The following is a 115,343-nucleotide window of genomic DNA, read 5'->3' on the forward strand; positions in this document are numbered from 1 at the left end:
AACAAATTAGTCAGGTAATAGATAATTCCGACCTGAAACTGAAGTTAGAGGTAGTAATGACTGAACAAACAGATGCAGCAATGCCAATTCAATTTACCGATGCTGCGGCAACCAAAGTGAAGGGACTGCTAGAAGAAGAGCAGAACCCAGAATTAAAACTTCGTGTGTACGTTACAGGTGGTGGTTGTTCAGGTTTCCAATATGGTTTTACTTTCGACGAAAAAGTTAATGAAGGTGATTTCACTATTGAAAAGCAAGGTGTTCAATTGGTTGTTGACCCTATGAGTTTACAATATCTTGTCGGCGGCGAAGTAGATTACACTTCTGGACTTGAAGGTTCTCGCTTCTTTGTTAAGAATCCAAATGCCACAACAACCTGTGGTTGTGGTGCAAGCTTCTCTGTTTAATTCAGCTTATTGAATGATGACATAGAAAATAAAAAAGCCGTCGAATGACGGCTTTTTTGTATCTAAAATTGGTTTAACTCATGATATTAAAGTTCATTCTTGGCTTAAACCATTTAAACACTGCTTTATTAAAGCTAATCCATACCTGCACTAAAGCCAAAGCAATTAACACACTGAAAATAACCCAGTCAGGTAGCACCATTTGCATAAAGCCAAAATCTACCGTGGTCGGTCCTGCAACAATATTATCAGGGTCATACATGATAATAGGCAGCATGCTGTATAAGCCTAATTGTAAGATGCCATAGGCCCGTAACATGTAAAGTGCCGCTTTTTGTCTACCTGCTACACCCAATACCATCATTAAAGTTAATGCACATAATAAGACGCCTTGTTGCGCCATTAATCCACTTACAGAAGTAATGACGTACACTACCATTAATGCGATTAATCGTTTCGGAAATACTGCTTTTTCAGTGTTAGGTAAAATAACAGCTTCATTTTCTGCTTCGACAATATTTATCTTTTCAGCATCTTGCTGCGGTAAATTTTTATCAGTCATAATGCCTTAACTTTTAGCTTGAGTGTAAGTAGCAAATATATAAGCTATCTTGTTTTTATTAATGTTTAGCTTGTTTCTTTGGAGTTAAACGTGAGTCAAGCTCATACGGTGGGATAACCACACCTAAGTCTTCTTGAACTGGGAACACTGCGACAAATAAGTCATCTTCCGACATGCCACTTACCCAACGTTCTTGAAACTCATTTAATGGGATTGAAAGGGGTTCACAATCCTTCCACTCATCAACAGCCCATAGCTTGGCAGCTTCTTCTGAAGGCCACATTGGGATGCAGTCTTCATCCTCTGTGGTCAGCATCACACAACCATCTTGGTCTTGCAGACTCCAAATTGATTGTTCTTGTTTAACTTGCTCAACAAGGTAATCGTAGCGTGCTTCAGGTGTCATGTTTAATTGGTCTTCGATTGATTTTGGTTTACTGCTCATGGTGAACTCTCATTACAAAAAGGAACTGATTTGGCGCTTAATTACGCGAATATGGCATGATAACATTGACTGTTACTTTTAAAAAAGAAAAGAGCACTTTGCGTGCTCTAATGATAAAGCATATATATGTGACTAGCTTTCAGGTGGGGTATCAAAAAAGCGATAAATCATGCCAGCCAGAATTGCTCCGGCGATGGGAGCGACCCAGAATAGCCATAATTGTGAAATAGCCCAATCTCCAACAAACAAAGCTGGACCTGTGCTTCTTGCTGGGTTTACCGATGTGTTAGATACCGGAATACTGATTAAATGAATCAAGGTGAGCCCTAAACCAATAGCAATAGGCGCAAAGCCCGCTGGCGCGCGCTGATCTGTCGCGCCAAGAATAATTAATAAAAAGAATAAGGTCATTACGACTTCACATATTAACACCGACATCATGCTATAACCGCCAGGTGAGTGCTGTGCATAGCCATTTGATGCAAACCCACCAGTGAGACTGAAGCCGTCTTGTCCACTGGCAATTAAAAACAAAATGCCCGCACCAGCAATACCACCAGCCACTTGAGCAATGATATATGGGGCTAGCTCACGGGTCGGAAAACGCCCACCAGCCCAAAGACCAAAAGATACCGCAGGGTTTAAATGGCAACCTGAAATGTGACCTATTGCGAAAGCCATAGTTAGTACGGTTAAACCAAATGCTAAAGCGACACCGAGTAAGCCTATTCCAACTTCAGGGAAGGCTGCTGCGATTACTGCACTACCACAACCTCCTAAAACCAACCATAAAGTACCAATAAACTCTGCTAACATTTTTTGCTGAATACTCATTTAACTGTCCTTATTAAATTTGAATACTGCTTAAGTTAATTGCTAATTAGTTTTCCCAACTATCGCTTATAAATAAATCACTTAGAAATTGTTTAAAGATAGCACTCAAAAGAGTTAAGCAGTAAAAGTGAATTAATTCAATGATGCTAATATGAATTTTAGATGGTTTAAGGTGTGAATTGAATATGGAAAGATGATGCAACAAGGATTGCATAAAAGGAAAGTAAAGAAGAGGTGACTAAATAGAGGTCCATAAAGAAGAGATAATCAGGAATAATAAGAAAGATTAGCCAAGAAAGGATTACGTCGAAGTATGTAGACTACAGAGCCGTAGCTCATAGCTGTACTTAATGCATCGTAGTCATTCGGTTGGCTATTGGGGGCGTATTAACGCTTTTAAGCGCGATATAAGCTTCCTAGCACCGCAAAACGACTTGCACCTGTAACTACTGGCAGGTTACCGCTTAAACCATGATGGTTACGCATGGCTAACCAAGCAAAAGCGATTCCTTCTACCCATTTGGGATCCATGCCAATGTTACTAGTGGTCGATAGAGTCCAATTAGGGAGTAATAGGCTTAAGCGCTCCATTAGGGTTTTATTAAACGCACCGCCGCCACAAACAAATACATTACCTTTATCAGATAAGCTGTTTATGTCATTTGCAATACTATGACAGGTTAGATCAAGCAAAGTGGATTGAATATCAGCAAGGTTTAAATGTGAAAAGTTGGCTTTTTGCTGTTCTAACCAAGCTTGGTTAAACAATTCACGCCCTGTGCTTTTTGGGTATGTCATGGCAAAGTATGGGTGAGAAAGTAGATGCTGTAAGAAATCATCGTCAGTCGTGCCAGAAGCAGCCCATTTGCCTGACTCGTCGAATGGGAGTTGTTGCTCTTGCAGAATAAATGCATCCATTAAGGTATTACCTGGGCCGGTATCAAAACCAATGACCTGCTCATCGCTGTTTTGAACCGCATTGTCAGATTGTGAGCCTGAACTATTTGGCAGGTAAGTGATATTGGCTATGCCGCCAATATTGAGGATAACCCTTGGAGCTTTATTATCTGCAAACATAGCATGATGAAACGCAGGGACTAATGGCGCCCCTTGCCCACCTAACGCGACATCTTTTCTGCGAAAATCAGCAATGACATTAATTCCTGTCTCAACAGCAATGGTTTCAGGATCGCCAATTTGTAATGTAAAACCATGTTCAAGATTCGGCATGTGCCTAATTGTTTGTCCGTGGCTACCAATGGCGATGATATCAGTTTTATCAATTTTCGCTTTAGCAAGTAACTCATTAATAGCTTGAGCAAACAACAAACCCATTGCGCGATCCATTCGTCCCATGATATTGATTTCATCGGTATTAGGGGAACATAAACGGTGCAATTGATTCAATATATGTTGAGGAATGTCAACGGTATGACTGGCAACTAACTGACTTTTATTGTCTGCAAAATCTACCAAAACAGCGTCAATACCATCCATGCTGGTGCCAGACATTAAACCGATGAAATAGTGATGTTTGTTTGTAGGTGCAGTCATAGTGGGTTGCTCAAATTAACGAAATGTAGAAACACATTGAACACGAAATACAAAAGGTATGAGCGAGTTGATGAAACACTCATACCTGTTTGGGTAACTCTTGCTTAATTATTGGCGTATTGTAGTTGTTTATTTTTTTCAATTTTAGTCATGAGCTGTTTACTCAATGCGGTAAATTGGCTCTTTTCTTTTTTATCAATCGGATTCGATTGTGGCAGCTTTATGGTTCTTGGGTTGCGGTGAACGCCATTTACGATGAACTCATAATGTAAATGTGCGCCAGTGACGCGCCCTGTTTTACCGAGGGTTCCGATAATTTCGCCTTGTTTAACCGTGTCGCCACGTTTTACTTTGCGCTTGTTTAAGTGCAGGTATTTGGTGGTGTAGGTATCATTGTGTTTAATGAAAACATAATTACCGTTGTATTTGTTGTAGCTCGCTTCAATGACTTTACCTCGGCCTGCAGCTTTAATTGGAGTGCCAATTGCAGCAACATAATCTACACCTCTATGGGCTCTTACTTGCCCTGTAACCGGGTGTAAGCGACGCGGGTTAAAGCTTGAACTGACGTATTTGAAATCAACAGGTGAGCGTAAAAAAGCTTTTCGCATACTGTTGCCTGATTCTGAGTAGTATTCGCCATCGGTATAACGCACTGCAGTATAACGTTCGCCTTGGTTATAAAATTCAGCCGCTAAGATGTTGCCCGTACCAATAAACTGTCCGTCAACAAATTCTTCCTCAAACATTAGCGAGAAGCTGTCATCCTTGCGAATGTCTAATGCAAAATCGATATCCCAACCAAAAATGTTAGCCAGTTGCATAATATGGTTAGCAGATAAACCTGCCGTTGCTGCTGCATTCCAGAAGTTGCTACTGATATTAGCGGTTATAAATTTATTTTCGAGGGTAATGGTTTTAACATTGACCTTTTCTTCAAATTTATCGTCATGTTTACTGATCAACAAAGTAGAAATCTTATCCATCTGATAACTGATCTGGGTTATTTCATCCTGGCCATCTTTAGTGACGATGATTTCTTCGCCGGGCATGATTTTAAGCAGATTCTTTTTTGATTTAGGCAGGCGAGTGATTTGGTAAACATCTCTTGGGCTTAATCCTGCACGATTTGCCAATCCACCAAATGTATCCCCTTTGGCCACCTTAAAGGTTTTATGAGACAGCAAATCAGCTTCACGGTAAGGCACGGCATTTTCGACATCATTTTCAGCGCTAAGTAGGGTATTTTGAGATGTCGTTAATGGATCTAAATCAGCAATCGGGCTGCTATCCTTTGAAGGAGTCAGTGGGTGTTGCTTTTGTATTGATTGATTGGCTTGCTGTTGGGTTTGTCCCGGTGGTGTTGGGGTACGAAAAGCTAATGGTACAGAGTACTCAGATTGTTTATTTGGGAACTGTGTTTCGCTGTCATCAGTGCTACTATTTTGTAAAGCATTGATACGATCAGAGATATCGACAGTGCCGACTTGGGCTTGTTTGGATGCTTTAGCGTCATCAGAGGGGAATAACACGATAATCATCGTGAAAATAACTAATAAACTCAGTGCAATTTGATGCGCTTTTGGCAGTAATTTAATTAAAGTGATTAGCTTTGCCATCGACCTATGTACCAGTTTCTCTTTTTCGTTGTAATCCCCTTAGTGTACACACTTTCAATTACCGTGGCTAACAAGTAACATAGGCCTCTTATTTTTTTATCAAAGCTGCAGGAGTAGGTGCCGAAATGGCTGATTTAGACCAAGTGTTAGCAGAAATTAAACGTGGAACCGACGAAATTTTAGTCGAATCTGATCTGCTAGAAAAACTTAAAGAAGGACGTCCTTTAAGAATTAAGCTAGGTGCAGATCCAACCGCTCCAGATATTCACTTAGGCCACACTGTAATTTTGAACAAGCTTCGTACTTTTCAAGAGCTCGGTCATGAAGTGATTTTCTTGATTGGCGATTTCACCGGTATGGTTGGTGATCCAAGTGGTAAAAACAGTACTCGTCCTCCGTTAACTCGTGAAGATGTACTGGCCAATGCTGAAACTTATAAAGAGCAAGTGTATAAAATTCTAGATCCTGCGAAAACTCGTATCGAATTTAACTCAAGCTGGTTAGAGCCCTTAGGTGCAGCTGGGATGATCCGTTTAGGCTCAAAACAAACCGTTGCTCGTATGATGGAACGTGATGACTTTAAAAAACGTTATGCATCAGGACAAGCCATTGCTATTCATGAGTTCATGTACCCACTTTTACAAGGTTATGATTCAGTTGCGCTAAATGCCGATGTAGAGCTGGGCGGCACGGATCAAAAGTTCAATCTATTAATGGGTCGTGAGTTACAAAAAGCTGAAGGTCAAAAACCACAAACGGTTATCATGATGCCTTTATTAGTAGGTTTAGATGGCGTGAAGAAAATGTCTAAGTCTGCTCATAACTATATTGGTGTCAGTGAGCCTGCTAACGAAATGTTTGGTAAAATCATGTCAATTTCAGATGATTTGATGTGGAGTTACTTTGAGCTATTGTCATTCCGTCCATTAGCTGAAATTGCGCAATTCAAAGAAGACATTGCCAATGGTCAAAACCCACGCGATGTGAAAATTGCTTTAGCAAAAGAAATCATTGCAAGATTCCACGACCAAGAACAAGCTGATGCGGCTCATCAAGAATTCATCAATCGTTTCCAAAAAGGTGCAATGCCGGATGATATTGAAGAGATGGAGTTTGAAGCAGGTGAAGGGCTAGCGATTGCTAACTTACTTAAGACTGCGGGTTTAGTTGGTTCTACATCTGACGGCATGCGTATGATTAAGCAAGGCGCTGTGAAGATGGACGGTGAAAAGCTTGCCGATACACGTCAGGTTTTTGAAGCGGGTGTTTCGGCGGTATTCCAAGTGGGTAAACGTAAGTTTGCTAAAATCACTTTGGTGTAACAAGTTCTGATTTAACAGGCTGTTTAAACCGACATAAAAAACGACTCAATTGAGTCGTTTTTTATTGTCTACGTGTTAGCTATTTAACTTGTTTTAGAAATCTAACCAGTTATTGCGTTTGAAGTTGGTCTGACATGGTTTGATAATCCATCAAGTCGACTTGTTCAGTCATCCTTTCAGTATTCATATCAAATTTAAGTGTCGTGACACCGGGGATTGCTATCTCAATAATTTTTCCCGGTTTCCCAAATTGCTCACCTGGGCCACGAAGGTGATAATTACCAATCATCACCACTAATGAGCCCGTATTAAACATGTGCTCAATATTGAACTTGTATTCTAAAACGCCTTCATGAGCGCGTTCGAAGAAATCAATAATATGCCTGCCGCCTTGATAGGTGACATTGGCTGTTTTATCGTAAAACACACTATCTCGGTTATAAAAACGTCTGAGAGAGCGATAGTCATGATCGGTCAATGCTTGCATGTATTGGACTGCCATCTGTTGCTCTTTTGGCATATCACCAACAGCGGCATTACTGCTTACACTCAATAAACTGCAAAAAATACCACATAACAAACCAATAATTCGCACTTAGGGCCTCTTACTTTTTAAATCAAACGCGGGTAGAGATAGATGCCAGCGTATTGCACTTAGACGAATAATCAAGGTACTAAACATAGCAAAAAATAATGCATTAATGCTATCCATTCCTACTTCGATACTTAAGGTGTAGCAGATACCGCCGACAATAGATGCTGTGGCATAGATCTCTGTTCGTAATACCATTGGAACTTGGCGACAAAGTAAGTCGCGGATTATACCACCACCTACACCAGTAATGAGGCCCATAATAACAGCTGACATACCGGATAGTCCTAACATCAGTGCTTTTTCAGCGCCAATAACAGTAAATAATGCAAGCCCAAGAGCATCGGCAATAGGTAAGGTCAACTTTGGTAGTTTATGTGGTTTCCTTACGAGAATAAAACAAGCAAACACCGTGGCTAAGATGACGATAATGTAATTAGCATCGCTAATCCAAAATACGGGGGTTGCGCCCGTTAGAGCGTCACGTATGCTGCCACCACCAACGGCGGTAACTGAAGCAAGTACTATCACTCCAAATGGGTCCATGCGATGTTTACCTGCTGCTAAGGCGCCCGAAAGGGCAAACACTGCAGTACCACAGAGATCAAAAAAGTAAATCCATTCAAAGTTAATCATTGGCTTGCTCATCGCTGCTTAAGCTTTGTTCCGTTAAAACTCTTTTGCAATGCTGCTGAGAGCTTAACTCTTTAATGTGAATATTCAGCGCATCGACTGAAATTCTGATCTCAATGACAGATAAAATGAGTGAATAAAGTAAAAATAATAAACTGACACCAAATACTACAGAACCAGTATGAAAGAAGCCTAAGTAGATGAATATCATACTGATAACACAAATGGCAAAGCTAACGACACCTGCTTCTTGCATACGCCTTATGATGCTAATACGTTGTCTTAAGTTTTTGATTTGTTCGTTATCTACAGGTTTACCAGAAGCGCTTAAGTTCCTTATCAACGCAGCCAAAGAGAAAAAGCGGTTGGTATAAGCTAACAACAACAATGAAATTGCAGGAAATAATAAACCGGGTGTAGTTAATGAAATTTGAATGTTATCTAACAAGACACTTTGCCTCAAATGGAACGGTATACATTATTTAGCTGATTATAATAACTCTTTTGCAAATAAAGTTACATTGCTTGTATCCACCTTAACGCTGTCCATAAAATAGGAATAGCGATGGTAAAGGATACCCAAAAGGTCATAGCCCAAGAGGTTAGGCTGATGGCATTATTGATATCGTTTATTCCCGGCATTCTAGAAGGATTGATTTTGATTACATCAACTCGTTGCTCTTTTTGGTTAATGGTGAATTTCTGTGGGCCGCCGAGCTCAACTTGTAAGATTTTACTGCCGATAAACAAACTCGAATAACCGTATATTCCACTGTTATGAGAAGGTTGTTTGAATAGAATGCCGATGTTTTTAAGCCCACCTTGTAGCACTAAGGTAAAGTTCCATAACCAGATAGGTATTGCATAAATGAAACGATTGAGAAAATATATCGGTGCACTAAAAAAGCGATATTGCGGGACATAGTTTGGCCAGCAATGTTCTAGTTGTTTTAGTAATTGAAGCAGTAATACCAGTGGTGTGCCGCCAATCGCATAAAATAAAATGGTAGCCACAGTGCCATAGCTTGGTGAAATTAACAGCCGTTCAATTGTTGCTTTGCTGATGCCAATTTCAGATAAACTATTTGTTTGCTGTATAAGCCAAGGTGACAAGTAGGATTTCGCTAACCCTTTCTGCCCATGTTCAAGTGAGCTTACTACATCTTTTGCTACAGGTTTGAATCCTGCATCGCTAATGCAAAAGTACAATAAAACAAAATCGAAAAACCAAGGGTAGGCTGCGAGCGAGAGAATAAAGTAAGTTGTAAACCAGATTGGAACAACGAGTAATATGCTTGCGAGTAAACCCGCGGTAAGCTGCTGTTTTGGGGCGCGTTGTGAGTGGTTCACTTTCTGGCTGAGTAGAATAGCTAATTGATGAAACCAAACAATGGGATGATATTTTCTTGAAATAGGCGCCACACGCGAAATCAGCAACGCCATAAATAACACTAAGCAACTCTGTAATAAGTTGCCATCTATTCGAATTAGTTGTTCGTAAAAAGTGCTATCAATCAATTTTAAATAACCATCCCACTATTGACCATTTCCGTTGTCATTTCTTGCATTGAGGCTAAATTATAGCTGCTTTAATAATGCTATCACCATTAATGCTGAGTAATGGCCAGCTTTGACAATGTAAGAGTCAAAGTCTACAGCAGAATCATTATTAGCATTATCAGAAAGTGAACGGATAACCACGAATGGGACTTCAAACTGATGACACACTTGGGCAATTGCAGCCGCTTCCATTTCACAGGCTGCCATTGTAGGGAAGTTATTGAGCATTGCTTTAGTACGCTCAGGATCGCAAATGAAGCTGTCGCCAGTAGCAATTAAGCCTTCAATTACCTGCGCTTCTCCTAACGATGAAATAGCCGCTTTTGCAGCTTCAACTAATTTAGTGTCAGGGATGAACGCAGCAGGTTGAGAGGCCATTTGGCCAATTTCGTAACCAAAAGCAGTCACATCAACATCGTGATGACGTACTTCAGATGAGATAACGATATCACCAATATTCAAGCTATCGACAAAACCGCCAGCTGAACCTGTGTTGATAACTGCATCTACTTTGAAGTTGTTGATCACCAATGTAGTTGCAATACTTGCCGCGACTTTACCAATACCTGAGCGAGTGACCACAACATCTTGACCCGATAACTGGCCTTCAACAAATTCGATGCCGGCAATTTTTGAATGAACTGGATTGCTCATGGTTTCAATTAGGTGAGCAACTTCAGGTTCCATTGCACCGATAATAGCGATTTTCATAAACTTATTCTCATTGATTAGTAAGCTAGCTTGTGAGCCTTGGCATTAATGTCACTAAGTTAGATTGTTTTACTTGCTTGCTATAAGCAAATGATAACTCAGTGGCAAATTTGGCGGATAATATACCACAGATGGCTAAATCAGAACTGAGAGGGGGATAAATTTTATCGACAAAAAAAGCGCATTTTTCAATGCGCTTTTGGTTTACTCTTTAGGCTTTGCTTAACGCTAAGTCTTTAAGGCGTTCGCGTTAGTAATTAAGCATCTTCAAAAGAATTCAAAATTCCTTGGGCTGCATCACGACCTTCAGCAATGGCGGTAACCACTAAGTCAGAGCCGCGGACCATATCGCCACCTGCAAACACTTTAGGATTGGTGGTTTGAAATGGATTATCGTCAAATTTACTGGCTTTGACTAAGCCCCATTCGTTGGTTTCAATACCAAAGTCATCAAACCAAGGAGCAGGGCTTGCTTGGAAACCGAAGGCAATGATAATAGCATCAGCTTCTAGCACTTGTTCGCTGCCAGCAATGACTTCCGCTTTTTTACGGCCAGATTCTTCTGCTTCACCCATTTGGGTTTCAACGCATTCTATGCCAGTTACAACGCCATCTAGTTCTTTAATCGCTACAGGTTGACGGTTAAATAGGAAGTTAACGCCTTCTTCGCGCGCATTTTGCACTTCACGACGTGAACCTGGCATATTGGCTTCATCACGACGATAAGCACAAGTCACACTTTTAGCGCCTTGTCTTACAGCTGTGCGAACGCAATCCATAGCAGTATCACCGCCACCTAAAACTACCACATCTTTACCTTCAAGGCTTAAATATGGATTGTCTTGGCACTGGCTGCCCATCAACTCATGGGTGTTTCCAATAAGGTACGGCAGCGCTTGAATAACACCTTGGCTATCCTCACCAGGAAGACGGGCTTTCATTGCTGTATATGTTCCCATACCTAAGAACACAGCGTCGTATTCATTAAGCAGAGACTGAAACGCAATGTCTTTACCGACAGTCACGCCCATTTTAAATTCAATGCCCATACCTTCAAGGACATTGCGACGTGTTTGCATCACATCTTTATCAAGCTTGAAAGACGGAATACCGTATGTCAGTAGACCACCGATTTGTGGGTATTTGTCATAAACAACAGCTTTTACGCCATTTCGACTAAGAATGTCCGCACAACCTAAACCAGCGGGACCAGCACCAATAATCGCTACTCTTTCTTTTCGAGGAGTAACGGTACTCATGTCTGGTCGCCATCCTTGGCTAATCGCGGTATCAGTAATGTATTTTTCAACATTACCAATAGTAACAGCCCCAAAATCATCATTAAGGGTACAAGCACCTTCACATAATCTGTCTTGTGGACAAACGCGTCCACAAATTTCAGGCAGGGTGTTTGTTTCGTGAACTAAATCAGCAGCCTCAAGAATACGCCCTTGTTCAGCTAGCTTTAACCAGTTTGGAATATAGTTATGCAGTGGACACTTCCACTCACAATATGGGTTACCACAATCTAAACAACGGTCAGCTTGCTCTGCCACTTGAGGTTGAGAAAATGGCTGATAGATTTCGATAAACTGAGTTGAGCGCTCAGCTGCAGAATGCTTGGTTGGATCCTTACGATCCACTTCGATAAATTGAAAATCATTACTCATCTAAATTACCCCGCCTTCACAGCTAATTCCGGGCTTTTTTGCTCTATCTTGAGCAAGTCGGCAACGGCAATATTTTTAGGCTTAACTAATACAAAACAGTCTAACCAGTTTTCAAAATCACTTAGGATCATTTTGGCATGTTCACTACCTGTCGCTTCAACATGCGCTTCAATCAGTTCCTTAAGGTGTTGTTGCTGAATTTTTGATTCTAACTTTTGCGTATCAACAAGCTCTGTATTTACACGACGACTAAAGTGATTAAATCTATCGAAGATGTAAGCAAAGCCACCAGTCATACCTGCGCCAAAGTTAACACCAGTTTGACCCAGTACCACGACAATGCCACCAGTCATGTATTCACAACCGTTATCACCCACACCCTCAACGACAGCAATCGCGCCTGAGTTACGAACAGCGAAACGCTCACCAGCTTGACCAGCAGCATATACACGGCCACCGGTAGCGCCATATAGACAGGTGTTACCCATAATGGCACTTTGTTCGCTTTGGAAAGGGCTACCAACAGGTGGGTTAATGATAATTCGACCGCCAGACATCCCTTTGCCGACGTAATCATTTGCATCGCCGACTAATTTCATTTCAAGACCAGGGCTATTCCAGACACCGAAACTTTGACCCGCACTACCATTAAATTGCAGTGAAATTGGTTCTTTAGCGCCAGTCACACCAACATTAGTGGCAATGTAGCCTGAAAGCGAAGCACCAATTGAACGGTTAGTGTTGTTAATGGCGTATTGCTTAGTGAAAGCTTTACCTGCAAGCACAGCTTGAGCGGTGTCAGTGACAATCTGCAGGTTAAGCTCACCTTTGTCTGAAGGTGGATTTAACTCTTTCCAAGTTATTGCACTGCCTTCTGCCACTTTTGGTTGGTACAGAATTGGCGCAAAATCTAAACCGAGTTGCTTACCTGTTTGACCTTCAAGGGCATATAACCAATCAGTTCGACCCACTAAATCTTCAAACTTAGTCACACCCAGCGCTGCCATTGATTCACGTACTTCTTGAGCGACGAACTCGAAATAGGTAATGACACGCTCTGGCAGACCGTGGTAATGATTATCACGTAAGTTTTTATCTTGTGTGGCGACACCAGTAGCACAGTTATTTAAGTGACAAATACGTAAGTATTTACACCCAAGTGCAATCATAGGCACAGTACCGAAGCCGAAGCTTTCAGCACCTAACAAAGCAGCTTTAACAATATCTAACCCAGTTTTTAGTCCACCATCCACTTGTAAACGGATTTTATGACGTAAGCCATTTTCAACTAATGATTGATGGACTTCAGCAAGGCCAAGTTCCCAAGGAGAACCTGCGTATTTGACTGAGGTTATAGGACTTGCAGCGGTGCCACCGTCATAACCAGATATCGTTATCATGTCAGCGTAGGCTTTTGCCACACCTGTAGCAATTGTGCCGACACCAGGTTCTGAAACCAGTTTGACCGAAACTAACGCTTTAGGATTAACCTGCTTTAAATCGAAAATTAACTGTGATAAATCCTCAATAGAATAAATATCGTGATGCGGCGGCGGGGAAATTAATGTGACGCCAGGGCGTGCATGACGCAAACCAGCAATTTCAACACTTACTTTGTGACCTGGTAGTTGACCACCTTCACCCGGTTTTGCACCTTGAGCTATTTTAATCTGTAATACATCTGCATTAACAAGGTAATGTGCAGTAACACCAAAACGGCCTGAAGCAATTTGCTTAATCGCCGAATTACGCTCGCTGTTAAATCGGCTAGCGTCTTCTCCACCTTCACCTGAATTTGAACGACCGCCAATACGGTTCATTGCAACGGCTAACGCTTCGTGAGCTTCAGGGCTTAATGCACCGATACTCATAGCCGCACTGTCGAAACGAGAGAATAAATTTTCTGCAGCCTCGACCTTTGACTCATCAATGGCTGGATTTGTGCCTTTAACACCAATCAAATCACGTAATGTTGCAATTGGGCGATCATCAACTAAAGCGGCAAATTTTTTGTATTTTGGATAATCTTGTTCAACAAGGCTTTGCTGTAAGGTATTGACGACATCAGGATTAAAGCTGTGATATTCACCACCTTCAACATATTTTAATAAACCACCTTGCGGTAAAGGCACATGAGCACGGTAAGCCGCTGTGTGGAGTCGTTTTTGGTCTGCTGCCAAATGATCAAAATCAGCACCTTCAATACGACTAATCACGCCTTTAAAGCACAGTTCAATCACATCAGAAGACAAGCCGACAGCTTCAAACTGTTGGCTACAACGGTATGAACCTACAGTGCTGATACCCATCTTAGACATGATCTTACGTAGACCTTTTTCGATACCTTGGCGGAAGTTGAGCATCAATATGCTGTCATCTTCGATTAGATTTTTCTTCGCCATGGCTGAAATTGATTCGTAGGCTAAGTACGGATAAATCGCGGTAGCACCAAATCCAAGCAATACAGCAAAATGATGTGGATCTCTTGCCGATGCCGTTTCAACAATAATGTTGGTATCACAACGTAAACTCTTATCAACAAGACGCTGCTGTACAGCTCCTACAGCCATAGCTGCTGGAATAACTTGAACATTTTTTGCAGTTGCGCGATCCGATAAAATCAGTAACGTTGTGCCACTTCTAGCTAAACGCTCTGCATCATCAGTGATACGTTCAATTGCTTGTTGTAAGGTTTCGTGTGCATCGTAATTTAGATCAACAGTATTGGCACGATAGTAAGTGCTATCCAACCCAAGCAATTGATTAAAGTCACTGAATAACAGCACTGGAGATTCAAACATTACACGATAAGCTACACCGGTTGTTTCACAAAATAGATTCTGTTCACGCCCTACACATGTCGTTAATGACATCACGTGTTTTTCACGTAATGGATCGATTGGTGGGTTAGTGACTTGAGCAAACTTTTGACGGAAATAGTCGTATAGCGAGCGAGACTTTTTAGACAATACAGCCATTGGCGTATCGTCGCCCATAGAGCCAGTAGCTTCTTCGCCTTTACTTGCTAGTGCCCAGATGACTTGTTCAAGTTCTTCTCGGCTGTAACCAAAATGCTTTTGATACTGAAGCAATACATCAGCAGAAAAGTTGCTTGCACCTTGCTGTGCAGAGTCAATATTGCTTGCCGGAACAAGTGTACGGCTGTTTTTAGACATCCACTCTTTATATGGATGACGACGTTTTAAATCGTTATCAATTTCAAAAGAAGAATAAAGACGACCATTCATGGTATCTAAAACAAGGAGCTCACCAGGGCCGACACGGCCTTTTTCAACAACTTCATCAGCAGAATAATCCCAAATACCGACTTCAGACGCCAAGGTTAAGATTCTATCTTTAGTGATAACGTAACGAGAAGGGCGCAGACCATTACGGTCGACAGCACACGCTGCGTGACGACCATTACTCATTACGATGCCAGCAGGACCATCCCACGGCTCCATATGCATGGAGTTAAAATCATAAAATGCTTTTAACTCGTCATCCATTTCTGGGTTACTTTGCCAAGCTGGTGGAATAAGCAAACGCATAGCACGGTAAAGATCCATACCACCCGATAACAGCATTTCTAGCATATTATCTAAAGACGATGAGTCTGAACCTGTTTCATTCACAAAAGGTGCTGCTTGTTGTAAATCAGGTAATAGTGGCGAATTAAATTTGTATGCACGGGCACGAGCCCACTGACGGTTACCCGTAATAGTATTGATTTCACCATTATGAGCTAAAAATCTAAACGGTTGTGCCAACGGCCACTTTGGTGATGTATTAGTAGAAAAACGTTGATGGAACAGACAAATAGTACTTTTTAAACGGATATCAGCAAGATCTGTATAAAAAGAAGGTAAGTCTGCAGGCATCATTAAGCCTTTATAGACAATTACTTGCCCTGACAGACTGGCCACATAAAAATCTTTGTCATCGACGATTTGTTGTTCTAAACGACGTCTCGCCATATATAGACGGCGTTCTAAGTCTTTCTCGCGCCAACCTACAGGTGCATTAATAAGTACCTGATAAATTTGTGGTAAACTTTTACGACCGATTTCACCTAGTACGTCAGGATTAACTGGGACTTTTCTCCAGCCTGCAACACTTAAGGTTTCACGTTGTAGTTCTTTTTCTAAAATTGTTTTTGATGTTTCTGCTTTTACTGGATCTTGGCTTAGAAACAACATACCCACTGCAAACTTACGGCTTAGGTGCCAATCATTTTCGGTTGCAACGGCTGCAAAAAATTCTTTAGGCATCGACATTAACAGTCCACAGCCATCACCTGTGCGACCATCCGATGCAATACCACCACGGTGTTTCATTCTGTCTAACCCGTGTATAGCTGTGCGGACAATGCGATGGCTTGCATCGCCATCCATTTGGGCTATTAAACCGAAACCACAATTGTCCCGCTCAAAGCTGGGATGATATAAGCTCATACAAAAACTCCCTAAACCTAACTTAATACGACTCGGATAATGCGGAGAAGTTCTCATAGATATGCACCCGAACCACCCAAATTAGCCCGATAATGAATAAAGGTCAAACTTAAATTACTCAACAAAATGAATTGTTATTGTCATTACACTTGTTAAAAAAAAACACCTTTACGTTAACGTAAACTGTGTTTTGCTTCGTATAACCTTATGAATAAAAAGAATTTTAAAAAAACGAAAAAAGCTTTGTTACTTTTTTTTAACACTTAAGTCTAATTGATTTAGATTTATAAATAGTGAATTTATTTTCAAGTACAGTGCTAATTAACTATTTGGTTATTTTGAATATAAATTCACTCATGATGAACCAGTTTGAAACTAGGATATTCATATTTGTGACTTAAAACATTAGTAGTGGATAATTTAATCAATTTATCTATCGATTTATTGATATAGCACCAAGTTTTATTTGCTTAAGACGATTAATATCTGCCACTTTTTCAAATTTGAGGATCCATTGTGGGTTTAGATGATTACGTAAATACATTCGGTGCCGTTTGTAAGAAGCAATATGGTGGCAGGATCAGAAAGCTCACAATTGATGCTAAATTTACCTGTCCAAATAGAGATGGCACGTTAGGTAAAGGTGGTTGCACATTTTGTAACGTATCTTCTTTTAGCTATGAGCAAGGTACTGAAGCCAGCATTTCAGATCAATTAGTGCAAGGTAAGCACCGTTCTGTATTAGCGAACGCACCCGCGTCTACCTCTAAATATATAGCTTACTTTCAAGCTTACACAAGTACCTATGATGAATACCAGGTTTTAAAGCAAAAATACGATGAAGCAGTTAAAGATGCGGATATCGTTGGTCTCCATATTGGCACTCGTCCTGATTGCGTACCTGATGACATACTCGACTTACTTGTTAGTTATCAGGACAAAGGAATTGAAGTATGGCTAGAGCTCGGATTACAAACATCGAATAACGACACATTAAAAAAAATCAATCGCGGACATGATTTCCTTGCTTATCAAGACACCGTCAAAAGAGCCAGAGATAAAGGTATTAAGGTCTGCGCTCATTTGATTTTAGGCTTACCTGGCGAAAACTATAATGATTATTTACATAGTCTGAAGCAAGTTATTGAAACAGGTGTGGATGGAATTAAGTTGCATCCGTTGCATATTGTTGAAGGCAGTGTGATGGCAAAAATATGGCTACATAAGGGAATGGAGCTGTTGTCGCAAGAAGATTATGCCCATTATGCTAGTGAGTTGATTAGGAATACACCGAAAGAGATAGTGTTTCATCGTGTAACAGCTTACGCTAAAAAACCAATGTTACTGGCACCTGACTGGTGCGCATTTCGCTGGGATGGACTGGTATCAATTGTCAAAAATTTAGCGGAAAATGGCGGCCAAGGGCATTATGTTCCAACTGGAACAGTTTAAAAAGTAACCGTATCGCATGTTTCTTAGTGTTTTATATGGGTGTATTTTAATTTTTTGTTAATTATTTGTGGTTATTTCTCTAAATTTAGACTTGAAAAGCGCTGAGTTGTTGCATAGGCAATTATTGCGAGTATTATTAATTCCAATTTAACAGTAATGATTAGAAAGAGGTGCCACAATGGCCACAGTTCAGCTAGAGTCTATCTTAGATCTCAATACTTTAGAGCAATATTGTAGTGCTATTGGTGCAGGTACTTTATTAAAAAGCGTCGTATTATTCGAGCAGTTAATGCCTGAATATGTGGGTAGCTTAGTAAAAGCGAACGAAGTAAATGATAAAGATACTTTATGCGCAGAAGCACACAAGTTTAAAGGTGCTGCCGGTTCTGTTGGTTTAAAGCGTATTCAACAATTTGCTCAACTATTACAGCACGGTGAAGAACCAAGTTGGGAAACTGAGCATAACTCTTGGTTAGCAGAGATTGTTAAGCATGCGAGCACAGACTTACAACAGTTAAAAGAATTTCTTGAAGCTAAAGCGTAAACGCTTTAATTGTATTAAAAGTCCCGTAAGGGACTTTTTTTTGGTCTTTTTTTAATTATTGTTTAATTTGAGCCTTGGATCATGTACTGGAGATTGTTATTTCAACTTACTTAATTCATTATTTAAATGAAATCTTAATACGGTAATCGATTAAATGAAAAACCTGCCGAGTCTTAAAAACCTGTTTTATCTGGTCAACTTGCACCAAGAACAAAACTTTAATCGCGCTGCGAAGTCTTGCTTTGTTAGTCAATCCACCTTATCAAGTGGAATACAGAATCTTGAAGAACAATTAGGTTATCAGCTTATTGAACGAGATCATAAATCGTTCATGTTCACTGCTATTGGTGAGGAAGTTGTTGAAAGAGCGAGAAAATTACTTACTGATGTAGATGATCTGGTTGAGTTGGTTAAAAACCAAGGTGAACCAATGACAGGTGAAATACGTCTTGGTTGTATTCCTACCATTGCACCATTTCTATTAAGTAGGGTCGTTAAGCAATGCCAACTTGATTACCCTCAATTGAGTCTGCTATTAAAAGAAGATACCACTGACAGCTTATTGGATTCACTTGGAAAAGGTGAATTGGATTTGCTTATACTCGCTTTACCCGTGGACACAACGGGTTTCCACAGTATGAAAGTGGGTATAGATCCATTTAAAATGGTAGTTCATGAAGAGCTTTCTGGCGGAATTGTGAACCCGATTGATTACCAACAAATGCCGGATGAAAGTATTTTTTTACTGCAAAGTGAGCATTGTATTACTGGCCATGCAATTACGGCTTGCCAATTAGGTAATAGTGCTAAAATCAACCCTTTTGCCGCCACGAGTTTACATACGCTAGTACAGATGGTGGATAGTAAATTAGGGACGACCTTTTTACCGCAAATGGCCATTGATGCTGGTATATTAAATGATACTGAACTCAATATTATGAATCCACCGGGTGAAGCACCATACCGAGATATTGGCTTAGTTTGGCGTCAGACGACTAGCCGAATCAGCACCTTTAGAACATTAGGCTTAATGCTTGAATCGATTCTGAGTGATAAAAAGTAGTAAAGCAATTAACGGTGGCATGGATGTAAAGTAACAGGTGAAAAACACTGAAACTATTGATTCATAAATGCTGTTTAAAGCCTTGAAACTCTGTTTCAAGGCTTTTTTAATGGCAAGTTCTTGTTTGTGAGCTTTGCTAGCATAGGAAAAAAGATGCTAGCTTTTGTTAATAATTGATATGGGAGTTCACTAGCCCATACGGCTTTATATAAAGCGGTAAGTATATGTGGGACTAGACTTTTAATTAACCTAGCGGCGGTACTTTTTTAGGCGTAACGCCGTATACTTCAATTTCGTGCTGTTTTCCTTTTAACTTCATAGCACCAAGATCTGCCAAATCGAACTGACTACCTTGTCTTTCTAGGCGGTGTGCAACCTCACCTGAGATCAACATACGTTGTCCCAATGGATTACATTGATCTTGAAGCCTTGCTAGGGTATTTATCACATCACTGAAGAAACTAATTTCTTGTTTTTGGACACCAACGACAGCTGCAACAACTTGCCCACAATGAGCAGCGGCTTTGAATTTAGGTACAAAGCCATAGTGCTCTTCAAAATAAGGGCGATGCCAATTGAGTTGCTGACTGAATTCATAATAGATATTCATGCAGCGATCTTCCTTAATCCCTTCCTCCAAAGGCCAATGGATTAAGACTGCATCTCCCATATAACGATAAATTTCAGCATCATTATTCGTTACAGTGTCAGCTAGCATACTAAAGCTATCTTGGATCAAGCGGCTGAATCGGTAATCGCCTAATGTCTCAGCATGGGACGTTGATGACACCATATCAACAAATAAGAATAGTCTGTGTTCGTAGCGAGGTTGGTGATATTTACCTAGGCCAATGTTAAGTAAGACACGAGGGCCAACTAGTAATGCCATTTGTTCAACAAATGCGAGTCCAACTCTGACGGCGACTAAATAAATCACTAAAGCTTGAAAAGAGGGACTATATAATATGTGCGCTGTGAGCATTTGCCTTAAAGTGACTAGATGATTCTCAATAGCCCACATATTTAAAAATTGAGTGACATAGGCAAGTGTCATAGCACCAAGTAATAAAAATAGACCTTTGAATATGACGGAGAATATATAGGGGAGTCGGCTGATAGCACTAAAATCAGCAATAAGGTTAGACATCCAGTGCAAACAACCAAAAACAAAGCCCATAAAAATCGCTAGCGTTGCTAGATCTGATTTTCCAATGGCCCATTGAGGTAGTTCAGGAGCTTGTGAATATCGAAAAAATACAAATGCTCCCATGGCTGCACACCATGCGATGATAGCAAAAAGTAATTTTCTCGTCTGGCGACGTGCTTTCACTGGTTTATATCTAATCCGTTGATATTTGAAGACAGGCTAGTTTATAGAAAATTCCCATACTTGTCATAGTGGTATTTTAATTAGTTTTGATTTCGCATTTGTATGTTGTGTAAATGTAACCCTAATTGAAGGCGTTTGTTAGTATTTGGTGGGTAAAGTTGATCTTTAAATAGAAACCGCGAGGGTTAGACAGTTTTACTGATCCATCTTCAGCAATAGATTCGGTTAGAGCTTTGCTGTTTGCAGCTTTGGGCCTTAATTGTAAAACTTCACCATGTCGAGCTGTTACCTTATCTACTTTACCTATTGCGATAAACTCCATTATCTCTTCCCAGTCTTGTTGCAATGCATTAGTCTCAGCAGCATTGGGTTGCCATAAAACAGGTGAACCAATTCTTCTCTCTTTAACAGGAATTCTTCTGTCTCCTTCGATAGGTATCCAAAGAACCCGACTTAGTTTGTGACAGACTAGGCTCTTTTCCCATGTCAAACCTTGAATATTGGTCAACGGAGCAACTGTTACGTAAGTGGTTTCAATAGGGCGTCCGTTAGCATCAATAGGAATCGTTTTTAGCTCTACACCTAAATGCAAAAAATCTTGTTGAGGTTTTGAACCCGCAGTTGCACCTAACTCCATTTCTATTAGTTGACCAATCCACCCTTTATCTCTTTTTAGATTATCCGGGACTGTGACTTGATGCTCCATTGCAATATCGCCCAAGGTTACTCCTGCCATATCATTGGCTCTTTGCATTAATTCTTCAATGGAGTTGGGCTGGCTATTCATCATAAAGTGTCTAGTGGTTTATATAATAATGGAAACGAAAGTGTACTTGGTTATTGATTTATACGCAGCTTTTGTTATTGCCTAAAAAACACACAAAGTATTTTCTTGGAGTTATTCACCGGGATAAATTTTATTAATTTTATGAAAATTAACAGCTTTTTGATTAATTGGTTAATAATATTTACCTTTAAGAAAAGTTACTCTCGTTTTGCTCTCGTCTTTCGCACACACTTATCCACAGATTTGATGAATAACTTTATAAAAGTAATGCTTAGCGGATATAAAATTGTTCGTCAATGGCTATAAATCGCTTTATTTTAATATTTTTAAAATATTTTTCTTGTTTTTTGTGTATAACTTAAAACCTAAACGAAACCATAAATCACAAAAATGATGGCTGTATAAAAAGTAACCGTGTTAATGGTTTTCAAATTTGCACATTACTTGATTAATATCTATTGTATTGATTATAAAGGTTTTTATGTGGTTAATGTAAGCGTGTAAAAATTAGGTTTAAGCTGTTTTATCTGTTCTGATAATAGTTATTTTAGAGTTTCGAACAGAGATATCCACAGATTTTGTGGATAATGTGGATGACTTGAGTTTTCTTCTGTTGATAAAAGACTAAAACTTAATGTTTTATCCAAGGTAGTGCCTTAAATCCTTGTTTGCCCGTAGGCAAGCTTTGTGAAACAATCTAGTCATTAATTTGTAGTGTAATTGGAGTCCATGTGATTGATAGCGACGGCTTTCGCGCAAATGTGGGCATTATTATCTGTAACAAATATGGTCAAGTAATGTGGGCCAGACGGTTTGGGCAACATTCATGGCAATTTCCTCAAGGTGGCGTAGATGATGGTGAAAGCCCAGAACAAGCTATGTATCGAGAATTGTATGAAGAAGTGGGTCTGAAACCTGAAAATGTGCAAATTTTAACGTCAACACGTTCATGGTTAAGATATCGTTTACCTAAAAGACTGATCAGACAGGAAAGCAAACCTGTGTGTATCGGACAAAAACAAAAGTGGTACTTATTACAGCTAAAAGATAGCGATGACAGTATTAATTTAAACTCTTGCGGCCATCCAGAGTTTGATGACTGGCGTTGGGTGAGTTATTGGTATCCTGTTAGGCAGGTTGTTTCATTTAAGCGAGATGTTTATCGAAAAGTAATGAAAGAATTTGCATTTACCACATTGGCATTTCAAGGGCGTGAGCCAAGCCGAAAAAGAGGTAGACACCGTAATTAACTCGTTTTTATAGAGGGCAGGGAAAGTGTTAAACACGCTCAGGGATATAACCCAGGCTGTTGCAGGAGCAAGCAGCCTTGACTCAGCATTAAATGTGTTAGTATCGCAAACAAAGTTAGCGATGCAAACACAATGCTGCTCAATCTATATTCTTGAGCAACAGCACCTTGTTCTTTCGGCGTCAAATGGCCTAGCGAGTGCTGCAATTAATAACGTCAAGATGCCTTTGACTGAAGGCTTAGTTGGGTTAGCTGCTGAAAAGGAAGAAGCAGTTAATCTTGCAGATGCAAAATCACATCCCCGTTTTAAGTTTTTCCCCGAAGTTGAAGAAGAGGAGTATCGCGCTTTTCTTGCGGTGCCGATCATTTTTCAAAAGCAAGTTGTGGGCGTTATTGTGGTTCAGCAACCACAGCCGAGACAATTCAGTGAGAACGAAGAAGCCTTTTTAATGACGCTTGCTGCACAACTTGCAGTCGTTGTTCGTAGCTTAAAAAATAAAGCGGCAATTAGTAATGTTCAGCAACAAGTGGTTTTTAAAGGGACAAGCGCATCTAAGGGCATTGCTATTGCTGACGCGTTTGTTTTAGGCGGTGAGATAGCATTAGTTCAAGAAGAACGCCAATGCAATGATATCGATGAAGAAATTGTTAGATTAAAAACGGCTATGCAAAGGTGTAGTGATGTTATTAGCACTTTATCGCAACGGTTTGATCGTGAAAAAGTCGATGACATTGCCTCTATTTTTTCTGCCTTACAATTACTGTTAAATGAAGCCAGTCTAGGTGGTGAATACTTACGAGAAGTCGAACAAGGTTGGCTTTCTGAATCCGCTGTAAGTCGTGTATCGATGCGTTATATCGAGCAGTTTATGGCAATGGAAGATCCATATCTTAAAGAGCGTGCGAGTGACATCCGTGAATTAGGCCAAAAAGTTCTTAGGCAACTTATCGAGCCAGATAAATTAGATTTAGCCCCTGTAAAACCAGTTATTTTAGTTGCTAAAGAAGTTGATGCAACTCTACTCGCTGAATTCCCGCGAGGAAAGCTAGCTGGTATTGTGACTGAACTGGGGGGCGTTAATGCACACGCTGCCATTCTTGCTAGGGCATTGGGGGTTCCTGCAATAGTGGGGGTAGATCAGGTTCTAGCTGCTAACATTGATGATAAGAAATTAGTGTTAAATGCCAACAATGGTCAGCTGTTGGTTGATCCTTCAGATGCAGTGCTTCACGAATATAATACGTTAATATCAGAAAGTCAGGCACAGCAACGTCAGTTTTCTGCTGAACTGTCATTACCTGCTCAAACCATCGATGGTCACCGTATCCAGTTGTACCTTAATGCTGGGTTATTAAGTGGTTTGAGTACCGATATGGCAGAAGGTGCTGATGGTATTGGTCTTTATCGAACAGAAATACCTTTTATGTTACATCAGCGCTTTCCTAGTGAAATAGAACAGGTCCATGTTTATAAGCAAGTTTTATCTGCTGCGCGCGATAGACCTGTCGTTATGCGTACATTAGATGTGGGCGGCGATAAACCACTACCTTATTTCCCTATTAACGAAGACAACCCGTTTCTAGGATGGCGTGGAATACGGTTATCGTTAGATCATCCTGAATTATTCTTAATGCAATTAAGGGCGATGCTCACGGCGAACGCGGATTCAGCTCAGCTACAAATCTTACTGCCTATGGTGAGTAACCTTGATGAGATTGATCGCACTCTTTTGTATTTAGACCAAGCTTATAATGAACTCATTGAAGAATTAAATCGAAACATTCCAAAGCCAAAAATTGGTGTGATGTTAGAAGTCCCTTCGCTGTTATTTCAGTTAGAAGATGTCGCTAAACGGGTTGATTTTGTGTCAGTGGGAAGTAACGATTTAACTCAGTATTTACTGGCTGTCGATAGAAACAACCCTAGTGTTAGTCCTTTGTTTGATAGTTTTCATCCAGGGGTGTTGAGAGCGTTAAAATGGACCATTACCGATTGTAATCGCTATCAGTTAGATGCCAGTATTTGTGGTGAATTGGCGGGTGAGCCGATGGGAGCATTATTGCTAGTTGCCATGGGATACCAAAAACTAAGTATGAACCAAGGTAGCATTGCTCGAATCAATTATCTGCTAAGACGGATAGACAAGCAATCTCTTGAGAGATTGTTAGATAAAGCACTGACACTGTCAAATGGTGAACAAGTTCGCCACTTATTAAATGAATACCTTAATAAACACGATTTAATATCAATTTTGCATTAAGGTCGTAAATCTACGCACGGATAAGGTTGTACTGTGGATAATATTTTACTGGTTTTTTCTATTTGCTTAATGCTTGGTGCTTTTGTTGGCTTTATAGCTGGGCTTTTAGGGATTGGCGGCGGATTAATCATTGTTCCAGCTCTCATATATTTATTGCCGTGGGTTGGAGTGGAATCTACACAAATAACCCATGTAGCGATTGCGACTTCTCTTGCTTCAATCATTCTTACTTCATTTTCTTCAGCATCTGCGCACCACAAGCGGGGTAATGTACCTTGGGAGTTATTTAAGCCCATGTTGCCAGGTATCCTCATTGGTGCGTTGGCATCGGGTTTCATTTCAGAAAAAATTGCATCAGATCATTTACAACAAGCCTTTGCGGCCTTTGTGGTGTTAATGGCAATTCAAATGGCATTTCCTTTTAAGCCCAAAGCGAATGAACAAATTCCAGGTTTTGTGGTTTTATTGGGAGTTTCTACTTTAATTGCAATTATTGCAGGGCTTATGGGGATTGGTGGAGGAGTCTTACTAGTGCCGTTTTTAACTTTTTGTGGTTTACAGATGAAACAAGCTGTTGGCTTCGCATCGGTGACAGGTTGTTTGATTGCTATTTCAGGGACCATTGGTTACGTCATTGCAGGGTTAAACGCGACCGATTTACCTGACGGCACAATTGGTTTTATTTATTTGCCAGCACTTGCAGGCATTATTGTAAGCTCCATGCTCATGGCGCCATTGGGCGTTAAAGCTGCTAGCAGTTGGCCAACGCCAGTTTTAAGACGTGCATTTGCTGCACTCCTCATGATTGTCGGTTTGAAAATGGCCCTATCTGTATAATATTTTTTTGGTATCATGACAGCTAGAACTTCAACCTGAATGCTAACATCTGGTTTTAAACGGTGATTTAGCATAGTTTTACCATCGCCCGAACACATCTTATTGACTTGCAATGACTGAAAGAGCACTTATTAAACAGTGTTAGTGAGTTGAAACTTATAATAATAGGAATGAATAATGCGCCAGTATTTAGATCTTTGTCAGAACATCGTCGATAACGGTCATTGGATTGAAAATGAACGAACTGGCAAACGTTGTTTAACCGTGATTAATGCTGATTTGCAGTATGACGTAAAAAATAACCAATTTCCTATCATTACTACGCGTAAAAGTTACTGGAAATCCGCTATTGCTGAGCTAATTGGCTACATAAGAGGATATGATAATGCCGCTGATTTTCGTGCTTTAGGAACGAAGACTTGGGACATGAACTCAAATGATAATCAAAGCTGGTTAGCTAACCCACATCGTAAAGGTGTTGATGATATGGGGCGTGTATATGGTGTTCAAGGCCGTCGTTGGCAGAAAACATCTGGTGGAACTGTCGATCAGTTAGCAAAAATAGTGGATAACTTATCAAAAGGCGTTGATGACCGTGGTGAAATCATTACTTTTTATAATCCTGGTGAATTTGACATGGGCTGTTTACGCCCGTGTATGCACACTCATACCTTTTCTTTACTAGGTGACACACTGTATTTGACCAGTTACCAGCGTTCTTGCGATGTTCCTTTAGGCCTTAATTTTAATCAAATTCAAGTGTATACCTTCCTTGCTTTGATGGCTCAGATCACGGGTAATAAACCTGGTTTGGCTTATCATAAAATTATTAATGCTCATATTTATGAAGATCAATTAGATTTGATGAAGAATGAACAGCTCACTCGCGAGCCATTTCCTTCTCCGCAATTAAAAATCAATCCAGATATTAAAAGTCTTAAAGATTTGGAAACTTGGGTCACTATGGATGACTTTGAAGTGGTGGGTTATCAGCACCATGAAGCTATAAAATACCCTTTTTCAGTTTAACTGATTGAGATAATTTGATTCTGTGGTTTGAAACGATAACTCTGCATGTTCGAGACTAAAACAGCAAGTTAACATTAGCTAATGGGTTATGTATAAATAGCTCATTAGTTACTCTATTTATATCAACACTAATTAGGCTAATTCCTTCTTAAATAACACCCAATCTCTTTCATCAATTCGTAAAAAGTAGCCCACAATACATTTTTAATTCAAGTGTAACTATTAAAAGATTTACCTTGAATATTTTAAGCAGATCTCTCATCGTTTATTCCGTAATTGAACGATAAAAATGTCTTAACCATTTATTCAGTTTCCTTAATATTTATGCAGTTTATACTTGCTACGATTACCTGACGATTAAAATTTTGAACAGTTATAAATGAGATAAATAATCTTGTACTAAAAACAAACTAGCGTATTGTTAGTTTATCGCTAAATAAATTAGTTAATCGTATTATATTTCACCAGAAGTTTGTTTATTGTTCGATTAAATAAATATGCGCTTATTTGTATTTTATGTGCAAACTTCTGCACAAATGTAGATCTACGTCTCAATCTAACTGTTTTGCGTGATCGGACTCGCTTTAGCTTGATTGATACATCGGAAAAACCGAGGTTTTAGAGCGAAACTAACGATTATGATTGTTTGAAAAATTCAGATAGTATTAATCTAATTGTTTTTTTTGGAGTAAAATATGGAACGTGCAATTAAGAATTTCTTAAGTCAAGAATCTGCAGGGGGTATCATTTTGATGATCTCTGTAGCACTGGCTATGTTAATGGCAAATTCGCCATTAGCAGGTTTATACAGTGGTTTTCTTGATACAGAAGTCCAAGTACGTGTGGGTACATTAGATATTGATAAGCCATTATTATTATGGATTAACGATGGACTGATGGCTCTTTTCTTCTTACTTATTGGTTTAGAAGTAAAACGTGAATTATTAGAAGGCGCACTATCGAGTGTTGCCAAAGCATCATTACCTACCTTTGCTGCCGTTGGTGGTATGGTATTCCCTGCTTTATTTTATCTAGCATTCAACTACTCAGACCCTGTTACACAGGTTGGGTGGGCTATTCCTGCTGCAACTGATATAGCATTTGCATTAGGTATTATGGCATTGCTCGGTAGCCGTGTGCCTGTAGCACTTAAAGTGTTCTTATTGGCACTAGCAATTATGGACGACTTAGGTGTTATTGTGATTATCGCTCTGTTCTACAGTGCTGATTTATCAATAACGAGTTTAATCGTTGCGGCAATATCTATTACATTAATGGTTGTGTTAAACCGCAAAGGTGTGAGCTCTTTAATTCCTTATGGTTTACTCGGTGTGATCCTGTGGGTCGCAGTACTAAAATCAGGTGTGCACGCTACATTAGCTGGTGTAATTATCGCATTCTGTATACCTTTACGCGCTAAAGATGGCTCTTCGCCTTCAGAGCATTTAGAGCATAGTTTGCACCCTTGGAGCACATTCTTCATATTACCAGTGTTCGCATTCGCTAACGCAGGTCTATCGTTATCAGGAATGAGCATCACTTCTTTAGCTGAGCCTGTAACAATCGGTATTATCTTAGGTCTACTTCTTGGTAAGCCTGTAGGTGTATTACTGTTTAGCTTTGTTGCAGTAAAACTGAAGTTAGCTGAATTACCTCCTGGTATTGGCTGGAACCAGATTATTCCGGTATCAATTATGTGTGGTATTGGTTTTACTATGTCAGTGTTTATTTCTTCACTCGCATTTGAAACTGCACCTGAACAAATAGGTGACTTTGCCCGCTTAGGTATTCTTATGGGCTCAATGCTCGCCGCAATTATTGGTTATGTATGGCTTAATAAAGTACTTCCTAAAGCTGAAGCAAAGTAAAGCTGGAGCAATAAATGAAACCAAAACTGTTAATGTTAGCCCTAACAATGGGGTTGGTAAGTATGCCAGCCCTAGCGACTTCTTTTAATGTTTGTCAATCAAACGTTGAATCAAGTGAATGTAAGAGTTACTTAGATGGCATTGTAGATGGCGCATTGATGTATCACACCGATGCGTCAGGCAATCGCCTAGAGGAAGCCGAAGGGTATGAGTCTCGTGCACTTAAGTATCGTGCAGGTAAGCGCTATCAAGAGGCTAATCGCAGTTTTTGTGCTGACAGAAGTCCACATAAAGATGAAATCGTTTTAGCTATTCAAGAGCAAACAGTAGCTAAAAATGTTAATAATCTGGATGAACTATCAATATTAATAGATAGCTTGTTGGACTGTCAGCGATTAAAATAAATCATCTTTCTTAGCTGGTTTATATGAATGCAACATTTAAATTATAACCATCTATATTATTTTTGGATGGTTAGAAAAAAAGGTTCGGTGGCTAAGGCCGCCGAAGCTTTATGCCTCGCTCCTCAAACTATTACTGGTCAAATCCGCGCTTTAGAAGAACGACTTCACGGTAGTTTATTTAAACGTGTCGGTCGATCGCTTGAGCCCACCGAGCTTGGCGAGTTAGTTTTTCGTTATACTGATAAAATGTTCAGCCTCAGTTATGAGATGTTAGATTTATTAGCCTATCAAAAAGATGAATCCATTTTATTTGAAGTCGGTTTTGCTGCTGCGTTATCAAAAGCATTAGCCAGTCGCGTATTGTTAACGGTCATACCCAATGATGGTTCAATGCATTTGAGTTGCTATGAATCTACTCATGAAAACTTAATACAACGTCTTCGCGAACATAAGTTAGATATGATTCTGTCTGATTCTGCAGGTGAATCGCTTAAATACCCTGAAATTTTATCTAAAAAACTCGGTGAATGTGGCATTAGCTTTTTTGCAGCTTCTAAACCCTCGTTAGATTTTCCCGCTTGTTTAGAGCAAGAAAAGCTGTTGATACCAGGTAAGCGAACCTCTCTTGGGCAGCAATTACACCGATGGTTTGCTGAGAAAAATCTCGAAGTCAGTATTTTAGGTGAGTTTGACGATGCAGCGATGATGAAAGCGTTTGGGTTATTCAAACGTGGTATTTTTGTTGCTCCATCAATTTATCGACATGATATACTCTCTCAAGGTATGGTTTTAATTGGTGAAACTGACGATATTAAAGAAGAATATCATGTCATGTTCGCTGAAAGGATGATTCAACATCCGGCAGTGCAGCGGTTACTTGAAACTGATTTTACTGACTTGTTTGCTGGTGTGGATCCTGAGATACAAGATGTAGAACATCGTAGTTCACATCAAAGATAAAATATCCTTAGAAGATGTTAGGAGAATAGCGTTGGAATTAATGAATATTGCCAGAGTTCGCTGGGCTTGTCGTAGAGGAATGCTAGAGTTAGATGTCCTTTTTCAGCCGTTTGTAGATGCACATTACGAAGCGCTTTCTGATACTGATAAGCAAACTTTTATCGATTTACTAGCCTGTGAAGATCCTGAATTGTTTGCATGGTTTATGGGGCATGAAGTGTGTCCAAATAACGCGATGCGTGAAATGGTAAATACGGTTCGTGGTCGACCTCAACCTTAATTTATTTATTCTTAATAGGGTTTCCCAATACCTAATCTGCTTGATGTCATATCAAGTTCAAAGTGGCGCTTAACGTATGCATGTCAGTTTAAGTGCCTCTTTTAATCAATTTCTTTCCCATATCGTTCTTATCTGTTTGTGCTTAACAAGCTTTTTGTTGTGGCCTCAAGTTAACGCCCTCGCTTTAACAATACTTTATTGGTTGGTGATAATTGCTGTGGTTACTTTCTTTAGCTGGCATTTAATTAAGCTTAAACATTGGCACTATGATATCTACTTGAGTGATATCTATGAGGGGAAGCTTAATCAACAGTTGTTTTGTTTTTGGCGTGAGCCCATAGTGACTGTTTTTGCTTGTATGATGTTTATTGAGCTAGATTCAACATCCGATAAGAAGAAAAAGGTATTACTGATAGTATGGAGTGATATGTTATCTGATAAGGATTATCGTCAACTTTGTCGATTACTGATTAAGCTTAAAAATCAATAATCATAAATCTTGTAATGTTTCAATTTTACCTTTTATAAAACTGATACCGTTAAAATATCTGATTTAAACAGTATCAGTCAGTGTACTTATCTAGGTTTGCTTTTAACAAATCACCTTTCCGATTGTAAAATTGTTGGCTGTGGATTGTCCAGTTGCTCTGGATAATCGGCATTATAATGTAAGCCTCGACTTTCTTTACGTTCCATCGCGCATCGAATGATAAGCTCAGCAACTTGAACTAAATTTCTTAACTCTAATAAGTTGTTACTGACGCGGAAATTACTGTAATACTCTTGAATTTCCTGCTGGAGCATAGCGCAGCGACGCAGTGCACGCTCTAAGCGCTTATCGGTCCTTACAATGCCTACGTAATCCCACATGAATAACCTCAATTCATGCCAGTTATGGGCAATGACAACTTCTTCATCGGAATTACTCACCTGACTTTCATCCCAATGAGGAACTTGGCCTGGTGTTGGGATTTTTGAAAGTAAACTTTCAATATCTTGCGCAGCAGCGCGGGCAAAAACAAGACACTCTAATAATGAATTACTGGCAAGACGGTTTGCCCCATGAAGCCCAGTGTAAGCAACTTCCCCAATAGCGTATAAGCCATTAATATCAGTTTGACCATGTAAATCCGTCATTACGCCACCACAAGTATAGTGGGCTGCAGGTACTACTGGGATCGGGTCGGTGGTGATATCAATACCAAACTCTAGACAGCGTTGATGAATGGTTGGAAAATGTTTTATCACGAAATCGGCAGGTTTATGGCTGATATCAAGATATAAACAATCAGCACCTAAACGTTTCATTTCGTAATCTATTGCTCGAGCTACAATGTCACGTGGAGCAAGCTCTGCACGTTCATCAAACTCTGGCATAAATCGAGTGCCGTCAGGGCGCTTAAGATAGGCGCCTTCGCCGCGTAATGCCTCTGTTAATAGATAATTTCGCGCATCTGCATGGTATAAACAGGTTGGGTGGAATTGATTAAATTCCATATTCGCGACGCGACATCCTGCGCGCCAAGCCATGGCGATACCATCTCCACTGGCAATATCAGGATTAGAAGTATATTGATAGACTTTGGAACTACCACCTGTTGCGATTGCAACAAATTTTGCGGTGACGGTTTCTACGTGTTCGGCATCACGATTCCAAACATATGCACCCACGACTCGATTTCCCGGTCTATTGAGTTTGCGAGTGGTGATTAGATCAATCGCATTATAACGCTCTAGTACTTGAATGTTTGGGTGAGCTAGGGCTTGGTCTTGTAAAGTCGTTTGTACTGCTTTACCTGTGGCATCAGCAGAATGTAAAATGCGGCGATGACTATGACCACCTTCTCGAGTGAGGTGATAAGGTGCGTTACTTTGGTCACCATCTGCTGTTTCTTCTTTATCGAAGGCCACACCGCATTCAATCAACCATTTCATAGACGCTTTGGCATTTTCAGCTGTATAAGTCACGACTTCTTTGTCGCAAAGTCCCGCACCAGCGATAAGTGTATCGCTTACGTGAGACTCAATAGTGTCTGATTCATCGAAAACAGAGGCTATTCCGCCTTGGGCATAATAGGTTGAGCCTTCTGCTAAAGGGCCTTTAGATAAAAGAATAACTTTAGACTTTTCAGCTAGATGGAGTGCTAGGGTTAACCCTGCAGCACCACTACCAATAACCAAAATATCAGATTGGTGTTCAACTGCTTGTTTCATAAGGTATCATGGGTGACTTAATATGGTTTCTCAATGGTAAAACAAAACCGCTTTTTTGGGTACTGAGACATCGCTATTAAGCGATATTTAGCCATTAATTATAAAAAATTAAATTTTTTTCATTCAATATCGAACTTTTTCAAAGCATACGAGTCTACTTTATTGTGAATATGATTCGAGCGACTGAGAAATCAGTATTATAGATTTAGGAGTAGTCGGCTCGGATGAGTGGACAAATAAGTGATCAACAGTTAGTTGAACGTGTACAACGTGGTGACAAAAACGCATTTAATCTGTTAGTTCAGAAGTACCAAAATAAAGTAATGAGCTTGATCTCACGTTACATTAGAAATCAAGCTGACATCGCCGATGTAGCACAAGAAGCGTTTATAAAAGCTTATCGTGCATTACCTAATTTTCGTGGTGAAAGTGCGTTTTACACATGGTTGTACCGAATTGCAGTAAACACTGCAAAAAACCATTTGGTTTCTCAAAGCAGAAAAACACCGGCTAACAGTGTTGATGCAGAAGAAGCTGAATACTACGAAGGTAGCGATGCGTTAAAAGAATTTGCATCTCCAGAACGTTTAGTTTTGTCAGATGAAATTAACAAGGTGATTTTTGAAACCTTAGAAACGTTGCCAGAAGAATTGAAGATAGCAATATCATTGCGTGAACTTGACGGTATGAGTTACGAAGATATTGCCAATATCATGGATTGTCCTGTTGGAACGGTAAGATCGAGAATCTTCCGAGCTAGGGAATCAATCGATAAGAAACTCCAGCCTTTGCTGGAACAGTAATAGTCTTAATTGACACAGGTGAAAAATGCTTAAATCAGGTCAAGAATGGGTTTCATCAGCAGTTGATGGCGAAGTTGATGCTAAGACATTAGCGGAACTATCAGCAGACGAAGGCTCACATAAGCAGTGGCAAAACTATCATATGATTGGTGATGCTATGCGTGGTGAATTACCGCAGACAATTGATTTAGATCTAACTGCAAACATTGCAGCTGCCATTGAGTTAGAGCCAGCGATAATGGCGCCTCAAACAGAAACAGTATCAACTCATGATACTGCGACTGCAGCGGCTAATACTGACACCACACAAACCAAGAAAGATAATGTTGTGCCTTTCTTTAAGCAATTTGGCCAATACGCTATTGCTGCTACTGTTGCTATGGTTGCAATCGTTGGTGTGCAAAACTATGGTCAAGAGCAAGACGCTGAATCGCCATTACCTGTACTAAATACTCGTCCATTAGTGGGTACGGCTTCACCTGTGAGTTTGCAAACTGGTGCAGTTCAAAACCAATCTAACGTTAACAATGACAATGTTGTTGAGCAGCGCCGTAGAATTAATTCTTATATTCAAGACCATATGCTACAACAAAGGTTGAATTCAGGTGTAGTTGTGCAGCACAATGACGGTATTGATAACAACGTTAATAATTAATTCGGAGTTAGCTTGCGTCTAATCCTGTTAGCCCTTGTTGTATTGGCATTTCCTACTTTTGCCAATAGTAATACTGAAAGTATTGCCGAAGAAGAAATGTCTGCAAAAGCTTGGCTTGAAAGTATGAGCCAAGCGCTACAAACCAAACAGTACAAATCCTCTATTATTCAACTTCAAGCGGACCATATTCGTCCTCTTGTTTACCTGCACGGTACTGTGAACAACAAAGAAGTCGCTTTCTTAGAATATCTCAATGGCCCGCCTAAAAATGCCGTAAGAGTTGCAGATACAGTGACTTTTATTGAGCATGATCAACCCGCTTACAGTATTACTGCGCCGCGCATTCAAGGTGTTTGGCCTACTATTTTTGCAACCGATTTGAGCTCTTTAGAAGAGGGATATCAGTTTATATTAGGTGGCCGTAGCCGTATTGCTGGGCGTCCAGGGCAAATGATCCGCATAATGCCAGTCGACGATAACCGCTTTATGTCACAAGTGTGGATTGATATGGATACGCGCCTTCCATTGCGCTATGACATGATTAATCAAGACAAGCAACTCATCGAACAAATGATGGTTATTGAGCTATTAGAGTTGAATGAGCCTGCAAAGATTCTGGTCGAAGCTGAAAAGCAAGGTTTGCCACCGGTTATGAACCCAGCTGAGCGAATTAAAGGTCAGAACTGGGAATTTAGTTGGCTGCCTGCTGGTTTTCATATGGTCGTTAAAGACCACCATCGTTTAATAGGTAGCGATGAGTCTGTTGAATACATTGCACTGAGTGATGGATTAGTTAATATTTCTGTCTATGTTGCACGAATGGGTGATAGCCCAATGCCTGATGAACTTATTACTCGTAATGGCTTATCTATGATTGTTGAACAAGTTGGCAATGTAGAAGTGGTTGCTGTGGGTAAAGTGCCAGCTGAAACTTTAAATCGTATTGCTAAAAGCCTTATCTTAAAGTAAACCCAACCATGTCGGAACCTTCCTCGCACAAGCCTGAACAACAGCCAGCATTGAGTAAATCAATGCTGGAGGAAGTTGCGACTGTTACAGCTTACAACCCAGATGGCTGGGTTACGGTCGAAATTGAACTTAAGAGTGCCTGTAATCATTGTTCAAGTAGTGATAATTGCGGAACTTCCACTGTGGCGAAAGCTTTTTCAGTAAAACGTCAGCGATTTTCATTAATGAGTGAAAAGCCATGTGAAGTTGGCGACTTGCTCAAGCTCGCTTTACCTGAAAGTGTCATTATTAAAGCTGCTATGTTGGTTTATATTGTGCCTTTAATTGGACTATTTGCTGGAGCTGCTTTGGGTTTATGGCTTGGCGACTTGTTAAGCGTTAACGCTGATTACACTTCAATGATATTTGCTTGTATTGGTGGGGTTAGTGCTTGGTTTGCCGGAAAACGACAAGCTGCCAAATTAGAAAAGTCTTCAACACCGATAATAACAGCTTATTTAGGTCAAGCTGTGAGTTTGCATCGCGGCTAAAACGCTAAAATCTTCCATATAAACCGCCTATTTTTACATTGATTTCCATTGGTCTATTGATTCTGATTGGTATTAACCCCTTATTCAGGTACAATTTGGCACCATTATTTTCATCATTTTAGTAGTAGTCATTTCATCCAAATGAAACACATTAGAAACTTCTCAGTTATTGCTCATATCGATCACGGCAAATCAACCTTGTCAGATCGCCTTATCCAATTTTGTGGTGGTTTATCAGACCGTGAAATGGCCGCTCAAGTTCTTGATTCTATGGATATCGAGCGTGAGCGTGGTATTACCATTAAAGCACAGAGTGTTACACTCGATTATAAAGCTGAAGATGGCGAAACCTATCAGTTAAACTTCATTGACACGCCTGGTCACGTTGATTTCTCGTATGAGGTATCTCGTTCGCTTGCTGCGTGTGAAGGCGCATTGTTGGTTGTTGATGCGGGGCAAGGCGTAGAAGCACAAACACTTGCTAACTGTTATACCGCGCTTGAAATGGACCTTGATGTGGTACCAATCTTAAACAAGATTGATTTGCCACAAGCAGACCCTGATCGCGTCGCAGCTGAAATTGAAGACATTGTTGGTATTGACGCCATGGATGCCGTTCGTTGTTCAGCTAAAACCGGAATCGGTATTAAAGATGTATTAGAAACAATCGTTTCTGATATTCCGCCACCTGAAGGTGATGTTGATGCTCCACTGCAAGCATTGATTATTGATTCCTGGTTCGACAGCTATTTAGGCGTCGTGTCTTTAGTTCGTATTAAACATGGCGTACTAAAGAAAGGCGACAAATTTAAAGTGATGTCGACAGGTCAGAACTACAATGCTGACCGAGTTGGTATTTTTACGCCGAAACAAACAGATACACCTGACTTAAAAGCTGGTGAAGTTGGTTTTGTTATCTCTGGTATTAAAGAGATCCACGGCGCACCAGTAGGTGATACGCTCACACACGCTAAAAATGGTGCAGAAGAGCCACTTCCTGGTTTTAAAAAGGTGACTCCGCAGGTTTACGCGGGTGTTTTCCCAATCTCTACCGATGAATTTGAAAACTTCCGTGAGGCATTGAATAAGCTGAGTTTGAATGACGCTTCATTATTCTTCGAGCCTGAATCATCGTCTGCGCTAGGTTTTGGTTTCCGCATTGGTTACCTTGGCTTACTGCACATGGAAATCATTCAAGAACGTTTAGAGCGTGAATACAATCTTGATTTGATTACCACAGCGCCTACTGTAGTTTACGAAGTTGAAATGACTAGTGGCGAAGTTTTGTATGTCGATAACCCATCAGGTTTACCTGCGATAAACAATATCGAAGAAATTCGTGAACCAATTGTTGAAGCTAACATGTTGGTACCAAAAGAATACTTAGGTAACGTCATTACCTTATGTGTTGAAAAACGTGGTGTTCAAACCAATATGGTTTATCACGGTAATCAAGTATCTGTGACTTACGAACTGCCAATGGCAGAAGTTGTGATGGATTTCTTTGACCGTCTAAAATCTACCAGTCGCGGTTATGCATCATTAGAGTATAACTTTGTTCGTTTTGAAGCTGCTGACATGGTTCGCTTAGATATCTTGATTAATGGTGATCGCGTCGATGCTTTAGCAATGGTTATTCACCGTTCAAACATCCGTCATCGCGGTTTAGCACTTGTTGATAAGATGAAAGAGCTTATTCCAAGACAAATGTTTGATATTGCTATTCAAGCAGCAGTTGGTAGCCAGATTATTGCGCGTTCAAATATTAAAGCGATGCGTAAAGACGTAACAGCAAAATGTTATGGTGGCGATGTTTCTCGTAAGAAGAAATTATTACAGAAGCAAAAAGACGGTAAAAAACGTATGAAGCAGGTAGGTAATGTTGAAGTACCTCAAGAAGCGTTTTTAGCCGTATTGAAGCTAAATGACTAAGCTCTTAATCAATAAGCCTTACTGAGGCTTTTAATAAGAGTAAAGATAACGCCGCAGTTTGCGGCGTTGTTATTCCTAAAAGTCATTTTTATACGTTTTTTGAAAAATTTATGAGCAAAAGTTAATTTTGCAAACGAAGTGATTTTGTATACTTTGTAACATTACAGACAGTGATTCTGAATGACCTACACAGGATACTTATTAAGCAGTTTAAATCACTGAATCCATTTTAAAGTGTAAGGCAGGAGCTTAATACCCAATGGCAGCCCATTTTTCTCTTATTTTAGTTATAGTCACTCTCGTGAGTGGTTTGATTTGGCTCGTCGATGTTATCGCGTTTGCGCCAAAGCGCCGCGAAAAGCTTGCAATTGCAGAAGCAAAACAATCAGATTTGAGTGACGAAGCAAAAGAAGTCATCACTCGTGAGCCTGTGGTAGTTGAATTTGCCCATTCAATATTCCCAGTGATTGCCTTCGTATTGATTTTACGTTCTTTCATTTATGAGCCTTTTCAAATTCCTTCGGGTTCAATGAAACCAACGCTGCTTGTTGGTGACTTTATTCTCGTTGAGAAATTTAGCTATGGATTACGCGACCCAGTTTGGCGCAGCAAATTAGTTGAAACGGGCGAGCCTGAGCGTGGTGATGTGTTCGTATTCAAATATCCAGAAAACCCACAAATAGACTATATTAAAAGAGTTATCGGTTTGCCTGGCGACCGAATCGTTTATCAAAATAAGCAATTTTTAATTGAACCAAAGTGTGAAGAAGGAACCAATTGTCCCCCAGCCAAAGCTATTAAGTTAAGTAATGTCAATCGTGGTGAGTTTTCACAGGAAGGCATTCCATTATCTCGTTACACAGAGCAACTTGGTGACGTAGCACATGACATTCTAATTAACCCGTCACGTCCAGACTTTAGTAATCATTTTTACGAACAAGCTGGCACCGCGGTAGGTGAGTTTATTGTTCCTGAAGGGGAATACTTTGCAATTGGTGATAACCGCGATAACAGTACTGACAGTCGTTTTTGGGGATTTGTCCCTGAAGCTAACTTAGTCGGTAAAGCGGTTGCCATTTGGATTAGTTTTGAATTTGAACGTCCAGCTAGCAGCTGGTTGCCAACTTGGGTACCAACAGGTGTTCGTTTTGACAGAGTAGGTGCAATTAAGTAATGGAACCAATAAAGAATTTACCTCGTTTATGCGGAACGCTGGGTTATGAGTTTACTAACGTGGATTTGTTAACTCAGGCATTAACGCACCGAAGCGCTGCCTCAAAGCATAACGAACGTCTTGAGTTTTTAGGTGATTCGATTCTATCAATCATTATTTCAGATGCGCTATATCACCAATTTCCAAAAGTGACCGAAGGTGATTTAAGCCGTATGCGCTCTACGTTAGTAAAAGGTGAAACCCTTACCGTAATAGCGAAAGAGTTCAAGTTAGGTGATTACCTTTATTTAGGCCCTGGTGAACTAAAAAGTGGTGGGTTTAGACGTGAATCGATCCTTGCTGATGCGGTTGAAGCCATTATTGGCGCAATTTATCTAGACGCTGATATTGAGACTTGCCGTGGCTTATTACTGACTTGGTATAAGCAACGTTTAGCAGAAATTAAACCGGGTATTAATCAAAAGGATCCTAAAACGATTCTTCAAGAATACTTACAAGGTTATAAAAAGCCGTTACCTGAATATCAAGTTGTTGATGTTAAAGGTGATGCACACAACCAGACATTCACGGTTGAATGTCGCATTTCAGAAATTGATAAAGTAGTGACAGGTGTCAGTACTTCAAGAAGAAAAGCTGAACAGCTAGCAGCTGCTCAGGTATTGGAGCTAATTAATAAATGACCAAAAAAACAGACTTGCCAGAAAGCTCGCCAGTAGAGCCAAGCTTGGATGAATTATTGGCAAGGATGAATGGCGCTGCACCCGCTGCTGAAGCTAAATACGAAGTGACTTTTTGTGGCATGGTTGCCATTGTCGGCCGCCCTAATGTAGGTAAGTCGACTTTATTGAATAAGTTGCTTGGGCAAAAAGTTAGTATTACTTCTAAAAAGCCGCAGACCACACGTCATCGTATTATGGGTATTCATACTGATGAAGCGAAACAAATCATCTTTATTGATACTCCAGGTCTTCATATTGATGAGAAACGCGCTATTAACCGTTTAATGAACCGTGCTGCTGCCAGTTCATTAGCTGATGTTTCTATGGTTGTGTTTGTTGTTGACGGTATGACATGGACTGAAGATGACGAAATGGTGCTTAACAAACTGCAACAGGGCAGTGGAAAGCGTAAAACGGTTTTAGCCATTAACAAAGTCGATAATATTAAAGATAAAGAAGCGTTATTTCCTTATCTAGCTGAGCTGTCTGAAAAGTTCACCTTTGATGAAATTTTGCCAATTTCAGCAACTAAAGGCACTAACGTTCAGCGAATTTTAGATTTAGCCCAAGAGTCATTACCTGAAGGGCAATTTTATTTTCCTGAAGACTATGTGACTGACCGTTCTCAGCGCTTTATGGCTTCTGAAATTGTGCGCGAAAAACTCATGCGTTTCTTAGGTGATGAACTACCTTACGATGCTACCGTTGAAATCGAACAATTTAAAATGATGGATAATGGGGTTTATCAAATCAATGCCTTGATTTTGGTCGAACGTACAGGTCAAAAGCGCATGGTAATTGGTAATAAAGGTGAACGTATTAGAACCATTGCTACCCAAGCTCGCCTTGATATGGAAACCTTATTTGATAATAAAGTTTTCTTAGAGGTGTGGGTAAAAGTTAAATCGGGTTGGGCTGATGATGAACGTGCGCTGCGCAGCTTAGGTTATGGCGAAGACTAACGCTATGTCAGTCTCGTGCTTATCCATTAGCCGTTAGGCGTCGCTCTGATGCTGCGCGGCTATATACTCCACCATCGTCCTTACAGAGAATCAAGTGTGATTGTTAATCTGTTAGTCGATGGTGTAGGTCGCCTTGATGCCTTAGTCAGGGTGGGTAGCGGAAAAAAATCCATTAAAAGTATCATTCAGCCTTTTCAGCCGCTGATATTTCAGTTCAATAACAAGTCAGACTCTACTGATACCTCACTTAAATTTATTACTCAAATTGAGCCAGCCGCACCAGCATTACCGTTAAAGTCTAATAGTTTATATTCTGCGATGTACCTCAATGAACTTCTGGTTAGAGTACTTAATGCCGGCCAGCATGCTGAAGGCTTGTTTTTACATTACCATCGCAGTTTAATGGCACTTGCTAGTGAGTTTGACTCTCAACATTTACGTTACTTTGAAATGGAATTGCTGAATGAATTAGGCGCTTTACCATCCCTTGAATATGACACTCAAGGTGAAAATATAACTGCTGAGACTAGCTATCGAATTATTGCAGATGAAGGTTTTTTACCTGTGGCTCAGCAGGCATCGGCAAACGTGACAAATAGCCGACATTTATTATCAGGTGAGATGCTAATTAACTTAAAATCCAAACAACTTGCTGAAAATAATTTAGTGCAAGCTAAAGGCTTAATGAGGTTACTATTATCTCCTTTGCTAGGTGGGAAGCCATTATTGAGTAGAAAGTTATTCATTAAAAATCCCCCAAAAAACAACAGTGAATAGCAAGTAAAGGACTATGGCAATAGTTTGACCTAGATTTCATGCCTAATGAACATTTTAAAAAGTAGTTTCTCTGTAGATTTCTTTATAAAGTGTTCATAAAAACTAATTGAGTATTGATGTCAAAACTGACATCAGGCGATAAAAATATAAAGGAGCCCACAGTGAGTGGAATTTTATTAGGAATTAACATCGACCATATTGCTACTTTACGTCAGGCTCGTGGTACTGAGTACCCCGATCCTGTTCATGCAGCAGCAGTGGCAGAGCACGCAGGCGCTGATGGTATTACTATCCATTTACGTGAAGACCGCAGACACATTGTTGACCGCGATGTTTATTTACTCGCTAAAACATTAAAAACAAGAATGAACTTTGAGTTTGCTGTTACTGAAGAAATGATTTCAATCGCTTGTGATGTAAAGCCAGCTTACGCATGTCTTGTTCCTGAAAAGCGTGAAGAACTGACGACAGAAGGCGGTTTAGATGTTGCTGGTCAGCTCGATAAAATAACTCAAGCTGTCAAACGTTTAGCGGCAGAAGGTATTAAAGTGTCTTTATTCATAGATGCTGATAAAACTCAAATTGATGCCGCCGTTGCTTCAGGCGCTCCATATATTGAAATTCATACAGGTTGTTATGCTGATGCCAAAACAGATGCTGAGCAGTCACTAGAATTAGCCCGAATTACCGAAATGGCAAAGTATGCCCATGGAAAAGGTTTAATCGTTAATGCGGGGCATGGTTTGCATTACCATAACGTAAAGCCTATCGCAGCAATTCCAGAGTTATATGAGTTGAATATTGGTCATGCAGTTATTGCTCGTGCTGCAATTGATGGTTTAGCTGTAGCGGTAAAAGATATGAAGCAACTGATGCAAGAAGGTCGTAGAGGCGAGTAATGGCAATAATTGGTTTAGGGACTGATATTGTCGAAATAGCGCGAATAGAGACTCAGTATGAGCGTCTTGGCGATAAGTTAGCTAAACGTGTATTAACGCCTGTGGAACTCGAGATTTATCAAGTATCTAAAGTTCCACATCGTTACCTTGCTAAGCGATTTTCAGCGAAAGAAGCGGCTGCTAAAGCGCTTGGGACTGGGATTGGACGTGGTGTATCGTTTCAGCACATTCATATCAGCAATAATGATAATGGTGCTCCGCAGATAAGTTTCACCGATGGTGCTTTAGCGAGAATGAATGAGTTGGGTGCTACCTGTGCGCACATTACTATTGCTGACGAACTGCATTATGCTGTGTCGACGGTCATCATAGAATCCTAGTTTTATCGCTCTTTATCCCCTTGAAAATTATAAAGGCGCTTATGCGCCTTTTTTATTGCGCTTTATAAGCCTATGTATGCAGCAGTTAGACTGTATTTTATTATTCCTGATTCAAACAGTTGTTTATCTAGAGCTTGAGCTCCATCGCTGAAATAGGGTAAGTTAATGGGGTGTTACATTATAAAAATAACAAGGACTCCTAATGAAAACGGCTGTGGAACAACTCGCAACTTATAAAAGTGTGCATTTAAATCCTAAAAATATCAGAACACACTTTGTAGGCGTACCACTCATCATTTGGTCAGTATTTTTGTTACTGAATTTGATACCAATCAATTTTGTATTCTTAGCTGAAGATGGCTTAAAAATTAATATCGCCACTATTTTTGCTATAGGCACACTCATTTATTACTTCATTTTGCATAAAGGTTTAGCGCTGGGATTAACGATTTTTATTATTCCAGTGCTCATTACATCATCAATGGTAGCAACGCTTAATGGTGCTTGGGCTATTGGTGTAGGGGTATTTTTTGTTGGTTGGGTGATTCAGTTCATTGGTCATAAATATGAAAAAGCTAAACCCGCTTTTATTGATGACTTAAATCAATTACTCATTGGTCCTTTTTTCTTGATGGCAGAGTTATATTTTATGCTAGGTATAAACAAACCTTTAGAGGCAGAGATAACCCCGATTGCCCGTGATAAACGTAGAGCCCTTGAAGCAAAAAGAAAACAAGCTGGATAACATTAAATTTAACATTATTAGTAAACAAAAAGGCGCATGATGCGCCTTTTTTGATGTTAATTATCAATACTGAATAGAGACAAGCTTGTGCTAATCCGTATCTTCTTCAGGTTCTTCAATTAGCCCTGGGATAACTTTAACGGCCTTGATCATGTTGTCGGATACTTCAATTACTTCAATATCATAATGATCTATTTTCAGCTTTGTGCCAGCATCAGGGATATCTTCAAGGTATTCAATAATTAAGCCATTGAGCGTCTTAGGGCCATCTATTGAAAAGTTCCACTTCATCTCTTTATTCAAATCACGGATGTTAATTGTTGCATCAATGACAAAGCTACCGTCTTGCTGAATATCAATATCTTCACTGGCTGTGGTGATCATTGAGGTAGTAAAGTCACCGACAATTTCTTCAAGAATATCTTCTAGGGTGACTAAGCCTTGAATATCACCGTACTCATCAACTACTAAGCCAAAGCGTTCTTTGTTCTGTTGAAAGTTCGATAGTTGAACCGTTAGAGGTGTGCCTTCGGGAATAAAATACAGCTCTTTTACAGCTCGAAGAAGAGACGATTTACTAAACTCTTCCTTAGACTGTAACCGCAAAGCATCACGTAAATGAATAAAGCCAACCGCATCATCGATGTTATCACGATAAACTAATACGCGAGTATGAGGGCTTTGAGTAACTTGTTTATTAATCAGTTTGAATTCGTCATTAACGTTAATTGCATAGATATCCGAGCGAGGGATCATGATATCTTCAACTGTGACCTTTTCTAAGTCGAGGATCGACAGCAACATTTCTTGATGTCGTTGTGGAATAAGGGCGCCAGCCTCATGGACTACAGTACGCAACTCTTCCTGACTTAATGCATCATTGACGCTGATATTTTTAATACCTAATAGACGCAAAAAACCTGATGTGATGAGGTTAATGACCTTAACTAATGGCCATAATACTGAAAGTAACCCACGCAGTAAAAAACTCGATGGGAAAGCAATACGTTCAGGGTGGAGGGCTGCAACGGTTTTAGGAGTGACTTCTGCAAAAATTAACACCACTAATGTCAGCACGCCGGTAGCTATCGCTACGCCGACATCACCAAACAAGCGCATACCAATGATAGTGGCAATAGCAGAGGCTAAAATGTTGACTAAGTTATTGCCAATCAAGATTAAGCCAATCAATCTGTCTGGTCTTTCAAGCATTTTTAATGCGCGTTGCGCACCCTTATGGCCGCTAGCAGCAAGGTGACGAAGACGATAGCGATTTAACGTCATCATAGCTGTCTCTGAACCTGAAAAGTAGGCTGAGATCAGGATTAACACCAGTAAAGAGAGAAGAAGTGTGCTGGTAGAAATGGCGTCCAAAAAGGGCTCCAGTTGACTTAGTAAAATTTACAGTAAAAAAAAGACGAATGATGAGTATCAATCATTCGTCATGAGTGTCAAGTCTGAGAGGGGGTACCTGCCAGATTTGTAGTTTATCTTAAAATGATTTCAGTCACTATTCGAGCGCCAAAATAAGCTAAAGACAATAATGTTGCCCCTGATAATGTGTAAATAACAGCAGTGCGGACTCTACAACCAATGGCATAGTTCTGCCAAAGCATCGCACCATAAACTAACCAAGCTAAGATTGATAAAATAGCTTTGTGACCTTTTCCGTCTTCAAACATATCTTCTAAAAAGATAAAACCAGTGGCTAAGGATAGGGTCAGTAGAATCATGCCGATAGTCACTAAATGATAAAGTTGTTTTTCAACTGTCATTAAAGGTGGCATGCCAGGGCTCATCATTGCTTTTTTGTTTTTGAGTTTGTTCTGAATCAACAACAATTGAATTGCATAAAGTGCGGCAATCATTAATGCACTGTATGCCATCAGAGAAAGCACAATGTGGGCTAAAATCTCTGGATGAATATCAAAATGGATAATGTACTGAGGTGGAATTAACCACAAAACAGCTACTGAGATCACCGAGCAAGCATAAACCACTGGGACCACCACAATTACTTTTAAGCGATGCATGATGATGGTAAAGCTGAATGCGATAATCCAGTTAACCAATGATATTACATTGGTTAAACTAAAGTTCTGCCCATCAGCGGTGAAAATCGTTTGCGAAAGTGCGATACCGTGCAGCACAACTGCAATTGATGCAAAAATGGCCACTAATCTACGATTAGGACCTTCTGCATGGAATAATCGACTCGTTACTAGAACAAGTGCAATGCAATAAAACAACATAGCCGAAGCTGAAAAAATGACCATCTGGAATAAACCTATCAAGTTATGAGTGCAGGTTGTTTTTAAAAATAAAATCAGCACATCTATATTTATCTTAGATTAACATGAACCCTACCCATTAGGGCAGTGACCCAAGACTCAAAATTTAACAGTTTCCACCATTTAACTCCAAATAATTTACGAATAATGACCTACATCAATAGTCAGGCTTAAGGCTAATCTCGCATCTTTAAGTAGTTTGGGTATAATAGGCGCCAATTATCGAATCGTTTAAGGTAAACAGCAGAGCATGTTTGAGAATCTAACCGACAGACTGTCACGAACCCTCAAGAATATTAGTGGTCGTGGTCGCTTAACCGAAGACAACATTAAAGAAACCTTACGTGAAGTGCGCATGGCACTACTTGAGGCTGATGTTGCTTTGCCCGTTGTACGCCAATTTGTAAACAGCGTAAAAGAACGTGCAGTCGGTCAAGAAGTCTCTAAAAGTTTAAGTCCAGGACAAGCATTCATTAAGATTGTCCAAAATGAACTTGAAAAAGCGATGGGCGAAGCTAATGAAGCATTAGATTTAGCCAGTCAGCCTCCAGCAGTATTAATGATGGCAGGTTTGCAAGGTGCGGGTAAAACCACCAGTGTTGCAAAACTTGCGAAATTCTTACGTGAGCGTGAGAAAAAATCTGTTTTAGTTGTGAGTGCTGATGTTTATCGCCCAGCTGCGATTAAGCAATTGGAAACCTTGGCTGAAGAAGTTGAAGTCGAGTTTTTCCCATCAGATGTTAGTCAAAAGCCAATTGATATTGCTACTGCAGCAATTGCACACGCGAAATTAAAGTTCATTGATGTTGTTATTGTCGATACGGCAGGTCGTTTGCACGTTGACGAAGCCATGATGGATGAGATTAAAGATCTCCATGCGGCTGTGACCCCTGTAGAAACTTTATTTGTTGTTGATGCTATGACAGGTCAAGATGCGGCTAATACAGCAAAATCATTTAACGAAGCGTTACCTTTAACCGGTGTTATTTTAACAAAGGTTGATGGTGATGCTCGTGGTGGTGCAGCGTTATCAATACGCAACATTACTGGAAAACCAATTAAGTTCTTAGGTGTTGGTGAAAAAACTGATGCGTTAGAGCCTTTCCACCCTGAACGTATCGCTTCACGAATTCTTGGCATGGGTGACGTATTGTCACTGATTGAAGAAGTAGAACGTGGCGTTGATAAAGATAAGGCCATGAAGCTTGCTTCAAAGGTGAAATCTGGTGGTGGATTCGATCTTGAAGATTTTCGTGAACAACTGCAGCAAATGAAAAACATGGGCGGCATGATGGGCATGATTGAAAAGTTACCAGGAGTAGGGCAACTTCCTCCAGAAGCATTAGCTCAAGTTCAAGATGGCAAGATGACCAATCAAATGGAAGCTATCATCAACTCAATGACGCCTGGCGAACGCCAACGTCCTGACATTATCAAAGGCTCGCGTAAGCGCCGTATTGCATTAGGTTCTGGTACTCAAATTCAAGACGTTAACCGTCTTTTGAAGCAATTTACCCAAATGCAAAAAATGATGAAAAAGATGTCAGGTAAAGGTGGCATGAAGAAAATGATGCGTAGCATGGGCGGAATGATGCCTCCAGGAATGAAATTTCCGGGGCGTTAATTAGCTTTAGAACTTCAAAATATTTATCAACTTCAGTTCGTAAGATTGATTCTTAACTATGCAGCTAATGTTCCCTTAGTTTTTAAAACAACGGATTTGGTTGCAATAGTTGAAAAATCAGGTAAAATCTTGCGGCTTTCTCTGGGGCCCTTCGCGAACACGGAGTCCCAGTTTTTATTTTTGCTTACTAGCAAATCATTAGAGGAATAAAACGCATGGTTACCATTCGTTTAGCTCGTGGCGGCGCAAAAAAGCGTCCATTTTACAATATCGTTGTTGCTGATAGCCGCAATGCTCGTGACGGTCGTTTCATCGAACGTGTTGGTTTTTTCAATCCTTTAGCTAAAGGCCAAGAAGAAACTCTACGTTTAGATCTTGATCGTGTTGATCACTGGGTTGGTACTGGTGCAGCAACTTCAGAACGCGTAGCGAAATTGATCAAAGACGCTCGTAAAGCTGTTGCTTAATAGCGTTAAGGTATAAATAGATGAGTAGTAACCAACAACCAATCGTACTAGGCAAAATTGGCTCTAGTCATGGTATTAAAGGTTGGATGAAAATCACTTCTTATACCGATTCTGTTGAAGGTATTTTTGATTATTCACCTTGGTTCATTAAAGAACAAGGCGAATGGCGTGAAGTAAAAGTCGCTCAGTGGCGTTTTCAAGGGAAAGCACTTGTTGCTTGTCTTGAAGGTATAGATACACGTGAGGATGCGCAACAACTTACAAATTGTGAGATTGCAATTCAGGCTGACCAAATTAAAGACTTGTCAGAAGATGAATTCTACTGGAGAGACTTGATTGGTTGTACTGTGACCAATACTAAAGGCTACAACATGGGGGAAGTTGAACAGATCGTGGAAACAGGATCTAACGACGTACTTCTTGTTAAAGCTAACGTAAAAGATGCATTCGGCAAAGCGGAACGTATGATCCCCTTTGTCCCTGAGCAGTTCGTCCTAGAGGTGAACGTGCAAAGTAAACAGATATTAGTGGATTGGGATCCAGACTTTTAAGTCGAGGTACAACATATGTGGTTAGGGGTAGTAACCCTGTTTCCTGAGATGTTTCGTGCTGTTACAGACTTTGGAGTTACGGGTCGAGCCGTTAAAAACGGCCTGTTAGAGTTGCAAACGTGGAATCCTCGTGATTTTACGAATGATCGACATAATACTGTTGATGACCGTCCTTACGGTGGTGGTCCAGGTATGTTGATGATGGTGCAACCGTTACGCGATGCTATTCATGCAGCGAAAGCTGCGGCAGGTGACGGTGCGAAGGTGATTTATTTATCGCCTCAAGGACGCAAGCTGGATCAGCAAGGCGTCAGTGAGTTAAGTAAATCATCTAGTTTGGTATTGGTATGTGGTCGATACGAAGGTGTTGACGAACGTATCATCCAATCTGAAGTTGATGAAGAGTGGTCGATTGGTGATTATGTGCTTTCGGGCGGAGAACTACCAGCAATGACTCTTATTGATTCAGTTGCAAGGTTAGTACCTGGTGTACTAGGTAAGCAAGCGTCAGCAGAGCAAGATTCTTTCTCTGATGGCTTATTGGATTGTCCACACTATACTCGCCCTGAAAACTTAGATGGTGTCGGTGTTCCAGCAGTGTTGTTAAGCGGTGACCACGAAAAAATTAGACTCTGGCGGTTACAACAAAGTCTTGGTAGGACTTTTTTGAGACGACCAGAATTATTTGAAAATCTAGCTCTGACTGGCGAACAAAAGACTCTTTTAGCAGAGTTTGTTTCAAACATGGACAAGCCTGTTTAGTCGAAGCTCAGTTAATCCTAGAACGGAGTAAGTTATGAACAATATCATTAAAATGCTCAACGATGAGCAAATGAAAACTGACGTACCTGAATTTGGTGCTGGTGATACAGTAGTAGTTCAAGTACGTGTTAAAGAAGGTGAAAAAGAGCGTCTACAGGCGTTTGAAGGTGTGGTAATCGCTAAGCGTAACCGTGGTCTTCACTCTGCATTCACTGTACGTAAAATCTCTAATGGCGAAGGTGTTGAGCGTGGTTTCCAAACTCACAGCCCACTAGTAGCTAGCATCGAAGTTAAGCGTCGCGGCCGTGTTCGTCGTGCTAAGCTTTACTACCTACGTGAGCGTTCAGGTAAATCTGCACGTATCCGTGAGAAGTTGGCAACTAAGTAATAGTTACCTGCTTGAAAAATTAGATGCAGTGTTCGCACAACAACCCGCCTATATGGCGGGTTTTTGTTTATTTGGAGAAAATTGTATTTATGGGTTGCTAAGACTCATTGAAAAAGGCATAGTTAGCTCAAGTTTGTAATGGTGTAGCGTTACACTAATATTTTTAAAGTGTTGTTTAGTGATAAACCGATAAGAAGTGAGTAATGAGCATGCAACAAGATACGATTAATAACGTCCATATTAGTTCTGAAAAAGTGCTGGTGACCCCAGCTGAGTTAAAAAAAGAGTTACCGTTATCTGATCATGCTTATCAGTATATTTTAGATGCACGCCAAACCGTGGCCGATATTGTGCATAAGCGTGATAATCGCGTGTTAATCGTTACAGGTCCTTGCTCTATTCACGATATCGATGCCGCTAAAGAATACGCTTTAAAACTTAAAAAGCTTCATGATGAGTTAAGCGGCGAGTTTTACATCTTAATGCGAGTCTATTTCGAAAAACCACGCACAACAGTAGGCTGGAAAGGACTAATCAATGATCCAGATATGAATGAATCATTTGATGTAGAAAAAGGCTTAAGAATGGCACGTGAGCTGATGATTTGGCTTGCAGAATTAGAGTTACCTGTAGCCACAGAAGCACTCGATCCAATTAGTCCACAATATATGTCAGAACTTGTTACTTGGTCAGCCATTGGTGCACGTACAACTGAATCGCAAACTCACCGTGAAATGGCTTCGGGGTTATCTATGCCCGTCGGATTCAAAAATGGCACAGATGGCAAACTTGATGTGGCCATTAATGCATTAAAATCTGCAGCGAGTAGCCATAGATTTATGGGGATAAATCAGCAGGGGCAAGTATCATTACTGCAAACAGCAGGTAACCCAGATGGTCACGTGATTTTACGAGGTGGTAAAACACCGAATTATGATGCACAAAGTGTCGCAACATGCGAAGAGCAGTTACATAATGCTAAGCTCAATGCCCGATTAATCATTGATTGTAGTCATGGTAATTCATCGAAAGACTATACAAGACAGACCATAGTTTGCGAGGATGTATTTCAGCAAATAAATAACGGTAATCGTTCAGTGATTGGTGTCATGTTAGAAAGTCATTTGAATGAAGGTAATCAATCATCTGATAAGCCTTTACCAGAACTTGCATACGGCGTTTCTGTTACTGATTCATGTATTAATTGGGCAACAACAGAGTCATTATTACGTCGAAATGCCGATTTATTAAAAAACATATTACCGAATCGCTTTGCTGATTAACTAATGAGTAAGTCGTGCGATAGATGGATATAAGCTATGAATGAAAAAACCACATTAGATTTAGAAAACTTGCGCGACTTGATAGATGGCGTTGACCAACAACTACTAAACCTACTCCGCAAGCGTCTCGACCTTGTTGCGCAAGTCGGTACGGTAAAACACGCTGCAGGTGTGCCGATTTATGCACCGCAACGTGAAGCCTCGATGCTTGCAAAGCGCCGTAAAGAAGCCAGTGATATGGATATTTCTCCTCAATTAATTGAGGACATCCTTAGACGGTTAATGCGCGAATCTTACCTGAATGAAAAAGATGTCGGCTTTAAACAGGTTAAAACTGACCTTGGGCATATCGTTATTGTGGGTGGTGAAGGTCAGTTAGGTGGTTTATTCAGTCAAATGCTGACACTTTCAGGATATCAAGTTAAAAGCTTAGATAAAGACGATTGGCATCGAGCTGATGAGTTATTTGACGGTGCTGGTATGGTAATTGTTACTGTACCTATCAATGTCACTTGTGAGGTGATTCGTAGCAAGTTAAATCATTTACCTGAACAATGTATCTTAGCCGACCTTACCTCAATCAAATCTGAGCCACTAAAGGCGATGCTAGAAGCGCATAGTGGACCTGTAGTGGGTTTACACCCAATGTTTGGCCCAGATGTAGGTAGTTTAGCTAAACAAGTTGTAGTGGTGTGTGATGGCCGAGATTCAGATAAGTACCAATGGTTTTTAGAGCAAATTACTATTTGGGGAGCGCGCATAGTTAATGAAGATGCCGAACGTCATGATAAAGCAATGCAACTAGTGCAAGCCATGCGACATTTCTCAAGCTTTGTTTACGGGGTTAACCTATGCAAAGAAGAAGCTGATATAGAAAGCTTATTACAGTTCAGCTCACCTATTTATCGACTTGAACTTGCCATGGTAGGGCGTTTATTTGCTCAAGATCCTGAACTATATGCCGATATTATTTTTGCACAAGAAGGTAGCCAAGTGGCTATTAGTGATTACCTTGATAACTACCGTGATGCATTAGATTTACTGAAAAGTGGTAATAGGGAAGCATTTGTCGCGCAATTTAGAGATGTTGCTAAATGGTTTGGTGATTTTGCGCCGCAATTTCAGCACGAGAGTCGCGCTATGTTGCAGTCAGTGAATGATATGAAGACCAATTAGAGCAATTTTTCGGGTTAACGCTGCAAAAGATTGCGAAATATACAATCTAGGATTATTGTTATAAGGGAGTTGCGATAAGTAACTCCCTTAATTTTAACGTAATAGGAGTGAAATCTGATGACAGAGACAGAGGTGTATACTGCAGAAGATTTATCACTCGGGCATTTTTTATATGCGTTATTGAGTGCATTTCCGCTATTTTTCTTACCTGTTTTTTTCAGTTTAATTATTAATATTTCACAGACCAATATTGCTGCTAACTCTTTATTGTCATCTCATTTGCGCTGGCAACGTAACAGTATCACAGGATTAGTGCCGTTATTAATGATTGGTTACTTTTTACCACAGCTGTGGTTAAGTATACCGGTATTCATATTTGCATTAGTCTGGTTTAGTTATCGGGTTTTCAAAGGTTGGTTAGGTTTAAACGACAGTGTCAGTATGTATTAAGTGCTTGCTGGAGCTTATTTTTAGCCAAAGAGAACTGCAATAAACATAAAAAAACCGAACTCATCAGTTCGGTTTTTTGTTTTAGCGAGATATAAAAAATTACTGATGAAGTTGATGCAATAACTCAGCTTGTTGTTCCGAACATGTCAGTTGCTTTTCATTAATAATCAAGCCACTCGAACCTAGTTGCTTGATTGCGTTGGCTTGTTGGTTAATGAGCTTATCTTCGACGGCGTAACTCGTATTACCTAGCACTGGTAGATGACTTTCAGATATTATTTCAATGAGTCCGGCAAGATCTAAAGCAAGCTGCTCAGGGTTACTAAAGCTTCTAATTCCTGCTTCCACTAAAATAAGCTGTTGGTTACCTTGAGTCAGTATTTTGTTCGCTGATGCTAACCAATCGGCTGTACTTGCCATGGTATTTCGCTCTAACAATACAGGGGTACTTACAGAGCCAGCTATGGTGAGCAATTCATCATTGTACATTTCTTTGCCCGCGATATAGACCATGTCAGCGACTTTCACGGTTTCGTTAAAGTTAGTCACCGAATCTATCTGCACCGCGCTTGCTAATCCAGCCTGAGCAATCAAATGGCAATAGCCTTTTATATCCAGTGTACTCAAGTTTGCAGATGTAGGGTTGAGCAATAAGACAGCTTGAAATCCTGACTCTTTAATCTGTTTTACTTTGGTGGCAAATACATCAGTACTAATCGGCAGTGTTAATTGCTGCATTGCCGCAAAATCATCGCCGCCTACGTTAAATTGGTTAACCTCAATTAAAGTATTTTGTTGGCGGTATAGTTTTGAATACTTTGGCGCATCGTTATCTTGCGATGGCGTCTCTACTTTTTCCTTTGAGCTGATTGGTTCAATGAGTAATTGGCTATTGTTCAATTGAGTAGGCTTTACCGTTTCACAAGGGTAGCAACCTAATACTTTAATAAAGCGTGTTAGTCGCTCTAACTCTTTTAATGCCTGTTGAAGCTCGTTGGTTGCTAAATTAGCGTCAACATCTAGATAAAACATCTCTTCCCAAGGGGTTCCTGGTATTGGGCGAGACTCAAGTTTACTCATATTAATGTTATGTGCTTTGAGCACTAGAAGGGTTTCTACTAGTGCACCAGGTTTTTGCCCTGTCGCCATAATTAAGGTGGTTTTAGCTGGCAGTTGTGAAGGCACAGCGACAGCTTTTCTCGCCACAACAATGAAACGGCTTTGGTTAATTTTTTGATTAGCTAAGCCATTTTCAGCAGCGCTTAACTGGTATAGAGCACCACCCTCAGCACTACCGATAGCCGCAACACTGTTATCTTCAGCATCAATTACTTTTTGCATTGCCTCAGCACTGCTTGAGCAATATGCCAGAGTCAGATTAGGGTGTTGCGATAACCAATGGCTGCATTGGCTAATTGGCTGGGGATGAGCAAACACGGTTTTAATGCTATCTAAACTCGCGCCATCTTTAGTTAATAGACAATGCCCAACCTCTATAGTGGTTTCGCCAACAATAGACAATGAAGTGTGTTGTAGTACATCGTAAACTTCATTGATTGAACCTGATGAGGTATTTTCTATTGGCAGAAAGCCTAAATCAGCATGACCCAGCTCAACAGACTTAATAATTTCATCAAAGCTTTGGCAACCTAGGTCAACCATCTCTACTTGGCGGCGCTGACAAAAACGACTAGCAGCTAAATAAGAGTAGGAACCGCGAGCACCGAGATAAGCAATTGTCGATTGTTGTTGCTGTATTTCAGGGTTAGCTCTGCCATGTAAATACGCTTGTTGATTTAAAACTGAGTCTTCAATAATGCTTTGGTATAAAGAAATAACAAAATGCGCATCTAAACCGTGCTCACGTCCTTGCTCGACCAATCTAGCGAGTAATTCTTTTTCTCTTTGAGTATCGCGTATAGGTCTTACATCGACTTCTTTGCTGCGAGCAACATCTAAGCTTAAATTACGACGTTTAGACAATAAGGAAAGCAGCTCTTTATCTAAGGCGGTGATTTGTTTGCGGGTTTGGTTTAACTCTGGCGCTTTGTTCATATTTGCCTCAATGACGACTGCTTAGCTGACATACCTGTTTAACAGATAGCATTTAAAAATTAATAATAAAAAGCCCCCCGAGTGGGAGGCTTTATATTTCATTTTCGTTTTTACACAAAAATTCCGCCTCAATATGGGGGCTGCATAAAAAAGAAAATAAAATCGATATAGGTAAATTTGTTCATCTCATTAAAACTAAAGGGATGAAGGGAAAGTGTCAATCAAATTATGCTGAAGATTGCTCATAATCTTTCGTATGGCAAGGTTATGGGAATGATAAAGACTTATCTGACAAAATTTGAGCATTAAAAAGCGCACCCGAGGATGCGCTCTTGGTTAAACGTTAAATAAATCGTCAAGCTGCGGTTTCCTCCTTATAGTCATACTCAAAATCATTATCCGTTTCAGCTGTTGGCGAAACGTGACGTTGAGCTTGGGGCTTATGAGTCAGGCGATTTAGCTGTTTCTCCAGCTTTTTACCCATTGCAGTAATTGCTGCGTAAAGGTTCTCGTTTTTCGCCTGGGCAAATAGTTCTCCACTTGGCAAGCCTACAGAAGACTCGATCTTAAAGTTCTGCTTTTCCTGAGTAATGATAACGTGCGGGTTTATTAATTGAATATCGTGTCGTGCTAGTTTTTCAAATTGTCCTTCGATGCGTTCAAGAATTAGTGCAGTGACTTCAAGTTGCTTGCTAGTGATTTTCAGCATATTTCGAACCTTCTGTTGTTTGCTTAAATTCAGATTACCAAGCTTACAGACAAAAATCGTGATCTAAATCACATTTTGATAGGTGTTTTAGTCTGTTTGATTCATATTTGATCGCTTAGACAAAATGGATAAAAAAGTCACCAAAAATCCTTGTAATCTCTTTTTATTAAGCTCATATTGGAATGGATAACAATGTATGTGATTTATAAACTTCTGTTAATCATGCTTAAAATTTGCACAGATTATTAAGCTTCCAATACATCTAAATCTTCCTGTTTGTCCTTTTTTGCTAGTGTTTGAATAATCTCATATCGAAAAAGTTAACGCTTGTGGCTTGAATGCAAACTCGCTTACAAATCTCATATCAATTTAAACTCATAATTTGCTTGATCTTGATCTAAAACTTTTCGATTATATCGCCGTGAAATAAATTGTCGTAAAAGGCATAGCTTGTTAAAAACTGCGAAATTACCGCACATAACTTACCTTTCTTTACGTTTCTAATCTATCAGGGTGAGTTTAGTGCCTTTATAATCGAACAGAGTAAACACTATCGATTATTTACACATTAATAGTATTTACGGTGAATTATATGAGTATAGAACAAAAAAAAATTAAGGTATGGGATATACCCACTCGTTTATTTCATTGGCTCACTGTTGGCTTGTTAGTTTCACTTTGGTGGACGGCTGATAGTGGAGAAATGGAGTGGCATCAAATATGCGCTTATAGTCTGATGGTGTTAGTGATTTCAAGACTTTTATGGGGAATTGTTGGCAGCGAGACTTCTCGCTTTACTGATTTTGTAGCTGGCCCCAAAAAAGTACTGAATTACCTGACGGGAAAGCACTCATCAACAGTAGTCGGCCATAATCCATTAGGCGGTTACATGGTGCTATTTATGTTAACCGTGTTGAGTTTACAGTTGCTTAGTGGCTTATTTTCTAGTGATGATGTTTTTACTGAAGGTCCATTGTATTCGATGGTTTCATCTGAGCTTGGAGCTTGGTTTACCTGGCTTCATAAAGTTAACTTCAATGTCATTCTAGGCTGCATTATTTTGCATGTTTCGGTCATTTTGCTTTATGCAATAAAGGGGAATAACTTGGTGACGGCGATGATTTCTGGAAATAAAAAATTAACTGATGAAGAATACAAAATGCTTTCTAAAGAACCCAAAATGACTTCATCACTGATAGCAATGATGATTGTTGCATTAATTGGTTTGGTGGTTGGTTATTGGTTAATTGCGCCTATTGTAGCGTACCTATAATGATTAAGTGGCGTAACTTTAGTTATTAATAGTCCAGTGTTTGTATAGCGGTTAGTCAATTAACTAGAACAGCATTTTCAAAGTCTAAAAAAGCCCACTTTAATGTGGGCTTTTTATTGGTTACTACATCATCTATCGAATCATCGAATCATCGAATCACCGAATCACCGAATCACCGAAGCTAGAGATAATGATTAGTCTTTTTTGTACATATCATGGCAACCTTTACAGCTTTTGCCAGTATTCCCAAAAGCTTGTTTTATTTGCTTTTTGTCACCGGTTTGCGCTGCAATATTTAATTTAGCTGCATTTTCTTGGAACGTAGTCATTTTTTCGTCAAAGTCAGCTTTATTGTTCCATATTTTTGCAAGAGCTTCAGTGTTACCTTTGTCAGACCCGTCGATAAAGCCTTCATGAGGGATCTTAGAAAGAGCGGCAAGGTTTGCTGCACGTGTTTGGAACACGTTTAAGTCAAAATCCTTTTTCCCTTTCAACATCGCACCCATATCTCCAAACTGGTAGCGGATCAGGCTGAAACCAGATTTACGATAATCAATCGCATCATCAGTATCTTCAAAGTTATGTGCATTGACAGTAGGGATAAGTAATGCGCTCGCAGCAATTGCAAAAATTATGCTTTTCATAAGTTTTCTCTTATTTTCTAATTATATGGCTAGTGGTTTAAGTCACATTTTACACATAAATTTGAACTGAGTGCGAGACTTGTTTGTGTCTATTTGTAAGTAAAGTGACAAAAACAGCTAACAACGAAATAAATTACAAATTTACTTTTTGCTAGGTGTGAATTATTGGTACACTTTGTACTGTTGAGGCATTACTAAAAGAGAGTGTTATGCGAGCTGATTGGGATTGTGTTGTCGAGAAAGTGTTGAGTTATCCGAACTCTGATGAATTAGGCATTTTATTTCAACTATTACTGACAGAGGAAGAACGCAGTGCGGTCGCAGGTCGTTTGAAGGTTTTTCAATTGCTATTGGAAGGCGACTTGAGTCAGCGCCAAATTTCAGCTGATTATCAAGTTAGTATCGCAACGATCACTCGCTGTTCAAATTACTTAAAAAACATGCAACCTGCACAGAAGCAAAAAATCCAGCAATTACTGCTGGATTAATGAAATCAATCTAAAATTTAGACGGTGAGTCTAAGTTTGTTAGTTAAATTTGGCCTTGGTTTGTACCGTCGGAATTTTATGGTGACGATAGCTTATTCTGCGTAATAGAACGTAAGCACCATAGGTAAATAGGCATATCGATATCACTACACCAGAGTCTTTTGGTAGAAAGCGGAAAATTAATCCTGCTGACATGATGTAGATAAAAGGCAGATACCCATATATAGACTCGGGAAGTATCCCATCAATACGTTTTCTTTTGCGGTCTGTTCTGCGGTTTTTAGAACGTTGGTTCCAGATATGAGCACCATAAAAAAACACCAACAATGAAGCTAATATGGCGTATGGCTCTTTCAGCAGTGCAACACTTCCCGCTCCTACAATCATGTATGTAAGGGGCAAGATTTCATAAATCGGTTTAATTAACATAAGCACTCCGTCGCTTGTGATTAATCATGGGTAGGTTTTTTCAGGTTAAGTCTATGACCTCAGCAATTCCCTACCGTTACTAAACACCTGACCCATTAAATGCGTTTCCAAATTTAATCATAGTCAGTTAATTCATATTTAGTTTTGTAAATGTTCTTTAACTAATATGAATAATAACGCAAAAAAAATACGTTACCCAATTTATTGGCTAACGTATCTTTGAATTCAAACTTTAGGTTTAGGGTTATATAGCTAACTCATTGAAATAAGCATAATGAGCTTAGTTATTTGACTCTAATTAATGGCAACCACAGCCGCCATTACCATCACAACCTGGTTTTTCTGTATCACATTGCTCATGTTCGTGAGCATGATCGTGTCCACAACCACCAGCAGTATGAATATGGCCGTGAGCGATTTCTTCAGCTGTCGCTTCGCGCACGTCCATCACTTCAACACTAAAATTTAATGCTTGACCTGCTAAAGGGTGATTGCCATCAACGACAACAACAGTATCTTTCACTTCAGTGACTTGAACTGGACGTTGGCCCATTTCGGTTTCAGCGATAAAACGCATACCCGGAACGATATCTTCTACATCACCGAATGCTTCTAAAGGCACTTCTTGCTTAAGGCCTTCATGGTATTCACCATATGCTTGCTCAGTAGGTATGTTGGCATCAAACTTATCACCAATGACTTTGCCTTCAAGTTCACTTTCTAAGCCTGGAATTAGGCCCTCAGTACCATGAAGATATGCCATAGGCTCTGCTTCAAATGAGCTTTCAATAAGTTGGCCATCTTGGTCTGTTAAACGGTAGTGAATAGTCACTGCTGAATGTTTTGTGATTTTCATAACGACTCCAATTCATAATGTGGCCGCATGATAATACTTTTTATAGTAGGGGGGAATGATCAGTATCAGCTTTTGCTTATTCAATCACATGTTTTGTAAATTCAGTTAGATGAATCAATTTCATCTTGGATAACATAGCTGAGATTGATAAAACTGGTTGTTTGTCGAGGTTGGATGTTTTTATAAGGTGTAAGCCCAACAATTATTGGTTAGTGGTTTATATTTAAGCTTGTGGCTGTTTAGGTTTATGTTTTATATGAATTTTAATTAACTTGAGGTTTTGGTGTTACGTTAACGTAAACATCCATAATAGCCTTTTTGTCTGGTATATATTGTATAAAATATGATGTTTGATTGTTCTAATCGCTATTTTAGACTGATGTGGAATATGTGCTTTTAAATAAAGCTATAGTTAAGGGTTGACAACAGACACGTAAAAAAGCAATTCTATTATTAATTCAAAACAAACACATAAAAATTAGTCGAGTGTCATGATGAAAATCCAGTTCCATGTTGTAGCTACCATTATTACAACCACCACAATTAACATTGTGGGGGCGGGCTGAGTACACCCTAAAGAATTTTTACAACAAGCCCGCTTCCCACAAAGAAGCGGGCTTTTTGTTTTCAGGCTTTAAAATATTTCGATTTAAAATTTAACTTAGCGCTAGCGAGTCAAGGGAGTAGAAAATGAAAGTAATGAAATTTGGTGGGACCTCGTTAGCCAACTGGCAACGTTTCTTAATGGCTGCGGACATCATCGAGCAATCAGCAAAATCTGAATCGATTGCCACAGTATTATCAGCCCCAGCCACTGTGACCAACGGATTGCTTGAACTTGTTGATTTAGCGCAGCGTGGTGAGGACTATTCAGCAGTAATAAGCCATATTGAAACGGTATTTAATGGCTTGTTTGAACATGCTGCCGATCAATTAATATCGGCACAACAGAAAAGTTTATTAGAGGCAAAGCTTGCTGCACAGCTTGTTGATTGGAACGATAAACTTACAGGTATTAAGTTACTTAATGAATGTCCTGATCATGTACAGGCACAAGTCGTTGTATCTGGTGAGCGCTTATCTGCTGCGTTAATGGAACAAGTGATGCTGGCTAAATCACTTACGGCAGCTCAGTTCGATCCAACTCAGTTATTTGTAGCCCATGGTAAAGCCTTAGAGTCAGTGGTTGATATCAGTGTCAGTAAACCGCGTTTTGCAGCACTCGCATTAAATGAAGCAAGAGTGTGGATAATGCCAGGTTTTACCGCAGCCAACGAGCAAGGTAAAACAGTGACGTTAGGGCGTAATGGCTCTGACTACTCAGCGGCAGTTTTAGCTGCTTGTTTAGATGCGTCTAGCTGTGAGATTTGGACTGATGTTGATGGTGTTTATAACACCGATCCACGTGTTGTAACTGATGCAAAGCTTTTAGAGCAACTTAGCTATCAAGAAGCGATGGAACTGTCATATTTTGGTGCTAAAGTGCTGCATCCTAAAACGATTGCACCTATTGCGCAGTATCATATACCTTGCTACATCAAAAACAGCTTTAATCCTTCAGCACCTGGTACTTTAGTATCCAATGAAGTGGACAAAACTGGCCTACAAGTTAAAGCGATTTCTAATCTTGATAATCAAACCATGTTTAATATTTCAGGCCCCGGCATGAAAGGTATGGTTGGTATGGCAAGTCGTACATTGGAAGCTATTTCAAGAAGCGGAATTTCAGTCTCGTTAATTACTCAAAGTTCATCTGAATACAGTATTAGCTTCTGTGTTAACACTGACGAAGCAGAAAAAGCTAAGCAAGCACTTGAACTTGAATTTGAATTAGAGATTCAGTCCGAGCTATTAGAGCCTATTGAGTTAAGACAAGACTTAGCTATTGTGTCGTTAATTGGCGATGGAATGAAAACTCATAAAGGCGCAGCAGCTAAGTTCTTTAGTGCTTTAGCTAAAGCGAGTGTCAATATTGTTGCGATTGCACAAGGTTCGTCAGAACGTTCTATTTCAACTGTTATTCAACAGCGTAAAACAAAACATGCGATCAGTGCCTGTCATCAAGCTTTCTTTGATGTGCAGCAATACCTTGATGTGTTTTTAGTTGGTGCAGGTAATGTAGGTGCAGGATTGTTAGAGCAAATCAAACAACAAGCTGCAATGCTGAAAGAACAACATATCACCATGAGAGTATGTGGTGTAGCAAATTCACGCAAAATGCTGCTTAACAGTGATGGAGTCGATTTAGCTAATTGGCAGGCATTGCTCGCAGATTGTGATATGCAATATGATTTAACAGAGTTATTTGCATGGGGTAAGGAACAACAGTTGTTGAACCCCGTACTCGTTGACTGTACTTCAAGTGAATTGGTGTCAGACCGATACGTTGATGCGATGAACTCAGGGTTTCATGTTGTTACGCCTAATAAGAAAGCTAATACCCGCGATTATCAATATTATCAGCAGCTTCGCAGCACTGCGCTATTGCAACGTCGTCAGTTTTTATATGAAACAACTGTAGGTGCTGGCCTTCCGGTAATTGATAACTTGAAAAAGTTACTTTATGCAGGTGATAAGCTTCAACGTTTCAATGGTATTTTATCGGGTTCACTCTCTTATATCTTTGGTATGTTAGATGAAGGGATGAGCTTATCTGCTGCAACATCGATAGCCCGTGAAAAGTGCTTTACTGAACCGGATCCTCGTGAAGACTTAAGTGGTATGGATGTCGCGCGTAAAGTGCTGATCTTAGCCCGTGAAGTTGGCATGGAATTAGAGCTTGAAGACATTAACGTTGAGTCAGTTTTACCTAGCTCATTTGATGACTCTGGTGACATTGATACCTTTTTGGCTAATTTACCAAAACTTGATGCTGAAGTTAGCGCTCGAGTCGAAGCTGCCAAAGCTGAAGGTAAAGTGTTGCGTTATGTAGGACAAATTGAGTCTGGCAAGTGTTATGTGCGCATTGCTGAAGTTGATGCAAGCGACCCTTTATACAGTGTTAAAGGTGGCGAGAATGCATTAGCGTTTTACAGTCGTTACTATCAACCAATTCCATTTGTATTAAGAGGCTACGGCGCAGGTACTGATGTGACCGCAGCTGGCGCATTTGCTGATGTATTAAGAACACTTAATTGGACTCGTGAGGTAGGATTATGAGCATAACGGTTTATGCCCCAGCCTCAATGGGAAATGTCGGTGTAGGCTACGATTTACTTGGCGCAGCGTTAGCGCCAATTGATGGCAGCTTATTAGGTGATAGAGTAATGATTGAAGCAGCAGATAGCGGCGTACATTATTCACAATCTGGCCCGTGGGCTCATAAATTACCTGAAGATGGTAAGCAAAATATTGTTTATCAATGTGCTGAGTTTTTCCTAGAAAAGCTTAATAGCACTCAAGGAGTTGCTATTGGTTTAGAGAAAAACTTACCTGTTGGTAGCGGCTTAGGTTCGAGCGCAAGCTCGGTAGTCGCCGCACTTTACGCACTTAACGAACATTTTGAACAACCATTTGATGAACAAGCGTTGTTACTTCTAATGGGCGAGTTCGAGGGAATGATTTCTGGTAGTGTGCATTTTGATAATGTTGCGCCATGTTACTTGGGCGGTATGCAGCTAATGCTAAACACCCCTAAACAAGTGTGCGCGGCCATTCCAAGCTTCAAGCAATGGTATTGGGTTGTTGCTTACCCAGGCATTTCATTGTCGACTGCCAAAATGCGTGAGCTGTTACCGAGTCAATATGACAAGTCGGTGGCAATTGATTTTGCGCGTCATTTAAGTGCATTTGTTCACGCCAGCTATCAGCAAGATGCAGAGCTTGCGATATCTGTACTGAAAGATGTTATGGCTGAGCCTTATCGAGCAGCAGCTATACCGGGTTATACAAATGCTCGTGACGAACTTGAAAGAATTGGCATGTTAACCACTGGTATTTCTGGCAGTGGTCCAACGCTATTTTCTATTACTGACTCACTTGAAACAGCACAAGCAGCTCAATTATGGTTAGAGCAACACTATTTATCTCAGGCTGGTGGTTTTGCCCATGTCTGTAAACTGGATGAGTCTGGTACTCGTCGGGTTTAATACTGAATTAATTTATTAAGGCGTTAAAAATGGAATTATATAATTTAAAGCATCCATCACAAGTGGTGAGTTTCAGCGAAGCAGTGCAGTTAGGGTTAGGTAAAGATCGCGGTTTGTTTTTTCCTAAGTCTATACCAGTGTTAGATAATATGGATGAGCTGCTTGATCTTCCTTTTGCTGAACGTAGTAAACGTATTTTAGGCGCTTGGCTAGCAAGTGAAATAGGCCAAGAAAATGTTGATAAGCTAGTTGATAATGCGTTTACCTTTGACGCACCATTAGTTAAAGCTGATGACAAACGTGCTTGTTTAGAGTTATTCCATGGCCCTACATTAGCTTTTAAAGATTTTGGTGCACGATTTATGGCGCAGTGCGTCAACTTACTTGCTGGCGATAAAAAACTGACTATTTTAACTGCGACCTCTGGTGATACTGGCGCTGCAGTAGCAGATGCATTTTATGGGTTAGAGTCTGTTCAAGTAGTCGTGATGTATCCGAAAGGAAAAATCAGTGAATTACAGGAAAAGATGTTTACTACTTTAGGTAAGAACATTCACACTGTTGCCGTAACTTCTGATTTTGATGACTGCCAAACACTTGTTAAGCAAGCTTTTGATGACAGCGATGTACGAGACGGCTTGCATTTAAATTCAGCTAACTCAATCAACATAAGTCGTCTGTTAGCTCAGATTTGTTATTACTTTGAAGCTGTTGCGCAGGCTAAACAAAATAGTGATGAAGAAATTGTAGTATCAGTACCGAGTGGTAATTTTGGTAATTTAACTGCGGGCTTATTTGCTAAGGCTATGGGGTTACCAATTAAGCGTTTTATTGCGGCGACTAATTCAAATGACACAGTACCGCGTTACCTATCTGCAGGCGATTGGGCCCCCAATGCCACTGTTGCGACAATGTCTAATGCGATGGATGTCTCTGAGCCTTCAAATTGGCCACGTGTTGAAGCCATTTGTGAAGTGATGAAATGGCCTTTATCTTCAATTACAGGGTTAGCATTGACTGAAGCGCAAACAGCTAAAGCGCTAAATGAGTTATACCAATTAGGTTATCAATCAGAGCCTCACGCAGCGATTGCCGCTCAAGGGTTATCTGACGAGCTTAAAGAAGGGGAGACAGGGATATTCTTAGGTACAGCTCACCCTGCTAAATTCAAAGATGTGGTCGATGCTCAATTAAATATCAGTTTATCACTGCCTGCAGAACTTGAAGCCGTAGTGAATAAACCTATTTTATCGGCAGAACTTGATGCGGATTTTGAGCAACTTAAAGCTCATTTATTTAAAACACTCGCCTAATCATTTGTCGTTCTATTTGTGAGTATAGAAAGCACCTTTGGGTGCTTTTTTATTACTGCAATTTTGTTCGTCATTGTTTTAAATCACTTTTTTGACAATTTATAATTTTATGATCTTCGTCATAACATCATTAATAGCACTAGTGTAGATTGGATATATTCAATGTTTGCTTAATCTTTATACGTGAAGGAATGGTGATAATGGATAAGATGATACTGAAAAGGCTTATGAATGATCATAAGCATATTGCTATTTTGCTTGATGTATTAGCTAAGAAAAACATTAAGCTGTCAGAAGGTGAAGCAGTAAACTTTGCCTTGATAAGAGACGTTGTAGAGTATATGCAAGTCTATGCTGAACATAGCCATCACCCTTTAGAAGACATTACATACGATTACTTTGTGAAAAAGTTTTCAAGTCCTTGTAATACCCAATTGCATGAAGAACATAGCCGACTTGCTGAATATTCTGGCGCCTTAATGTATAGCTTGAATTTGATTTTATCAGATGTAGTGATTTCTAGAGAGAAGCTAGTCACAGATCTACAAGCCTATGTAGAAATTCAACAAAAGCATATGGAATATGAAGAGACCGAGTTGTTTCCTTTATTTGCCAAACAACTTCAAGCTGAAGATTGGCAAGCGATTAAATCTCAGTGTGAAAAGCAATTAGTTGAAGATCCATTATTTAGTGATAATGATGAAACTATATTCGAAGAGTTAAAAGAGCATATTTCACATGTAGATAAAAGGTGATTTAACATTTTAGATACAAAAAGAGCGCCAAAGGCGCTCTTTTTTATTTTGAAATTTGAATAACTATTCAATTAGTCATTAATACCTAAAGAGGCATTGTTTCAAAATCAAAATCAAAACTAGTATCGATGTCTTGAAGTTCTTTGAGTAGACGCTGTTTGTCCTTTAACGCTTCTATCTCCCGCCATTTACGTTTTTTATTTGAGCTTTTTGAGCGAGTTGGTCTTTCAACAACTTGGTCTAGCGCACCACCATAGTCTAAACGATCCATGGTAAACCTCCCTTGTTATTATGATGTCTCTATGCAAATAAGTATCATATTTCTTCGCTATTGTGCAATAGCCATGTTTCATTTTTGTTAACTTGAGCTGACAAGTTAATGAAGGTTAACTGGACTATTTAGAGACTTGTGCTACCGAGTTGATTGAAGTGCTAATAAAAAAGCCAGCTTGCGCTGGCTTTTTTAGTGTTTATATCTGACCTTGTCGATACAAATTAATTAATGCATTACTAGAAGAATCTAACTCAGTTGCCGCACTTTCAGCGCCAATCCGGTCCAGTACATCATTTCCAAGTAATTTGCCTAACTCTACACCCCATTGGTCAAACGAATTTATTTGCCATATAGCACCTTGAACGAAGGTTCTATGCTCATAAAGGGCAATGAGTGATCCTAAAGTAGTTGGAGTCAGTTTATCCATTAATAACGTATTGCTTGGTTTATTACCTGTCATCACTTTATGTTGCGAAATAAGCGTTTTATCAGAATCAGGTAAGTCTTTACCTGATAACTCAGCTAATGCTTCATCAAAAGTTCGGCCTTGCATTAATGCTTGCGTTTGGCCAAAGCAGTTTGATGCAAGTTGATTATGATGCTCGCCTAATGGATTGTGACTTTGCAGTGGCATAATGAAATCAGCAGGAATTAATGCAGTTCCTTGATGCAATAACTGATGGTAAGCATGTTGGCCATTGGTGCCTTCACCGCCCCAAATGACAGGCCCTGTGCTGAAATCGACTTCAGTGCCATCTAACATGACCGATTTTCCGTTACTTTCCATATCAAGTTGCTGGAAGTAAGCTGGTAAACCACGCAGGTAATGATCGTAGGTCAGTACAACATGTGACTGAGCATTATGGAAGTTGCCGTACAATACTGACATCATGCCCATAATGACAGGCATGTTTTGCTCCAGCGGTGTATTGGCAAAATGGTTATCCATTTGGTGAGCACCATCAAGCAATTGCTTGAAGTTATCCATTCCCACAAGAAGCGCGATAGGTAAACCAATTGCTGACCATAATGAATAACGGCCGCCAACCCAGTCCCACATAGGGAAGATGTTTGTAGCATCAATACCAAACTCTGTGGCCTTAGCAACGTTTGAAGTTACTGCGACAAAATGCTTAGCAACGTCAGTTTGTAAGCCGCCATTTGCTAAAAACCATTCTTTTGCGCTTAAGGTGTTTGTTAATGTTTCTTGAGTGCCAAATGACTTAGAAGACATCACAAATAAGGTTGTTTCAGCGTCTAAATTCTTTAACTTTTCACAAATAGAGCTAGCATCAACATTGGCCACGAAATGACAATTTAGACCTTTAACCCAGTATGGTCGAAGTGCCTGTGAAACAATCTTAGGACCTAAGAAAGAGCCGCCAATACCAATACTGACGATGTCTGTAATGGTTTTACCGGTATAGCCTTTCCATTCGCCTTGTTGTACTGATTCAACAAACTGTGCCATCTTAGCTAAAGTTTGCTGAATTTCAGGAACAATATTATTGCCTTCAGCCATGATGACCTGCTCAGGCTTACTGCGAAGTGCCGTATGCAGTACTGCGCGTCCTTCAGTATTGTTAATAATATCGCCGTTAAACATAGCCGCAATTTTATTACTTAAATCAGCTTCTTTAGCTAACTTAAATAGTAAGCTTAAAGTTTCATCATCAACTCGGTTTTTAGAATAATCTAATAACAAACCGCAATCTTTAACACTTAATTGCTCAAATCTCGAAGGGTTTTGGGCAAATAATTCACGCATATGTGGTAATGCTGCTGCATTTTGAGATAACTGCTGCCAGGTATTACTCTGAGTTAAATGTGTCATGCAAATCACTCCATTGAATTTGGATTTAGCCAAGTTTCTCGTTTAACATGACCTCTAATTTTCCTTGGTCAATGGCAAAATTTCGAATACCTTCAGCAAGTTTATCAACTGCCATAGGGTCTTGGTTATATTCCCAGCGGAACTGTGCTTCAGTTAGCGGCGTTGGCGCAGCTTTGATTGATGTTGCAGGCTTAAGCTTTTGCGTGATTGCTACATCACTGTTAGCAAGTTCTTCAAGTAATGCAGGGCCAATTGTAAGACGGTCACAACCCGCAAGCTCGATAATTTCACCGATATTACGGAAACTTGCACCCATAACGACAGTGCTATATCCATGACGTTTGTAGTAATCATAAATGTCTGTCACTGATACAACGCCAGGGTCAGTTTCTGCAGTATAATCTTGGCCTGTATCTTTTTTATACCAATCTAAAATACGACCAACGAATGGAGAAATTAGGTATACGCCAGCTTCAGCACACGCGCGTGCTTGGGCAAAGCTGAATAATAAAGTTAAGTTACAATTAATGCCTTCTTGTTCTAATTGCTTTGCTGCGCAAATACCTTCCCAAGTAGAAGCCAGTTTAATCAGGATACGAGATTTATCGATGCCAGCTTCTTTATATAGCTGAATAAGCTTGTGCGCTTTTTCAATTGAACCTGCTTTGTCAAACGAAAGACGTGCGTCAACTTCTGTTGAAATACGGCCAGGAACAATTTTTAAAATTTCCACGCCAATATTGACCGCTAATTTATCGCCAGCATCTTCAACTTGTTGTGCAACATCACTTGATTGGCCTTTTGCCCATGCAATGGCGTCATCAATTAGAGGTGCATATTCTGGAATTTGTGCTGCTTTTAGGATCAGAGAAGGGTTGGTGGTCGCATCTTCAGGTTGGTAACGTTTAATTGCTTCGATGTCGCCAGTGTCTGCAACAATGGTTGTTAGTGCTTTAAGTTGAGCTAACGTGTTCGCCATGGAAATTTCCCTCTCAAGTAACAAAGTTATTTTGTTCAGTGCGGTTATTAGAAGCGATTTTACTGTATTTTCCAACAATTTTTGTAAAAAAATTACATAAAAATTGCCATTTAGAGCGTTTTAACGGAAAAACTTGTTATTTAATATCTGATTCTTTAGTTATTTAACAAATTTACCCGCTTGTTAAAAAATTTGTTACCGATAACAACCTTGTGGTTGTAAGGGTTTCTTTATTCTGTTTGTTAAAATTCAAATGAAAGTTTTAAAATAAAAAGTCGCTGCAAGCAGCGACTTTATTATTTCAATTAAGCTTAGTACTTATTGTATTTTATTTTAGTACAGGACGCTTTTCTGCACCACTGACTACAGCTTCAATACGACGGTTTTGCTTGTTAGCTTCCGCTGAAGTGCCTTCTATGATTGGGCGATCTTCACCAAATCCAACAGCTTTTAAACGAGTAGCATCAATACCGTAGTCATTAACTAGTGCATCTACAACTGCTTGAGCTCGTTTCTCTGATAATTCCATATTGTAATCAGAATTACCAACGTGCGAGGCATGTCCTTCAATAACCACTGATGTATGTGGGTTGTCTTTTAAGTACTTCGCTGCTTTGTCCATACGCGGTTTTGATTCAGGTTTTAAAACTGCAGAATCATTATCGAATAATAGGCCTTCTAAGCGTGAAGAAATTGGTGCGTCTTCATAAATAGTACAACCTTGTGCATCAACTTTATGGGTCGAAGGTGTATCAGGGCATTTATCTAAATCATCTGTTACACCATCATTATCTGAATCTATTGGTGCAGCAACAACGGGAGCAACGACAGGTGCTGGCTTATCTACGCCGAAGCGGTAGCTAAGTTCAAGTCCCCAATAGTTACTTTCCATATCGAGCGTATTGTATTTATCATCATCTAGGTTTTCATAACGACGATATTTAGCTTGTAGCTTTAGATTTTGGGTAAAGTTGTAACCAAAGCCAACACCAACATAAGGTGCTATGCCGCTGTCACTATAATATTCAGTATTATAGTTTTTCTTATTAGAAATAAGGTAGTTCATTGCACCAGCTTCAGCTGAAAAACTCCACTTTTCGCTAATAGGTAAAAATGCTGCTAAACCTAACGTCATGCCTCTAGCGCCAACATCGTTACGTTTGTTGCTGTAGTCGGTCCATTCTGCGCGACCTAAGTCACGGTAGCCTAGCTCGACACCAAAGTAATCGTTAAATAAGTAACCACCGAAAACATCCCATGCATATGGGTCATCTTCACCGCACACTTTCATTGTTTTCTGATCGCAGTTAGGTTCATAGTTATTAATACCTAAACCACCACCTACGTACCACGGTGTTAGCTCTTGTTCTGCTGAAGCAGCAAAAGGTAACATAGAGGTGAGTAATACTACTTTTAATGTGTTCTTCATCATGTATAAGTCCATTGTTATTTTACTCCACCATAACGCATGCAAGTTAATAGTTTGTTGCATGTGTCGCTGACGCTTATGTGGTGTTCCTATTATGCTTTTGTCAGCAACGTAATTATCGTCGTAAATTCAATGGTTTTCCATAGTAAGAAAGATTAATGTTTCTATTAATTAGAATATCTTTGTTATTTAAGTTGTGCTGGTGTTGTTTATTTGGTTTTTATGCGGGCGTTTAAGGCATTAAAAAAGCGCCCTAGGGCGCTTTTTATTTAATCGAATGTGTATTGATAATCTCAGTTAACGAGTCCAGACCCAGTTTTCAATCTCTTGTGGGTCAACACCATTTGCTTTGATGTAGTTACGGTGCTCAACTAATCGCTGCAACATATCAGTAGTGATAGCCACATGCTGAGTTTCATCAATAACACCTTGTTGGAACAGTTTGTATGCCATATCAATCACTAAATGATAGCGTGATGTGCCATTTCGAACGCCCATATCGAATGGTGTGGTTGTTGAACCTTCTTCTTCATAACCTTTAATTCGAAAACGGCGGCTACCTTTATAGTCAAATACGAGCTTTTTAATCGTATTAGGGTAGCCATGATAGTTAAATACTACGCCTTTATCTTCGGTAAAGATTTCATCCATCATCCAAGGTTTTGCTTGGAAATCTCGGCTACCTAGACCATTACTGTTTAATTCTGTGACACTGACAAATCGAATGCGTACTCTTGGCAGTAATTCGCGAATTAGTACTAGTGAAGCCATACATTCCTGCGTGACGTAATCGCCACAACCTGCAAGTACAACATCTGGGTTTTCGTCTGAGGCGAAATCCCACACCATAACACCATCTTCTGTTTGCTTGCGAGATTCATCAAGTGATAGCCATTGAGGTAAATCTTTTTTACCTGCAACGAGAATATTTAACTTGTCACGGTCTTCATAAGCACGTTCAGTGTAAGTAAGAGTGGTGTTGCCGTCTGCTGGTAAATACGCAGAGATAATGTCAGGGTGTTTCTCGAGCATTGCCCCTAAGAAAGAAGGGTTTTGATGAGAGTAGCCATTGTGATCTTGACGCTCTAGTAATGAAGACAGCACCACATTACAAGAAGGTACAGGTTTACGGAAATGAACCCCTTGGCTTGCATATACATATTTACAGTATTGGTCAGCCATTGATGAAACGACTTGAGAGAAAGCTTCGTAGGTCGGGAACATTGCATGGCGACCTGTGACAGTGTAACCGTGCATCATACCAAAGAGTAAGTTCTCTGAGAGTAGCTCAATCACACGGCCGTCACGAGCCATGTCTTGATCCCAACTCTTTATTGGCCATTGCCAAGCACGGTCAGTTTCTTCGAAGACCGCTTGCAATTGATTAGAGTATGTTTCGTCTGGGCTGAAAATACGAAGGTTGCGTTGATCGCGGTTTAATTTAAATGCATCGCGCATCCATTCGCCCATCTTATACATTGAAACACCGCGAGTACCGCGAGGAGTTTCAGGGCCATAACTTAGTTTTTTAAGATCAGGCTGAGCAAGAGCGCGAACGACTTCACCGCCGTAGCTTAAATGTTGGCGACCGCAGCATAAGTGCTTAGGTGGAATAAGTGATTGGATATCTTTATCAAAGGTAATTTGACCTTCAGTATTGATTTCACACAATTCGTCAAACTTATAACTGTCTAACCATTCGTTTAACGCGGTTAAATGACTTGCGTCAGTGGCGCACTTATTAACGATAACTTGATGTGATTCGCAGTTACCTTCTAGTTTTTTACCGCCATGTTCTGCTGTACCAGTCCAACCTTTAGCTGTACGCATTAAAATAACAGGCCAGCGAGGTTTACAAACATCTTCGCCATTGCGAGCACGAGTTTGAATGTCGTTGATCATTTCGTAAGACAAGTCCATCGCATTCGACATTTGGACGAACACATCTTCTTCAAGCTCATCATCAACAATAATTGGGTGGTAGCCTAAGCCGCGGAATTCAAGATCGAGTTCTTCATGATCCATACGTCCCATTCGAGTCGGGCCAGAAATTTTATAACCATTAATGTGAACGATTGGCAGTACTGCACCATTAGTAGCTGGGTCTACTAAACGATTTGCATACCATGAAGCTGCTAATGGCCCAGTTTCTGACTCACCATCACCTACCAGACAAGCCGCAATTAAATTTGGGTTATCAAGTACAGCACCCCAAGCAACAGAAAGTGAGTAACCTAATTCACCTCCTTCAAGAATTTGCCCCGGCGCTTCAGGGTTTGCATGAGAAGGGTAACCGTAAGCTGCAGAGAACTTTTTACAAATATCCTCAATGCCAGCTTCATTATATGGAATGGTTTCTGGATAGAAGTGACTTAATGAACCTTCAACAAATAAGTTAGCTTGAACTGCAGGGAAACCATGGCCAGGACCTACAAGATAAATGAAGTCTCTTTGATGTTTGACGATGAGGCGATTAACGTTAGCGTAGACAAAGTTTATCCCAGGGCAGGTTCCCCAATGACCAAGTAGTCTTGGCTTAATATCTTCGTGTTTCAAATCTCTTTTGAATAATACATTTTGTTTTAGGTAGATTTGAGAAGTGGCGAGAAAGTTTGTAGCTCGAACAAATTTCTTTAGCGACGTGATTTCATTTTCATGCGTCATAATTGACCTCAATGTTTAAAGTAAAATTTATTTAACCTTTAATGAGAACACTGTATTCTTAAAACGGTTGCAATAATGTGGTCTTTGTCTAAGTTTTTATTAAATCTTTTTATTAAAAAAATGGGTGTAGGTTGATTTGATGTTAATTCTTTTACGATTAAGGGCGTAAGATTGTTATTTGAGATGAGGGTTAAGGCTGGTAATTAGATAAGTGTGATCAAGATCACCTGACGCTTCAGATCATCTATGCTAATTTTTTGCTCCGAAAAAACAGAGATAATGAATTGAGAAAGTTTGCTAGGCATTCGTGCTTAAAAAAAGTAAAGTTAACTCGATCAAATCCTAAATAATAAATAACTAATATTTTCGCTCACTAAACTCAATGTCATCAGATAGCCTTAGTGGGTTGTTGACTTAGAACTTGAGTGTTTTTATTAAAATAATACGATAATTTTATTTTGTTTGAAGCAACAAGCCTTTGGGGTAATTCAATACAGGCTGTCTTTTTGCAAAATAAAGTTATTCCAAGGAATAAATAAAGCATGGCAATGTTAGAAACGATTGTGAATTTCATGAACGATTTACTCTGGGGTAAATTGTTAGTTTACGGGCTGGTTGGTGCAGGTTTATTTTTTACTGTACGTTTAGGTTTCATTCAAATAGCTCACTTTACACACGGCATCAAAATTTTAGCGATTAGCCGTCGTCCTGGCCGTCATGGTCTATCTTCCTTCCAAGTATTTTGTACCAGTATGGCTGCGCGTGTTGGCGCGGGTAACATGGCTGGTGTTGCTGTCGCTATCGGAATGGCAGGCCCTGGTGCTGTCTTCTGGATGTGGGCAATTGCTGTATTAGGTATGGCAACTGCTATGATTGAATCTACTTTAGCGCAAGTCTATAAAGTGAAAGATTCTGATGGTCAATACCGCGGCGGCCCTTCTTACTATATGGAAAAAGGTTTGGGTCAGCGTTGGATGGGGATCCTGTTCTCAATCTTGCTGATTATCTGTTTCGGTTTAGTATTTAATGCGGTTCAAGCAAATACTATTACTGGTGCAATGACGGCTGTATTTGGTTTTGACCCAGTTTATGTGGGTATTGCTATCGCTATATTAAGTGGTGTAGTGATTATGGGTGGCCTTAAGAAGGTTGCTAAAGTGTCTGAGGTTATCGTACCTATCATGGCGCTAGCCTACATTGCGATTGCATTTGTCGTTGTCTTGATGAATGTTGAGCAATTACCAGCAGTCTTCACTTTGGTTATTAAAAGTGCATTTGGCTGGCAAGAAGCCGCTGGTGGTGCGGTTGCTTACAGTATCGCTCAAGCTATGCAAGCAGGTATTGCACGTGGTCTGTTCTCAAACGAAGCGGGTATGGGTAGTGCTGCCAATATTGCGGCGAGTGCTTCACCAAATCCAAATCACCCGGCATCACAAGGTTATATGCAAATGATGGGTGTTTTCTTTGACACTATTGTAATTTGTACTGCAACCGCTGCGATTATTCTATTGTCTGGCGATGCTGCCGGTAGTGGTGATGGTATTGGGATGACAATTAATGCGTTATCTTCCCATGTTGGTGATTGGGGCGGTGCGTTCATTGCTTTTGCCATTTTACTGTTCTGTTTCACTTCTATTATTGCTAACTATTCATACGCAGAAACCAACGTAATGTATCTTTCTGGCAATAAGAAAGGTGCATTACCGTTATTCCGCTTAGCGGTTTTAGGTATGGTGATGTTTGGTGCTATTGCAAAAATTAATATCGTATGGAACCTAGCAGATGTATCTATGGGCTTAATGGCACTGGTGAATGTCATTGCCTTACTATTATTATCTGGTCTAGCAGTTCGAGTGATTAACGATTATCGCCAACAAGTTAAAGCTGGAGAAGAACCAGTTTTCGATACAGATAAGTTCCCTGAGCTTGCTGAACAGCTTGAAGATGGCATCTGGAAAAATAAGCCAGTTGAATCTGACAAGTAGATTAAAAGGATTGATAGAGTCCACTTTAATGAGTGAACACTAAACTCTATTAGTACAATCTAAAAAACCATGCATTTATTGCATGGTTTTTTTTATTCAGCCCAGTATCATAGGAAGTATTAAAGTTGAATACTGTATGGCTTAATAGGATAGTTAACGATGTTAGTATTAGTTTCTCCAGCAAAAACCTTAGATTTCGATACCGCAGCTAAGACCTCGTCATTTACTCAACCCACTTTATTAGATCATAGTCAGCAATTGATTGAAGTTTGTCGCGAACTTACACCAGTAGATATTGCTTCATTAATGAAAGTCAGTGATAAGATTGCAGGCTTAAATGCGGCAAGGTTTAGTGAATGGCAACCTAACTTCAACCTTGATAACGCCAAGCAAGCCATGTTTGCATTTAGAGGGGATGTTTATACTGGGCTTGATGCTGACTCAATGACAGAGCAGCAAATTAATAAAGCTCAGCAACATCTACGCATTCTTTCTGGTTTATACGGGCTGTTAAAGCCGCTTGATTTAATGCAGGCATACCGCTTAGAAATGGGCACCAGTTTAGCTAACTCAAAAGGTAAAAACCTTTATGCATTTTGGGGCGAGGTTATCACTGACGAAATTAATGCCGCGGTTACAGAGCAATCTGACGACATTATTGTAAATTTAGCCTCAAACGAATATTTTAAAGCTGTAAAATCAAAGCAATTAAAAGCGACATTAATCACCCCGGCTTTTAAAGACTGTAAAAATGGTCAATATAAGGTAATTAGTTTTTATGCTAAAAAAGCCCGCGGCCTAATGGCGAGATATTTAATTGATAATGACATTAATACGTTAGCTGGGATTCAACAATTTGACGCCGATGGTTATTATTATAGTGAAGAGCTATCGACGCCTGCTTCTCCAGTTTTTTTACGTGAAGAAAGAAACCAGTAGGTTAATTTTTTTACAGAAAAGAATAGGTTTGAAAACCGAATAAAAAAAAGCAGCTTATTAGCTGCTTTTTGTATACTTTAAGTAAAGTGAGCTTTGCTACTTTTTATCTTCTTTTTTAGCTAGCGGACGCAAATCTAATTCTGACTGCGCCATGATATAAGCGAATTGCGCATAGGCTGCGACATTTTGCGCTAACGCTTTAGGATCAATTTTATCTAGCGTGTCATTCGGCGTGTGATGATAGTCGAAGTAATCCGTACCGTCTTGTCTTAGTGATGCAACAGGGACACCTAATGAAGGCATCATTGATACGTCAGGGCCGCCAGTTGCTTTATTATTACCAAGCTTAACGCCATTGATTGTCATCGCACTGTGTTCGGCCTTTACTTGCTCGAACACTGCAGGATTGACATTAAAGTCTATTTGATAAATTTCTCCAGCGCCAAAATCTGACTCTGCAGCGATATAGTGCTTAGTTAATTCATTCGCGTGCTGCTTTGCGTAAGCTTTACCGCCCACGAGTCCGACCTCTTCAGCTGCATATAACACCACTCTGATTGTTCTAGCCGGCTTTAGTGGCAGATCTTGAATTAGTTTAGCTGCAGCGGTGACGATTGCGATGCCTGCACCATCATCAATTGCGCCAGTCCCTTCATCCCAAGAATCAAGATGAGCACCAATTAACACTACTTCATCTGGCTTATTGCTTCCGGTGACTTCAGCTATCACATTATATGAAGTGGCAACGCCTAAATTTTTAGAGCTTAAGTTTAAAGATAACGTGATGTTGCTATCACGCTTTAGCATTGAATTGATCATGTCAGCATCGGGTGCTGAAAGCGCTGCAGCGGGAATTTTAGCAACACCTTCTTTGTAACGCATCATGCCAGTATGGGCCATACGGTCATGATCTGTTCCAATTGAGCGAATGACTACGGCCACAGCCCCTTTTTCAGCAGCGGCTACAGCGCCTCTTGAACGTCCGCCTACGGATTGACCATAACCCTTACCGCTGATATGCCTTTCTGTTTTATGGTCAATAAAAGCAATTTTGCCTTTTACAGCTTCAGGATCTGCAGCTTGTAAATCAGCGAGGGTATCAAACCTAATAATTTGGGCTTCTAAGCCATCTGTTGGTGTCGCGACACTACCACCCAAGGCACTGATAACAAGAGGTTGCTCAAAAGGGGCTATAATTGATGCTTTGGCGCTGCCACGAGACCAAGCTGGTACTTGAACAGATTCTTTGTAAACTTTATCAAACCCTAAAGATTCTAGTTTATTCATTGCCCAGTTAACCGCAATGATATCTTTCTCTGAACCCGCCAATCTAGGACCGACTTCTACAGTTAATGACTCAACAATGTCATAACCCAATGAAGAAGCTAAAGCTTTTTGAGCTAACGTTTGACTAATTTGATTGTTGTTAGTGTTTTCTACATTAGTTGCATTTGTTACTTGTGTATCATTTGTATAGTTCTGACAACCTGATATTGCTGTAAAAATCGTCGCAGCGCAGAGAGTCTTATTGTAGTTTTTCATGAGTTTCCTTCATTTTTATTAGCTAAGTCTCACTTTTAAAAACAATCTACCAAAAAGTGTGCTTCATGTCGCTGCCCTATTTGTTAGGGAAGGCTATATTAGCCAAGGAGATGATTGAGGAGAACCAAGCGCGTGATGAATATTGAATTAATGCAACAGCGTGCAGATCATGCTGTAGTAATGCTGAAAGCACTAGCAAATGAACGTCGTCTGTTTATTTTGTGTCATTTGCTTAATGAAGGTGAAATGTGCGTTGGTGAGATGAACAAAAAACTAGGTCTAAGCCAATCTGCATTATCGCAGCATTTAGCTTGGCTAAGAAAAGACAATCTCGTTTGTACACGTAAAGAAGCCCAAACTGTTTTCTATTCGCTGAAAAGTGAAGAAGTACGTGAGTTAATCAAAGTATTGGACAACTTATACTGCCACTAATGGCAAAGTTGGGCATGCTAAAAGCGTCTTAATTATGCTTACACTATGTAAGTAATGATTAAGGCGTTTTTTTTGTTAAATCTTTAATGAATCGCTTGGGGTTGAATCTGAACTTAGGTGAGAGTTTGAAGATAGGCAGGGATTGCTAGACTGAGACAAATTTCAGACATAAAAAAACCGGCCTAAGCCGGTTTTTTAAAGACTAAATCACAAAATTAAGCAGCGATTGCTTTGATTCTTGTGTTTAGACGTGCCTTTTGACGAGCAGCTTTATTCTTGTGAATAAGGCCTTTAGTCGCCATACGGTCAACAATTGGTTGTGCTTCTGCGAATGCTTCTGTAGCCGCTTTGTGGTCACCGCTCTGGATAGCAGCGATAACACGTTTAACGTATGTACGTAACATTGAACGACGACTAGCATTATGCTGACGACGTTTTTCAGATTGAAGCGCGCGCTTCTTTGCAGACTTGCTATTAGCCAAGGTGCAACTCCTAAAACTGGGATTAATACTTTGAGGGCGAGGAATATGCCTGCTTTTATTCATTTTGTCAATGAATATGGCAGAAATATCCTCAAAAAGACAAATAAAACTACCTTGCTCGGTTATCTTCAACCCAACTCGTGTAAGATGTGGCGCATTCTACCAGTTCTTGTATTGCATAAACAGCATTAGAATTGAAAAATTGAGATATATCCGCGTTTAATAATTCATTAGCAAACTGCTTTGGAGGGGTGCTTGAGTAAAAAGCTATTAAAATCAGGTGCAATTGTCAGTGTGATGACATTGGTATCAAGAGTATTAGGCCTGATAAGAGATGTGGTAATAGCAAACTTGATGGGCGCAGGTAGTAGCGCTGATGTGTTTATTTTTGCCAATAAAATCCCCAATTTTTTACGTCGACTGTTTGCTGAAGGTGCATTTGCACAGGCGTTTGTGCCTGTGCTCACTGAATATCAACAAAAAAACACCCCTGAAGAAACCAGAGAGTTACTCGCTAAAGTTGCAGGTACGCTTGGGGGCATTGTCAGCGTGGTTACTTTATTAGGTGTAATTGCCTCGCCCATTCTTGCAGCGCTATTTGCAGGTGGTTGGTTTTATGACTGGCTAAATGATGGCCCTGATGCTGACAAGTTTGAGCTTGCATCATTAATGCTTAAAATTACTTTTCCGTATTTATGGTTTATTACATTGACCGCTTTAGCAGGTTCAATTCTGAATACCCGTGGCAAATTTGCAGTATCTGCTTTTACACCTGTTTTTTTAAACATTACGATTATTGTTGCAGCACTTTTTTTTGCGCCAGCAATGCAACAACCTGAGCTGGCATTAGCGTGGGGCGTATTTACAGGTGGTTTAGTGCAGTTTTTATTTCAGCTGCCATTTTTATTACGCGAAAATGCGTTAGTTAAACCTTCTTGGGGATGGAATCACCCTGGCGTTGTAAAAATTAGAACGCTAATGATACCTGCATTATTCGGGGTGTCGGTTTCTCAAATTAACTTACTGTTCGATACCTTTATTGCCTCATTCTTGATGACAGGCTCAATAAGTTGGCTTTATTACTCAGACAGGTTGCTCGAGTTCCCATTAGGGTTGTTTGGTATTGCTATTGCAACGGTTATATTACCGGCATTATCTAAAAAGCATGTTGATGCAAAGGGAACAGATTTTAGCGATACCATGGACTGGGGCGTTAGAGCGATTTTACTACTTGGCGCGCCAGCTATGTTAGGGTTAATTATTTTAGCTCAGCCGATGCTTATGGTGTTATTTATGCGCGGTGCCTTTTCAGTGACAGATGTTGAAATGGCCTCATTCAGTTTAGTTGCATATGGTTGTGGCTTACTTAGCTTTATGATGATCAAAGTTTTAGCTCCGGGATATTTTTCACGTCAGGATACTAAAACTCCAGTTAAATACGGCATTATCGCCATGATTAGCAATATGGTGTTTAACATTATTTTCGCCATCCCTTTTGGTTATGTTGGTCTTGCTATTGCGACTTCTATGTCTGCTTTACTCAATGCGGTTTTATTATATCGAGGACTTCATATTGCAGGAGTGTACCGATTTAGTCGTGCCACATTAGTATTTTTCTTAAAGATAGTGCTTGCTACCGCGATAATGGCTGTAATGCTTATTTATACTTTACCCGCGCAATTATTGTGGCTAGAAATGTCGATGATGGTCAAAGTGGTAACCCTGCTTAAACTCATCGGTTCAGGGGCTGGTGTTTATTTATTGAGCTTGGTATTAATGGGGCTGAGACCTTGGAAGATGAAACGTCAATCATGAATGCTGATTATCGAATCTATCTAGTATATAATCAGCCGATTTACAGTAGCAGTTAATTGGCGTAATGGAACTAATCCGCGGTATACACAATATTTTACCTTCGCATCATGGGTGCGTGCTCACTATTGGTAACTTTGATGGTGTGCATCGTGGTCATGCGCAAGTGCTTAATAACTTAGTTAATAAGGCAAAGCATTTTCAGCTACCTGCTGTAGTGATGACGTTTGAACCTCAACCACAAGAGCTTTTCCGTCAGCAAGATGCCCCAGCAAGAATTAGTTTGCTACGGGATAAAATTACTTTACTTGATGAGCTCAATATTGATCGCCTGCTTTGTGTTAATTTTAATAGTCATTTTGCCAATCAACCTGCTGAGCAGTTTATTGAAGATTTACTCGTTAAAAAACTCGGCGTTAAGTATTTAGTTGTTGGGGATGATTTTTGCTTTGGCAAAAACAGAACTGGCACTTTTGAAATGCTGGTAGCCGCAGGTAAAAAGTTTGGATTTACGGTTGTTAGCACACAGAGCTTTATTTTAGGCTCTATAAGAGTGAGCTCAACAGCGGTAAGAGAACAACTTGCTTTAGGTAATTTAGAGCATGCAAGAAGATTATTAGGCCACCCCTTTGTGTTAACAGGCCGTGTTGCTCACGGTCAAAAGTTAGGAAGAACCATAGGTTTTCCAACAGCAAATATTGCCTTGAAACGTAAGGTCTCACCTGTTCGCGGTGTGTTTGCAGTTAAAATGTATTGGGATGACAGTGATATTTATGAGGGCGTTGCCAATGTTGGGTTTAGACCAACAGTTGATGGGCAAGTCTGCCAGCTAGAAGTGCACTTATTTGATTTCGACGGTGACTTATACAGTAAACGTGTTGAAGTAGAATTGGTGGCAAAAATCCGTGATGAACATCCGTTCGAATCATTGGAAGCACTGAAAAAACAAATTTTGAATGATGCAAATGAAGCAAAAGCTTTATTTGGCAATGATGCAGGTTGAAATAAATCAGCCCAATTAATGGTATAGGATCAATGACCGACTATAAATCTACGTTGAATTTGCCGGAAACAGATTTTCCGATGCGCGGTAATCTGGCTAATCGTGAGCCAGAAATGTTAAACCGTTGGACTCAAAACGAACTTTACCAAAAGATTCGTGATAGTCGTATTGGACGAAAACCATTCATTTTACATGATGGCCCTCCGTACGCGAATGGCAATATCCATATCGGTCACTCAGTAAACAAAATTTTAAAAGACATCATCATCAAATCTAAAACGATGGCAGGCTTTGACGCGCCATACGTTCCAGGTTGGGATTGTCACGGTTTACCGATCGAATTGATGGTAGAGAAAAAAGTAGGTAAGCCAGGCCAGAAGATTTCAGCTGCTGAGTTCCGCGCTGAATGCCGTAAGTATGCCGCTAAACAAGTTGACGGTCAGCGTGATGACTTTATTCGTTTAGGCGTATTAGGTGACTGGCATAACCCATATTTAACGATGGATTACAGCACTGAAGCGAACATTGTTCGTTCACTTTCAAAAGTTATCGATAGTGGCCATTTACACAAAGGTGTAAAGCCTGTTCATTGGTGTACTGACTGTGGTTCAGCTCTTGCTGAAGCAGAAGTTGAATACGAAGACAAAACATCACCAGCAATCGATGTTGCTTTTGATGCGGTAGAGCCTACTGCAGTTGCTGCCAAGTTTGGTGTTGAAGGTTATACATCAACTATTTCAGCTGTAATTTGGACAACGACGCCTTGGACTATTCCAGCTAACCGCGCGTTATGCCTAAGCCCTGAGCTTGATTATAGTTTGGTTGAATTTGTTAAAGATGGCGTGACTAAAACTCTCATTTTAGCTGAAGTGTTAGTTGAGTCGTGTTTGGCTCGATTTGAAGCTGAAAGCCATACCGTTATTGGTACAGCCAAAGGCGCTGAACTTGAGCTGCTCCGCTTTAACCATCCTTTGTCAGCATTTGATGTGCCGGCAATTTTAGGTGACCACGTAACAACTGAAGCAGGTACTGGTGTTGTTCATACCGCTCCTGGCCACGGTCAAGACGATTACGTTGTTGGTCAAAAGTATGGATTAGAAGTTGCCAATCCAGTTGGTGATAACGGTGTATACAAAGCTGATACTGAATTCTTTGCTGGTCAACACGTATTTAAAGCGAACAAGAGTGTTGTTGAGCTGTTAGAAGAAAAAGGTCAACTATTACATCATGTGGCTTATCGCCATAGTTACCCGCACTGTTGGCGCCACAAAACCCCCATTATTTTCCGCGCTACACCGCAATGGTTTATCTCGATGGATAACCATGGTTTACGTAAGCAAGCATTGGGTGAAATTGAGCAAACTCAATGGATCCCTGATTGGGGTCAAAGCCGTATTGAAAAAATGGTTGAGAACCGTCCTGACTGGTGTATTTCACGCCAACGTACTTGGGGCGTACCAATCACATTATTGGTTAACCGTGAAACCGATGAGTTACACCCTGATAGCGTTGCTATTATGGAACGTGTTGCCCATCGCATTGAGCAAGAAGGCATCCAAGCGTGGTGGGATCTTGAAATCAGTGAGCTGATTGGCGATGAAGCTGAGCAATACCGTAAAGTAACTGATACTTTAGACGTTTGGTATGACTCTGGTTCAACTTTCTCATCAGTTGTTGCATCACGACCTGAATTCCAAGGCCATGACATTGATTTATACCTTGAAGGTAGCGATCAACATCGTGGTTGGTTTATGTCTTCACTCATGATTTCTACTGCTATGAATGGTAAAGCACCATACAAGCAAGTATTAACCCATGGTTTTACCGTTGATGGTAAAGGCCGCAAGATGTCGAAATCTGTTGGTAACGTCATCGCGCCACTTCAAGTGATCAATAAACTTGGTGCAGACATTCTACGTTTATGGGTCGCCGCGACTGATTACAGTGGTGAAATGACGGTTTCGGATGAAATCCTAAATCGTAGTGCTGATTCATATCGTCGTATTCGTAACACCGCGCGTTTCTTATTAGCTAACTTGAATGGCTTTAATCCAGAAACTGACATGATTGCGACTGAAGATATGGTATCACTTGATCGCTGGGTTGTACGTCGTGCAGCCGCGCTTCAAAGTGAAATCATTGAAGCTTACGAGCAATATAACTTCCACTCAGTGACTCAGAAGTTAATGCAATTCTGTTCAGTTGAGTTAGGTAGCTTTTACTTAGATATTATTAAAGATCGCCAGTACACAGCGAAGCAAGATGGTCACGCTCGTCGTAGCTGTCAATCAGCGCTTTACCATATTGCTGAAGCGATGGTTCGTTGGATTGCGCCAGTACTAAGCTTTACTGCTGATGAAATCTGGAAATTATTACCAGGCGAACGAACTGAGTTTGTATTCACTGAAGAATGGTATCAAGGGCTTGAATCAGTCACATTAGATGGCGATTTAAGTGATGATTACTGGCAGCAGTTACTGACTGTTCGTAATGAAGTGAACAAAGTGCTTGAGCAAGCCCGTCGTGACAAACGTATTGGTGGCTCTTTAGAAGCTGAAGTGACCTTATATGCTGATAGCGAATTAGCTGCTCAGTTAGCAAAAGTTGATAATGAATTACGCTTTGTATTACTGACTTCAAAAACAGATGTTGAAACACTAGAAAGTGCACCGACTGATGCGATTGAAACAGAGCTTGCTTCACTTAAGTTAATGGTTGCGAAAAGCAGTGCACAGAAGTGTGACCGCTGTTGGCACTACAGTGAAGATGTCGGCACTATCGAGTCACATTCCACATTATGTGGACGCTGCGTAACAAACATTGAAGGCGATGGCGAACATCGTGACTTTGCTTAAGGACTAATAATGCCTCTTACTTGGAAAGAAAGTGGCATTCGTTGGTATTGGGTAGCTGTATTAGTATTTTTTGCTGATCAGCTATCTAAGCAATGGGTGTTATTAAATTTCGAGCTGTATGAATCCATACAGCTTTTACCTTTTTTCAACTTTACCTATGTCCGTAATTACGGCGCTGCTTTTAGCTTTTTAAGTGAAGCGGGTGGCTGGCAACGATGGTTATTTACTATTATTGCTATTGGCTTTAGTACACTTCTGACCGTTTGGTTACGTAAGCAATCATCTTCGCTTTGGCGAACCAATTTAGCCTATACCCTGATCATTGGTGGCGCTATTGGTAACTTAGTTGATCGCTTAATGCATGGCTATGTTGTCGATTTTATTGATTTCTATTGGAATACTAGCCATTACCCAGCGTTTAATATTGCGGACGCAGGTATTTTTATTGGTGCGGTGTTGATTATTTGGGATTCATTTAAGCCAGAACAGCCAGCGAAAGAAAGTTAGGGAGAATTACTTTGTCAGAACAACAAGCTTCATCTCGTTCAATTCTATGTCATATGAATATTATTCTTGAAGATGGTTCTACTGCTGATAGCACTAAGTCATCTGGCAAACCAGCAAGGTTTAACGTCGGTGATGGTAGCTTAAGCCCTGCATTTGAAGCCGAGATTATTGCATTACAACTTGGTGATAAACACAATTTTACTTTGGAACCTGCAGATGCGTTCGGTGAATCAAATCCAGATGCGATTCATCACATGGATAGAAGTCGTTTTCCTGCAGATATGGAACTTGAGCCGGGAGTAATTGTTAGTTTTGGCGGCCCTGGCGGTAGCGAAATACCTGGTATGGTGCGAGAAATAGCTGGTGATTCAATTACTGTTGATTTAAATCATCCATTAGCAGGCCAGAAAGTCACTTTCGAACTCGATGTGGTAGAGGTACTTTAAGATGCTTAAAGTTGATCCGACGTCTCCTGAACTTAATATTTTACTTGCTAACCCAAGAGGTTTTTGTGCGGGTGTGGACCGTGCAATTAGCATTGTTGAGCGGGCTTTAGAGTTATTTGAACCGCCAATATATGTGCGTCATGAGGTTGTACATAACCGATATGTAGTTGAAAACTTAAAAGATCGCGGCGCTATTTTTGTCGATGAGCTTGAGCAAGTCCCTGACGATAGTATTGTAATATTTAGCGCTCATGGTGTGTCTCAGGCTGTGCGTAAAGAAGCGAAAGCCCGTGGTTTAAAGGTTTTTGATGCAACTTGTCCTTTAGTGACAAAAGTGCACTTACAAGTCACTCGAGCAAGCAGAAAGGGAATCGAATGTATTCTGATTGGTCATGAAGGGCATCCGGAAGTTGAAGGGACGATGGGCCAATATGACAATGCGGAAGGTGGGGTTTATTTAGTGGAGTCGCCAGAAAGTGTCGCTAAACTAGAAGTTAACAACCCTGAAAACTTATGCTTTGTTACTCAGACGACATTATCTGTTGATGACACGTTAGATATTATTGAAGCATTAAAGGCTAAGTTCCCGTCTATTGAGGGGCCACGTAAAGATGATATTTGTTACGCAACACAAAACCGTCAAGATGCTGTAAGAACTATGTCTTCTGACGCAGACTTGTTTATTGTTGTTGGGTCTAAAAACAGCTCTAACTCAAACCGATTACGAGAGTTAGCAGAAAAAACAGATACTAAAGCTTACCTTGTTGATACTGCTGCAGATGTCGAAGATACATGGTTTGACGGGGTCGCAAAAGTTGCTGTGACTGCAGGAGCTTCAGCACCTGAAGTTTTGGTGCAACAAGTTGTCGATGCTATCGCTAAATTTGAGCCTTCAGTAATAACTGAAGTAGAAGGGCGAAAAGAAGATACAGTATTTGCAGTACCTGCTGAGTTAAGGTAGCAATATTTGATAGCTTAAAACTAAAGCTTAAACTAAAGCTTAAATCTAAACCGTAAACCTCTAGGTTTGCGGTTTTTTTATGTCTGCAACTAATGGACTATTTATTAGACTATACTTTAGAGATTGCCAAATTTAATGTTCAGCTAATATTTAGTATACAATGGTTAACCATTTGGTTACATCTTGCTCGACTAATACTAATGATTATAGTATTTTGTATCTAAGTTTAGGATTTAAAACAAATATTTTTAAATTTCGTGTCATAAAAGTGACAGTTAATGGAGGTTTGACACTCATGTCAGCAAAAAGGAATGGATTTTCCTTAATTGAAGTGATGGTTTCTTTAGTCATCTTAACTATTGGTTTAGTAGGAATTTTTAATCTACATATCGTTGCTAAACGAGGCAGTTTTGAGTCTTTTCAGCAAACTCAAGCTTCTTACTATGCTAATGATATTATTAACCGAATGCGAATGAACCGTTCTGAACTGATTAACTATCAAGGGTCATACTCTGGCACTACTTCAGCTCCTGCTAAAGCATGTGATGTTAATGTCGGTGGTAATAGTATATGTACAAGTGTAGAAACAAGAGTTTGGGACTTATATCAATGGGAAAGGATGTTCCAAGGAGATAGTGAGCAGTCTTCAGGTACAAACGTAGGTGGATTAGATTCTTCAGTTGCTTGTATTGATATAAATGGCCGTGATGTCACTGTTGTTATGACTTGGCGTGGTGTCAGAGCATCTTCAGATGGATTATCTGAAGCTAGTTCATTCGCAAAAAGCTGCGGCACTTCAAATGATAGACGTCGAGCTTTAGTGATCGAAACAGCCATTATATAAGGGAAAATAATGCCGATAAAAACAAAATTACAGGCAGGTTTATCACTCGTTGAATTAATGGTTACGATGGTGATTAGCTTATTTCTAACATTGGGTATTTTTACAATGTTTAGCATGTCATCAAGTAATGTTTCTACGACAAGTCAATTTAATCAATTACAAGAAAATGGACGGATTGCGCTTGCAATCATTGAGAGAGATCTTAGCCAACTTGGTTTTACAGCAGATATTACAGGAACTGATCTAAATTTTGGCGTTAATACTCGGGTCTCGGCCACTGCTGTTGCAAATGATTGCATAGGAGCTGGAGCTAATAATGCAACTTTTCCGAATAATCAACCTGCTCACTTTAGACGTTTATGGGGTTATGAAGCAGGAGTTAGTGCAGAAAGTTTAGCTTGTATAACGCCTAAATCTAACACTGATGTTGTCCAAATGAAGCGCTTACTGGGCCCTTCAGTTTTAGCCGCTAATATGAATTCAACTCGCTATTACGCAGCGTCGACGTCTAATGAAATAGAGTTTTTCAATGGTAACGTTGCACCGCCTTCATTATTAAATAGTCGCATATGGGAGTATCAGCATCATGTTTATTACATAGAAGATGATGGATCTATTCCTATATTAAAACGCCGTACTTTATCTATTGGTAACGGAATGAATAATGATGAACAGTTAGTTGAAGGTATTGATAATATGAGAATCCTGTACGGATTCGACAGCAATGGCGATGATACAGCGGATAGCTATATGCCTGTGCAAAATGTGACTACGCTTATGTGGGATAACGCTTTCTTTCAAAGGTTAGTCTCATTAAGAGTGTTTTTACTTGTACGAACGGCTAATGTAGACAATAGCTATACTAATGATGTGACGTATCAATTAGGCGATAAAACAATTGGACCATTAAATGATAATTTCCGTCGGAAGGTTGTTTCTACAACCATTGTTTTAGAAAACCCGGTATTAATAAGAAATTAGGATTTAAGCAAGGGAATTTATTTAGGTGAGCAAATGCAATACTCAATAAAAAAACAACAAGGAGTAGTACTATTTTTCTCATTAATAGTGCTAGTTATAATGACTGTAATCGGTGTTGCTCTAGCTGTTAACTCGACTCAATCATTACGGATGTCCGGTGCTGGTACTGAAAGAATTGAAGCTATGGTTTCAGCTCAAGGTGCGCAAGAAAAAATGATTGCAGATAATAGTGGTGCGACGATGGCGAATATGGTCGCAGAAACTGTGATGAATGATGGCGATTTGGGCGTTGTCAATACAGTGACACCGATGACTAATGGAGTTGGTGATGACGACTGCCAAAGAACAACAAAAGCGAATTCTGGCAATATCATTAAGTGTAAACGGCTCGAAGTATCGAGTTCAGCGAGTTTTGGTCGAAGTAATTTAGGTCAAGTCACTATCGTTCTAGGTTTTGAGCAAGAAGTGTTGTCTGGGAGTTAACAATGAATAGATTTATATTAAGTACATTACTCTTCACTGCTATAGGCTTTAGTGCTGATAGCATAGCAGATGACACTGAATTATATGTTTTTGAGTCTACTGCTCGTTCAGGTTCAAGACCTCAGGTATTAATTATATTTGATACATCAGGAAGCATGGGGACTAACTTTACGACAGATGTACCCTATGAACGTGGTGATGAAAACTTAGACAGTGGTGGGTCTTTGTCACAGGATACAAAACTCTTCTTTAGTCGAAGCAGTACTGACATACCAACAGCCTCGAGTAATCAATACTTCTTACACGGTGTAAATGGCTGTGATGTTGGTGAGCAGTATTTAGAAGATTATGGCATGTTTACTGGTTATATTCGCGAGCATAAATATATTGGTGAAAATGGTACCTGGTCTGAATTACCTTTAACAGATGGTTCCGGTATTAAGCAAATAGATTGTTATGAAGATATTGCTGAAGGCGTATACTACAACAATAATACAAATTTTTGGGGGTTTCCGGTTGATGGGTTAGGTACTAGTGCTGAACCAATACGTTACACCGCTGCTGACAATAGCTCTTCAGATGCAGAAATTGAATCTGCAATTGAAATAGCTAAATTAACCAACTTTGGTATTGGACAACCGATAACCTTATATACAGAGAAATATATCAATTGGTATCACAGCACAAAATCACAACAAAGCTATTCCAGAATGGATATTGCCCAACGAGTCATTGAGGACACCATTGTTACTACACCTGGAGTTGATTTTGGTTTATCTGTCTTTAACAAAAACAATAGAGATGGTTCAAAAAGTGGGGGCCGAATTGTCTATGGTATTTCTCCGACAACAGAAGCCACAAAAGGAACTTTACTTTCAACCATTGGTGATTTGAATGCAGATGGTTACACACCACTTTGTGAAAATTTATATGAAGCTTATCGTTATTTTAGTGGCCAAAGTGTTTTGTTTGGTGATGATGACCCAAATAGAATACCACTTCGAGATACGACTATAGAAACTAATGGAAGTTACGACTCTCCTTTTGTCGGTAAGCAATGTCAAGATAAAGCTTATGTCATCTATGTGACAGATGGGGAGCCTACTCGTGATAACAATGCCGACTCTCAAGTACTCGCTTTATCTGGAGTGACGACAGGTGATATATATGATGGTAATTATCTCCCAGCATTAGCAGGTTGGATTAGTGACAATGATGTCAATACCAGTTTAGACGGTACCCAAACTGTTAATACATACACTATTGGATTTAGTTCTGGGGCTGCAAGTGCAGCGCCGATACTCAAAGAAACAGCTTTGCGTGGTAATGGTGCTTATTACTCAGCAGATGATGCGCAAAAGCTTCAAGAAGCATTACAGACTATTTTTTCTAATATTCTAGAAACCAATTCTAGTTTCACTTCCCCTTCAATTTCGAGTAACAACTTTGATAGGACTCAAACTCTGGATTCTGTTTACTACGCAATGTTCTTGCCTAATAAAGGACCGCGTTGGTTTGGTAATCTTAAAAAATTCAAAGTAACTGGTTCTGGTGACGTAGTTGACCAAGATGGCAATAACGCTATTGGAGATGATGGAAATTTAAAAACTTCAGCCTGTTCATATTGGACGGCGAAATCCGTTTGTGAAGCTACTAGTGGTGGTGGTGATGGTAATGATGTTGCTATTGGTGGTGCAGCATTAATGCTTCAAAACACTTCAAGTAGAACCTTATATGGTAATTTTGGTTCAAATGGCGAGATCCAAGCATTTACAAAGGCTAATGCGAGTAATAGCCCGGGGATTTCTGGGGATGATGAACTTGCACTATTTATGGGTGTTGATGAATCTGAATTGACTAAATTGTTCGACTGGGCAAAAGGCATAGATGTCGATGATGAGAATACTGATAATTCAACTTCTGATAAACGTCCAGACATCATGGGAGATCCTCTGCACTCCAAGCCATTAGCAATTAACTACGGAACTGACGGCTCACCGGATGTTAGAGTTATAATGGGAACCAATCAAGGTTTTTTACACATGTTCAAAGATAAAGGCGATACAGTTGAAGAAACCTGGGCCTTTATGCCGCAAGAATTATTGCCAAATTTGAGAGAACTTAGGGCTAACGTGCCAACAGGAGTCCACTCAGTCTACGGAATGGATAGTTCCCCTGTCGCTCACGTTGAGCGAACAGCAAGCGGCGCTGTTGAGAAAGCGTGGTTATATGTAGGAATGCGACGTGGTGGTAAGTCTTATTATGCACTTGATATTACTAACCCTGATTCACCAGTATTTTTATGGAAAGTAGATCCTGATTCGCAAGGTATGTCTCAAATGGGGCAGTCATGGTCAGAACCAGTGATAACTTATATTCCAGGTTTCCCATCAGGTAACACTTCCGCCGATACCGCTTTGCCTGTAGTTATCATTGGTGGAGGTTATAACCCTTCATCAAAGGATGGAGAAGGTGTGGGAAGTGATGATACTAGTGGTCGAAGTGTCTATGTATTAAATGCTGCTACAGGAGCCTTAGTACATGAGTTTGGTGTAAGTGCAGGAACAAACAAAACAAAGCTGGATGGGATTGTTGATAGCATCCCAAATAGTATTGCATTGCTAGATAGTAATAACGACAGATTAACAGATAGATTATATGCAACAGATACAGGTGCTAATATTTGGCGAATGGATTTACCTAGCGCTTCACCTGATGATTCTACTTCTCCTTGGACTGCACATAAATTTGCCAGTTTAGGAGGTTCATCGCAAAGTAATGACAGACGCTTTTTTGCTGAACCTGCCGTTGCCCAAACTGTTTTTACTAATATTTCAGATGTTACAGTGACTGATTCAGGTGGAAACTCAACGGTTATTCGTTCTTATCAAAATGTTCCCTACGATGCAGTTACAGTTGGTACAGGTCATAGACCTCATCCTCTAGATACAAGTCGTGCTGATAAATTTTTTGTTTTACAAGATCGTAATGTAGTAACAAAATCTTTTACTGGCGTTACAGGTAGCGAGATACCAGAAGCTTTAGATTTATCAAATTTATATGATGTTTCGAGTGCAGCACCAGAAACTGAAGATGAAAATATCGCATTCGGAAAAAAACGAGGTTGGTATTTTAGTTTTGGTGGAACAGGTGAAAAAAGCCTATCAGCTTCGACCATAGTGCAAGGACGAGTATTCTTCACATCTTATGTGCCCGGAGTAGCGTCGTCTGCTAATCAGTGCTTAGTTTCTGGAGCAGGGCGTTTATACGGGTTTGATTTGCATAAAGGTACTCGTTCTTATACAGAAGAGTATTTAGAAATGGGTGATCGTGTTCCGGATACCCCGCAGCTAGTCGTTCCTCCCAATGGAGATGACGAAAGCTATATGTACCTTATTGGTATTGGGGCTGCAGGGGATGATATGAAAAAAGCCGATGATCCTAGTGATGATGGTTGTCCACCTGGTGACGATAAGTGTATTGGCGGTGGTTTAGGCGTAAATAAAATTTATTACCATATAGACGAGTAATTAAATGAAAAATAAAAATGGTTTTACGTTAATTGAGGTCATGATAGCAGTAGTTATTGTTGGTATTTTATCAGCTATTGCATACCCAAGTTATACTCAGTTCGTCGCAAAAGGTGCAAGAGCTGATGGTTTAGCTGGTTTAATGGATATTGCAAACAGACAAGAACAATTTTATTTAGATAATCGTAAATATACAGCAGATATGACTAAATTAGGGTTAGCTGCTGACCCTTGGGTTGTTGATAATGGCTACTATTCAATTGATGCTGTAGTGACAAACAACGCTGATTTTACCATTACTGCATCGGCTAAAGGGACTCAAATAACCCGAGACCCTAATTGTACTGCTATAACTTTGAATGCGACTGGTGCTAAATTGCCAAAGGAGTGTTGGGAATGATTCGATTAATGATCTGCGTTTTGTGTTTATTATTTAGTCTTTCACTTTTTGCTGCTGAAGAGGAAGAGTTAACAAGTACTTACAAGTGCTATATAGAAACTAATTATGGAAATGATATCGCAATGTTTACTTGGCTCCCAAGTAAACAGGTAGAATCACAAGCATCTATTTTAACCCAAAAAGTTAGTACAGCCTCTGGTAAACGCGCTGTGGTGAGGGGAGTTGAACAATGTGTTCTAACCAGCGTAGATTTTAAGTCGAAAAGTGCTCAAAAATTAGATGAAGAAATTAGCACATATTAAATTCATGTATTTGATTTTGAATTTTTTGGATTTAATTTTTTAGTTAGCAATATATAGAATGGAAACGCCTTTCCGATATTTTCATAGGAAAGGCGTTTTTATTAATGATATATAAGTTTTTACTGGCATGTGACAGAAGTTTCTATCGTCGAGATACGCCCAGAGACTCCGATAGTAAAACCTTTTGAGTCGGGGTTGGTTTTTTCGCCAGGGCAATAAATGATGTTTCCTGTTTGACTAAGGTTCATCAAACCGTCAGCGTTAAAAGTATAACGGCTTAGAGATGAAGTAATAAAGTCCTCACTATCAAAGCTATCTACTGTTCTTAATATTGTATCTTGGATCCCGTTAGTGGTATCTAAAGTCCCTAATGTTCCGTTATCGATAAACACACTGAATCCCTTTGTCCAGTTAGTGTCACAGCTAGTCCCATTAAAAGGGCATACAGATACTCTGCTACCGTAACTAACTGCTTGGCTTCTGGCAAACTGAATACTTGAATGAATTTTACTAATATTACTGTTTGCTCGATGGCCTTCGTAAAGAGAGGTTAGTGAAGGAACGCCCACAGTCAACAATATAGCTGCAACGGCAACAGTAACCATTAGTTCAACAAGCGTAAATCCTTTCAATTCAAGTTTCATTTTTATTATCCTTGGTTATGTTTGTTTAGTATAACCAAGAGAGTAAATAAAATCAGCGAATTGTTAAATTTACTGTATAGTTGTTATGGCTTGCAGGTGATGTTCTTTTTAGTTGAATATCTCACTCTACCAGCTTGATTAATAACAAGCGCTCTTGAGTATGGGCTATCTATGGTTTGTGGGCAGTATGTTAACGTTCCATTAGTTCCGGAAGCTAGACCATCTGGTTGATAGCGAAGTGCTAGCCGATTATATTGGATAATATCTTCTTCATGAAATTGACTCACCTCAAGCATAATTACGTCACTACTATTAACTTGATTTGTAGTGCCCGAGTCTGTAAATACTGAAAACCCTTGTTCCCAGTCTCTACCACACTTTCCATTTACTAGCGGACAAACTGTGACTCTAGTACCATAATTAATCGCTATATTACGAGCAAATTGCATAGAGTTCTGTATCGTTCTTAAATTACTATCAACTCTAAATTGTTGTTGAAGAGATTTAAATGAAGGGAAAGCAATAGTTGAAAGTAAACCGAAAATTGTTATTGAGGTCATTAACTCAACTAAGTTAAAGCCACAATTGTGCTTATAGGTAATCATTTCTCATCCTTGATTTATAAAATACCGCATCCTGCAGTTTCGAGATTAACTATAGTTCTATAATTGGTTCTTTTCTGAAAATAAAATAATTTAAAGTTGAAGCTGTAAGTTAGCTCTCTTTCAAGTAGTATTAAACGAATTGAGATTTAGATAAAACTCTCAAAGTTACATAGCCTTAAATAGCTAACTTTAAGAATAACCAGGAGTGATTGATGAAAAAAGTAGAAGCCATTATTAAACCATTCAAACTTGATGATGTGCGTGAGTCACTTGCGGAAATTGGTATCACTGGCATGACAGTGTCAGAAGTTAAAGGCTTTGGTCGTCAAAAAGGTCATACTGAGCTTTATCGTGGTGCAGAATATATGGTCGACTTTCTTCCTAAAGTTAAAATCGAATTGGTTATTCAGGATGAGCAATTAGATCAGGCTATTGAAGTGATTGTTGATACTGCTCGAACAGGTAAAATTGGTGATGGTAAGATTTTCGTCACTGATATTGAACGCGTTATCCGTATTCGGACTGGTGAAGAGAATGAAGAAGCGGTGTAAAGCATTTCGTTTCTAGCCCCAAGCTAAACCCAGATAATAGAAAAGCCTCTAACATTTATTGTTTAGAGGCTTTTTTGTTGCAGTGTCACTTTTCAGTAAAAGGTTTGGCTTTTTGTTAACGATTCGCTGAAGAGTCCCGAATAACAGGCTCTGGGGTAAACACCATTGATTTCTGTTCTACAGTTGCTTTGCTATTTGCAATAAGCAACTCAGTTGCTACCTTGGCAATTTTAACATTGGGCTGATGCACAGTGGTGAGTTTTGGCCAAGTTTGGCGAGAGAAAGGGCTATCCTCGAAGCCAACGATTGAAAGGTCTTTAGGTATATCTAACCCAGCTAACCTTGCCGCAAACAAGGCTCCTGCAGCGATTTCATCGTTACATGCGACAATTGCAGTGGGGCGCTTAGATAAGTTAATTAATTTATTTGCACCTTCCACGCCAGATTCAAAAGAATACTGCCCGTCTAATATCCAGTCATTAACGACAGATAATTGGTTTTGAGTTAATGCGTCCTTAAAGCCTGTTAGACGTTCCTTGGTTGATTCATGGTGCTGATCACCACTAAGAAACCCTATGTCTGAATGCCCAATATCAATAAGGTGCTGGGTGATTTCTAGTGCGCCATGCTTATCATTAACTAAGACAGTTAAGCCGTTTTCTGATTCAGTGTTTTCACCTGCAATAATACGGACATAATTAGCATCAATTTTATCTAATGCAGCAAGGATTTTTGGATCTTCAGACATAGGTGGTGTCAGGACTAGGCCAGATAAACGTGAATGCTTGACCATTTGGGTGAGCTCTTCACAAATATCTATAGATTTTGCATCACAAGGGTGGATGAGCAGTTCATAACCTTTATCTTGGCAAGCTGACAAAATACCTTTCTGCATATCAATGACATAGTAAGCATTGGGATTATCATAGATAAAACCAATGACATATGATTTTGTACTCGCTAAATTTCTAGCAGCTAGATTAGGTTGGTAGTTGAGTTCGCTAATTGCAGCGTTAACTTTATCAATTGTTGCCTGTCTTACAGATGACTCTTTGTTGGTCACTCGTGAAACAGTTTTGATCGAAACGCCTGCATGCTTGGCGACATCATTGATGGTTACTTTCATTATAATTTTGCTCTTTGATTCAGGCGACTAACTTAGCAGATATTTATCTCTATTTGATGACATTTATCCCCCAATAAATTGTGATCAAAGCGTCTATTAGATGAAATCAGATAAGTTGAATATGCCTAATAGTGCTTATTTTTGACGAAATAGGCAATGGCCGATTGTCTTTCTGGTTGGATGAGTACCTTTAGAAAAATAAATGTAGCAAAAATGATGCAGGAAACGTTTTTTATAAACCACTGATTTTCTTAATTTATGTGAAAAATGTAATACTAGTCATTACTGTTTTTTGAACAGAAATATCGCGCTTAAGTTATTTTGTTGTGGCAAGCCTGTTAATAATTGTGTAATGTTTGTTCTAGACATGACAGCGTTGTCATTCCAGTTGGAATGGTTATGTATCCAAAAACGATAATAAAGTTATGGAAGGGAAATGAAGATGCGACCTATTAATTTTAAGAAAAATGTTTTAGCAACTAACATTGCTATCTTACTTGGCAGTATGGTTTCAGTTGGTGCTTTAGCAGCCGATGCTGAAACTGCAGATGAAAACATCGAAAAAATTGAAGTTAAAGGCATGCGTGCCTCGATGAAGGCTTCAGTTAATGATAAACGTTTTTCTAACGCTGTAGTTGATGCCGTTACTGCTGAAGATATTGGTAAATTTCCTGATGGTGACGTGGGTGAGTCATTAGGACGTATACCTGGTGTTGCGGTTAGTCGTCAGTTTGGTCAAGGGCAAGGTGTTTCAATTCGTGGCGCTTCAAGCAGCTTGACTCGTACCTTATTAAATGGCCATTCAGTTGCTTCAACTGGTTGGTTTGACCAACAGTCTATTGACAGAAGCTTTAACTACAGTTTATTACCATCAGAAATGGTGGGTGGTATTGAGGTGTACAAATCGTCTCAGGCTGATTTACCTGAAGGCGGTATCGGTGGCACAGTCATCGTTAAAACGCGTAAACCATTAGATTTAGATGCAAACTCTGTATTCGTTAGTGCTAAAGCAGACTACGGAAGTGTTTCTGAAGAGACTGATCCTGAGTTGTCAGGCTTATATAGCTGGAAAAATGAGAACGAGAACTTTGGTTTCCTACTTTCAGCGGCAGTATCAGAAACAAGTTATCAACGTAATGGCATTGAGTCATTAGTTGGTTGGGGCGATATTGTTCCTACTACATTTGAACAAGACCGTGAACGAACAGCAATTAACGGTGCATTACAATATAGCCCAACAGATAACTTAAATTTTGGTCTAGATTTCATGAGTCTGGATATGAAAGCAAATAATGCCAATACGTCATTATTTGTTATGTTCCCAGATGATAAAGATGAAGCTTGTGAACAGCGTAATTCTTTAGGAACTTGTACTTTCTATCGTCGTGATGGCAATGGCGCAAATCCGGGTTGGGCACAAACTTGGGCTCGTCAAGCTAGCATGGACTCAAATACTTATGATTTTAATTTCGATTATGAAAATGATAACTTCAAAGTAGAAGGTCGTGTTGGTAATACTAAATCTGAAGGTGGTACAGAATTAACCTCTAACTACGGTTTCTGGTTAGGTACAGCTGCAGATTATGCCGGTACATATGATGCCACTGGTGAAGTCATTAATATTGATGTCGCTAATAAAAACTTCACCGCTGAAGACTTTGGCGGTCAATTGTCTCCTGCAGGTTGGGCGCTTAAAAAGCAACCAAACTCTGATGAAGAAACATACGCACAAGTCGACTTTACAATACCAACAGATTTAGGTGCAATCACCGCATTCAAAACGGGTATTCGTTATGCAGACCATGATGTTAGCATGCTGACTTTACCTGCTAATGTTAGATCTGATATCACTGCAAAAGATGCATCTGCTTACTACAGCGGTCAAATCTCGTCGGGTGCTGGTTATACCTTACCTAAGCCTAATATGGATGCCATGCTAAAGGATGCAAAAGCAGCTATTGATGGTTTCTCAACTGAAGGTCCAGTATATAAGTCAGGTTACGGTACCATCAACGAAGAAAACTTATCTTTATATTTAATGGCTAATTTTGAAGCTGACGGCATGCGTGGTAACTTCGGTTTACGTTATATCTCGACTGATGCAACTTCTGATTACTTTGCATTACAAGCTGATGGTTCATATGCTGATAATTTAAGTACAGCAGATGCAAGCTACAGCGATGTACTACCAAGTGTGAACATTGCCTTTGACGTTGCACCAGACGTTATTATTCGTACTTCTGCATCGCAGGTGATTTCACGTCCTAATTATGCTGATATGTTTGCTTCATCTTCTTTAGTGGGTTATCAAGATGGCACAGCAGGTAACGAAGTAGTCAATACTGGTAATATTGCTCTTGAGCCATTTAAAGCCACTCAAGCAGATTTAGGTGTTGAATGGTACTTTAGTCCTGATGGATTAATGAGTGCAGCATACTTCATTAAAGATGTTAGCTCGTTTGTTACTTCTGAACAAAAGTTAGATGAAAGCATCGGCATTACTGACCCTGATTCAGGCGAAGATAGTTGGACTGTATCGAGTAAGAAAAATGGTACAGGTGGTCAAATCCAAGGTATCGAGTTGCAAATCCAAGACGGTTTCGATAACGGTTTCGGTTACTCTGCGAACTATACTTTTGCAGATTCAGATGCTTCTGCTGAGAACTATCCTGATGAAGTGAGTGTTTTCTCAGACTCTTCAAAGCACACTGTTAACTTAGTGGGTTATTACGAGATGGAAGACTTCTCTGCACGTGTTGCTTACAACTGGCGTAGTGAATACATGATGCGTGAATTACCAGGTTTCTACGGTAACCGTGAACATCAAGATTTTGGCACACTTGACTTAAGTGCAAATTACAACATCACAGAATACTTAGGTATCACTTTTGAAGTTGTAAATTTACTCGAAGAAGACAGTGTTCAATTAGGTGTTGCGCCTGATGATGCTGAAGTTAAACCTGAACTTAAAGGTGGATACCCTGCATGGAGCTTCGAAGGTGAAGCACGTTACAAAGTGGGTTTAAACTTACGCTTCTAAACACTATTTAGTATTGATAAGTTGATAAAAAGCCTAGCTAATTGCTAGGCTTTTTAATGTAAGATGCTAAATAAACTAATAATAAAAATGAAAGCTAACAATTTGAGGTCGATATGATTGAGGTCGATAAGGTCAATAAAGAAGTACAGCGTATTGTCATTATTGGTGGCGGCACAGCTGGGTGGCTAGCGGCTAACCATATTGGCAAAGCGGCTCAATTACTGCCTAATGTTACCGTGACACTAATCGAGTCTCCTGATATTCCAACCATTGGTGTAGGAGAGGGGACTGTTCCAGCGATTAAGCAATCTCTGCAAAGCTTTGGCATTCGTGAAACAGACTTTATTCGAGACTGTGATGTAAGTTTTAAGCAATCTATCAAATTCTGCAATTGGTTAGATAAAACCAAGCACGGAGAGAATAATAGTTATCATCACTTATTTGATGTGCCAAGCCCGTTAGGGGCTGATTTAACGCCACAGTGGCTTCATCAGCAAGCAACTCATTCAAACTCATCAACGTCCTATTCGCAAAATGTTTCCCCGCAACATTATATCTGTGAAGCGTTAAAAGCGCCGAAATTAATCACTACGCCAGAGTATGGCGGTAAAGTCAGTTACGCTTATCATCTTAATGCTGCTAAATTTGCCAAATTACTCGCCAGTAATGCAACCAGTAAATTGGGGGTTCAGCATCTACAAGCAAATGTGCTTGATGCTGATATTGATGATGAAGGCAATCTGACTCAACTTAAAACCGATAAGCTTGGAGAATTGGCATTTGATTTTTTTATCGACTGTAGCGGTTTTGAGTCGATTCTATTAACTAAAAAGCTTCAAGTTCCGTTTGTCGATAAGTCTAAACAATTATTTGTTAATAAGGCTATTGTCGCTCAGGTTCCTATCACTGAAGAGTATGCTATTCCTCCTTATACTATTGCCACAGCTCACCAAGCTGGTTGGGTGTGGGATATTGCTTTACCTGAGCGCCGTGGTACTGGGTTTGTTTACTCAGATAATCACATGACATCTTCAGAAGCTGAACAAAAGTTTGATCGTTACCTTGGTGGTAAGTTAGCTAGCTTAGCTTCGAGGGAAATTCCGATGAAGGTAGGGTATAGAGAAAAGTTTTGGTTTAAAAACTGTGTGGCATTAGGCCTTGCGCAAGGTTTTTTAGAGCCCATAGAGGCGACTTCTATACTGCTTACTGATTTTGCAGCAGGTTATCTTGCTAAACGTTTACCGCAGACCATGGCGCAAATGCCAGCATTATCTGAACGTTTCAATAACACCATGACGTATGCATGGGAGCGAGTCGTTGAATTTGCCAAGCTGCATTATTGTATTTCTGATAGAACTGACTCTGACTTTTGGATTGATAACCGCCATCCAGAGTCTATTCCTGAGCCATTAAAGCACAAAATGGCGCTATGGCAGAATTACAGCCCTCTTACTGATGATTTATTTTCCCGTTTCGAAGTATTCAACATCGATAATTACCTTTACGTGCTTTATGGGATGAAATATCAAACTAAAGCCGCTAATTTATCGGAGTCATATCATCACATAGCACAGCAACAAATAGCTCAGATTGAAAAGATCGGTAAAGGCTTAGCTGCTGAATTGCCAGAGCATAGAGCATTATTAAATAAAATTAAGCAATTTGGCTTGAAAACAATCTAATACACCCCAATAAAACTAGTAAGCTGGTGGTACTTTATTTCTCAATACGGTAACGTTAGCAACAGATAAATGATAGTGAATGGTTCACATAGGCATTCACTAAGTCGCTATTCATGCAGCATCATTTAAAAATTGTGGAATTACATTTTAATCTGCAAGCGAAATTGTAATACGGAAAATTAAACTAAAAGGGATTTGAATCCCAATTTATATTTTTATTGATTAGAAGCGCCTGAAGGAGCCAAGATGTCTAACCAAATTACGTTACTTGAACATGCAAAGCACGGTGATTTAAAAATCACTCCAACAAGCTATAACCATGTTGCAGATCAGCATATTGTTCCAGTAACTTTGCACGAAATTGGTCGTGCAGCAACTGAATACCCGATTGTATTCGTAAAAAATAGTGACAATGGTGAGTTTCAAGCTGTTGCTATGCTAGGCCTTAAGCCTGGTCAGAATTTAAGTGTTAAAGATGGCAAATGGCAAGGGCTTTATATCCCGGCTGTCGTGCGTGACTATCCACTTGGTTTAGTATTAAACCCTGATGTAAAAGATAAAGTTTGGATTGGTATTCGCGAAGAAGCAGCTGAAGTAAGTAAAACTGAAGGCCAAGCATTATTCGAAGGTGAGAAAGAAACTGAATACCTAGAAAACCGCAAGAAAGCACTAATTGCTCATTTTGAACAAGATCAAGCCAGCCGTAACATCTTAGGTTTCTTAGCCGAAAAAGAATTACTGACTACTCAAACGCTTACAGTTGATGTAGCGGGTGAGAAGCGTAACATCAATGGTCTATATTTAATTGATGAAGCTAAGCTTAACGAATTATCTGATGAAGATTATTTAGAGCTTAGAAAACGTGGTTTATTAGGTCCTATTTATGGCCACCTTTCATCATTGAACCAAGTTAATCGTTTGGCACGTACAGAGATTATGTCTAAAGCATAATCTTGGGGGGACTGATAGCCCCTTAAGGCCGACTCAAGTAAACTTGATGGTCAAATAAAGGCATTATTCGCATGGTATAAATTACCTTATCGCGATTAATGCCTTTTTTATTGTCGCTAATTTTAAGATTAACCTCTGGTATACATCACTTTTCTTAACATGGTTCAGTTTATTTTAAGAATGGCGGAATGGTTAACTGTCTGTTTTATAGCGTAAATAATTAACATTGTTAATTATCTGTGGCTAAAGATTAAAAAAGTGTAGAAATCCAAAACATTATTCTGTAGATTATAAATGACAGCGTTGTCATGGCTTGTGTGATTCGTTGTTTTAAGGTCCGCATGGGTAAGGAAGAGGTCTTTTATCCATGTCATTGATTGTGCTTCGGTCGGGCGAGGCACAATTGATTTTATACTTTTAGTCTCTCCCCAGAAACGAGTATAAGCTGGGTTCATCCTATGGTTCCCAGCTATTTTTTTGTCTTTTTTATTCAAAATCTTTATACCAGCTTGTTTATTCTGATAAAAAATAAAGAGATAGTTAAAAGTCATTTTTTACCACTAATTTCAAATACACTGAACTGTTAGCGTTAGTAATAACAAGGAATAAACTGAGGAACATATGAATAAGACTATCATCGCATCAGCATTATTATTGTCGTTAGGGGTTGCTGGTTGTCAGCATTCATCTTCAGAAAATCAAGCCCAAGTTAAGATAGACTCAAGCTCAGAGAGTCAACCATCGTTGAAAACTGAAAGTACAACTCATAGTTGGACTCAAGCTGCGCTTAATCAATTCGCTGAGCAACTGAATGTGACTTATCGTATGGTGAGCAATGTCCCGCAAGAAGCCTGCGCAGAAGATCAGCAAGATCAACGTTGCTTTATTGCTGAAATAGATTTTACTAGCGCTCAGAATATTTCAGATAGAAATTGGTCAATTTTTTACAGCCAAATGCGCCCAGTTCAGCAAGTGTTAAACCCCGAGTTTGAGATTAAGCGAGTACAAGGTGATTTACACCAAATTACACCAACCAAAAATTTTACTGGTTTTAAAGCTGGTGAGACTAAAACGCTCAACTTTAGAGGTGAGTTATGGCAGTTATCTGAAACCGATCCTATGCCTAACTACTACATTGTTGTCGAAGGCTTAACACCTGCAGTCATTGATAGCACTAAAGTGACCATCGATACTGAAACAGGAATGGAGCAGCGTCCATATGTTGAAGCTTTCACTGATGCTAAAAGACAATATCGCCGCACTGAAAAAGATCAGCTTGTTTGGGCGAAAGCTGAAGTATTATTTGATGCAAACCAAAATATATCGTTTAGTCACGCTCTAGCTGAAAACCGAATAATTCCTACTCCAGATAGTATTTCTGTCACCTCATCAGACAAAGTGGTTGATTTAACAAAAGGGATTAATGTTAGTTATAATCAAGTAAACCCTGAAGCGGTTGCAGCGGCTCTGGCAAGATTATCCCGCATAGGGGTTGCATCAAATAACAGTGGTTTAGCATTACAGTTAGTCACTGATTCACAAATTAGAGTTGGTGGGAGCTATCAGCTTGAACTAGCAGCGGATGAAATTACCATAACTGCTGCAGATGAAGCAGGATTCTCTTACGGTATCGCATCGATTGCGGCGTTAATTACACCAGATGAGTTGTCACTCAATGCCCTACAAATAAAAGACAGCCCGCGTTATGACTTTCGTGGCATGCATGTGGATGTCGCTCGAAACTTCCATAGCAAACAAATGATCTTAGATTTAATCGACCAAATGGCTGCTTATAAGCTCAATAAATTGCATTTACATATGGCTGATGATGAAGGTTGGCGTTTAGAAATTGACGGATTACCAGAATTAACAGATATCGGTAGTAAACGTTGTCATGATTTAACCGAAACAACCTGTCTTATCCCACAGTTAGGTAGTGGCCCTTTTGCTGATAGTAAAGTTAACGGTTATTACAGTAAAGCCGACTATATTGAAATACTACAATATGCCACAGCCCGTCAGGTCGAAGTGATTCCATCAATGGATATGCCTGGGCATTCTCGAGCGGCAATAAAGTCTATGGATGCACGATATCGCCAATTTATGGCAGCAGGAAATGAAGTTGCTGCTAATGAATATTTATTGTCAGACGCTGAGGATAAAACCGTTTATTCATCAGTACAATATTACAGTGACAATACATTGAATGTTTGTATGGAGTCGACATTCCATTTTGTAGATAAAGTGATTAGCGAAATAGCAAAGCTGCATCAGCAAGCAAACCATACGCTACATCGTTACCATATCGGCGCAGATGAAACCGCTGGGGCATGGAAGCAATCACCACAGTGTTTGGCATTTGTTGCAAGTAATGACAGAGGCGTGTCTTCGGTTGATGATTTAGGCGCATACTTTATTGAGCGATTATCAAACTCGATTGCAGCCAAAGGTATTGAACCTGCTGGGTGGAGCGATGGCATGAGCCATACTAACCCTTCAAATATGCCAGCTAAAAGTCAAAGTAATGTTTGGGATGTAATATCTCATGATGGCTATAAGCGTGCCCATAAACAGGCAAATCTTGGCTGGGATGCGGTGCTTTCAAATCCTGAAGTACTTTATTTTGACTTCCCTTATGAAGCAGACCCAAAAGAGCACGGTTATTATTGGGCAGGTCGAGCACTAAATAGCCAAAAGATTTTCAGCTTTATGCCAGATAATTTACCAGCTAATGCTGAGCAGTGGCAGGACATCGAAGGCAATGATTTCGTTGCAGATGATAGGGTTAAAAAGGATGACAAGGGTAACTTAATATCTGGCCCTTTAGAGAAAGGAAAAGGCTTTAGCGGCATACAAGGTCAAATTTGGAGTGAAACCATACGTAGTGATGATGTTGCTGAATATATGATGTACCCAAGAGTATTAATGCTAGCAGAGAAAGCTTGGCATAAGGCTAAATGGGAAGTGCCTTATCAATATAATGGCGTTTTATACGATGCTAACTCAGGTTTCTTTACGGCGGAATTACGCAATAAACAACAGCGACAATGGAATGAGCTGGCCAATACACTTGGACAGAAAGAATTAGCCAAGCTGGATATAGCCAATATTGCTTATCGATTACCAACAGTGGGTGCAAAGATTATTAACGGTAAGCTACATGCCAACGTTGCTTTTCCTGGTTTGCAGATTGAATATCGCGATGACAATGCAGTCTGGACTCGCTATGAGCAGCCTATTGAAGTGTCTGGCACAGTTGAGGTTCGTTCAGTCGCACCAGATGGAAACAGAAAAGGCAGAAGTTTGAGCTTATAAATAGATAACGTATTAATAAACTCAGTTTGATAGGTAAAGCAAAAATTCTAATTAAACAGCTGAATCTATTCAAAAACAATATTAGGCGTTAAACACTATGTTAACGCCTTTTTTATATTCAAAATAACAATGAAATTCATATTTAGATATTTATTTTAAGCTTAGTATTCATTTTAAAACAATACGTTAGTGATTGTTTGTAAGTGATTTGATCAAGATGTCTAAAAATTAAATGACAACGCTGTCATTTTTGGTGTAACATAAAGTTAACTTATTCAATAAGCCAGCAATAGCGTGAGTTTTATTCGAATATCAACGTTATTTTAAAGTTCATTATCACGGCTTAAATAGAAGAGATAAGAGGGATGTCATGGGCGTTAATATGCAATCTGAATCACAGCTTTTTATTGGCATCGACGGCGGTGGCAGTAAATGCCGCGCTACAATTTTTTGTCCCAACAAAGGTGTTCTCGGAACGGGAGTCGCAGGACGAGCCAATCCATTGCATGGCTTAGAGCAAACTTTTGAATCTATTCTTGCTTCGACTGAACTGGCTATCGCAGACGCCAAACTCACCTCTGAAGATGTTAACTCCTTGATTGCTGGTCTTGGACTTGCTGGGGTAAATGTTCCGCGTTTATTTAAATTAGTGACTCAATGGCAGCACCCATTCGCAAAAATGTACCTTACCACTGATTTACATACTGCCTGTATCGGCGCCCATGAAGGTAACGATGGTGCAGTGATTATCACAGGTACCGGCTCTTGCGGGTATGCTCATGTAGGTGAACAAAGTTTGTTAATTGGTGGGCATGGTTTTGCGTTGGGTGATAAAGGCAGCGGAGCATGGCTAGGTCAGCAAGCAGCTGAGCATGTGTTATTGAATCTTGATGGCTTTGCCCAAGACACAGGCTTAACTCAGCCTATTTTAAATCATTTTAATGTGTCAGATGCGATGGGGATTGTAGAAAACCTAGCGGGTCAGTCTTCTAGTACTTATGCCAAGTTAGCACGAATTGTATTACAGCAAGCAGAGCAGGGCGACGAAGTAGCGACATTAATTGTAAAACAAGGCGCTCAATATATTAGTGATATGGCTCGTAAACTATTTGCAATTAACCCTACTCGTTTTTCGATGATCGGTGGCTTAGCTGAGCCTTTATGTAAATGGCTAGACGAAGATGTCGCTGCCCGGGTTGAGCTTGCTATGTCTCCACCGGAAATCGGTGCCATTTTGTTTGCTCAGCAAGAGTTTGCCAAACAGCTTTCTCAATAACAATTTGCGCAATAATCATTGAAGTAAGCACAACTGATTAAGTAAAAAAGCCTCTATAAAAGGTTTGTTTGCTAAAAGAAACGTTTAAATACTAATTAATCAGGAAGGGTTTCGTCGAGTCGCACTTGGAAAACCTAACTCAACTATTTTATCCAAACATCAGTGAGTTGCAATTTTGCATCTTAACTAACAACATTTAATAGGGTTAAACCGATGACAGATACAATTATGGAGCTAGAAGCTCGCTCTGCACCACAAAAAATTGCTGAACAACTTGCTGCTAATGCAGGTTTAACAAAAGAGCTGGGTGAAAAGCTACGAGCTTTTAAGCCTAAGTTTGTGATGATTGTTGGCCGTGGTTCTTCAGATCATGCAGGTGTTTTTGCCAAGTATTTGTTTGAGATTGAAGTGGGCATTCCTACTTTTGCTGCTGCACCGTCAGTTGCCAGTGTATATGGTAAGTCATTACAACTTGAAGGTGGTTTAGTCATTGTTATTTCTCAATCAGGTCGTAGCCCTGATATTTTAGCGCAAGCGAGAATGGCTAAAAATGCAGGTGCATTTTGTGTTGCACTTGTGAATGATGAAACTGCGCCAATTAAAGATATCGTCGATGTGGTATTGCCACTTCGTGCAGGAGAAGAAAAAGCAGTTGCTGCTACCAAAAGTTATTTAGCAACCCTCTCTGCTATTGTGCAATTAACAGCAGAGTGGACACAAAGTGAATCACTTGCAACTGCAGTAGACTCTATGCCTAAAGCATTACAAGTTGCTGTAGATTCAGCGCCTCAATTAACACCAGAGTCATTAGAGGGTGTTAACAACCTAGTGGTACTAGGTCGTGGTTTAGGTTATGCGGTAACTAAAGAAATTGCGTTAAAAATGAAAGAGGTGTGCTCTATTCATGCCGAGTCTTTCAGCAGCGCAGAGTTTTTACATGGCCCAGTAACATTAGTTGAGAAAAAGCTCGCTATTGTTGATGCCTGCATTAATGATGAGTCTTATGAAAGTCATATCGAACAAATTGAAAATGTGAAGCAGCGTGGTGCAGATTTAGTTCATTTAAATCAAACATCAACTGAGATCCATCCACGTGTTGCCCCATTAGCGCTATTACAACGTTTTTATATCGATGTTGCGGCAGTTGCGGTTGCACGTGGTATTGACCCAGATCAGCCTGAAGGGCTTAAAAAGGTCACTCAAACTTTGTAATTGATAAAAAAATCAGATATTTAAAAAGACAGTTAAACAAAATATATAAAGCCTTAAAGAGACACATTATGAAGCAAACTCTGATTGTAGATAAATATTTTGATGGCGAGCAATTCATGCCTCGAGCTGCAATAACAGTCGATAATGGCGTGATTTCAGCTATCAACCTAATAGCCGAAAAAGGCTTGGATCTTCAATTGGTAGACAAGTATGAGCTTGAAAACGTGACTCATTTACAAGGTACATTAGTGCCAGGCTTTGTTGATGTGCAAGTTAATGGCGGTGGCGGGGCATTATTCAATGCTCAGCCAACGTTAAATTGTATTAAAACCATAGGTGCAGCGCATTCACGCTTTGGTACCACAGGTTTTTTACCTACTCTTATTACCGATCAAGTTGAAGTTATGGCTCAGGCTGCTGACGCAGTAGCAGAAGCCATCGCATCAAAAACTGCTGGCGTTTTAGGAATACACTTTGAGGGCCCGCATTTAAGTGTGCCCAAAAAAGGTGTCCACCCTCAGTCATTTATTCGCAGTATTTCAGATGAAGAACTCAGCATATTTTCTCGTAAAGATTTAGGCATTAAAGTCGTAACGTTAGCACCAGAAAACGTATCAGCTGAGGTCATTAAAACCTTAGTCGCTAATGACGTTAAGGTTTGCTTAGGTCATTCAAATGCCGATTACGCTACGGTTGTTGCAGCATTAGAAGCTGGGGCTGACGGATTTACTCATTTATTTAATGCAATGTCAGGTTTCGGTTCAAGAGAGCCTGGCATGGTGGGGGCGGCATTAGAAAGTGAACAAGCTTGGTGCGGATTAATTGTAGATGGTCATCATGTTCACAGCGCTACAGCAAAAGTAGCAATTAAAGCCAAGCCACAAGGCAAAGTCATGCTAGTAACCGATGCCATGCCTCCAGTCGGTATGGATGATAATGCCAGTTTCGAATTGTTTGGTACTGAAGTTATCAGGCAAGGTGATAGGCTGAATGCAAAATCGGGTGAGCTTGCTGGATGCGTATTGGACATGGTTGGCGCAGTTAATAACAGTGTCAGTATGTTAGGTTTAAGCCATGAAGAGGCGTTAAGAATGGCATCATTGTATCCTGCTCAATATCTGGATAAGCAGAATTTAGGAACAATTACAGTCGGTCAACAAGCCGATTTTGTTTTGCTAAATAATAAAAATACAGTAAGCCAAACGTATATCAATGGCGAGTTAGTCTTTTCAGAGACATCCGACTCACAGCAAGAGGCTTAACAGGATGTCCAATGAAGCATCAAATGCTGTTGGTATGTCTGGCAGCACCTCTAAGATTACTGCAAGAGAATCAAAACCGATTAAGAAACGTCTTATGTCTCTAGATGCACTTCGTGGTTTTGATATGTTTTGGATATTGGGTGGTGAAGGACTGTTTGTAGCACTACTGCTTTTAACTGGTTGGAGTGGATGGCAGTGGTTTGATGGTCAAATGCATCACAGTCAATGGCATGGCTTTACTTTCTACGATGTTATTTTTCCGTTATTCATCTTTTTATCGGGTGTTGCCCTAGGCTTATCACCGAAAAGGTTAGATAAGCTACCTTTAGCTCAGCGCATGCCTCTTTATCGTCACGCTATAAAGCGCTTAGGGTTATTGATTATTTTAGGTGTGCTTTATAACCACGGTTGGGGCACAGGCGCTCCTGTTGACCCTGAACAAGTAAGGTATGCAAGTGTATTAGCAAGAATTGGTTTTGCTTGGTTTATTGGTGCAATGCTGGTTTGGCACACAAGCATGCGAACTCAAATTATTAGCGCCATAACAATATTAATCGGTTATGGATTGCTGCAATTATATGTGCCATTTCCTAATGGTCAGGCTGGGCAGTTTACTCAGGCTGGAAGTATTAATGCATATATCGATACTTTATTGCTTCCTGGTATTTCATACCAAAACCGTCCATTAGACCCTGAAGGTATTTTATCAACCATACCAGCAGTGGTTAATGGCTTAATAGGCGTATTTGTTGGGCAATATTTAGTAAAAGAGCAGGCCGCTATAAGTAAGTTTTCTGGTGAATGGGTTAAGGTCATTTCTCTAGTGTTATTTGGTGCTTTATTTTTAGCTTTAGGCTGGCAGGTGGATGTAGTCATTCCTGTTAATAAAGATTTATGGACCAGTAGCTTTGTTTTAGTCACCTCAGGCTGGAGCATAATTTTACTAGCTGTCTTTTATAGCCTAGTTGACGTGCTTAAATGGCAAAGATGGTCATTTGTTTTTGTGGTGATAGGTACTAATGCCATCATTATATATCTTGCATCTAGCTTGATGAATTGGCATTACTTTGCGCAAAGTTTATTTGGCGGGGCAGTCAATGCCGCTCCCCAGAGTTGGCAGCAATTACTTGCTGTTATTAGTTTACTAGCTGTGCAATGGTTAGCATTGTTGTGGCTATATCAACGTAAAATATTTATTAGAATTTAGGACCTGTTGTTCTTTGCTGGTTAAGTTTCGTTCGAAATGAAAGCGTTTTAATTGAGACGGATGGATTGATGCCTAGTCATCTAAGCACCTCTTTATTCACAAAGACTCATCCAACAAAGAGTCAAACGCTTTTAGTCGAACCCTTTGGGCAGAGTTTGTTAGCGATTTTTACTGCATTATCGACTTTTTATGTAGGTGTAACTACACCACAAAGTCTCTGCCTTGTATAAGTGGCCAACAACTCTGTGCTAAAACAAACTTGAAAGAACAACAGATCCTAGTTTACCGATTGACCGCGTAGTTTTAAGTGTTTGGCTTGATGGAAGTTTTTAAAGCCTGATTTTTCACTTGTTATGGTTGTACCAGTTAATGGAATGACAGCGTTGTCTTTGGGGTGTTTATGTTTTAACATGAATCGCGTAATTACTATGAAATGAATTAACAATTCGGCATCATGGTAGTGCTAAAAACCTCAATAACAATAAGACTCATATGGGGCAATAATCTTAGATTAATGCCAGTTATTAATGATAATAAGAAGCAGGTTTATGGAAACTACAATGAACAACAGTCAGCAAAAAAGCAGTTTACTGCCAATGGCGATTGTCGCTATTCTCTTTTTCGTTCTAGGTTTTGCGACTTGGCTAAACGGCTCTTTGATGCCGTATCTAAAACAAATTCTTCAACTCACTCCGTTTCAAGCTTCACTTATCTTGTTCTCATTTTATATTGCAGTGACCTTTACAGCGCTACCTTCTGCTTGGGTTATTCGTAAAGTGGGTTATAAGTCTGGAATGGCATTGGGTATGGGGATCATGATGGTCGCTGGTTTAATGTTTATACCAGCCGCTAAGACCCAAATATTTCCATTGTTTTTGTTAGCGCAGTTGGTGATGGGAACAGGGCAGACGTTATTACAAACCGCAGTTAATCCATATGTGGTTCGTTTAGGTCCTGAAGAGTCTGCAGCAGCCCGTGTGAGTGTAATGGGGATTTTGAATAAAGGTGCAGGAGTTATTGCGCCTATGGTATTTACCGCACTCATTCTTGATAGTTTTAAAGATCGCGTCGGCACTACGCTAACTCAAATTCAGATTGATGAGATGGCCAACAGCTTGATTCTTCCTTACTTAGGCATGGCAATATTCATAGGTGTGTTAGCTTTTGCTGTTAAGAAGTCTCCTTTACCAGAATTAGAGCAAGAAGCTGAAGAAGCATCAGGCAAAGGCCAAATTAAAGAAGCGTTAGCACGACCTAACCTTGCTTTAGGTGTGGTTGCATTGTTTGTTTATGTGGCGGTTGAAGTTATTGCTGGCGACACTATCGGCACATACGCATTAACCTTAGGTGTTGAAAATTATGGTGTGATGACGTCATACACTATGGTTTGTATGGTAATTGGTTATAGCTTGGGGATTATCTGTATTCCACGATTTATATCTCAACCAAATGCCTTGTTAATAAGTGCTGTGCTGGGTGTTATCTTATCGCTTGGTATTGTGTTTGGTGATAGCGAGTCCTTCACGATTGCTAACATTATATTGGTGCCATTTGGCGGTGCTCAATTACCAGATACCTTATTGATGATTGCTTTCTTAGGTTTAGCTAACGCGATTGTTTGGCCTGCAGTATGGCCATTGGCATTATCGGGTATGGGTAAGTTAACCAGCACAGGTTCTGCACTATTAATTATGGGTATTGCTGGTGGTGCATTCGGGCCTGTATTTTGGGGGTTAACAAGTTCTGCAACCTCTCTAGGAATGCAAGGTGGCTATTTAGTGATGATCCCATGTTACTTGTTTATCTTATTCTACGCTGTCAAAGGTTATAAGATGACAAGCTGGGGCAAATAGTTGCCAACAAAGTTGCTATGCGCGACGTGATAAAACCTTTGTTAACACCTTCAAATCACTTGATTTGAAGGTGTTTTTGTATAGAGATTGGAGTCTTTCAAAGGCACAAAAATTAAATTCTTGCTTCATTCGCTTTGTTGAACATATTTATCACCCCCCAGTCTCTTGCAAACAGGTAACTCACTTTCTTATCGATATCTGACCTGTCACCAACTTTTACTGTTGATGAGGTAAACTGTCATATGAAATCAATGAGCTTTACTGAGAGTCGTAAGTAGAGCTTATAAGCCATTATTTCGCTTTTAAGTCCTAGCCTATTAATCTAACTTCGATTCACTGCTCAAAGCAGCGATATATCACCTCTTTAGCTGTCATGTTTTTGCATCATACAAAATGTAACAAGCTTTTTTTGACTGACTCATCATTTTTTTAAGATTATTTTCAGTAAATATTTAACTAATACATGCCAAGTGTTGGATGATAATCGCTCGGTTTTAGTTTGTTTTTTAAACGGTTGCATTAGATTTATATAATTTACATATTATTCACTTTTAGTATTTCGTAAATTTTTTTTAAATTTAACTTTCCTTGTTTTTTATAACTATCAGTTTTTACGTTAAATTTAAATTAATCATTTGCACCTTGTTTTATTTTTAGAACAATTAATGAGTAATAGTTTAGATGTTACTTATTTTGTTTTCTGCTTATACAAAATAAACACTTCTGTTTAGTCGTTAACAGTGTGACCTCAAATTGTAACTTGCCATAATTAAGCTGCTTACATATTATTGTAAAGTTGATTTATATGGTCTTTTTGTGACAAAAAAGTAAAGGCTTTACGTTTCCCTATCTTTTGTTAGGGGCTTATTTAGTCGTTGAATTGATTTATTTATGATCAGGTTATTATTCAAGTTTAGTTTTGAGTTTAGATTTGGTTTTATAAAAATTATTTTAATAAGTTTGTTTGCTTTTAAATTTTGCCACTTAACATCTTTATAACTTTTAAGAGTCTTTAGCGTTCACTATTTAATTTTTTGATGGTGTCCGACTTTCTTACGTTCCAATAAATTAACTTCACATAATTAATTATAAAGTCCGAATTCAGCCAATTAAAAAGGGCTGTACTTTACTAATGGAAATAAACGCGATGCTTAAAAAAACAACCGTTGCAATCGCCCTTGCCTCACTTTTTTGTGTTAATGCTGCCAGTGCCGTGACATTACATGAAGAGGACAATGGAGATTATATTAGCTTGTATGGTGAAGTGGGTGTTGGTGGTCATTTTGGTACCAATGCAGATTACAACCATGATGAGTTTTACGATACCAAAGGGTATGTAGATGACAGCTTTGCTACTTTAGGGGTTAAAGGGCAAAGACAGAAATATATCTATCGTTTAGAGCTCGATTATCAGCGTAGGAACTGGCTTGGTGGCGATGGTGAGTTTGAACTTGCCATCGACAAAATGTATGTCGGCTATGTATTTGATGACAACCATTGGATAGAGCTTGGTTTAACTGATACTGCATTTGATGAATATGATCATTATGGTGATTTCACATTCAATAAATCTGTTGAAACAGGTGAAGCAGGAGATCAGGAAAACACAGTTAAGTACGAAGCTAAGTTTGAAAATTTATTTTATGGATTTTCATATTCTTACGAAGGTGAGCATAAGAATGGCTCTCCACAAGGTGACATCGTAAACGGTTATGTCGGCTGGAAGACTGATTTTATTTCAGTTGTAGCGGGTGTTGAAACACGTGGCGGCTCAGAAGGTGAGTCTAAATATGGTGAACAAAAACTTGCAGGTTTAGGCATGCGAGTAAATATCACTTCAGATTTAGCTATTGGCTTCAATGGCTTCATTGAAGATGAAGACCTTTCTACTCGTGAAAGTGGCGATGTTCATTTAGCTTATGAAACTTTCCGCAATTACGGTCTTACCCTCAGTAGTAAATATGATCTCACAGAATCTTGGGAAATTATCGCATCAGTTAACCATGAAGAATATGAAGGTTGGGATGTAGAGAGTCCTAACTATGACTATACCGAGTTACCTGCTGAGTATGGCAAAGATCGACGCTGGGGCAGTGTTGGTTTTAATTACCGTCCAGCAAGAGACATCGTATTGTCCGTTGAAGGCCGTGTTGGTGAAGCGCCAGAAGCAGCTTACGCCTACGCTCGCATGTACTTCTAGTTTCATTCTAAGTTGAATAATTAATCGAGTTTACTATGAAGAAAAGTTTCCTCTCGCTAGCTATCGCTAGCATTATCAGTACTGGCGCGAGCGCCGCGGTCAATGACTTACTGATCACCGAAATGGTGCAAAAAGATTACGGAGCCGAATTAGGTTCTGTTGAAATTACCAATACTCACGCAACTGAAGCATTTACTTTTACAGATGATACCGCTGCGTTTATGTGGGGTAATGGTAAGTACGAAAACCAAATGTTAAATGCCAGTGGCCAACCTATTTTAACAGGTTTTGTTATTGAGCCTGGCAAGTCTTTAGTTGTAATAAACAGCGCAGCAAGTGATGAGTATAAGCAAACCATTACCGACAATGGTGGTGCTTATGTCATTGGCGAAGGCGATCCTAATACCAGTTATACCGATTTTTACTTAAGCGGTAATGATGGTTTTTACATTAAAAACGGTAATGACATTATCGACCGTGTCGGCGCAGCTGATAACACTAGTGTTTGGGCGCCAGATACGACTTTACGTCGTCGAATGGATACTGAAGGTAATGCTCCAGCACCGAGTGCTAGTTTTAATGCTTCACAATGGGAAGTGATCAGCCCACTAGATACTTCTACTGTAGGTATGCCAAATCTAGCTGAATCTTACGTACCATTTGTTTGTGCTGACTTAAAGATGATCAGTGAAATTCAAGGTACAGGTAGCTCTTCTCCTTTAGTTGGTGAAAGTGTTGCAGTACAGGGTGTTGTAACTGCAGTTGTAAGCTTACCTAAAAAAGGTTTCTACTTACGGGATGAAGTTGCTGACGGTAACCCGTTAACATCAGACGGTATATTTGTTGAAAGTGGTAGTGCAGATAGTCAGCTTGTTGGTCGTACTGTGTGCTTGGGCAGTGAAGTTGCTGAAAGCTACGGTCAAACGCAATTAGCAGCAGATACTTGGGAAGTAACCAACAGCGAATATACGCCAACTGTAGCGACTAATATTGAAGTGCTTGAGTCTGATAATGGCTCTTTTGCAACTACGCTTGAGCGTTATGAAGGCATGCTAGTTAACTTACCAGAAGATATGAATCAGCTGGAGGAAGGTGAGCAAAACATGCGTGTTTCGCGCAGCTTCAGCTTTAACTATGATAGCTTCCGTAATAACATGACTTTGGCTTATATGCGTCCAAATATGCAGCCAAATCAGCTAAATGTCGCAGGGAGCCCTGAGTCCGTCGCCGCAGCTGAGCAAAATGATGATTACCGTTTAGTGATTGAAAGCTCATCTTCAGCAGCTAACGGGGAAATTCCGTATTACCCTAATTTTGGCATCGCACCTGAAAACAATTACATCCGAATTGATGACACTGTAATTGGAATGGAAGGGGTAATTAATTACAGTTTTGGTGATTACAGCTTAACGGTAACTAATGAGCTAACCAGCGATAACTTTGTCCATAATCTCCCAAGAACCGATAGCCCTGACCTAGATGAAACGGTAGCAGAAGATCACTTTGCTATTCGTGTAGCAAGCCAAAACTTGTTCAACTACTTTAACTCTCCGTTTGGTGGTGATCAGAACCAATTTGGCCAAAGTCGTGGTGCTGATACCTATGACGAGTTTATACAGCAAAAAACCAAATTAGTCGAAGCAATCCGTGCACTTGATGCTGATGTGGTTGGTTTGATGGAAATGGAGAATAATGGTTTCGGTCTGAAAAGCGCGATAGCTGATCTCGTTAATGAAGTGAACGTTTACTATAACGATGAGTATGCAGATAACTTTGATAAGCCATATTCAACTGAGAATCGTTATGTGTTTGTAGGTTTCGATCACAATGGCAACCAAGTTCTTGATGAGCTTGATTCATTGGGGTCTGATGCAATTGCGACAGGTATTATTTATCGTCCAAGTAAGTTAAGCATTGAAAGAACACGTGTTGTGACTATGCCACAACAAAAAGCACCGACTATTGTTAACGACAATAATGAGGTAATTAAAGACAATAATGATGAAATCTTAGAAAGTGGCCAGAACTACCATCGTGATGCATTAGTTGCTACTTTCTTCGTTAATCAAACGGGTAAGCGATTAACCTTAGCGGTTAACCATTTCAAATCTAAAGGCTCAACTTGTTGGGAAGACTGGCAGGGTGTTGAGTTCGGTGATGCGACTAAATGGACTGAAGATGCTCCAGATCTTGATTTCCAAGGTTCATGTGCAGAGTTCCGTATTTCTGGCGCGGTGCAATTGGGCGAAGAATTAAAATCAGTACAAGGTGATTCGATCATCTTAGGTGATTTAAATGCTTATGCTCAAGAAGATCCATTGTTAGTCTTAACTGAAAACCCACGTAACAAGACACTTACCACCGCGAGTCATACCTTTATCGGTAGTAAACCACAGTTCAACACTGATGGTTCGCCTACATCAATTACTCATAGCTACGGTTACATCGATATCGTATCGAAAGTATTTGCAGAGAAGGGTAAAACGCCTTGGAGTTATTCATTTAATGATGAGGTTGGTTCTTTGGACCATATCCTAATTTCACCATCACTTGAAAATCGTGTGGTTGATGCGGCCGATTGGCACATCAATGCTGCCGAGTCGAACCTTTTCGATTACAACAATGAGTATAAAGGTGATTACGACAACTTAGTTAATAAGTTCTACGCAGAAGATCACTTCCGCTCGTCAGATCATGATCCAGCATTAGTCTCGCTTAGCTACCTACCTGGCGAGGTTGATTCAGGCGTTCCTGTTTATCTAACCAAGTTAAACAAACTCGCTAAAGTGCCGTATCAAATCCCAGAAGCTGCAGGTTCAATGATGGGCGATATCGCCACTATCAAACTGACCCCAAAAGACAGTGATGCCCAGCTTGATTTAAGTCAGCTAGTAGAACCTAACGTGGTCTTAACACAAGACGGACAAAGTCTAGTGACCTTTGAAGT

The 115,343-nt window shown here is 39.8% G+C and carries 99 protein-coding genes, 1 pseudogene and 1 other annotated feature (1 of these 101 running past the window's edge); of the genes and pseudogenes, 67 read left to right on the forward strand and 33 right to left on the reverse strand.

From position 1 onward, the window contains the following. Positions 1–56: 56 nt before the first annotated feature. On the forward strand, positions 57–407 hold the full coding sequence (gene erpA, locus QPX86_RS06275; protein ID WP_055024237.1) for an iron-sulfur cluster insertion protein ErpA: 351 nt from the start codon (positions 57–59) through the stop codon (positions 405–407). Between the two features lie 73 nt (positions 408–480). Here the strand turns inward: erpA and QPX86_RS06280 are convergent, their stop codons facing one another. The 5 genes from QPX86_RS06280 to QPX86_RS06300 form a co-directional block, all read right to left on the reverse strand. Then, positions 481–969 carry a hypothetical protein gene (locus QPX86_RS06280; protein WP_259651190.1) on the reverse strand — a complete coding sequence of 163 codons (489 nt, stop codon included), beginning with the start codon at positions 967–969 and terminating at the stop codon, positions 481–483. Positions 970–1,027: 58 nt separating this feature from the next. Further along, complete coding sequence (locus tag QPX86_RS06285) at positions 1,028–1,414, reverse strand: DUF2750 domain-containing protein (RefSeq protein WP_220751654.1); 387 nt, start codon at positions 1,412–1,414, stop codon at positions 1,028–1,030. A 132-nt stretch (positions 1,415–1,546) separates the two neighbouring features. Continuing rightward, positions 1,547–2,248 (reverse strand): aquaporin Z, encoded by a 702-nt coding sequence (gene aqpZ, locus QPX86_RS06290; RefSeq protein WP_220751655.1) that lies wholly within the window; start codon positions 2,246–2,248, stop codon positions 1,547–1,549. Between the two features lie 396 nt (positions 2,249–2,644). Beyond that, positions 2,645–3,802 (reverse strand): anhydro-N-acetylmuramic acid kinase, encoded by a 1,158-nt coding sequence (locus tag QPX86_RS06295; RefSeq protein WP_285164659.1) that lies wholly within the window; start codon positions 3,800–3,802, stop codon positions 2,645–2,647. 104 nt (positions 3,803–3,906) lie between these two features. After that, positions 3,907–5,421 carry a peptidoglycan DD-metalloendopeptidase family protein gene (locus QPX86_RS06300; protein ID WP_285164660.1) on the reverse strand — a complete coding sequence of 505 codons (1,515 nt, stop codon included), beginning with the start codon at positions 5,419–5,421 and terminating at the stop codon, positions 3,907–3,909. A 125-nt stretch (positions 5,422–5,546) separates the two neighbouring features. Between QPX86_RS06300 and tyrS the strand changes: the two genes are divergently transcribed. Next, complete coding sequence (tyrS, locus tag QPX86_RS06305; RefSeq protein ID WP_285164661.1) at positions 5,547–6,743, forward strand: tyrosine--tRNA ligase; 1,197 nt, start codon at positions 5,547–5,549, stop codon at positions 6,741–6,743. A 109-nt stretch (positions 6,744–6,852) separates the two neighbouring features. On the opposite strand, the gene QPX86_RS06310 is transcribed toward tyrS, so the two are convergent. From QPX86_RS06310 to gltB, 7 genes and pseudogenes are all read right to left on the reverse strand, one after another. After that, positions 6,853–7,338, reverse strand: a complete 486-nt coding sequence (locus QPX86_RS06310; RefSeq protein WP_220751659.1) for a nuclear transport factor 2 family protein — start codon at positions 7,336–7,338, stop codon at positions 6,853–6,855. Continuing rightward, positions 7,339–7,971 (reverse strand): trimeric intracellular cation channel family protein, encoded by a 633-nt coding sequence (locus QPX86_RS06315; RefSeq protein ID WP_220751662.1) that lies wholly within the window; start codon positions 7,969–7,971, stop codon positions 7,339–7,341. Positions 7,972–8,032: 61 nt separating this feature from the next. Beyond that, positions 8,033–8,404, reverse strand: a pseudogene (locus QPX86_RS06320) (DUF2721 domain-containing protein); the annotation flags it as partial. An 80-nt stretch (positions 8,405–8,484) separates the two neighbouring features. Further along, the gene (locus QPX86_RS06325) at positions 8,485–9,486 is read right to left on the reverse strand and encodes a cobalamin biosynthesis protein CobD/CbiB (protein ID WP_285164662.1); all 1,002 of its coding nucleotides are present in this window, start codon (positions 9,484–9,486) and stop codon (positions 8,485–8,487) included. Positions 9,487–9,546: 60 nt separating this feature from the next. Then, a complete protein-coding gene (locus tag QPX86_RS06330) occupies positions 9,547–10,239 on the reverse strand; it encodes a 5'-methylthioadenosine/adenosylhomocysteine nucleosidase (protein ID WP_220751666.1) in 693 nt (230 codons plus the stop codon). Positions 10,240–10,496: 257 nt separating this feature from the next. Then, complete coding sequence (locus tag QPX86_RS06335; protein WP_285164663.1) at positions 10,497–11,909, reverse strand: FAD-dependent oxidoreductase; 1,413 nt, start codon at positions 11,907–11,909, stop codon at positions 10,497–10,499. A gap of 5 nt (positions 11,910–11,914) precedes the next feature. After that, complete coding sequence (gltB, locus tag QPX86_RS06340; RefSeq protein WP_285164664.1) at positions 11,915–16,363, reverse strand: glutamate synthase large subunit; 4,449 nt, start codon at positions 16,361–16,363, stop codon at positions 11,915–11,917. A gap of 516 nt (positions 16,364–16,879) precedes the next feature. Here gltB and QPX86_RS06345 point away from each other — a divergent pair. From QPX86_RS06345 to oxyR, 3 genes are all read left to right on the forward strand, one after another. After that, a complete protein-coding gene (locus tag QPX86_RS06345; protein WP_220751669.1) occupies positions 16,880–17,815 on the forward strand; it encodes a TIGR01212 family radical SAM protein in 936 nt (311 codons plus the stop codon). 178 nt (positions 17,816–17,993) lie between these two features. Further along, the gene (locus QPX86_RS06350; RefSeq protein WP_220751670.1) at positions 17,994–18,359 is read left to right on the forward strand and encodes an Hpt domain-containing protein; all 366 of its coding nucleotides are present in this window, start codon (positions 17,994–17,996) and stop codon (positions 18,357–18,359) included. A 154-nt stretch (positions 18,360–18,513) separates the two neighbouring features. Then, positions 18,514–19,422, forward strand: coding sequence for a hydrogen peroxide-inducible genes transcriptional activator OxyR (oxyR, locus tag QPX86_RS06355; protein ID WP_220751672.1), 909 nt, complete (start codon positions 18,514–18,516; stop codon positions 19,420–19,422). Positions 19,423–19,666: 244 nt separating this feature from the next. Here oxyR and QPX86_RS06360 read toward each other — a convergent pair whose 3' ends face one another. Then, positions 19,667–20,752: an adenylate/guanylate cyclase domain-containing protein gene (locus QPX86_RS06360; RefSeq protein WP_259651191.1), complete on the reverse strand. Its 1,086-nt coding sequence runs from the start codon at positions 20,750–20,752 to the stop codon at positions 19,667–19,669. A 121-nt stretch (positions 20,753–20,873) separates the two neighbouring features. Continuing rightward, positions 20,874–21,542, reverse strand: a complete 669-nt coding sequence (gene mutH, locus QPX86_RS06365; RefSeq protein ID WP_259651192.1) for a DNA mismatch repair endonuclease MutH — start codon at positions 21,540–21,542, stop codon at positions 20,874–20,876. Positions 21,543–22,270: 728 nt separating this feature from the next. Here mutH and rppH point away from each other — a divergent pair. The 9 genes from rppH (at position 22,271) to QPX86_RS20665 (ending at position 30,917) form a co-directional block, all read left to right on the forward strand. Beyond that, entirely contained in the window at positions 22,271–22,789 is a 519-nt protein-coding gene (rppH, locus tag QPX86_RS06370; RefSeq protein WP_153915343.1) for an RNA pyrophosphohydrolase, read from the forward strand. A 25-nt stretch (positions 22,790–22,814) separates the two neighbouring features. Then, entirely contained in the window at positions 22,815–25,049 is a 2,235-nt protein-coding gene (ptsP, locus tag QPX86_RS06375; RefSeq protein ID WP_285164665.1) for a phosphoenolpyruvate--protein phosphotransferase, read from the forward strand. A gap of 33 nt (positions 25,050–25,082) precedes the next feature. Continuing rightward, on the forward strand, positions 25,083–25,886 hold the full coding sequence (locus QPX86_RS06380) for a sulfite exporter TauE/SafE family protein (protein WP_285164666.1): 804 nt from the start codon (positions 25,083–25,085) through the stop codon (positions 25,884–25,886). A 177-nt stretch (positions 25,887–26,063) separates the two neighbouring features. Further along, positions 26,064–26,915 carry a thymidylate synthase gene (locus QPX86_RS06385; RefSeq protein WP_220751680.1) on the forward strand — a complete coding sequence of 284 codons (852 nt, stop codon included), beginning with the start codon at positions 26,064–26,066 and terminating at the stop codon, positions 26,913–26,915. 695 nt (positions 26,916–27,610) lie between these two features. Then, positions 27,611–28,783, forward strand: a complete 1,173-nt coding sequence (gene nhaA, locus QPX86_RS06390; RefSeq protein WP_220753609.1) for a Na+/H+ antiporter NhaA — start codon at positions 27,611–27,613, stop codon at positions 28,781–28,783. A 62-nt stretch (positions 28,784–28,845) separates the two neighbouring features. Next, a complete protein-coding gene (locus QPX86_RS06395) occupies positions 28,846–29,187 on the forward strand; it encodes a hypothetical protein (RefSeq protein WP_374758489.1) in 342 nt (113 codons plus the stop codon). Positions 29,188–29,214: 27 nt separating this feature from the next. After that, complete coding sequence (gene nhaR / locus QPX86_RS06400) at positions 29,215–30,147, forward strand: transcriptional activator NhaR (RefSeq protein ID WP_220753607.1); 933 nt, start codon at positions 29,215–29,217, stop codon at positions 30,145–30,147. Between the two features lie 31 nt (positions 30,148–30,178). Beyond that, positions 30,179–30,427 (forward strand): FAD assembly factor SdhE, encoded by a 249-nt coding sequence (locus tag QPX86_RS06405; protein ID WP_220753606.1) that lies wholly within the window; start codon positions 30,179–30,181, stop codon positions 30,425–30,427. Between the two features lie 76 nt (positions 30,428–30,503). Continuing rightward, positions 30,504–30,917, forward strand: coding sequence for a protein YgfX (locus QPX86_RS20665; protein ID WP_326521682.1), 414 nt, complete (start codon positions 30,504–30,506; stop codon positions 30,915–30,917). Positions 30,918–31,027: 110 nt separating this feature from the next. Here QPX86_RS20665 and nadB read toward each other — a convergent pair whose 3' ends face one another. Beyond that, positions 31,028–32,641, reverse strand: coding sequence for an L-aspartate oxidase (nadB, locus tag QPX86_RS06415; protein WP_220753605.1), 1,614 nt, complete (start codon positions 32,639–32,641; stop codon positions 31,028–31,030). Between the two features lie 224 nt (positions 32,642–32,865). On the opposite strand from nadB, the gene rpoE reads away from it, so the two are divergent. From rpoE to QPX86_RS06475, 12 genes are all read left to right on the forward strand, one after another. Next, the gene (rpoE, locus tag QPX86_RS06420) at positions 32,866–33,444 is read left to right on the forward strand and encodes an RNA polymerase sigma factor RpoE (protein ID WP_102529698.1); all 579 of its coding nucleotides are present in this window, start codon (positions 32,866–32,868) and stop codon (positions 33,442–33,444) included. Positions 33,445–33,469: 25 nt separating this feature from the next. Beyond that, positions 33,470–34,099, forward strand: a complete 630-nt coding sequence (locus tag QPX86_RS06425; RefSeq protein WP_220753604.1) for a sigma-E factor negative regulatory protein — start codon at positions 33,470–33,472, stop codon at positions 34,097–34,099. Between the two features lie 12 nt (positions 34,100–34,111). Next, positions 34,112–35,068: a MucB/RseB C-terminal domain-containing protein gene (locus QPX86_RS06430; protein ID WP_220753603.1), complete on the forward strand. Its 957-nt coding sequence runs from the start codon at positions 34,112–34,114 to the stop codon at positions 35,066–35,068. A gap of 62 nt (positions 35,069–35,130) precedes the next feature. Then, the gene (locus QPX86_RS06435; RefSeq protein WP_285165142.1) at positions 35,131–35,598 is read left to right on the forward strand and encodes a SoxR reducing system RseC family protein; all 468 of its coding nucleotides are present in this window, start codon (positions 35,131–35,133) and stop codon (positions 35,596–35,598) included. Positions 35,599–35,739: 141 nt separating this feature from the next. Then, positions 35,740–37,530, forward strand: coding sequence for a translation elongation factor 4 (gene lepA, locus QPX86_RS06440; RefSeq protein WP_220753602.1), 1,791 nt, complete (start codon positions 35,740–35,742; stop codon positions 37,528–37,530). Between the two features lie 259 nt (positions 37,531–37,789). Further along, a complete protein-coding gene (lepB, locus tag QPX86_RS06445) occupies positions 37,790–38,704 on the forward strand; it encodes a signal peptidase I (RefSeq protein ID WP_220753601.1) in 915 nt (304 codons plus the stop codon). Beyond that, positions 38,704–39,384 carry a ribonuclease III gene (rnc, locus tag QPX86_RS06450; protein ID WP_285164668.1) on the forward strand — a complete coding sequence of 227 codons (681 nt, stop codon included), beginning with the start codon at positions 38,704–38,706 and terminating at the stop codon, positions 39,382–39,384. Before lepB ends, rnc begins: the two co-directional genes overlap by 1 nt. Then, positions 39,381–40,385: a GTPase Era gene (gene era / locus QPX86_RS06455; RefSeq protein ID WP_285164669.1), complete on the forward strand. Its 1,005-nt coding sequence runs from the start codon at positions 39,381–39,383 to the stop codon at positions 40,383–40,385. Before rnc ends, era begins: the two co-directional genes overlap by 4 nt. A gap of 48 nt (positions 40,386–40,433) precedes the next feature. After that, positions 40,434–41,162, forward strand: coding sequence for a DNA repair protein RecO (gene recO, locus QPX86_RS06460; protein ID WP_285164670.1), 729 nt, complete (start codon positions 40,434–40,436; stop codon positions 41,160–41,162). Between the two features lie 161 nt (positions 41,163–41,323). Further along, positions 41,324–42,061: a pyridoxine 5'-phosphate synthase gene (gene pdxJ / locus QPX86_RS06465; protein WP_220753597.1), complete on the forward strand. Its 738-nt coding sequence runs from the start codon at positions 41,324–41,326 to the stop codon at positions 42,059–42,061. Continuing rightward, complete coding sequence (gene acpS / locus QPX86_RS06470; protein ID WP_285164671.1) at positions 42,061–42,441, forward strand: holo-ACP synthase; 381 nt, start codon at positions 42,061–42,063, stop codon at positions 42,439–42,441. The genes pdxJ and acpS overlap by 1 nt, the downstream gene beginning before the upstream one ends. 202 nt (positions 42,442–42,643) lie before the next feature. Then, the gene (locus QPX86_RS06475; protein WP_285164672.1) at positions 42,644–43,186 is read left to right on the forward strand and encodes an Mpo1 family 2-hydroxy fatty acid dioxygenase; all 543 of its coding nucleotides are present in this window, start codon (positions 42,644–42,646) and stop codon (positions 43,184–43,186) included. A gap of 90 nt (positions 43,187–43,276) precedes the next feature. On the opposite strand, the gene QPX86_RS06480 is transcribed toward QPX86_RS06475, so the two are convergent. Together QPX86_RS06480 and QPX86_RS06485 are read right to left on the reverse strand one after the other, a co-directional pair. Then, positions 43,277–44,560 carry an HlyC/CorC family transporter gene (locus tag QPX86_RS06480; protein ID WP_220753594.1) on the reverse strand — a complete coding sequence of 428 codons (1,284 nt, stop codon included), beginning with the start codon at positions 44,558–44,560 and terminating at the stop codon, positions 43,277–43,279. Positions 44,561–44,673: 113 nt separating this feature from the next. After that, a complete protein-coding gene (locus QPX86_RS06485; protein WP_220753593.1) occupies positions 44,674–45,462 on the reverse strand; it encodes a cytochrome C assembly family protein in 789 nt (262 codons plus the stop codon). A gap of 265 nt (positions 45,463–45,727) precedes the next feature. On the opposite strand from QPX86_RS06485, the gene ffh reads away from it, so the two are divergent. The 8 genes from ffh to QPX86_RS06525 all read left to right on the forward strand — a co-directional run bounded on the left by ffh (position 45,728) and on the right by QPX86_RS06525 (position 52,178). Continuing rightward, the gene (ffh, locus tag QPX86_RS06490) at positions 45,728–47,101 is read left to right on the forward strand and encodes a signal recognition particle protein (RefSeq protein ID WP_153914082.1); all 1,374 of its coding nucleotides are present in this window, start codon (positions 45,728–45,730) and stop codon (positions 47,099–47,101) included. A 215-nt stretch (positions 47,102–47,316) separates the two neighbouring features. Then, positions 47,317–47,568 (forward strand): 30S ribosomal protein S16, encoded by a 252-nt coding sequence (rpsP, locus tag QPX86_RS06495; RefSeq protein ID WP_153914083.1) that lies wholly within the window; start codon positions 47,317–47,319, stop codon positions 47,566–47,568. A gap of 20 nt (positions 47,569–47,588) precedes the next feature. Next, positions 47,589–48,119 carry a ribosome maturation factor RimM gene (rimM, locus tag QPX86_RS06500; RefSeq protein WP_220753592.1) on the forward strand — a complete coding sequence of 177 codons (531 nt, stop codon included), beginning with the start codon at positions 47,589–47,591 and terminating at the stop codon, positions 48,117–48,119. 15 nt (positions 48,120–48,134) lie between these two features. Next, positions 48,135–48,881 (forward strand): tRNA (guanosine(37)-N1)-methyltransferase TrmD, encoded by a 747-nt coding sequence (gene trmD / locus QPX86_RS06505; RefSeq protein ID WP_220753591.1) that lies wholly within the window; start codon positions 48,135–48,137, stop codon positions 48,879–48,881. Between the two features lie 34 nt (positions 48,882–48,915). Continuing rightward, complete coding sequence (gene rplS, locus QPX86_RS06510) at positions 48,916–49,269, forward strand: 50S ribosomal protein L19 (RefSeq protein WP_055025610.1); 354 nt, start codon at positions 48,916–48,918, stop codon at positions 49,267–49,269. A gap of 209 nt (positions 49,270–49,478) precedes the next feature. After that, positions 49,479–50,552, forward strand: a complete 1,074-nt coding sequence (locus QPX86_RS06515) for a 3-deoxy-7-phosphoheptulonate synthase (RefSeq protein ID WP_285165143.1) — start codon at positions 49,479–49,481, stop codon at positions 50,550–50,552. 36 nt (positions 50,553–50,588) lie between these two features. Next, positions 50,589–51,728: a bifunctional chorismate mutase/prephenate dehydrogenase gene (gene tyrA / locus QPX86_RS06520; protein WP_220753589.1), complete on the forward strand. Its 1,140-nt coding sequence runs from the start codon at positions 50,589–50,591 to the stop codon at positions 51,726–51,728. Positions 51,729–51,845: 117 nt separating this feature from the next. Beyond that, positions 51,846–52,178, forward strand: a complete 333-nt coding sequence (locus QPX86_RS06525) for a hypothetical protein (RefSeq protein ID WP_220753588.1) — start codon at positions 51,846–51,848, stop codon at positions 52,176–52,178. A 99-nt stretch (positions 52,179–52,277) separates the two neighbouring features. Here QPX86_RS06525 and QPX86_RS06530 read toward each other — a convergent pair whose 3' ends face one another. Beyond that, positions 52,278–54,233, reverse strand: a complete 1,956-nt coding sequence (locus QPX86_RS06530) for a chorismate mutase (RefSeq protein WP_220753587.1) — start codon at positions 54,231–54,233, stop codon at positions 52,278–52,280. A gap of 63 nt (positions 54,234–54,296) precedes the next feature. After that, positions 54,297–54,412, reverse strand: a sequence feature (Phe leader region). Between the two features lie 176 nt (positions 54,413–54,588). Then, positions 54,589–54,942 carry a ribosome hibernation-promoting factor, HPF/YfiA family gene (gene hpf / locus QPX86_RS06535; RefSeq protein WP_220753586.1) on the reverse strand — a complete coding sequence of 118 codons (354 nt, stop codon included), beginning with the start codon at positions 54,940–54,942 and terminating at the stop codon, positions 54,589–54,591. Between the two features lie 592 nt (positions 54,943–55,534). Between hpf and QPX86_RS06540 the strand changes: the two genes are divergently transcribed. Further along, positions 55,535–56,215: a cytochrome b/b6 domain-containing protein gene (locus QPX86_RS06540; protein WP_285164673.1), complete on the forward strand. Its 681-nt coding sequence runs from the start codon at positions 55,535–55,537 to the stop codon at positions 56,213–56,215. A 194-nt stretch (positions 56,216–56,409) separates the two neighbouring features. Here the strand turns inward: QPX86_RS06540 and QPX86_RS06545 are convergent, their stop codons facing one another. Continuing rightward, complete coding sequence (locus QPX86_RS06545) at positions 56,410–56,859, reverse strand: c-type cytochrome (protein WP_285164674.1); 450 nt, start codon at positions 56,857–56,859, stop codon at positions 56,410–56,412. Positions 56,860–57,068: 209 nt separating this feature from the next. On the opposite strand from QPX86_RS06545, the gene trpR reads away from it, so the two are divergent. Then, positions 57,069–57,347: a trp operon repressor gene (gene trpR / locus QPX86_RS06550; protein ID WP_220753583.1), complete on the forward strand. Its 279-nt coding sequence runs from the start codon at positions 57,069–57,071 to the stop codon at positions 57,345–57,347. Positions 57,348–57,386: 39 nt separating this feature from the next. Here trpR and QPX86_RS06555 read toward each other — a convergent pair whose 3' ends face one another. Both QPX86_RS06555 and slyD read right to left on the reverse strand, forming a co-directional pair. Further along, on the reverse strand, positions 57,387–57,776 hold the full coding sequence (locus tag QPX86_RS06555; protein ID WP_220753582.1) for a hypothetical protein: 390 nt from the start codon (positions 57,774–57,776) through the stop codon (positions 57,387–57,389). 298 nt (positions 57,777–58,074) lie between these two features. Then, positions 58,075–58,632: a peptidylprolyl isomerase gene (gene slyD / locus QPX86_RS06560; protein ID WP_285164675.1), complete on the reverse strand. Its 558-nt coding sequence runs from the start codon at positions 58,630–58,632 to the stop codon at positions 58,075–58,077. Positions 58,633–59,322: 690 nt separating this feature from the next. Here slyD and thrA point away from each other — a divergent pair. The 4 genes from thrA (at position 59,323) to QPX86_RS06580 (ending at position 64,788) form a co-directional block, all read left to right on the forward strand. Further along, complete coding sequence (gene thrA, locus QPX86_RS06565) at positions 59,323–61,791, forward strand: bifunctional aspartate kinase/homoserine dehydrogenase I (protein ID WP_285164676.1); 2,469 nt, start codon at positions 59,323–59,325, stop codon at positions 61,789–61,791. After that, positions 61,788–62,720, forward strand: coding sequence for a homoserine kinase (thrB, locus tag QPX86_RS06570; RefSeq protein WP_285164677.1), 933 nt, complete (start codon positions 61,788–61,790; stop codon positions 62,718–62,720). The genes thrA and thrB overlap by 4 nt, the downstream gene beginning before the upstream one ends. Before the next feature lie 29 nt (positions 62,721–62,749). Then, positions 62,750–64,033, forward strand: a complete 1,284-nt coding sequence (gene thrC / locus QPX86_RS06575) for a threonine synthase (RefSeq protein WP_220753578.1) — start codon at positions 62,750–62,752, stop codon at positions 64,031–64,033. Between the two features lie 200 nt (positions 64,034–64,233). Then, positions 64,234–64,788, forward strand: a complete 555-nt coding sequence (locus QPX86_RS06580; RefSeq protein WP_259651298.1) for a hemerythrin domain-containing protein — start codon at positions 64,234–64,236, stop codon at positions 64,786–64,788. 85 nt (positions 64,789–64,873) lie between these two features. On the opposite strand, the gene QPX86_RS06585 is transcribed toward QPX86_RS06580, so the two are convergent. From QPX86_RS06585 to QPX86_RS06605, 5 genes are all read right to left on the reverse strand, one after another. Then, positions 64,874–65,059, reverse strand: coding sequence for a DUF3545 family protein (locus QPX86_RS06585; protein WP_055025622.1), 186 nt, complete (start codon positions 65,057–65,059; stop codon positions 64,874–64,876). Positions 65,060–65,258: 199 nt separating this feature from the next. Beyond that, positions 65,259–66,896 (reverse strand): glucose-6-phosphate isomerase, encoded by a 1,638-nt coding sequence (gene pgi / locus QPX86_RS06590; protein ID WP_285164678.1) that lies wholly within the window; start codon positions 66,894–66,896, stop codon positions 65,259–65,261. A 25-nt stretch (positions 66,897–66,921) separates the two neighbouring features. Next, a complete protein-coding gene (gene tal / locus QPX86_RS06595; protein WP_220753576.1) occupies positions 66,922–67,875 on the reverse strand; it encodes a transaldolase in 954 nt (317 codons plus the stop codon). A gap of 328 nt (positions 67,876–68,203) precedes the next feature. Next, a complete protein-coding gene (locus tag QPX86_RS06600; RefSeq protein WP_220753575.1) occupies positions 68,204–69,307 on the reverse strand; it encodes an OmpA family protein in 1,104 nt (367 codons plus the stop codon). Between the two features lie 294 nt (positions 69,308–69,601). Further along, on the reverse strand, positions 69,602–71,968 hold the full coding sequence (locus tag QPX86_RS06605; RefSeq protein ID WP_220753574.1) for a phosphoketolase family protein: 2,367 nt from the start codon (positions 71,966–71,968) through the stop codon (positions 69,602–69,604). Between the two features lie 548 nt (positions 71,969–72,516). Here QPX86_RS06605 and QPX86_RS06610 point away from each other — a divergent pair. Then, a complete protein-coding gene (locus QPX86_RS06610) occupies positions 72,517–73,953 on the forward strand; it encodes an alanine/glycine:cation symporter family protein (protein WP_220753615.1) in 1,437 nt (478 codons plus the stop codon). A 159-nt stretch (positions 73,954–74,112) separates the two neighbouring features. Beyond that, the gene (gene yaaA, locus QPX86_RS06615) at positions 74,113–74,892 is read left to right on the forward strand and encodes a peroxide stress protein YaaA (protein WP_285164679.1); all 780 of its coding nucleotides are present in this window, start codon (positions 74,113–74,115) and stop codon (positions 74,890–74,892) included. Between the two features lie 96 nt (positions 74,893–74,988). Here the strand turns inward: yaaA and QPX86_RS06620 are convergent, their stop codons facing one another. Next, positions 74,989–76,434 (reverse strand): M28 family metallopeptidase, encoded by a 1,446-nt coding sequence (locus QPX86_RS06620; protein WP_285164680.1) that lies wholly within the window; start codon positions 76,432–76,434, stop codon positions 74,989–74,991. A gap of 135 nt (positions 76,435–76,569) precedes the next feature. Between QPX86_RS06620 and QPX86_RS06625 the strand changes: the two genes are divergently transcribed. Beyond that, positions 76,570–76,866 (forward strand): ArsR/SmtB family transcription factor, encoded by a 297-nt coding sequence (locus tag QPX86_RS06625; protein ID WP_102529665.1) that lies wholly within the window; start codon positions 76,570–76,572, stop codon positions 76,864–76,866. Positions 76,867–77,081: 215 nt separating this feature from the next. Here the strand turns inward: QPX86_RS06625 and rpsT are convergent, their stop codons facing one another. Next, positions 77,082–77,348, reverse strand: coding sequence for a 30S ribosomal protein S20 (rpsT, locus tag QPX86_RS06630; protein WP_102529664.1), 267 nt, complete (start codon positions 77,346–77,348; stop codon positions 77,082–77,084). 255 nt (positions 77,349–77,603) lie between these two features. On the opposite strand from rpsT, the gene murJ reads away from it, so the two are divergent. From murJ to QPX86_RS06690, 12 genes are all read left to right on the forward strand, one after another. After that, positions 77,604–79,163: a murein biosynthesis integral membrane protein MurJ gene (gene murJ / locus QPX86_RS06635; protein ID WP_285164681.1), complete on the forward strand. Its 1,560-nt coding sequence runs from the start codon at positions 77,604–77,606 to the stop codon at positions 79,161–79,163. Between the two features lie 64 nt (positions 79,164–79,227). Then, on the forward strand, positions 79,228–80,163 hold the full coding sequence (gene ribF / locus QPX86_RS06640; RefSeq protein ID WP_285164682.1) for a bifunctional riboflavin kinase/FAD synthetase: 936 nt from the start codon (positions 79,228–79,230) through the stop codon (positions 80,161–80,163). A gap of 32 nt (positions 80,164–80,195) precedes the next feature. After that, positions 80,196–83,018 carry an isoleucine--tRNA ligase gene (ileS, locus tag QPX86_RS06645; RefSeq protein WP_285164683.1) on the forward strand — a complete coding sequence of 941 codons (2,823 nt, stop codon included), beginning with the start codon at positions 80,196–80,198 and terminating at the stop codon, positions 83,016–83,018. A 9-nt stretch (positions 83,019–83,027) separates the two neighbouring features. Next, positions 83,028–83,525, forward strand: a complete 498-nt coding sequence (lspA, locus tag QPX86_RS06650; RefSeq protein WP_220753568.1) for a signal peptidase II — start codon at positions 83,028–83,030, stop codon at positions 83,523–83,525. Between the two features lie 11 nt (positions 83,526–83,536). Further along, complete coding sequence (gene fkpB, locus QPX86_RS06655; protein ID WP_259651297.1) at positions 83,537–83,971, forward strand: FKBP-type peptidyl-prolyl cis-trans isomerase; 435 nt, start codon at positions 83,537–83,539, stop codon at positions 83,969–83,971. Between the two features lies 1 nt (position 83,972). Next, positions 83,973–84,932 carry a 4-hydroxy-3-methylbut-2-enyl diphosphate reductase gene (gene ispH / locus QPX86_RS06660; protein ID WP_285164684.1) on the forward strand — a complete coding sequence of 320 codons (960 nt, stop codon included), beginning with the start codon at positions 83,973–83,975 and terminating at the stop codon, positions 84,930–84,932. 295 nt (positions 84,933–85,227) lie between these two features. Then, positions 85,228–85,776 carry a type IV pilus modification protein PilV gene (pilV, locus tag QPX86_RS06665; RefSeq protein ID WP_285164685.1) on the forward strand — a complete coding sequence of 183 codons (549 nt, stop codon included), beginning with the start codon at positions 85,228–85,230 and terminating at the stop codon, positions 85,774–85,776. Between the two features lie 9 nt (positions 85,777–85,785). Then, positions 85,786–86,757, forward strand: a complete 972-nt coding sequence (locus QPX86_RS06670) for a PilW family protein (protein ID WP_285164686.1) — start codon at positions 85,786–85,788, stop codon at positions 86,755–86,757. Between the two features lie 45 nt (positions 86,758–86,802). Continuing rightward, complete coding sequence (locus tag QPX86_RS06675) at positions 86,803–87,240, forward strand: pilus assembly PilX family protein (RefSeq protein ID WP_285165144.1); 438 nt, start codon at positions 86,803–86,805, stop codon at positions 87,238–87,240. A gap of 2 nt (positions 87,241–87,242) precedes the next feature. Beyond that, positions 87,243–90,770 carry a pilus assembly protein gene (locus tag QPX86_RS06680; RefSeq protein WP_285164687.1) on the forward strand — a complete coding sequence of 1,176 codons (3,528 nt, stop codon included), beginning with the start codon at positions 87,243–87,245 and terminating at the stop codon, positions 90,768–90,770. Positions 90,771–90,774: 4 nt separating this feature from the next. After that, positions 90,775–91,170, forward strand: coding sequence for a type IV pilin protein (locus QPX86_RS06685; protein ID WP_285164688.1), 396 nt, complete (start codon positions 90,775–90,777; stop codon positions 91,168–91,170). Beyond that, entirely contained in the window at positions 91,167–91,472 is a 306-nt protein-coding gene (locus QPX86_RS06690) for a TapY2 family type IVa secretion system protein (RefSeq protein WP_285164689.1), read from the forward strand. The genes QPX86_RS06685 and QPX86_RS06690 overlap by 4 nt, the downstream gene beginning before the upstream one ends. Positions 91,473–91,591: 119 nt before the next feature. On the opposite strand, the gene QPX86_RS06695 is transcribed toward QPX86_RS06690, so the two are convergent. Beyond that, on the reverse strand, positions 91,592–92,116 hold the full coding sequence (locus QPX86_RS06695) for a GspH/FimT family pseudopilin (protein WP_285164690.1): 525 nt from the start codon (positions 92,114–92,116) through the stop codon (positions 91,592–91,594). A gap of 83 nt (positions 92,117–92,199) precedes the next feature. Next, positions 92,200–92,721: a GspH/FimT family pseudopilin gene (locus QPX86_RS06700; protein ID WP_285164691.1), complete on the reverse strand. Its 522-nt coding sequence runs from the start codon at positions 92,719–92,721 to the stop codon at positions 92,200–92,202. A gap of 212 nt (positions 92,722–92,933) precedes the next feature. On the opposite strand from QPX86_RS06700, the gene QPX86_RS06705 reads away from it, so the two are divergent. Next, complete coding sequence (locus QPX86_RS06705) at positions 92,934–93,272, forward strand: P-II family nitrogen regulator (protein WP_220753558.1); 339 nt, start codon at positions 92,934–92,936, stop codon at positions 93,270–93,272. Between the two features lie 115 nt (positions 93,273–93,387). Here QPX86_RS06705 and QPX86_RS06710 read toward each other — a convergent pair whose 3' ends face one another. Continuing rightward, the gene (locus tag QPX86_RS06710; protein WP_285164692.1) at positions 93,388–94,398 is read right to left on the reverse strand and encodes a LacI family DNA-binding transcriptional regulator; all 1,011 of its coding nucleotides are present in this window, start codon (positions 94,396–94,398) and stop codon (positions 93,388–93,390) included. A gap of 442 nt (positions 94,399–94,840) precedes the next feature. Here QPX86_RS06710 and QPX86_RS06715 point away from each other — a divergent pair, with 442 nt between their 5' ends. From QPX86_RS06715 to nagX, 8 genes are all read left to right on the forward strand, one after another. Further along, positions 94,841–97,438, forward strand: coding sequence for a TonB-dependent receptor (locus QPX86_RS06715; RefSeq protein WP_220753556.1), 2,598 nt, complete (start codon positions 94,841–94,843; stop codon positions 97,436–97,438). 113 nt (positions 97,439–97,551) lie between these two features. Then, entirely contained in the window at positions 97,552–99,120 is a 1,569-nt protein-coding gene (locus QPX86_RS06720) for a tryptophan halogenase family protein (protein WP_285164693.1), read from the forward strand. 246 nt (positions 99,121–99,366) lie between these two features. Then, positions 99,367–100,071 carry a SapC family protein gene (locus QPX86_RS06725; protein ID WP_220753554.1) on the forward strand — a complete coding sequence of 235 codons (705 nt, stop codon included), beginning with the start codon at positions 99,367–99,369 and terminating at the stop codon, positions 100,069–100,071. Positions 100,072–100,692: 621 nt separating this feature from the next. Next, a complete protein-coding gene (locus QPX86_RS06730; protein ID WP_285164694.1) occupies positions 100,693–103,386 on the forward strand; it encodes a family 20 glycosylhydrolase in 2,694 nt (897 codons plus the stop codon). 370 nt (positions 103,387–103,756) lie between these two features. Beyond that, the gene (gene nagK, locus QPX86_RS06735; protein WP_407696621.1) at positions 103,757–104,662 is read left to right on the forward strand and encodes an N-acetylglucosamine kinase; all 906 of its coding nucleotides are present in this window, start codon (positions 103,757–103,759) and stop codon (positions 104,660–104,662) included. A gap of 213 nt (positions 104,663–104,875) precedes the next feature. Continuing rightward, positions 104,876–105,874, forward strand: coding sequence for a glucosamine-6-phosphate deaminase NagB-II (gene nagB-II / locus QPX86_RS06740; protein WP_285164696.1), 999 nt, complete (start codon positions 104,876–104,878; stop codon positions 105,872–105,874). Positions 105,875–105,942: 68 nt separating this feature from the next. Then, positions 105,943–107,136 carry an N-acetylglucosamine-6-phosphate deacetylase gene (gene nagA, locus QPX86_RS06745; RefSeq protein WP_285164697.1) on the forward strand — a complete coding sequence of 398 codons (1,194 nt, stop codon included), beginning with the start codon at positions 105,943–105,945 and terminating at the stop codon, positions 107,134–107,136. Between the two features lie 34 nt (positions 107,137–107,170). After that, complete coding sequence (gene nagX / locus QPX86_RS06750; protein ID WP_285165145.1) at positions 107,171–108,343, forward strand: transmembrane glucosamine N-acetyltransferase NagX; 1,173 nt, start codon at positions 107,171–107,173, stop codon at positions 108,341–108,343. A 277-nt stretch (positions 108,344–108,620) separates the two neighbouring features. On the opposite strand, the gene QPX86_RS06755 is transcribed toward nagX, so the two are convergent. Beyond that, complete coding sequence (locus tag QPX86_RS06755; protein ID WP_259651295.1) at positions 108,621–108,755, reverse strand: hypothetical protein; 135 nt, start codon at positions 108,753–108,755, stop codon at positions 108,621–108,623. A gap of 136 nt (positions 108,756–108,891) precedes the next feature. Between QPX86_RS06755 and nagP the strand changes: the two genes are divergently transcribed. From nagP to QPX86_RS06770, 3 genes are all read left to right on the forward strand, one after another. Further along, the gene (gene nagP / locus QPX86_RS06760; protein ID WP_285164698.1) at positions 108,892–110,196 is read left to right on the forward strand and encodes an N-acetylglucosamine MFS transporter NagP; all 1,305 of its coding nucleotides are present in this window, start codon (positions 108,892–108,894) and stop codon (positions 110,194–110,196) included. A gap of 1,147 nt (positions 110,197–111,343) precedes the next feature. Beyond that, positions 111,344–112,396 (forward strand): porin, encoded by a 1,053-nt coding sequence (locus tag QPX86_RS06765; protein ID WP_285164699.1) that lies wholly within the window; start codon positions 111,344–111,346, stop codon positions 112,394–112,396. A gap of 35 nt (positions 112,397–112,431) precedes the next feature. Further along, positions 112,432–115,343, forward strand: partial view of an ExeM/NucH family extracellular endonuclease gene (locus QPX86_RS06770; protein WP_285164700.1) — the 5' portion only. It continues 226 nt past the right edge of the window; only the first 2,912 of its 3,138 coding nucleotides appear in the window; the start codon lies at positions 112,432–112,434; the stop codon falls past the right edge of the window.

This window comes from Shewanella goraebulensis (assembly GCF_030252245.1).
GTDB classification, from domain to species: Bacteria; Pseudomonadota; Gammaproteobacteria; order Enterobacterales; family Shewanellaceae; genus Shewanella; species Shewanella goraebulensis.

Bases quoted from the DNA above. Each gene is read 5' to 3' on its own strand.
- nadB (WP_220753605.1), bottom strand. From the start codon at position 32,641: ATGAAACAAGCAGTTGAACACCAATCTGATATTTTGGTTATTGGTAGT.
- QPX86_RS06700 (WP_285164691.1), bottom strand. From the start codon at position 92,721: ATGATTACCTATAAGCACAATTGTGGCTTTAACTTAGTTGAGTTAATG.
- lspA (WP_220753568.1), top strand. From the start codon at position 83,028: ATGCCTCTTACTTGGAAAGAAAGTGGCATTCGTTGGTATTGGGTAGCT.
- rimM (WP_220753592.1), top strand. From the start codon at position 47,589: ATGAGTAGTAACCAACAACCAATCGTACTAGGCAAAATTGGCTCTAGT.
- QPX86_RS06525 (WP_220753588.1), top strand. From the start codon at position 51,846: ATGACAGAGACAGAGGTGTATACTGCAGAAGATTTATCACTCGGGCAT.
- nagX (WP_285165145.1), top strand. From the start codon at position 107,171: ATGTCTGGCAGCACCTCTAAGATTACTGCAAGAGAATCAAAACCGATT.
- QPX86_RS06335 (WP_285164663.1), bottom strand. From the start codon at position 11,909: ATGAGTAATGATTTTCAATTTATCGAAGTGGATCGTAAGGATCCAACC.
- rpsP (WP_153914083.1), top strand. From the start codon at position 47,317: ATGGTTACCATTCGTTTAGCTCGTGGCGGCGCAAAAAAGCGTCCATTT.
- QPX86_RS06690 (WP_285164689.1), top strand. From the start codon at position 91,167: ATGATTCGATTAATGATCTGCGTTTTGTGTTTATTATTTAGTCTTTCA.
- QPX86_RS06300 (WP_285164660.1), bottom strand. From the start codon at position 5,421: ATGGCAAAGCTAATCACTTTAATTAAATTACTGCCAAAAGCGCATCAA.
- QPX86_RS06485 (WP_220753593.1), bottom strand. From the start codon at position 45,462: ATGGTCATTTTTTCAGCTTCGGCTATGTTGTTTTATTGCATTGCACTT.
- QPX86_RS06385 (WP_220751680.1), top strand. From the start codon at position 26,064: ATGCGCCAGTATTTAGATCTTTGTCAGAACATCGTCGATAACGGTCAT.
- QPX86_RS06280 (WP_259651190.1), bottom strand. From the start codon at position 969: ATGACTGATAAAAATTTACCGCAGCAAGATGCTGAAAAGATAAATATT.
- lepB (WP_220753601.1), top strand. From the start codon at position 37,790: ATGGCAGCCCATTTTTCTCTTATTTTAGTTATAGTCACTCTCGTGAGT.
- nhaA (WP_220753609.1), top strand. From the start codon at position 27,611: ATGGAACGTGCAATTAAGAATTTCTTAAGTCAAGAATCTGCAGGGGGT.
- QPX86_RS06395 (WP_374758489.1), top strand. From the start codon at position 28,846: ATGCCAGCCCTAGCGACTTCTTTTAATGTTTGTCAATCAAACGTTGAA.
- QPX86_RS06530 (WP_220753587.1), bottom strand. From the start codon at position 54,233: ATGAACAAAGCGCCAGAGTTAAACCAAACCCGCAAACAAATCACCGCC.
- QPX86_RS06765 (WP_285164699.1), top strand. From the start codon at position 111,344: ATGCTTAAAAAAACAACCGTTGCAATCGCCCTTGCCTCACTTTTTTGT.
- ribF (WP_285164682.1), top strand. From the start codon at position 79,228: ATGGAACTAATCCGCGGTATACACAATATTTTACCTTCGCATCATGGG.
- nhaR (WP_220753607.1), top strand. From the start codon at position 29,215: ATGCAACATTTAAATTATAACCATCTATATTATTTTTGGATGGTTAGA.
- QPX86_RS06755 (WP_259651295.1), bottom strand. From the start codon at position 108,755: ATGTTAAAACATAAACACCCCAAAGACAACGCTGTCATTCCATTAACT.
- aqpZ (WP_220751655.1), bottom strand. From the start codon at position 2,248: ATGAGTATTCAGCAAAAAATGTTAGCAGAGTTTATTGGTACTTTATGG.
- ffh (WP_153914082.1), top strand. From the start codon at position 45,728: ATGTTTGAGAATCTAACCGACAGACTGTCACGAACCCTCAAGAATATT.
- rplS (WP_055025610.1), top strand. From the start codon at position 48,916: ATGAACAATATCATTAAAATGCTCAACGATGAGCAAATGAAAACTGAC.
- QPX86_RS06350 (WP_220751670.1), top strand. From the start codon at position 17,994: ATGGCCACAGTTCAGCTAGAGTCTATCTTAGATCTCAATACTTTAGAG.
- nagP (WP_285164698.1), top strand. From the start codon at position 108,892: ATGGAAACTACAATGAACAACAGTCAGCAAAAAAGCAGTTTACTGCCA.
- QPX86_RS06730 (WP_285164694.1), top strand. From the start codon at position 100,693: ATGAATAAGACTATCATCGCATCAGCATTATTATTGTCGTTAGGGGTT.
- QPX86_RS20665 (WP_326521682.1), top strand. From the start codon at position 30,504: ATGCATGTCAGTTTAAGTGCCTCTTTTAATCAATTTCTTTCCCATATC.
- QPX86_RS06295 (WP_285164659.1), bottom strand. From the start codon at position 3,802: ATGACTGCACCTACAAACAAACATCACTATTTCATCGGTTTAATGTCT.
- QPX86_RS06585 (WP_055025622.1), bottom strand. From the start codon at position 65,059: ATGGATCGTTTAGACTATGGTGGTGCGCTAGACCAAGTTGTTGAAAGA.
- erpA (WP_055024237.1), top strand. From the start codon at position 57: ATGACTGAACAAACAGATGCAGCAATGCCAATTCAATTTACCGATGCT.
- QPX86_RS06600 (WP_220753575.1), bottom strand. From the start codon at position 69,307: ATGATGAAGAACACATTAAAAGTAGTATTACTCACCTCTATGTTACCT.
- QPX86_RS06515 (WP_285165143.1), top strand. From the start codon at position 49,479: ATGCAACAAGATACGATTAATAACGTCCATATTAGTTCTGAAAAAGTG.
- ileS (WP_285164683.1), top strand. From the start codon at position 80,196: ATGACCGACTATAAATCTACGTTGAATTTGCCGGAAACAGATTTTCCG.
- QPX86_RS06580 (WP_259651298.1), top strand. From the start codon at position 64,234: ATGGATAAGATGATACTGAAAAGGCTTATGAATGATCATAAGCATATT.
- QPX86_RS06710 (WP_285164692.1), bottom strand. From the start codon at position 94,398: ATGAAAGTAACCATCAATGATGTCGCCAAGCATGCAGGCGTTTCGATC.
- QPX86_RS06620 (WP_285164680.1), bottom strand. From the start codon at position 76,434: ATGAAAAACTACAATAAGACTCTCTGCGCTGCGACGATTTTTACAGCA.
- QPX86_RS06725 (WP_220753554.1), top strand. From the start codon at position 99,367: ATGTCTAACCAAATTACGTTACTTGAACATGCAAAGCACGGTGATTTA.
- QPX86_RS06695 (WP_285164690.1), bottom strand. From the start codon at position 92,116: ATGAAACTTGAATTGAAAGGATTTACGCTTGTTGAACTAATGGTTACT.
- QPX86_RS06425 (WP_220753604.1), top strand. From the start codon at position 33,470: ATGCTTAAATCAGGTCAAGAATGGGTTTCATCAGCAGTTGATGGCGAA.
- QPX86_RS06670 (WP_285164686.1), top strand. From the start codon at position 85,786: ATGCCGATAAAAACAAAATTACAGGCAGGTTTATCACTCGTTGAATTA.
- gltB (WP_285164664.1), bottom strand. From the start codon at position 16,363: ATGAGCTTATATCATCCCAGCTTTGAGCGGGACAATTGTGGTTTCGGT.
- trpR (WP_220753583.1), top strand. From the start codon at position 57,069: ATGCGAGCTGATTGGGATTGTGTTGTCGAGAAAGTGTTGAGTTATCCG.
- QPX86_RS06315 (WP_220751662.1), bottom strand. From the start codon at position 7,971: ATGATTAACTTTGAATGGATTTACTTTTTTGATCTCTGTGGTACTGCA.
- rnc (WP_285164668.1), top strand. From the start codon at position 38,704: ATGGAACCAATAAAGAATTTACCTCGTTTATGCGGAACGCTGGGTTAT.
- acpS (WP_285164671.1), top strand. From the start codon at position 42,061: ATGGCAATAATTGGTTTAGGGACTGATATTGTCGAAATAGCGCGAATA.
- yaaA (WP_285164679.1), top strand. From the start codon at position 74,113: ATGTTAGTATTAGTTTCTCCAGCAAAAACCTTAGATTTCGATACCGCA.
- QPX86_RS06605 (WP_220753574.1), bottom strand. From the start codon at position 71,968: ATGACGCATGAAAATGAAATCACGTCGCTAAAGAAATTTGTTCGAGCT.
- slyD (WP_285164675.1), bottom strand. From the start codon at position 58,632: ATGAAAATCACAAAACATTCAGCAGTGACTATTCACTACCGTTTAACA.
- QPX86_RS06680 (WP_285164687.1), top strand. From the start codon at position 87,243: ATGAATAGATTTATATTAAGTACATTACTCTTCACTGCTATAGGCTTT.
- pgi (WP_285164678.1), bottom strand. From the start codon at position 66,896: ATGACACATTTAACTCAGAGTAATACCTGGCAGCAGTTATCTCAAAAT.
- QPX86_RS06545 (WP_285164674.1), bottom strand. From the start codon at position 56,859: ATGAAAAGCATAATTTTTGCAATTGCTGCGAGCGCATTACTTATCCCT.
- nagK (WP_407696621.1), top strand. From the start codon at position 103,757: ATGGGCGTTAATATGCAATCTGAATCACAGCTTTTTATTGGCATCGAC.
- nagB-II (WP_285164696.1), top strand. From the start codon at position 104,876: ATGACAGATACAATTATGGAGCTAGAAGCTCGCTCTGCACCACAAAAA.
- rpoE (WP_102529698.1), top strand. From the start codon at position 32,866: ATGAGTGGACAAATAAGTGATCAACAGTTAGTTGAACGTGTACAACGT.
- tyrA (WP_220753589.1), top strand. From the start codon at position 50,589: ATGAATGAAAAAACCACATTAGATTTAGAAAACTTGCGCGACTTGATA.
- recO (WP_285164670.1), top strand. From the start codon at position 40,434: ATGCTGCGCGGCTATATACTCCACCATCGTCCTTACAGAGAATCAAGT.
- mutH (WP_259651192.1), bottom strand. From the start codon at position 21,542: ATGATGAATAGCCAGCCCAACTCCATTGAAGAATTAATGCAAAGAGCC.
- QPX86_RS06435 (WP_285165142.1), top strand. From the start codon at position 35,131: ATGCTGGAGGAAGTTGCGACTGTTACAGCTTACAACCCAGATGGCTGG.
- tyrS (WP_285164661.1), top strand. From the start codon at position 5,547: ATGGCTGATTTAGACCAAGTGTTAGCAGAAATTAAACGTGGAACCGAC.
- oxyR (WP_220751672.1), top strand. From the start codon at position 18,514: ATGAAAAACCTGCCGAGTCTTAAAAACCTGTTTTATCTGGTCAACTTG.
- trmD (WP_220753591.1), top strand. From the start codon at position 48,135: ATGTGGTTAGGGGTAGTAACCCTGTTTCCTGAGATGTTTCGTGCTGTT.
- tal (WP_220753576.1), bottom strand. From the start codon at position 67,875: ATGGCGAACACGTTAGCTCAACTTAAAGCACTAACAACCATTGTTGCA.
- thrA (WP_285164676.1), top strand. From the start codon at position 59,323: ATGAAAGTAATGAAATTTGGTGGGACCTCGTTAGCCAACTGGCAACGT.
- era (WP_285164669.1), top strand. From the start codon at position 39,381: ATGACCAAAAAAACAGACTTGCCAGAAAGCTCGCCAGTAGAGCCAAGC.
- QPX86_RS06705 (WP_220753558.1), top strand. From the start codon at position 92,934: ATGAAAAAAGTAGAAGCCATTATTAAACCATTCAAACTTGATGATGTG.
- QPX86_RS06540 (WP_285164673.1), top strand. From the start codon at position 55,535: ATGAGTATAGAACAAAAAAAAATTAAGGTATGGGATATACCCACTCGT.
- thrB (WP_285164677.1), top strand. From the start codon at position 61,788: ATGAGCATAACGGTTTATGCCCCAGCCTCAATGGGAAATGTCGGTGTA.
- ispH (WP_285164684.1), top strand. From the start codon at position 83,973: ATGCTTAAAGTTGATCCGACGTCTCCTGAACTTAATATTTTACTTGCT.
- nagA (WP_285164697.1), top strand. From the start codon at position 105,943: ATGAAGCAAACTCTGATTGTAGATAAATATTTTGATGGCGAGCAATTC.
- lepA (WP_220753602.1), top strand. From the start codon at position 35,740: ATGAAACACATTAGAAACTTCTCAGTTATTGCTCATATCGATCACGGC.
- QPX86_RS06610 (WP_220753615.1), top strand. From the start codon at position 72,517: ATGTTAGAAACGATTGTGAATTTCATGAACGATTTACTCTGGGGTAAA.
- QPX86_RS06285 (WP_220751654.1), bottom strand. From the start codon at position 1,414: ATGAGCAGTAAACCAAAATCAATCGAAGACCAATTAAACATGACACCT.
- QPX86_RS06330 (WP_220751666.1), bottom strand. From the start codon at position 10,239: ATGAAAATCGCTATTATCGGTGCAATGGAACCTGAAGTTGCTCACCTA.
- QPX86_RS06555 (WP_220753582.1), bottom strand. From the start codon at position 57,776: ATGTTAATTAAACCGATTTATGAAATCTTGCCCCTTACATACATGATT.
- thrC (WP_220753578.1), top strand. From the start codon at position 62,750: ATGGAATTATATAATTTAAAGCATCCATCACAAGTGGTGAGTTTCAGC.
- QPX86_RS06475 (WP_285164672.1), top strand. From the start codon at position 42,644: ATGAAAACGGCTGTGGAACAACTCGCAACTTATAAAAGTGTGCATTTA.
- QPX86_RS06720 (WP_285164693.1), top strand. From the start codon at position 97,552: ATGATTGAGGTCGATAAGGTCAATAAAGAAGTACAGCGTATTGTCATT.
- QPX86_RS06685 (WP_285164688.1), top strand. From the start codon at position 90,775: ATGAAAAATAAAAATGGTTTTACGTTAATTGAGGTCATGATAGCAGTA.
- pilV (WP_285164685.1), top strand. From the start codon at position 85,228: ATGTCAGCAAAAAGGAATGGATTTTCCTTAATTGAAGTGATGGTTTCT.
- QPX86_RS06715 (WP_220753556.1), top strand. From the start codon at position 94,841: ATGCGACCTATTAATTTTAAGAAAAATGTTTTAGCAACTAACATTGCT.
- hpf (WP_220753586.1), bottom strand. From the start codon at position 54,942: ATGCTGAAAATCACTAGCAAGCAACTTGAAGTCACTGCACTAATTCTT.
- QPX86_RS06625 (WP_102529665.1), top strand. From the start codon at position 76,570: ATGAATATTGAATTAATGCAACAGCGTGCAGATCATGCTGTAGTAATG.